The sequence below is a fragment of the Alkalihalophilus pseudofirmus OF4 genome (assembly GCF_000005825.2).
GTDB classification, from domain to species: domain Bacteria; phylum Bacillota; class Bacilli; order Bacillales; family Bacillaceae_D; genus Alkalihalophilus; species Alkalihalophilus pseudofirmus.
In genome coordinates this window covers 2,132,716-2,247,157 of record NC_013791.2, presented here as the reverse complement: position 1 = coordinate 2,247,157, position 114,442 = coordinate 2,132,716, and the positions used below count along the sequence as shown (strand labels likewise).

Sequence of the window (114,442 nt, the reverse complement as noted above, 5' to 3'; positions counted from 1 at the left end):
TTGCTGAAATTCAGCGTAACGGCGGCCAAGCGGCATTTATTGATGCAGAGCATGCGCTTGATCCGGTTTATGCTCAGAAACTTGGAGTCAATATTGATGAATTGCTATTATCACAGCCGGACACAGGTGAGCAAGCTCTTGAAATTGCAGAAGCATTAGTGCGCAGCGGAGCAGTTGATATGATCGTCATAGATAGTGTGGCGGCTCTTGTGCCAAAAGCAGAAATCGAAGGGGATATGGGAGACAGCCACGTTGGTCTGCAGGCTAGACTTATGTCTCAAGCTCTTCGTAAATTATCAGGAGCAATTAATAAGTCGAAGACGATTGCTGTATTCATTAACCAGATCCGTGAAAAAGTAGGGGTTATGTTTGGGAACCCAGAAACAACACCAGGAGGCCGTGCACTGAAGTTCTATTCTTCTGTCCGCCTTGAGGTGCGCCGTGCAGAAACGTTGAAGCAGGGTAACGATATGGTCGGTAATAAAACGAAGATTAAAGTAGTTAAAAATAAAGTAGCGCCGCCATTTAGACAAGCAGAAGTAGATATTATGTACGGAGAAGGGATCTCACGCGAAGGTTCTATCTTAGACATTGCTGCAGATCTTGATATTGTTCTAAAAAGCGGAGCATGGTATTCTTTTAAAGAGGAGCGTCTTGGTCAAGGCCGGGAAAATTCTAAGCAATATTTAAAAGAAAACCCTGATGTTGCTTCTGAAATTGAAACGCTTATTCGTGATCATCACGGGTTAAACGGAGAAATAAAAGTAGACCCAGCTACTGATGAAGAATTTGAAGATGTGCCATTAGACTTAAAATAATCAGATTGAAATAGAGCTTGTGATCATTTAATCTATACGTTAACACGGTTGATGAAACATGCTCTAGCGAAAATCATATTGAAATTAAGAATAAGCACCTAGTTTAGGTGCTTATTCTTTTAACATTCGAGGTGTGCGATGAAATTTTTATATATAACGGATACCCATATTAGAGGGACGACCCCTAAAAATAGAAAAGATTCATTTGTAGAAACGATGACCACTAAAATTAAAGAAGTGATAACGATCGCTAACCGTGAGAAGGTAGATGTCCTCCTGCATGGAGGAGATGTATTTGACCGTCCAGATCTTTCTCCCAATGTAGTTGGTCAGTTTGCTCGTCTATTTAAAGAAGCCGAAATGCCTATCTTTGCAATTGCGGGGAATCATGATACATATGGACATAACCCAGAAACAATCTCACGAACAATGCTTGGGCTCTTAGATTCCTTTGGATTAATGACTGTCATCCAGCCTGATGCGCCTGTATTAATAGAAAAGAACGGTGTGAAGGTGCAAATCTCCGGTCAGCCATATCATTATGATCTTGACCAACGTGATCCTAAGCTTGATTATTATCCTAATAATGAGCACGAGGCAGACGTCATGATTCACTTAGTACACAGTATGTTAGTAGAAAAAGCATTGCCAGATGGAATTCCCCACACATTAATTGATCATATATGGGGAACGAGTGCTGATATCGTATTAACAGGCCATTTTCATGGAGGCTTTGGGCTTAAAGAACGTGATGGTAAATATATATGTAACCCTGGTGCGATGGCAAGGGTAAATAACCACTGGACCGAGATTAGCAGAATCCCCCAATATGTTCTAGGTACCATTGATTCAACTGGCGCAATCAATCTTACGCTGCATCCATTACAAACGGCTGAAAAAGGGGACGACGTCCTTGATCGTACGTACTTAGAAAAAGCTGTGCACCAAGAAGAAAAATTACATGAGTTTGTACAGCAAGTAAAGGAACAATCAGAGTTTAAGTCGCTAAAAATGGGAGATATTATAGCTGAAATTGCTGCTTTATCAAATGTTGAAGAAAAAGTTCGTCAAGAAGCTTTACGAAGGATTACGATCATAGAGGAGACCTGGAAGGGGGGAGACGATGAATAATATCGCTTCGCTTCGATTAGAAAACTTTCAATCTCATTTAGATACAACCATTGAATTTTCTGCAGGATTAAATGTATTAGTTGGACAGTCTGATAGTGGGAAAACAGCTATAATACGAGGGGTAAGGTGGGTATTGTTTAATCAGCCAAGAGGAACGGATTTTATGAGAGTTGGGGCTGATTTTGCAAGGGTGACGCTTACCTTTACTCATGGGGTAACGATTGTGAGAGAGAGGACAAGCTCAAAAAATCGATACATAATTAAAGAACCAAATAAAGAAGATCTTGTACTAGAGGGCTTTGGCATACATGTTCCACAAGAGGTGCTTGATGCACATGGCATGCAGCCGCTAAGAGTAGATAGAGATCATGATTTAATCATCCACCTTTCTCAACAATTAGATGGTCCTTTTTTATTAGAGCAGACATCTTCTCTGCGTGCAAAAACGATTGGAAGAATTAGCGGGGCGCATTTTCTTGATATGGCTATCAGAGATACTTCAAAAGATCTTTCGGGCCTTAATCAGCGGGTGAAAATGGAAGAAACAGAACTAGAGCACCTTACAGTAGAACTAGAACCATATCAAACTCTTGATAAGCAACGGACAAAGCTTGATCAAGCAGGAGAAAAGTTAGATAAGCTGAAACATGCCGAACGAAAGCTTGATAACCTCTATGAACTTAAGTCTGCTCTTCAAAAGCTTTCAAAAGAAAAAGAGGAGACTGTTACACAGTTACAATTAGTGGAACAGGTTCACTTATGGGAGGAAGCCTGGAATCATATAAAACAAACCCATGCCTACGCCAAGTCACTTGATCATAAACGTGCTGAGATTGAACTGGTAGGGCAGTCGATTAATAAGTGCAGAGAATGGATTGATAAAACGAAGCATATTTCGGATGCTCAAGGAGCTTGGGAGCTTATACAAGATAAGGTAAGCCAAAAGCAAGAGCTAATAAAACTAAAGCAACGTTACAGTCAAATGATTGAACAAAAAAATCAGATTAACCGCCAGTTGGCGCAAACTGATTTTATCCAGGAAAAAGATTGGTCAATTCTTGCTGTCATTGAAAAGAAAAGAGCTAAAGTTGAGCAATTAAGACAACTTCATGTACTGTATAAACAAGTTGAAAAAGCAATAGAAACAACGAACGATATGTATAGAAAAGTCCAGCATACGAAAGAAGCAGAGAGCCATAGAGAAAAATTAGAGCATAAGCTGATGAATTATCAAAGGCTTAAGCAATTAAAGGAACAAATGCATGAGGTGAACACTAGAATCATCGAAGGAAATCGTTTTATGAATCAAAAAACAGAAGAGATGCAAAGGTTAGAACGAGAATTTGAAGAACAATTAATGCATATTGGAACATGCCCGACTTGCGGGAGCAGTTTAGAGCAAGGGAGCAAAAATCAATAATCAGGAGGGCTATTATGAAACACGTTGAACAAGATTTAACTACGATGAGAAAAGCGATTGATAAAGCAAGGGATATGAGATACAGAGCGGAAGCTAAATTAGAGGAGCTAGAAAATCAACGAACTCGTCTCTTAAATGAATTAGAAGACTTAGGTGTCTCCCCGGACTCATTAGATGACGAAATTAATCGATTGGAACGTGAGATTGAACAATCGTTAAATGACACATGGGCACTTATTCCTCGGGAGCTAATTAATAATGAATAATCAAGGAGACCTTAGGAAGGAGAGAATGAACCAAATAGAGCTCTCACTGAAAAAGGCCCATGATGAATGGACACGTCAAGATGCAAAGAGGCGTTTACTTATAGAGCAGATGAAGAAGAAAGAACAGTCTGTATTAGAGTATAAAGAAACAATTGAAACGTATGAGAAAGCTAGACTTTTACTTCAGCAATCTGCGGAGTATGCTAGAGAACAAGCCAAACAGCAAATGGAGACGTTAGTGACAAATGCTCTTCAGTATGTATTTGGACCTCTATTTTCTTTTCAAATAGAAATAGAAGAGCAAGGAAATAAAGCAGTAGCTGAATTTTATGTTGTTTCAGATTATGAAGGGATTAAGGTGAAAACGAAACCTCAAGATGCAAGGGGAGGCGGGGTTGTTGATATTGTTACGTTAGCTCTACGCGTAGCACTCATGGAAACAATTCAGCCAAAAGTTGAAGGACCGCTGCTTTTAGATGAGCCAGGGAAACATGTGTCGGGGGAATATGTATATTATTTATATGAATTTTTAAAATCTTTGAGTACGATGTTTGGCAGACAAATCATTATGATCACCCATAATCAGCATTTAGCAGAGTCTGGGGACTTGGCTTATCAAGTATCAATACAGGATGGAATCAGTGAAGTCATCAGGATTGACAACACTTGACATCACAAGTATCGAGGCTTACAATTAGGGAGAATGCGGTGTATTTTTTTTGTCATATTATTTATTCCGCAACCACTGTATACTATCGTATGCATCTTTTAATTAATGAAAGTATGACACAATTGGAACCAACAATTAGATAGCAAGGGGAGGTGAAAGAATATGGAAAGTATGGTAATGTTCATCTCCATTTTGCTTGTTGTCTCTGCAGTAAGTGCAGTTGTTGGATATCTTGTTAGACGATCCATTGCAGAAGCGAAAATTTCCAGCGCGGAACATGCAGCAAAACAAATTGTTGAAGATGCTAGACGTGAAGCTGAAGCGAGTAAGAAAGAGGCCATTCTGGAAGTGAAGGATGAGGCTCACAAAATTCGCATTGAAGCTGAACAGGACATTCGTGAACGGAGAAATGAGATTCAAAAACAAGAGAATCGTTTGGTTCAAAAAGAAGAGATTCTTGACCGTAAAAGTGAAACCTTAGATAAGAAAGAGGAGTCTTTGGACAAGAGGGAGGAGTCTCTCACCAAAAAACAACGACAAGTTGAAGAGATGGATAGCAAAGTGGAGGAAATCTTGAACAAGCATCAAGCAGAGCTTGAGCGCATCTCTGGATTTTCTCGGGAAGAAGCTCGTGAGGCAATTCGTACCGAAGTTGAGCAAGAGCTTGCTCATGAAACAGCACTTATTATCAAGGAGCGAATGGCACAAGCAAAAGAAGAAGCAGATAAGAAAGCAAGAGAAGTATTATCACTTGCAATCCAGCGTTGTTCTGCTGACCATGTTGCAGAAACAACTGTATCAGTTGTCAACTTACCGAACGATGAAATGAAAGGTCGTATTATTGGTCGTGAAGGACGTAATATCCGTGCATTAGAAACATTAACTGGGATAGACCTTATTATTGATGATACTCCTGAGGCAGTTATTTTATCAGGATTTGATCCTATTCGTCGTGAGATTGCTCGTACAGCGCTTGAGAAACTTGTACAAGATGGAAGAATTCATCCTGCTAGAATTGAAGAGATGGTTGATAAATCAAGACGTGAAGTTGATGAAGCAATTCGTGAATACGGAGAGCAGACAACCTTTGAAATGGGTATTCATGGCTTGCATCCAGATCTCATTAAGATCTTAGGTAGATTAAAATTCAGAACTAGTTACGGACAAAATGTGCTTAAGCACTCTATGGAGGTTGCACATTTAACAGGTCTGATGGCTGCTGAATTAGGTGAAGATGTGAAATTAGCTAAGCGTGCCGGCTTACTTCATGATATCGGTAAAGCAATTGACCATGAAGTAGAAGGAAGCCATGTTGAAATTGGTGTTGAGCTGGCTACGAAATACAAAGAACACCCGGTTGTCATTAATTCCATTGCTTCCCATCACGGTGATACTGAAGCAACTTCTATCATAGCGACACTTGTAGCAGCGGCAGATGCCCTATCTGCAGCAAGACCAGGTGCACGTCGTGAAACACTTGAGACGTACATTCGTCGTTTAGAGAAACTAGAAGAGATATCAGAGTCATTTGAAGGGGTAGAAAAGACGTATGCGATCCAAGCTGGTCGTGAAGTGCGTATTATGGTAAGACCGGATGTGGTTGATGATACGAGAGCTCATAAACTTGCTCGAGATATCACTAAGAAAATTGAAGATGAACTTGACTATCCAGGACATATTCGCGTTACCGTTATACGTGAGACCAGGGCAGTTGAGTATGCTAAATAAAGTGGCATTTTGCCACTTTATTTCTTTTTGTCTGAAGATGCAACGACATTGAAAGCATGCTATGATTTACATACAATGATTTGAATTTAATGTTTTGATAACTAAGATTCGATAACTAAGATTTGATTACAATGATTAAAGCATAATGAAGATGCATAAAGGGGTTATTATGAGAATTTTATTTATAGGTGATGTATACGGTGCACCAGGCCGTAAAATGATTGATGAATATGTACCGAAATTAAAACAGCATTACAAGCCGGCTGTTACAATTATTAACGGGGAAAATGCGGCATCCGGCCGAGGAATTACAGAAAAGATTTACAAAGGATTTCTATCAGCAGGTGCCCAAGCCGTTACACTCGGTAATCATGCTTGGGATAATAAAGGAATTTTTGAATTTATCGATCATGCGAAGACACTTGTACGACCTGCGAATTTTCCGGCAGGCACACCTGGTGCAGGTTATACGATGGTTAAGATTAATCAATTAGAAGTCGCAGTTGTCAATCTTATGGGCAGAACATTTATGCAGCCGACGGATTGTCCATTTAAAAAAGCTGATGAGATCATTGAAGAAGTGTCCAAACGAACGCCATTCATTTTTGTGGATTTTCATGCAGAAGCAACGAGTGAAAAGCAGGCAATGGGCTGGTATTTAGATGGTAGAGTAACTGCTGTTGTAGGAACCCATACACATGTCCAAACTGCAGATAATCGAGTGCTGCCAAAAGGAACGGCCTTCATGTGTGATGTAGGGATGACAGGGCCTTATGATGGCGTACTCGGCGTAGATAAGGAAGCTGTTCTTTATAAATTTTTAACGTCTATGCCTGTTAGGTTTGAAGTTGCTGAAGGAAGGGAACAATTAAGTGGAGTGGTGATTGATGCAGATCCTAAAACTGGTCTCGCAACATCTATCGAGCGAATACTCATAAATGAGGATCACCCATTTTATCAATAATAGATGATGGCTCCTTTCTTCGCTTCATTTGTAAAAAAGACAGGAATAAGTGTAGGGTTGTAGAAATACGTATGAAGTAGAGCATCATCTTGTACAAGGCTAGGTGCTGTGATTTAAGTAACTAACTGTTCATCATCGTCTAAGGCTAGATAACCTAATTGAGACACGTATGAGGAGGTACAAGAAATGGAAGTATTAAAAGTTTCAGCAAAATCTACACCAAATTCTGTAGCTGGCGCTCTAGCCGGTGTTATCCGTGAAAAAGGGTCTGCAGAAATTCAAGCAATTGGAGCAGGAGCTCTCAACCAATCGATTAAAGCTATTGCGATTGCTAGAGGGTTTGTTGCACCAAGCGGCATTGATTTAGTATGCATTCCAGCTTTTACGGATATTCAAATTGATGGAGAAGAACGGACAGCCATTAAGCTTATTATTGAACCGAGATAGTCATTTATAAATGACTAACAATGATTATTTTAAAAAAGTGCAGGCCGTTTAGGCTTGCGCTTTTTTCATTTCTCTCCAGCTTTCGGCTATAGATGGAACTCTGGGTCAATTAAAGGTGAAAAAACTTGCTTTTTTCTTTGAGAAGGACTATCATTATGACGTTTGAAAGTAAATCTTTCATTTAATCAATTTTTAGTAAATCTATTAAATTACTCGGAATGATGATACACTTATTCTATTTAATACTTTTCATTATTATTCAGTTTTTAATATTACTCAGTTTTTATTATTACTTAGATAGAACATAGAGAAAAATGGCTACAGCCAAAGGAGTGGGGCAGATGAGAAACCAATTGTCTTGGAAAGTTGGAGGGCAGCAGGGTGAAGGTATTGAAAGTACCGGTGAAATCTTTGCAACAGCACTTAACCGTTTAGGGTACTATTTATATGGATATCGTCACTTTTCATCACGTATAAAAGGTGGTCACACAAATAATAAAATCCGCGTTAGTACGACACCGCTGAATTCAATTTCAGATGACTTAGATATTCTTGTAGCATTTGACCAAGAAACGATAGATGTCAATATTCATGAGCTTCGTGAGGTAGGCGTCGTTATTGCAGATGCTAAATTTAACCCAGTGCTGCCTGAAGGAAGTGTAGCTCGTTTATTCGCTGTTCCTTTTACAGAAATTGCAAATGACCTAGGTACTTCATTAATGAAGAACATGGTTGCTGTTGGGGCTTCTAGTGCAATTTTAGGATTAGAGCCAGATGAATACCGTGAAGTTGTAGAAGAAATCTTTTTGAAAAAAGGCCAATCCATTGTTGATAAAAACATGGAAGCAATTCATGCAGGAGCGGCTCATTTTAAAGAAGAAGCAGATGGAAACCTGCCAAACTTACAACTGGAAAAAGCTGATGGAAAAAAACGCATGTTTATGATTGGTAATGATGCTATTGGTATGGGTGCAGTAGCTGCAGGAAGCCGATTTATGGCTGCTTACCCGATTACACCAGCATCAGAAATTATGGAATATATGATCAAAAAGCTCCCTGAATTTGGCGGAACGGTTATTCAAACTGAAGATGAGATCGCAGCTTGTACAATGGCGATCGGTGCAAACTATGCCGGTGTACGTTCATTTACAGCCTCTGCAGGTCCTGGTCTTTCCTTAATGGCTGAAGCGATCGGCTTATCAGGTATGACTGAAACCCCGCTTGTGATTATGGATACTCAGCGTGGAGGCCCTAGTACAGGGCTTCCAACGAAACAAGAGCAGTCTGATTTAATGGCGATGATCTACAGCACTCATGGAGATATTCCTAAAATTGTTATCGCTCCAAGCTCGGTAGAAGAAGCTTTCTATGATACAGTAGAAGCATTTAATTTAGCCGAAGAATATCAATGCCCAGTTATCCTAGTTACTGATTTAGCTTTGTCCCTTGGGAAACAAACGGTTGAACCTCTTGATTTTAATCGAGTGGAGATCCGCCGCGGCAAACTAGATCTTGCAGCAGAGCTTCCTGAGAGAGAAAATAGTGCGTACTTTAAGCGTTATGAAGTAACAGAAGACGGCATCTCACCACGTGTGATTCCAGGGATGAAAAATGGGGTGCATCATGTAACGGGTGTTGAACATGATGAGACAGGAAAACCATCAGAAAGTCCAGAAAATCGTAAAGCGCAAATGGATAAACGTATGCGCAAAGTGAATAATCTGCCAAAACAGTTTAAAGATCCATTATTTGTAGATGCCAAGCATGACGAGGCAGATTTGTTAGTAATCGGTGTTAACTCAACCCGCGGAACGATTCAAGAAGCAATGCCGCGTCTTGAAGCTGACGGAGTAAAAGTAAACCATGCTCAAGTGCGTCTCTTGCACCCGTTCCCAGCAGATGAACTAAAGCCTTTGATTGATCGCGCTAAAAAAGTCGTTGTAGTAGAGAATAATGCGACAGCTCAGCTTGCTACGATTATTAAGATGAATATCGGAACGGACAAAATTCAAAATCTATTAAAATATGATGGAAATCCATTCTTGCCGAATGAATTACATCAATCATGCAAGGAGTTGGTCTAAGATGGCGACATTTAAAGAGTTTCGTAACAAAATAAAGCCAAACTGGTGCCCAGGTTGTGGAGACTTTTCTGTTCAAGCAGCGATTCAACGGGCGGCAGCAAATGTCGGCTTAGAGCCAGATAACCTTGCTGTAGTATCAGGGATCGGATGTTCAGGACGTATTTCTGGCTATATTAATGCGTATGGTCTTCATGGAGTCCATGGCCGTGCCTTGCCGATTGCTCAAGGGGTAAAGATGGCTAATAAGGACTTAACTGTTATTGCATCTGGCGGTGACGGAGATGGATTCGCAATTGGGATGGGACACACGATTCATGCAATCCGCCGTAATATTGACGTGACCTATATCGTCATGGATAACCAAATTTACGGTCTAACAAAAGGCCAGACGTCTCCTCGTAGTGATGTCGGATTTAAAACAAAGAGTACACCAAACGGTTCTGTTGAATCAGCTCTTAATGTTATGGAAATGGCTCTTACAGCAGGTGCTACGTTTGTGGCGCAAAGCTTCTCAAGTGATCTTAAAGAACTAACGTCATTAATTGAGCAAGGAATCAATCATAAAGGTTTCTCTTTAATTAACGTTTTCAGTCCATGTGTGACATTTAACAAGGTGAATACGTATGATTGGTTTAAACAAAATATCACGAAGTTAAGCGATGTGGAAGAGTATGATGCATCTAACCGTATGACTGCAATGCAGACGCTGATGCAGCATAATGGATTAGTAACAGGATTAATCTATCAAAATAGTCAACAGCCTTCATACCAAGAGCTTCTAGATGGCTATTCAGTCCAGCCATTAGCTGTACAGGACCTCGCTTTAGATGAAGAGAAATTCAATAAAATGATGGCTGAATTTATGTAAGAATAAAGAGTCTGGCATATGCCAGACTCTTTTCTATACAGAGAAGGCATTGATGTCATACAAGTTTCATTGTTTTTCACAAGAAACATCTTTATAATATACAATTGAACTATGTATTAGGATAATATGATTAAACGATTGCAATTGGAACGTTTCTGATCGATTCAGGTGGAAGGAGATAGAACGATGAATGAAGATCAGCGTTTAGGACGCTTAGGAAATACAGAAAGTCAATCCGAACAGGACGTAAAATCCTCAGACGGTGCGAAAAAAGATTACAGTAAGTATTTCGATTTCTCTAATGCAAAAATTATTTCAGAAGAAGAAAATAAGAAAATTATTCGTATTCAAGGTCGTGATATTCAAATCACTGACCAACCTGATTATAAGCAAGGGAAGCGTCGAGGGAAGGAAGATGTACAAGTCCTTAGGCCAGATGATTTAATTCCTGAACCCATGCAAGGAATAGGCAATGGAAAGACATTTCACATCCGCACGTATGGCTGTCAAATGAATACGCATGATTCAGAGAACATGGCCGGCCTTCTAACAGAAATGGGCTTTACTGAAACAGATGATACAAAAGATGCAGATGTCATTTTACTTAATACGTGTGCCATTCGTGAAAATGCGGAAAATAAAGTGTTTGGTGAAATCGGGCACCTAAAGTCTTTAAAGAAAGAAAGACCGGAAGTTATTTTAGGGGTATGCGGCTGTATGTCTCAAGAAGAAAATGTCGTAAACCGCATTATGCAAAAGCATCAGCATATTGATATTATTTTTGGTACACATAATATTCACCGCTTGCCAAGCCTTCTTCAAAACGCTATTTATGGAAAAGAAATGGTGATTGAAGTTTGGTCAAAAGAAGGGGACATTGTAGAGAATATGCCCCGTAAGCGTGAGGGTAAAACTCAAGCATGGGTCAACATTATGTATGGCTGTGACAAGTTTTGTACGTACTGTATCGTACCTTATACCCGCGGTAAAGAGCGCAGTCGTCTGCCTGAGGATATTATTGATGAGGTTCGTGATCTCGCTCGCCAAGGCTACAAAGAAATTACCCTGCTAGGTCAAAATGTTAATGCGTACGGAAAAGATCTTAAAGACCGTGATTACCGCCTGGGACATTTAATGGATGATATTCATAAAATTGATATTCCACGTGTACGCTTTACAACGAGTCATCCAAGGGATTTTGATGACCATTTGATCTCGGTTTTATCTAAAGGGGGCAATCTTGTAGAACATATCCACTTGCCTGTTCAGCACGGAAATTCAGATATCTTAAAGCTTATGGCAAGAAAATATACAAGAGAACAGTATGTAGAGCTTGCTCATAAAATCAAAATGGCTATTCCTAAAGCATCCTTTACAACGGATCTAATCGTCGGTTTCCCAAATGAGACAGAAGAGCAGTTTGAAGACACCTTATCACTTGTACGCGAAATTGAGTTTGATAGTGCTTTCACTTATATTTATTCACCTCGTGAGGGAACGCCTGCTGCTAAGATGAAGGATAATGTTCCTATGGAAGTGAAAAAAGAACGTCTTGCGAGATTGAATGCCTTAGTCAATGAAATTTCAGCTAAGAAAAACCTTGATTATCAAGACCAAGTCGTAGAAGTACTCGTTGAAGGTGAAAGCAAGAAAGATCCTGATGTATTAGCAGGCCGTACACGTACAAATCGTCTTGTTAACTTTAAAGGTCCGAAGTCAATTATAGGCGAGATTGTGTATGTAAAAGTAAATGAAGCAAAAACATGGTCATTAACTGGAGAATTGGTTGAAAATGCGGAGGTGCATGTATAATGAATGCAACATATACAAGAGAAGATATTCGAATGAAAGCAAAAGAACTTGCGAAAATGATGGCTGAAACGGAAGAAGTAGATTTCTTTAAACAAGCAGAGAAAAAAATTAATGAACACCTGAGAGTACAAGAGCTGATTGCTGAGATCAAAAAGCTTCAAAAGGAAGCTGTGAATCTACAGCATTACAATAAAACAGAAGCGTTAAAAGAAGTTGACCAAAAAATTGATGCGCTTCACCAGGAAATCGATGAGATTCCTCTTGTTCAAGAATTTAAGCAAAGCCAAATAGAAGTAAATGAACTGCTTCAAATGGTGTCAAAAACAATCTCTAAAACAGTGACTGATGAAATTATTACATCAATGGGCGGAGACCTTTTAAAAGGAACGACAACAAAAAGTCCTTATTTTGATGGCGGATGCCAATAACAGATCGTAACCTTATGTTCCCTAGAGGAATGTAAGGTTATTTTTTTGTTTACGTAAGTTGATTTCCTGTACTAAAACCTAATCTTGCCTCATAACGTGATAAGGAAAGAGTAACAGGTATGATATTCTTTTCGCACATTCATTAATTAGCCCGCATACAATGGGCATGAAAGAAAATGGGGGAGTAAGTAGGCAGTAGCCGACACGACCACCATGGGACGGATAAGAGAATAGGAGGTTCAATTACATGGCACAAACAAGAAATGACGGAATGTATCGGGAAATTATTACAAAGGCGGTTTGTGGGAAGGGGCGAAAATTCTCTGAGGCTACACATAAAATAAAACCTGCACACAAACCGTCAAGTATTTTAGGTTGCTGGATTATTAACCACAAATACGGTGCGCAGAAAAAAGGAAGCAATGTAGAAGTAGATGGAAGCTATGATGTGAATTTATGGTTTTCCTACAACGACAACACAAAAACGGAAGTGGCGACTCAAACGGTGAATTATACCGATGTGATCCCACTATCGATGCAGGATCAAAACGTGCTATCGGATGATATGGAAGTATTTGCACGGGCCTTGCAGCAGCCAAATACCCTTGAAGCATCGATCTCAGAAAACGGGGAACATGTAAATGTTGAGGTAGAAAGAGAATTTGTTGTAGACTGTATCGGTGAAACAAAGATGGCGGTGGCTGTAAATCCTGATGGGGTGATCGACGAGTTTGATGTGGAAGATGACGAGTTTGATGATATTAGTGATGAAGAATATGAGAAGCTTGACCCGAATTTCCTGCATAAAGAAATGGATAATTAATACCTAGAGTCAGAAGGAGCTTATCTTTCTGACTTTTTTATGTGCTCAAATGGATAGTCTAGAGGGGTGTTGTGATCTAATGCGATGAGCAGGGCCCTGTGTTATAATAAGATGAATGTTTTTAGGAACGGTGGAGGAGAATAATGGCACAACTAACCCCAATGATGCAGCAATATGTAGACATTAAGGCACAATATGAGGATGCCTTTTTATTTTTTCGTTTAGGCGATTTTTATGAAATGTTTTTTGATGATGCTGTAAAAGCAGCACAAGAATTAGAGATCACATTAACAGGCAGAGGGCAAGGAGAGGACCGAATTCCGATGTGCGGTGTCCCTTATCATTCTGCTGATCAATATATGTCTAGGCTGGTTGAAAAAGGCTATAAAATAGCTATTTGTGAACAAGTGGAGGATCCAAAGACCGCAAAAGGTGTAGTGAAAAGAGAAGTCGTCAAGATGCTTACACCAGGAACAGTCATGGACGGAAAAATGATTCGAGAGAAAGAGAATAATTACTTGGCAAGTTTTAGTATATTTGAAGATGAATCAATTGGAATCGCACGTTGTGATCTGACAACTGGTGAAGGTGCGGTGACAATGATTCAAGGAGGACAAACTGAACTGCTGCAAGAGTTAAGTGCAACTGGTGCAAAAGAAATCGTTGTGAGCCCGAATATAGAACGTGAACAGCTAACAGAATTAGAGCGCCTCTTAGGTGTTACGGTTTCTTATGAGGAAGAAGCAGCGCTGGATGAGAGATATAAGCATTTAGTTGAAGACCTCTCGCAATCTAAGCTTGTCACTACGTATGGAAGATTATTAAATTACTTAAGCCGCACTCAGAAACGATCACTTGACCATCTTCAAAAAGTAGAGTGGTATCATGCAGAAGAATATATGAAGCTTGATTTGCATACGAAGCGTAATTTAGAGCTTGTTGAGACGCTGCGCGAGAAAAAGAAGAAAGGTTCGCTTTTGAGCATTGTAGATCATACGGTCACTGCAATGGGCGGACGTTTATTAAAACGCTGGATTGAAAGACCTTTACTTGATGAGGCAAAAATAAGCGGGCGTCAAAAAGCAGTGACTGCCTTTATGAATGATTACTTCTTGCGTGAAGAGATTCGTGATGAGTTAAGACAAGTATATGACCTTGAACGCTTAGCAGGGCGAATTGCTTATGGAAATGTGAATGCAAGAGAGTTAGTTCAGTTGAAAAAGTCGTTACAAAAGATTCCTTTGATAGAAGAGAAAGTGACGAGTTTAGATGATTCTTTTAAAGATCGCTGGTTTACTAACGAAGCGCCGTTTGAACAAGTGATTGACTTGCTCGAGCGAAGCATCGTGGAAGACCCTCCGATTTCAATTAAGGACGGGGGGATGATCTTAGAAGGGTTTAATCAAGAGCTTGATACGTACCGGGATGCAAGTGTGAACGGAAAGAAATGGATTGCTGAACTCGAACAGAAAGAAAGACTTGAGACAGGCATTAAATCATTAAAAGTCGGATTCAATAAAGTGTTCGGATATTATTTAGAAGTGACCAGAGCAAACAGACATCTGCTTGAAGAAGGCAGGTATGAGCGAAAACAAACGCTGACTAATGCTGAACGCTTTGTCACACCAGAACTGAAAGAAAAAGAAGCATTAATTCTTGAAGCAGAAGAAAAGATGGAACAGCTGGAATATGATTTATTTGTCATGATTCGAGAACAGGTAAAAGACTATGTCCCTCACTTGCAGGCACTCGCACAAACAATTAGTGAAATTGATGTGCTTTTAGGTTTTGCAACGGTCAGTGAGAAACAACATTATCAAAAACCGGTATTACGTCCAGTAGGTGATGTGCTGATTGAAGGAGGGCGTCATCCAGTTGTAGAATCAGTTATTCAAAAAGGAGAATATGTTCCAAATGATGTAGCCCTGCACCCAGGGCGTGAAATGCTCTTAATTACCGGACCTAATATGGCTGGTAAGAGTACGTATATGCGCCAGCTCGCCCTCCTGTCCATCATGGCTCAGATCGGATGTTTTGTTCCTGCAGAAAAAGCAGAGCTTCCCATTTTCGATCAAATTTTCACAAGAATTGGAGCCGCTGATGATTTAGCAAGCGGACAAAGTACATTTATGGTTGAAATGCTTGAGACACAATACGCTCTAAGTAAAGCAACGGAATGCAGTTTAATATTATTAGATGAGATTGGGCGAGGCACATCGACGTATGATGGAATGGCCCTTGCACAAGCCATCATAGAATATATTCATAATGAGATTGGAGCAAAGACATTGTTTTCAACTCATTATCATGAATTGACAGCCCTTAGTGATGAGTTAGAGCATGTTCAAAATGTCCATGTATCAGCAGTAGAAGAAGATGGTAAGGTCGTTTTCCTGCATAAAGTAGTAGATGGACAAGCTGATCGAAGTTACGGAATTTATGTGGCACAATTAGCAGAGCTTCCAAAAGAAGTGACGAGCCGAGCTGAACAATTATTAAAAGTACTTGAAGGGCAAAACCAAAAAGCTTCCATTTCAACAGAAGTGGAAATAGGGAATGAAACGGATAATTCAAAAGTGAAGGAGCCCGTCACACAGCTTTCATTATTTGGAGAAGAACTGATAGATAATAAGAATCAAAAAACTGCGGAAAAGAAAAATGACAGAAATAAACTTCATACAAAAGAAATGGATGTTCTTAAAAAGATTCAAGAGGCAGATCTGATGAACTTATCCCCTTTTGAAATAATGAAGTTAATAAATGACTGTCAGCAAGAGCTGAAGTAAGCAGGATAAATAGTGTGTGAGAGGAGGAAGAATCGATGGCTCAAATTGTTAAATTAGATGCGTTTCTGTCTAATAAGATTGCAGCTGGAGAAGTAGTCGAGCGTCCGGCGTCGATTGTAAAAGAACTGCTTGAAAATGCGTTAGATGCACACAGTACGAACATCTTGATCGAAATGGAAGAAGGCGGAATGTCATCGATTCGCATCCTTGATAATGGCGATGGGATTCAAGCTGATGATGTAGAAACGGCTTTTTATAGACATGCGACAAGTAAAATCAAAACCGACCGCGATCTTTTCCAAATTCGCACATTAGGGTTTCGCGGGGAGGCATTGCCAAGTATAGCATCTGTGTCACATTTAACGATGAGAACGTGCACGGGTGAGGGACCAGGTGTAGAGCTGACTTTAGAAGGCGGCCATATTACTTCACGCACCCCTTCAAAAACCCGTAAAGGAACAGAAGTCATCGTTCAGAATTTATTTTATAATACCCCTGCTCGCTTGAAGTATTTAAAAACAGTACACACGGAAGCAGGCCATGTGAGTGATGTCGTCAATCGTCTGGCCTTAGCTCACCCAAATGTGGCTATCTCCCTCTATCATAATGGTAAAGAAATGCTTAAGACGACCGGGAATAAAGATGTGAGGCAGGTTATTGCCTCGATTTACGGACGGAATGTAGCCAAAGAAATGGTTGCTGTCTCGGGTACCTCTCTTGATTATTCGATCGAGGGGTATATTGCAAAGCCTGAAGTAACAAGAGCGTCCAGACAATACATGAGTTTATTTATTAACGGGAGATATATACGTAATTTTCATCTTGCTCGAGCAGTTCAAGAAGGATTTCATACATTATTACCGATCGGAAGGTACCCGGTTGTTGTGCTAAGTATTGAGATGGACCCTACATTAATTGATGTGAACGTACACCCATCTAAACTTGAAGTCCGTTTAAGTAAAGAAGATGAACTAGCTAAGCTTATTACCTCGTCTATTCAATCAGCTTTCAATAAACAAACTCTTATCCCTGAAATAAAACATACTACCGAAAAACCTAAACAAATACATTACCAGGAGACACTTCCATTTGAGAAGGCTACATCAGATACTGATTCGTCACTATTTGATCAATCACTATTAAATCAAGTAAATAATAGTGGTGCGCAAACAAAGGGAAATCATGCGAAGGATCCTCTGCCGTCAATTGTTAAGGAAGCTGGAACGATAGAGAAAGACGGAAATGGGAGCAAATTTTTCGATAAGGCTGAAGGAAGTAAGGTAGAAGAAGATAAGTTTGAAAAAAGTAAGGTTAAAGAAGATAATCTAGAAAAAAATCAAGTAGATTCACTAGAAATGCCAGAGACGCATAAAGCAGAGGGCGACTTTGCGAGCAGTGTACATGAGCAACAAACAAACGAGCTTCATGACAGGGTTCCGGTGATGTATCCAGTTGGGCAAATGCATGGTACGTATATCGTGGCTCAAAATGAAAACGGTATGTATCTGATTGATCAACATGCTGCGCAGGAACGAATAAAATATGAGTATTATAGAGAAAAAGTAGGAGAAGTACCAAGGGAAACACAAGAGTTGTTAGTTCCAATGACGATCGAGTGCACGAACCAAGAGGCGATCATCATTGATCAGCATCTAGATGATTTGAAACAAGTAGGAGTATTTTTAGAAGAATTTGGTTCTAAAACCTATATTGTGCGTTCTCATCCTGTATGGCTGCCTAAAGGCCTTGAAGAAGAAACGATTAGAGAAATTATCGACCACCTGCTTACAACGGCAAAAATTGATATTAAACGCTTAAGAGAAGATGCGGCTATTTTAATGAGCTGCAAAGCATCGATAAAAGCAAATCGTCATTTAAGGCAAGATGAAATGTTTGCTCTGCTTGAATCATTGCGAAAAAGCAGTGATCCTTTTACTTGTCCTCATGGAAGGCCCATTCTTATTCATTTCTCTTCATATGAACTTGAGAAAATGTTTAAGCGCGTGATGTAGAAGCTAATACTCAGAAAGAAGAGGAAAACATGATCGTAACGACTGCAAGGAAACAAGCAAGCAAATTAGAAGGAAAAGCAAAAGAAGTAGCCAGTCACCTTAATGGTCTGTTCATAAAGAGGAATGATGCATCAGTAGATGAGCTGTTGAACACTCACGAAAGCAAAGTGATTGTCGTCGCTAAAAGCAGGTTAACGTTATATACAGAAGATAGAATGGAGCCCTTTTTCTATCATCCGAGTTCTGCTATGTTTCGTGTGAAGCAATGGTTAAGAGGGATGAGGGATCCACTCGTTGATGTGGCGGATTTAAAAGAGGGGATGAGCTTTCTTGATTGTACGCTTGGGCTTGCTTCTGACAGTTTAATGGCAAAGCTTGCGGTAGGTGAAAAAGGATGTGTCACTGGGTTAGAAGCAAATCTTGAGGCGGCTTATATTGTTAAAGAAGGTCTTAAAGAATGGCAGGAAGGGCCAAGAGTGATGATTGAGCGGATGAGGGAGATCAACGTAATTCATACTCACCATCTGCCCTATTTACAACAAGCCTCTTCCTCTTCAATTGATGTCGTTTACTTTGACCCAATGTTTGAGGTGCATGTTGAAACTTCTACAGGAATAAAAGGGTTAAAAGGCATAGCATGTCATGATGATATTGATGAAGAAGTGCTCTTTCACGCAAAACGTGTAGCCAAAAAGAAAGTCGTTCTTAAAGACCATTGGCAAAGTGAACGCTTTAACAAGTTTGGATTTAAGCAAATAAAACGCCAGCATGCAGCTTTCCATTATGGTTTTATTGATGTTACTACAAATAGAGGTGTGTAAGGAATGAAAGAAAGATTAATGGTGATTGTCGGTCCAACAGCAGTTGGTAAAACGGCTCTTAGCATTCATGCAGCAAAGGCAATGAATGGCGAAATTATCAGTGGTGATTCGATGCAGATATATAAGGGTATGGATATTGGAACGGCAAAGGTGACAAAAGAGGAACAAGAGGGCATCCCGCATTATCTCATTGATATTAAAGAGCCGGACGAGCCTTTTTCAGTAGCTGAATTCCAAGAATTATGCCGCCCGCTTATTTCTGATATCACTAAGAGAGGAAAGCTGCCAATCTTGGTTGGCGGTACAGGGCTTTATGTGAATGCTGTCACACACGGATTCGATTTTGCTGAAGTTCCGACAGATGTTACGTATCGAAAAAAGCTTGAAGAAGAAGCCGAGAAGAACGGTAACGAAGCGCTCTATCAAAAGCTGATGGAGATCGACCCTAAAGCATGTGAAAAGATTCATCCTAATAATGTAAGAAGGGTCATCCGGGCTCTAGAAGTAAACTATGTGACAGGGGAATTATTTTCGGAGCAGCAAACCGAAGAAAAACAAGAATCCTTGTATAATTTAGTGATGATTGGGTTAACAATGGATCGTGTAGACTTATATGACCGCATTAATAAACGAGTAGATTTAATGGTAGAAGCTGGCCTTTTTGATGAGGTGAAACACTTTTATGATCAAGGGCTCCGTGATTGTCAATCGATTCAAGCGATTGGTTATAAAGAGATTTATGCTTATTTTGACGGACTTTATACAAGGGATGAAGCGATTGAGGTGTTAAAGCAAAACTCGCGAAGATATGCCAAAAGACAGCTCACCTGGTTCAAAAATAAAACGGATGCTGCATGGTATTTTGTGTCTGCCTTTGAGCCAACAAAGCACTATCAAGACATTGTAAATTTCACAGTAGACAAATTTTTAGAAGGAAATTGAAAAAAGAACTCGAATAAACAAGGATAGAGATATAAAGAGGAGGACTTCTAATGAAACAATCCATCAACATTCAAGATCAATTTCTGAACCAACTACGCAAAGAAAACATCTCGGTAACTGTCTTTTTATTAAACGGCTTTCAATTACGCGGCCATGTTAAGGGCTTTGATAATTTTACGATTATTCTCGAGTCTGAAGGGAAGCAGCAGCTTGTATATAAACATGCGATCTCAACCTTCGCTCCTCAACGCAATGTTCAATTGAAATCTGATGAAGTATAAGAAATCATTTATAAAAGCTTTGGACTTTTGTCCAAAGCTTTTTTATTGTAATTCTCGTTTTTGCTCTTCTGTTAATTGATTGATGGTAAGCGTGTAGCGCTTAAGTGATAGAAGTGATTTAAAGCTAAGCTGCTGCTGCAAAGAGATCGCATCGTCACCATTTAGTAGTTTTCTAAGAATATAGGTGTGTCTTAAATGCTGCGCTGAAATTCCTTTCCGCAGCCCCGCTCTTTCCACTTCCTGTCGAATCATTTTTTGAATAGAGATTATCGTTAATTGCTTCGGTTGATCTTCTTCGTATGACCAGCGGAACGTACCGCGTTGAAAATCAAAGGCTACAAAAAAAGGCTCATCTGAAAAAAGCTTAGGTCTTACCGCTTCTGGAATCGTCTTTAAGTAGTTGTAGGCAAGCTGTTTATGCTCGTGAGTGATCGGTACAATTCTTGATATCCCTTTTTCAGATTGGACACGTATCTCATTTCGTTCAAATCGTATATCACGAGTGGTAAGGGAAGCTGCCTCGTGGAGAGAACATCCATAATGCAATAATAAATGTAAAAGACATTCGTTACGAGCAATTAATAGAGGGCGTGCTCTCATTTGATTTTCACTTAATCCTTCATAAGAACGAACGACAGAAAAGAGCTGGTCGGCTTCAGCAGAGCTTACCCATTCCTTTCGTTGTAATGGAGTTTGAATCAATTCTGGCTGAGTGTAGAAAAGAATAGCGTGTGTCTGAAGTTGTCCTTTTTTTATATAAAATCTTGCTAATTGTTGAATCACGGAATAAATTCTTCTTGTTGTACGTATTTTGTAGGAACGATGTTTAATTAACTCGTCAAAGAAAAGGGCCATTTCATCAATTGAAAGAGAGTCAAAACCCTCTATTGTTAACGGTTTATTGTGATCCTTCATCCACTCAAGGAAATCTAGAAGGTCATAACGATATCGTTTTATCGTAGCCTCCTTCCGTCCCTTTTCATATAAAGAGTCAAGATAATCTGTAATAAATTCAGGTGTGGAAACAGACATGTATGAATCCCTCCCTTTCTATGAATGTATTATAGCAAAAAAATAGGAATATTTTCATTTTCATCCTCATCCTTCTAGGCATTTGTCACACTTTTATTCCACTTAGCGTATGAATAAGAATGAATAGATACTGTCTTGTAATGCACCGAACTCGGTAATAAAGGGGTGTTTTGCATGAATGACCGAGTCAATACGAGAAAGAATGGGCGTATTAATGTTGTTTTAAACCACAAACAGACTCCACATACAAATGAAGCAGATTCCTTATTTAAATCTGAGCAAGACCGCCAAAAACATGAAATCTTAGATCGTTTTGAAAAGGAGCTTGAAGAGTACGTAGGATTAAATGAAGTGAAAAGGCTGATAAAAGAAATCTATGCGTGGCTCTATATTAATCAAAGACGAAAAGAATTAGGACTTAGAGCTTCTAAGCAAGTGCTCCATATGATCTTCAAAGGAAATCCAGGGACGGGAAAGACAACGGTTGCTCGTATGATCGCTTCTTTTTTTCATGAAATGAATGTATTAGCGAAAGGTCAATTAATTGAAGTGGAGAGAGCAGATTTAGTAGGGGAATATATTGGTCACACGGCTCAAAAAACACGTGAGGTCATTAAGAAAGCAAATGGCGGGGTATTATTTATTGATGAAGCTTATTCATTGTCGCGCGGAGGAGAAAAAGATTTCGGAAAGGAAGCCATCGATACTCTAGTTAAAGCGATGGAAGACCAACAGCATGAATTTGTGTTGATTTTAGCTGGGTATCAAAGAGAAATGGAGTATTTTCTTTCGTTAAATCCAGGACTCCCATCGCGGTTTCCGATTGCAATTGACTTCCCAAATTACACATCAGAAGAGCTGCTTGAGATGGCCGCAAGGATGGTAATTGAAAGAGAGTATGAGCTTACGGATGAGGCAAAGAGACACGTAAAAGAACATTTGCGGAAATTAAGGCTTGAACAAGAAAAAACATTTTCAAATGGTAGATATATTCGTAATATTATAGAGGAAGCTATTCGTATGCAGGCTGTTCGGTTATTGAAAGAAGGGCTGTATGATCGTGAATCCCTTGTGACTCTAGAAAAAGAAGATTTTAATTTTGATGCTTCTCATGTTAAGCTTAAGTAATGAGCAGAGGCCGGGCGTGTGTGTGCCTGGCTTTTTTAGATAACATTATGATGTTGAAGTGAGGATGTGCCGAATATGCAAGATATAAAGCAAAGGGATATAGAGCATGTAATACTTGTAGGGTGCCAAGTGAATCGAGAGGACGAAGAGTTTGAACAATCGATCGCAGAGCTTGAGAGCCTTGCTAAAACCGCCAAGGGAAAAGTCGTAGGAACGATCACACAAAAAAGAGAAAAGGTTGAGTCTTCTACGTATGTTGGAAAAGGGAAAGTGCAGGAGCTTGTTCATCTTATAGAAGAGACAGAAGCTGATCTAGTTATTTTCAATGATGAATTACAAGCAAGCCAAATGAGAAACCTTCATGCCGAGTGCGGTATAGCGGTTATCGATAGAACTCAGTTGATTCTTGATATATTTGCCTCGCGGGCAAAATCCAGAGAGGGTAAGCTGCAAGTGGAATTAGCCCAGCTTAAATATCTGCTTCCCAGGTTATCTGGACAAGGTCTAGCTCTATCAAGACAAGGAGGCGGAATCGGAACAAGAGGTCCGGGGGAAACGCAGCTTGAGACGGACCGGCGTCATATTAGAAGGAGAATGAATGAAATTGAGCGGCAGCTTGAAGCGGTCGTTAATCATAGGGTAAGATATCGTGAAAAACGTAAAAAGAATGCTGCTATACAACTTGCTTTAGTCGGGTATACAAATGCAGGGAAATCAACTCTTTTAAACAGGTTAACAAAAGCCGACACGCTTGAAGAAGATCAATTATTTGCCACGCTTGATCCGACGACAAGGCAGCTTCACCTTCCAAGTGGATTTTCAGTGTTAATGTCTGATACCGTTGGATTTATTCAGGATTTGCCAACGACACTTGTTGCATCATTCCGCTCCACGTTAGAGGAGCTAAAAGAAGCTGATTTATTATTACATGTTGTTGATTGCTCTCATCCGGATTATGAACAACATGAAAGAACGGTAATTAAATTAATAGAAGAATTAGAAGCGCACTCCATACCGCAGTTGCTCATCTATAATAAAGCCGATCAAAAAACGGATGTTTTTATTCCGACTCATACAAAAGACTCAATCATAATGAGTGCTTATAATGAGGAAGATCTGCTCGCTTTAAAGGTGAAAATTGAACAAGCATTAAAGGGAATGATGATGCCTTATCGATCAATCATTAAAGCAGATGAAGGTCATATTTTAGCTGCTGCTAGACAAGAAACAATGATTCATACCCAGCAATTTGATGAATCCAGGGAAGCTTATGTCATTGAAGGACATGCTTTAGAAAATACATCTATTTATAGTCAGCTCAAAGAACGTTTACTGAAGGAGTCATAAAATGTACGAAACATTTACACATCAAGAAAAACTTAAGCAACTCATGAAAAAAGCAGAGGAAAACATTGCCGGCCACCACCGTGAGATTGAAGAAACCGCTCTTTTCAATCAAGCAAAGGTAATGGCTTCCTTTAAGACGCATCAAGTATCTGATTTTCATTTTACACCCTCTACTGGCTATGGATATGACGATGCAGGAAGAGATACTTTAGAAAGTGTTTATGCTGATGTGTTCGGCGGTGAAGCCGCACTCGTTCGTCCGCAGATTATTTCAGGGACACATGCGATTGCTACGGCATTATTTGGAGTGCTTAGGCCTGGCGATGAACTTTTATACATCACAGGAAAGCCCTATGATACCCTTGAAGAGATCGTTGGAATCAGAGGTAATGGAAATGGATCGTTAAAGGAATTTGGAATAAGCTATAAAGCAGTTCCGTTAGTAGAAGATGGCTGGATTGATAAAAATGCAATCAGAGAGGCGATTCATACTAATACAAAAATGATAGGGATTCAACGTTCAAAAGGCTACGGGGATCGTCCTTCTTATTTCATTCACGAAATAAAAGAAATGATTGACTTTGTACGCTCAATTAAAGAGGACGTTATTGTTTTTGTTGATAATTGCTACGGCGAATTTGTTGAAACATTAGAACCGACTCAAGTGGGGGCTAATCTAATTGCCGGCTCCTTAATTAAAAATCCTGGCGGCGGCCTTGTTAAAACTGGCGGCTATATTGTCGGGGATAAGGAATTAATTGAACTTGCTTCCTATCGTCTTGCTGCACCTGGTATTGGGGCTGAAGGCGGTGCTAGCTTATACAGCCTGCTAGAAATGTACCAAGGATTTTTCTTAGCTCCCCATGTCGTATCTCAAGCCTTAAAGGGCGCTGTATTTACAGCAGCATGCTTAGAAGAAGCAGGAATGGAGACTTCTCCTCATTGGGATGAAAGACGTACAGATTTAATTCAATCTGTTCGCTTTAAAGATGCTGAAACAATGATTGCGTTCTGCCAAGAGATCCAAGCCGCTTCTCCTATAAATGCGCATGTTAAACCGCAGCCAAGTTATATGCCGGGGTATGAAGATGATGTGATTATGGCGGCAGGTACATTTATTCAAGGAGCAAGCATCGAGTTAACTGCCGATGGCCCAATAAGACCTCCTTACCTTGCGTACGTGCAAGGCGGACTTACTTATGAACACGTAAAACTTGCCGTTTTACAAGCACTTGATCGAATAATATAAAAGAGGGCGTTCAATCTGTTCGGTTGAACGCTTTTTTTACTGAAGATATTTCTGAACTTTCTATTTAAAGGGAAAATATCGAAAAATTTTATGTGAGGGAAGCTGACATGAGTTTGACAAAGAAACTGACATTGTTTATACTAATCTATGAGAAGACAAGGAGGTGGCAAGATGAATGATGAAATTCGTCGCAGCATGCCTTTATTTCCGATAGGGATAGTAATGAAGCTGACAGAACTTACAGCTAGGCAGATTCGTTATTATGAGCAGCATGAATTAATAAAGCCTGCTAGAACCGATGGGAATCAACGATTATTCTCGTTTAATGATGTAGATCGATTATTAGAGATTAAAGCGTTGCTAGATCAAAAGGTTAACATTTCAGGAATTAAACAAATTATTCAAATGAAACAGCAAGTGCAAATGCGTACTGATCAAGAAGAAGCTTCTAAAAAGCCGCTTTCTGACCGAGAATTAAGAAACCATCTTAAAAAAGATTTAATGATGGCAGGAAGAAACGGCAGGGCATCAATTATTCAAGGTCAGTTATCTAGATTTTTCCATTGAAAAGGCTGTATGAATCGGTTTCGTATGAATGGAATCAGGGTATTCTAGTTTAGGGAACCGATTCTGCAAATACATTTTTAAAGAATTTGAAAGGGGAATACATAACAATGTCAAAGTACACACGCGAAGATATTATGCGAATTGCTGAGGAAGATAACGTAAGATTTATTCGTTTACAATTTACTGATCTATTAGGAACAATTAAAAACGTAGAAATCCCAGTTGATCAGCTTGAAAAAGCATTAGATAACAAAATGATGTTTGATGGTTCATCAATTGAAGGGTTTGTTCGTATTGAGGAATCAGATATGTATCTATATCCAGATCTTGATACATGGGTTGTCTTCCCTTGGACGCCGGAAAAAGGTAAAGTAGCACGTTTAATCTGTGATATTTATCAACCAGGTGAGCCAGGTGAAGAACCGACACCATTTGAAGGTGATCCTCGTGGTATTTTAAAGCGCGTTTTAGCTGAAGCGAAGGATATGGGCTTTACTGCATTCAATATTGGTCCTGAGCCAGAGTTCTTCTTATTCAAGAATGATGCAAACGGTGAACCGACTCTAGAACTTAATGACAAAGGTGGGTACTTTGATTTATCACCAACTGATTTAGGTGAGAACTGCCGCCGTGACATCGTTTTAGAACTTGAAGATATGGGCTTTGACATTGAAGCTTCTCACCATGAGGTTGCTCCAGGCCAGCACGAAATTGATTTTAAATATGCTGATGCGGTTACAGCGTGTGACCATATTCAAACATTTAAATTAGTAGTTAAAACAATTGCACGTAAGCATGGTTTGCATGCGACGTTCATGCCTAAGCCGTTATTTGGTGTAAATGGTTCTGGTATGCACTGTAACATGTCATTATTTGACGAAACCGGCAACGTATTTTATGACGAGTCTACAGATTCGCAGCTTAGTGAAACAGCTATGCATTTCTTAGGCGGTACTCTAAAGCATGCTGAAGCTTTCACAGCTATTACGAACCCAATCGTGAACTCATACAAACGTTTAGTTCCAGGATATGAGGCTCCTGTATATGTGGCTTGGTCAATGAAAAACCGCAGCCCGCTAGTACGTATTCCTTCTTCTCGCGGTGTGAGTACTCGTATTGAAGTTCGTAGTCCAGACCCGGCTGCTAACCCTTACCTTGCAATGGCTGTTCTTCTTGCTGCAGGTCTTGATGGAATCAAGAAGAAAATGACGCCGCCACCAGCAACAGATCGTAACATCTATGTAATGAGTAAAGAAGAGCGTGTAGAAGAAGGTATCAATGACCTTCCAGCTACACTTAAAGATGCTCTTGATAAGCTTGTTAAAGACGAAGTTCTTGTAAAAGCTCTTGGTGAGCATGCAGTGGAGCACTTTGTTGAAGCAAAAGAAATCGAGTGGGACATGTTCCGAACACAAGTTCACCCTTGGGAGCGCGAGCAATATATGTCATCTTATTAATACAGCTAACCCCTTTAACTCAGTTAAAGGGGTTTTCTTTACTTCTTAATCTCTCTAAACTTTACCAACTTCTATATATCTACATATAAGTCGTGTAGATCCTCGTAACTGTCAGGCTTTGAATATATTCCTTCATAAAAAAACTCCATTTATAATGCTTTCTTGAGATCTGATTAGTTTTAATCCCAAAAATGTTTCGCATACGCTTTTATGAAATTAATGTAAAAAAATAAACGAAAACTAGAGTCTTGTCTATACGCTATCATACTACATGACATACATATAAGTATTCCAAGAAAAAAGGAGGGAAAGTTATGTGGTGGTGTCATAAGAAATGTGATCACGGCGGCTCTGACGTATGGGCAAATAATAAGAACGAAAATAAGGTAGAAAATGAGAATACTTTAAAAGATAAGAACTACAACTATAACGTTAACTATTCCTATGTAGAAGATAGTGGAAACTCTAATGTTAATGTATTTGTAGATACTGAGGCGTTTGCTAGAGCAAATGCACGCAGCGGCGATAATGGCGGCGGCCCAGTAGCGGGTGAACAAGATCGTAGACGCCGCAGGGATCGCGATAGAGGTCCTGTAGCAGGCGACCGCAGAAGAAAACATTGCTGTAAATGCTGGAATTGGTTTTGGTAGGCAGCTAAGAACGGAAGAAGATCAAAAATGAGGAGGAGAATAAAATGAGTCGTAAGAAAAGAGAAAGACGTCGTGAAGTAGCTGATGTTTGGTTAAATGCAGAAGTTGATAGTCATAATAAGAACCGTAACCGTGTAGATAATGAAAATACGTTAAAGGATAAGAACTACAACTTTAACTTTAATGAGTCTTATGTAGATGACAGCGGTAACTCAGAAGTAGACGTTTTCGTAGATGCAGAAGCTTATGCTCGTGCACGTGCACGTTTGAACGATTAATAGCTTTATTAGTTATGGGTATTAGCAATAAGCTAATGCCCATTTCAACATAAGAGAGGTGAATGACGATGCAGCATCGTAATCAAACAGAAACGAAAGCATTCGTTCATGAAAGTGGAAATTCGGATGTGGATGTAACCGTAAATATTGACACTTCTGCTTTAGCGTATGCCTTTGCATGTTACTTATTTGCAGATGGCCGCTTGGATCAGAATCAATATCGTACGATGGTAAGAGAGATGGACCGGCAGTTTAGACGTAGAGGGTATAAGACGAGCCAAGAAGATCACAATGCTCCGCTCATCAGGCCGTGGGCGTTTTAAACTCTCGTTCATATAGATGAAAAGTTTGAAAGCTTTCAAGCTTTTAAACTTTTCATCTTTTTTTATAAATACATTCATAAAAAAAGCTTGTCCTCATAATATAGAGAACAAGCTTTTATATGAAACTTTAATGAAGAGTACGGAACACTCCGATAACTTTTCCGAGAACCGTTACATCTTTTAGTAAGATTGGTTCCATTGTAGAATTCTCGGGCTGCAATCGGATGTAATCTTTTTCACGGAAGAAGCGTTTCACTGTCGCCTCATTTTCTTCCGTCATTGCGACAATGATATCGCCGTTATTAGCAGTTTGCTGCTGACGGACAATGACCATATCGCCATCGTAAATACCAGCTTCAATCATACTATCTCCTTGGATAACAAGAACGTAAACGGAATCATTTGTTACAAGGTGATCAGGCAGAGGCAAGTATTCTTCTACGTTCTCGATGGCGGTGATAGGCATACCGGCAGTGACTTTACCTACAATCGGAACGTAAGCCGTTTTCTTCTCATGCACAACTGGATCTAGCTCATCCATTTCTAGTACTTCAATCGCTCTAGGCTTGGTAGGGTCTCGTCTGATTAAACCTTTTTTCTCAAGTCTAGACAAATGGCCGTGAACAGTTGAACTTGACGCTAGTCCCACCGCTTCTCCAATCTCACGTACAGAAGGGGGATAACCTTTTTTCTTCACTTCTATCTTAATGTAATCTAGGATTTCTTGTTGACGTTTTGATAGTTTTGACACGAATAACACCTCGCTTTTGTTTCCTTCTTGACTAAATTGTACCATGCGAACATACGTAATGCAAACATAAGTTCTAAAACCGGCTTGACACAAACGAGTGTTCTCATTTATAGTAAATGGGAACAAACATTCTTATGGGGTGATGAAAATGATTAGGAAATTTTCAGGACAAGAATTATTCATTATGATTACTGCGGTTTTCGCATTGATGTTTATGTATAGCTCGATTCTTTTCTCAGGCGGAGAAATAGACCAAGAGGATATGACAAATACGATTGCACAAGAGTATGAATTAGTTAATAATGAGCAAGAGCCGCTCTCAAACGGTGAAGTTATAAAAGCCGGCCAGTTAGATGCTTTAGATAAAGATGAATCAACAAAGGAGATTGAAAATCTGTATGCCTATGCGTACGAACAAAAAGACAAGCAAAATGATAAATAATAACCAAGCTATTATTTATTGTAGGGTAAGCACAGAAAAAGAAACACAGCAAACATCCATCGAAAGACAGAAAAGTGAATTAGAAAAGATAGCTGAAGATTACGGGCTAGAAGTGGTGCACGTAATTGAAGAGAAAGCAAGCGGTTATGAAATCGATCGTGAAGGAATATTGAAATTACTAGACCTTATTAAGGAAGATAAAGCACAATCAGTTTTGGTCCAAGATGATACTCGGCTTGGGCGCGGACATGCGAAGATGGCTATCCTTCATCAGCTCCGAAAAGATAATATTACAATCTATACGATTCAGGATGAGGGAGAGCTGCGCCTATCGGAAGCAGATTCGATGGTTCTTGATATCGTCTCAATTGTTGAAGAGTATCAACGTAAATTACATAATTTGAAAATAAAGCGAGGGATGAGGGCAGCGGTGGAAAGGGGATATAGACCTCAAGATAATCTAAGCGGCGAAAGAATAGGCGGCAGAGATAAAAAGGAAGTACCCATTGAAGATATTGTCCGGCTTCGTGAGCGCAAATTAACTTTTCATGATATAGCTGCGACATTAAGAGGTTTCGGTTATGATGTTTCAAAAGCCACTGTCCATCGCCGGTATCGTGAATATGAAGAAGCGAAATTAAATGAAGATTTGAACAGCTAAATAAGCTTGTAAAGCTCAAAACACCTCACTTGATAGTGTTTATAGATTCATGATAAAGTAGGATTTGTTCATATTTAGATATGTACATTTTTAAATGGGCGTGTTCATTTTAAAGGTGGTGAATCAAATGCTATCAAAAGATAAGATTGCTAGAATTAATGAGCTTTCTAAACGATCAAAATCAACTGGCTTAACGAAATCAGAGGAAAAAGAGCAGCAAGCTCTTAGAAAAGAATATATCCAAACGTTCCGTAAATCCTTCAAAAATCAGCTGCACTCTGTAAAAGTAGTAGATGAAGAGGGAAATGATGTGACACCTCAAGCATTGAAAGATAGTAAACAAAAGAAGAACGGCGGCTTCATCCATTAAAACTCTCTTTTTTATAAAGAGGGTTTTTCTTTTTCTATAAAAACACCTCTTATATATAGGATAAGACTTCTGTAGTTGAGAAATAGTAAGGAGAGTGTCAAAATGCAACAAACCGGTGAGAATTTGTCGAATCCGCTTGTTAAAACGGGCAAGAAAGTATATGATGAAACACGAATACAACGTTTTCAGTAACGGAAAGGATGAACGAAATCATGTCAACAAATGTTGAATTAAAAGCAATTAATACCATTCGTACATTATCAATTGATAGTATTGAAAAAGCGAACTCAGGCCATCCAGGTATGCCAATGGGTGCAGCTCCGATGGCATTTAGTCTTTGGACAAAATATATGCAGCACAATCCCTCAAACCCCGATTGGGCAAACCGTGATCGTTTTGTATTATCTGCTGGTCATGGATCTATGCTGCTTTACAGCCTTCTTCACTTGACTGGATACGATGTTTCTCTAGAAGACTTACAATCATTTCGTCAATGGGGAAGTAAGACACCTGGTCACCCTGAATTTGGACATACTCCTGGAGTAGAAGCTACTACCGGCCCATTAGGACAAGGTGTGGCAATGGCAGTAGGTATGGCAATGGCAGAACGTCATTTAGCTAGTACATATAATCGTGATGGGTACAATATCGTTGATCATTACACATACAGCATTTGTGGAGATGGAGATTTAATGGAGGGTGTTTCTGCAGAAGCAGCATCACTAGCAGGACACTTAAAATTAGGCCGCCTTATTGTGATGTATGATTCAAATGATATTTCACTTGATGGTGAATTAAACCGTTCATTCTCAGAGAGCGTTGAAGATCGTTATAAAGCATACGGATGGCAAGTCATTCGTGTGGAAGACGGAAATAACATTGATGAGATTAACCGTGCGGTTAAAGCGGCTAAAGAAGATGATCGTCCAACGTTAATTGAAGTGAAGACAGTTATCGGCTACGGCTCTCCAAACAAATCTGGTAAATCCGCTTCTCACGGAGCTCCGCTTGGTGCTGATGAAGTGAAGCTTACACGTGAAGCATATAAATGGGAAGGCGATGGAGATTTCCACATTCCTGAAGACGTTAAAGAGTTTTATAATAATGTGAAAGAACAAGGTGCAAAAGCGGAAGAAAGCTGGAATGAGTTATTTGCAACATATAAAGAGGCTTATCCTGAGCTTGCTGCCCAATTTGAATCTGCTGTTAAAGGCGAACTTCCTGAGGGCTGGGATCAAGATGCTCCAGTATATGATGTCGGCTCAAGCGTAGCAACTCGTGCATCATCAGGTGAGGCATTAAATGCATTTGCTAAACATGTTCCTCAACTTATCGGAGGTTCAGCTGACTTAGCATCTTCAAACAAAACAATGATGAAAGATCTTGGTGACTTTACTCGTGAAGATTACAGCGGCCGCAATGTGTGGTTTGGTGTTCGTGAATTTGCGATGGGTGCAGCTGTAAATGGTATGGCTCTGCACGGGGGAGTGAAAGTATTCGGAGCAACATTCTTTGTGTTCTCTGACTACCTGCGTCCGGCTATCCGCCTATCTGCATTAATGAATCTTCCAGTTATTTATGTCTTTACACATGATAGTATTGCTGTAGGTGAAGATGGTCCGACACATGAGCCTGTTGAACAATTAGCAGCTCTTCGTGCAATGCCTGGTTTATCTGTTGTTCGTCCTGGTGACAGCAATGAAACGGTTGCAGCGTGGAAGTTAGCGCTTGAATCAAAAGATACACCAACAGCATTAGTTCTTACTCGTCAAAACCTTCCTACTATTGAAGGAACAAAAGAAACGGCTTATGAAGGTGTGAAAAAAGGTGCTTATATTGTATCTCGTGCAAATGGAGATGCAGACTTACTTTTATTAGCCTCTGGTTCAGAGGTTCCACTAGCAGTAGAAGCACAAGCAGTGCTTGAAAAAGAAGGCATTCATGCATCTGTTATCAGCATGCCAAGCTGGGATCGCTTTGAAGCACAGCCAAAAGAATACAAGGATGAAGTTATTTCTCCAAATGTAAAAGCTCGTTTAGGTATTGAAATGGGAGCATCTCTTGGCTGGCATAAATATGTTGGGGATCACGGCGATGTACTTGCAATTGATCAATTTGGAGCATCAGCACCAGGAGAGCGCATTATGCAGGAGTATGGCTTTACTGTAGATAATGTGGTTGCTAAAGCAAAAGTTTTATTAAATAAATAATGAATGATGAAGACCGCCTTTTGTTTAGGCGGTCTTTTTATTCGACAAAACTAGTGAAATTCCTCGCCAGTTTAAGACAATGATTTTAGGAAGCATCCCCTATACTTATCGTAAAGAGATGAATGAAAGGGGTGCAGCGAATGAGACATTATCAATTGTTTTTACTAGAAGAGGACGTTGCGCAGCACTATTTTGGACAAGAGTCAAAACTATTTCATTTATTTTTAGAAAGAACGATGGCTTCACCTGAACAAAAGCAAATTATTGATTTGCAGATAGAATATATTTCAAAGCCGATGCCTGGTTTGTTGCTGCAGCAAAAAATGATGGCTGCTTTTTCAAATTTATCCTCCTATAAAGTAAATAAACATATCCATGTGCTTGACCTTGCCCAACCTGAAAGCTGCGCTGAATTACTAATTCATAAGAAACACCTATCATTAACATCGACTGGTGAAATTGAAGCAGAAACGATGTTTTTTGAAGTGCTGAGAAAAATAGACCCTTGTTTTTTTGCCATCAATTTTGAAACTCATCGTTTTGGATGGCTTAATCCTATTAAGCAAGTTAAGTTTGTCTAAGCGGATAAATAGGAACAAATTTCATAAGGAGCTTTTAAAAACGGTCTCGTTACGATATAATAATGTAGGTTGATTCAGGCTAAGCTTGAACGGTTTATTTTGTTTGAAGGAGGACGTTGGACGTATGCCATGGATTCATATTTTAGGCTACACGATCGCAGTACTTGCGGGTGTTGCTATCGGTTTCTTTATCGCACGTAAGACGATGATGTCTTATTTAAAGAAGAACCCGCCAATTAATGAGCAAATGCTTCGAGTGATGATGATGCAAATGGGTCAAAATCCATCACAAAAGAAGATAAATCAGATGATGAAAGCAATGCAAAAGCAACAAACGAAATAATGTATCGGACAAGCACCTCATATTGGGGTGTTTTTCTACTGTAAAAAGATGTTATGCTATCATACATAATAAGGAAATAAGATAGTTGCTCCAATACATGAGAAGGGTGGAAGGAATATGTAATATTTATCATGTACGTATCCATTTAATTTACGGAATATTAATTACTTTCGGTTTTTTGCGGGGGAGGAAATTGGTAAGATGTCTGTATTTAAAGACTTGTGGTGGTTTTTCAAACGGGAACGTGTTTCTTATGGGTTGGGTATTTTAGTATTGGCTTTTGTTTCTATTTTCACCTTATTACCCCCGTATATAGTGGGTGTGATTGTGGATCATATCGCAGAGCAGACGTTGACGACAACAACCCTGCTTTCATGGGTTGGAGTTTTACTAGGTGTAGGGCTAATCGTCTATGTGCTTCGTTTTGTATGGAGGATTATGATTTTTGGGGCAGCGATTCGCTTAGCACGTCTTTTAAGAAATCAGTTATATGAACATTTTACAAATATGTCGAGTAAATTTTATCAAAAACAGCGGACTGGCGATTTAATGGCACATGCTACAAATGACATTAGAGCTGTTCAAGCGACAGCAGGGCAAGGCGTGCTTACTTTAGTGGATTCACTGACAATGGGAGGCTTTGTTATTTTAACGATGGCCCTCACCATCAGCTGGGAGTTAACGTTGATCAGTTTGATTCCGATGCCGTTCATGGCGCTTTTAACAAGCTATTATGGAACGTTGCTGCATAAAAGATTTCATGTGGCTCAAGCAGCTTTTTCTGATTTAAATGACAATGTACAGGAAAGTATTACCGGGGTCAGAGTGGCAAAAGCTTTTGGTCAAGAGGAACGCGAAATAGAAGGGTTTCGTGCGCAATCGGAGCAAGTTGTCGAAAAAAATGTTTCGGTTGCCAAAGTAGATGCTTTATTTGATCCAACAATTTCATTGATTGTCGGGCTGTCTTATTTTCTTGCTGTTGTATTTGGCGCACGTTATGTGATCGCTGATGAAATGACAATCGGCCAGTTAACGAGTTTTACCATCTATCTTGGTCTGTTGATTTGGCCGATGCTTGCCTTTGGATGGCTGTTTAACATTGTTGAACGTGGAAGAGCTTCATATGATCGTATCAAGCATTTGTTAAGCGAAAAGCAAGATATTACAGATGAATTGGCGACAGTTGATACGGTCGCAAAAGGAGACATTGATGTTTCCTTGAACTCCTATGCATACCCAGGTACAGATAAAAATGCATTGACTGATCTGCATTTCACTTTAAAAGAAGGTCAAACACTCGGGATTGTAGGAAAAACAGGCAGTGGTAAGTCTACATTGATAAAATTGCTGCAGCGAGAGTATGATGTCTCAGATGGATTGATAAGAATTAATGAACGTTCAATAAATGAATATTCCCTTGATGCATTAAAGAGAGCATTCGGACTCGTACCGCAAGAACATTTCCTTTTCTCAGCGACGATTGCTGATAATGTAGCATTTGCAAAGCCTGATGCTAGTTTCAAAGAGATTGTTCAAGCTTGTAAACTAGCAAACATTCATGAGGATATCACTCGATTTGATCAAGGGTACGATACAGTTGTTGGAGAGCGAGGAGTAACACTCTCTGGAGGTCAAAAGCAGCGAATTTCGATAGCAAGAGCGCTTATCTCTGATCCTAATATTCTTATATTGGATGATTCTTTATCAGCTGTTGATGCAAAGACAGAAGAACAAATACTAAACTCGCTTAGAGAAAACCGCCGCGGAAAAACAACGATTATTACAGCACATCGCTTAAGTGCAATTAAACATGCAGATTTAATACTTGTTTTAGCAGATGGAAAAGTAATAGAGCGTGGTGTGCATGAAGAATTGATGAATGATGGCGGATGGTATCGCACCATGTATGACCAACAGCAGCTAGAGTCTGTAGTAAGAGGAGGTGGCGAGGAGTAATGGAACACAAAGACCGTGTATTAACAGAGAAAGAACAACGGCAGGTCCTCTATCGTCTCTTAGGTTATGCAAAGCCGCATGCTAAAACGTTATCGATTGCTTTTACCTTGCTGCTCCTTGCTACAGCTGCGGAACTAATGGGTCCTATTTTAGTCAAGATTTTTATCGATGATTATCTCACACCACAAGTTTTTCCGACTAATGAACTTGTACTTTTAGCAGTTCTGTATCTAAGTTTGCATATTTCTTCAGTGTTTGTTAATTATTTTCAATCCTTTTTATTTCAAAAAGTATCTCTTAGAATTATTCAACAGCTGCGAGTCGATGTATTTAGTAATGTAGAGCGTTTAGGCCTGGCTTTCTTTGATAAAACGCCTGCAGGGGGGCTGATTTCTCGCATTACCAATGATACAGAATCAATCAAGGAGCTGTATGTAACGGTATTAGCAACTTTTGTCCAAAACATCATGTTTTTAATCGGAGTTTTTGTAGCGATGTTTTATTTAAATACTACACTTGCGCTTTACTGCTTATTTTTAATTCCAATCTTGCTTGGCTTAATGCAGCTCTATCGTAAATGGAGCTCAAAGTTTTATGCGGATATGAGTGAAAAATTAAGCCAATTAAATGCGAAAATGAATGAATCGATTCAAGGTATGGCGATTATTCAAATGTTCAGGCAGGAAAAACGATTGCGAAAAGAGTTTTCGCGAGTCAATGATGAACATCTAGATGCTGGTATGAAGAGCATGAAATTAGATGGGCTGCTCCTGCGGCCGATGGTGGATCTTATTTCTATTCTCGCATTAATCTTAGTGCTAAGTTATTTTGGTGTGACATCCTTTGTCAGCCCTGTTGAGATCGGGGTTATCTATGCATTTGTTAATTACTTAGATCGCTTTTTTGAACCAGTTAACCAAATGATGATGAGATTGTCCTTATTTCAGCAGGCAATTGTTTCAGCAGGACGAGTGTTTAAACTAATGGACCATCAGGATTATGCACCGAGCCAACAGGGGAGAGATCCTCACAGAATCGAGCAAGGGGATATTACATTTCGTGACGTGACTTTTTCTTACGACGGAAAAACGGATGTGTTAAAGAATATCTCATTTACAGTTAAAAAAGGAGAAACGGTTGCACTAGTCGGACATACCGGAAGCGGAAAAAGTTCCATTATAAATCTGCTCATGCGATTTTATCCATTATCTAAAGGTGATATTATTATCGATGGCAAATCATTATACAATTATCCTAATGAGGAACTAAGAAGAGAGGTCGGACTCGTGCTACAAGATCCATTTTTATATACGGGGACGATCGCACATAATATTCGTCTGAACCGGGATAGCATTAGCGATGAACAAGTGCGTGCTTCAGCAGAATTTGTTCAGGCAGATGAATTTATACAACATTTGCCAAATCAATATGACACAGTTTTAGCAGAACGTGGGTCAACGCTATCAAGTGGACAGCGTCAGCTTTTATCATTTGCAAGAACGATGGCCACTAATCCAAAAGTACTCATTTTAGATGAAGCAACGGCAAATGTAGATACAGAAACAGAGGAAGCGATCCAAATGGCACTTAGAAAAATGCAAGAGGGTAGAACGACGATTGCGATTGCTCATAGATTATCAACCATTAAAGATGCAGATCAAATTTTGGTCCTCCATCAAGGAGAGATTGTTGAGCGAGGTAATCACGAAGAGCTGTTAGAAAGAGAAGGTCTCTATCACAAAATGTACCTCCTGCAAAAAGGGTCTAATGAAAAAATTAAACTGAGTTAAAAATAACCGACTTGGCATCTGCTAAGTCGGTTCTATTTTGTTATTTTCTTTTTTAATAAGCGATCGTATTTATTTAACAACTGGTCTAGCTGCTGACTTACTTCAACGGCTTTTTTAGAATGAAGACCGTTGCTTGTACCAACTTTAATTAATTCATTCCGTTTTTTTTCGATCGATTCTTCAATGGATTCTTCGGTTACTCTCTCATTTGGGGCTTGCACTGAGTCTTCTATAAAATTTCTAGTTTGTTTTCTTAATGAATCCTCTAGCTGCCTTTTTGTCATAGGTGCAACCCTCCACGAATCGCTTACATATATCATAATATTCTCCTCATTTAAAAACAATCTGAATTATTTGGAAGAAACGCCCTAACTAAAAGAGAAGCGAATATTTCGTTTATATTTGTCAAATAGCAGATTTTTTTATCAAATGTTTGAATAATGTTTGAAAGAGAGGACGCTTTAAGGTATGTTTAAAGGGATGGGTACGCTCATGAGAAAGGAGTGAGCTAAATTGAGTGATACGTATATATTATTATCAACAATCGGGGCAGCTATAATGGCTACTCTAGCTATTATTATTCGACTTAAGGCAACGAAACGTCCAGCTTCTGCAAAAAAAATTATTTTACCTCCGATTTTTATGTCTACTGGTTTTTTGATGTTTCTCTATGAACCAGCTCGCCCTGCTTGGTGGCAGGTGATTGAGGCATTAGCAGTCGGCATGATTTTTTCCATATTATTAATAAAAACCTCTAATTTTGAAATTAAGCGCAATCAAATTTATTTAAAACGTTCAAAAGCGTTTGCATTTATATTAGTCGGTCTATTAGTTGCTCGAATCACGTTTAAACTGATCATTGGGGACGCTGTTCAATTTGAAGAGCTCGCTGGTATGTTCTTTTTACTTGCTTATGGAATGATTATTCCGTGGCGGATTTCGATGTATCGATCGTATCGAAAACTTGAAGCAGAATTAATGAATAATCCCCCAAAAAAAATAATCGTACCTGCTGAAACATAAACGAATACGAATTTAAACAAAGAACTCGCTCTATTGAGCGAGTTCTTTGTTTAAGATGATTCTAGCAATTGTTTGTATGGTGTCATATCGATTTCTTTTTCTTTTAACTTTTTCTTTAAAAATTTATGATCACGTTTAGGCGTAGCTAGAATGTATCCGCGGATAATATAATCTTGGGTTAAGACACTCGCATTTTCTTCTAATACAAGCTCACCGATCTTCCCCGCAATTTTTCCTTTAGCGACGTCTCGAAACAATTCAGGAACAGGTTCAACTAAATCTTTTAATAATGCTTTTTGTTCTGCGTCCCATAAATGAATCGTCTTCTCGATATAGTAGTCTTGCCAATCTAGAATACTTTTTCCATCTTCTTTAGGCAGACGCTTAAGAAATTTACGGAACATGAAATATCCGCCGATAAACATTACTGTAATCAAAAAGATGGTCCATAGTACGATAAACCACATAAACCAAGTAGGCATTTTATTCTCACCTCTTCTACGTATCGATTCTATCCTACCATAAACAACTTAAAACTGCTATTGGTGTCTAATTTTTCTCTTTAAAAGCTGACAAAATGTAAAAAGGCAGATGAATGAGGGGATAGAATAGGTAGAGGAAGGCGAAAATGGGTAAGGCAGAACAGGTATAATCTTAATTTTTACATTTGTGAAGTGATAATTTGTGATTTGTGGAAAAATACAAAAAGAGACAGAGTTGTTTGATTATTTTCCACAAGGTCAGTTTGACTAAGAATGATTATACTGAAAATAAGAAAATGTTGAAGAGTTCAAAGGAGGATGTCTACATGTTAATTGGTGTACCTATGGAAATAAAAAACAATGAAAATCGTGTGGCGATGACCCCTGCAAGTGTGATGACGCTCGTTCAGGCTGGGCATCATGTATTAATCGAGAAAAATGCGGGTATTGGAAGCGGATTTAGTGATGAGCAATATGTTCAAGCTGGTGCTGAAATTGAAGCTGACCCTGCAGCTATTTGGGAAAAAGCAGATATGATTATGAAAGTGAAAGAGCCGCTCCCATCTGAATATGCTTATTTCAGAAAAGGTCTTATTTTATTCACATACTTGCACTTAGCAGCTGAAGCAGAGCTTGCCAAAGCATTAGTTGAAAAAGAAGTAACGGCCATTGCGTATGAAACCGTTCAAGTGGGACGAACTCTTCCATTACTTACTCCAATGAGTGAGGTAGCTGGCCGTATGGCGTCTCAAATTGGTGCTCAATTCCTTGAAAAGCCTAAAGGCGGTAAAGGGATTTTATTATCAGGCGTCCCTGGTGTAAAACGTGGAAAAGTAACAGTCATTGGCGGGGGTGTTGTTGGAACAAATGCAGCTAAGATTGCGATGGGTCTTGGGGCAGATGTCACGATTATGGATTTAAGTCCTGAGCGCCTTAGACAATTAGATGACTTATACGGAACAGATATTCAAACGATGATGTCGAACCCGTTGAATATTGCAGAAGCGGTAGCGGAATCAGATTTAGTGATTGGCGCGGTGCTGATACCTGGAGCGAAAGCACCTAAGCTTGTTACAGAAGAAATGATTAAGTCGATGAAGGCAGGGTCAGTGGTTGTCGATGTGGCGATTGACCAAGGCGGAATTATTGAGACGGTAGACCGTATCACCACACATGATGAACCGACCTATACAAAACATGACGTTGTTCATTACGCTGTTGCTAATATGCCAGGAGCAGTTCCGCGAACCTCAACGATTGCATTAACGAATGTGACAATCCCTTATGCGCTGCAAATTGCTAATAAAGGTGTACATCGTGCAATCGAAGAAAATCCTGCTTTAGAGCTTGGGCTTAATGCAGCTGGAGGAACTGTCACATACGAAGCGGTAGCTCGTGATTTAGGGTATGAGTACTTAGCTCCTCGTGAAGCATTAAAAACACTTCAGTCATAAAAACACATCTGGCAAATAAAAAAGTCAGGGGAAATGAATCCTCTGACTTTTATTGTTTTCGTTGAATATAGTAAGCGTGATCAGCTTTCTTAAAACCAACTTTTGGGTAATAATCAAGTGCTTCAGGGGAGGAGAGTAAGATCAGCGAGCATTCGGTTCCGATTTCTTGTCTGGTTCGCTCGATTAATTTACGTCCGATCCCTTTATGCTGATAACGCTTATCTACAGCTAAATCAGATAAATAACAGCAATAGGAGAAGTCAGTCAGCGAACGGGCTGCACCAGTTAAATGGCCACCATCCCACGCAGTGACAAGGAGAGGAGAGGCTTCAATCATTTTAGTCAACCGAGCTGCATCTTCATGTGGCCGTTTAATTGTAGAACGCTTAAAAAGATCAGCTAATTGCTCAGCAGAGATCGCTCGATTCACTTCATATGTGATCATAGGTTTACATACACTCCGTTCTTTAGTTTAATAGTATCGTACGATGTTATTATCATTAACTATACCATAACGTTCAGATAAAGGCAGGAGGAGAGTCCGTTGACGAAAGAAGAGGCACAATCGATTCTTGAACAATTACGTAATAAGGAGTTAGAATCTTATACGGTTACAAAAGAAGATTTCTTGGATTTTCGTTCCGTATTAGTGGCGCAGGACGATGTTAAAAGCTTTAGAGGGAATGCTCAGCACGGCGGGGCTGCGATTTATACATATGAACCGGGCTGGACGAAATAGAAAAAGCACATCTGCAATAAGCAGATGTGCTTTTTAAACATATATTAATCTAACACCGTTACTGTTACTGTTTGACGGCCAAAGTTAATCGCTTCTTCTTTCGTTGCCATGTGCAAGTCTACTTTATGGCCTTGAATAGCGCCGCCAGTATCTCCAGCAATTGCTTCGCCGTATCCTTCTACATGTACACGTGATCCAAGAGGGATAACGCTAGGATCAACTGCTACTACTTTTTTATTAGGATTTTCGCGTAAATCAATTCCAGTAGCCGTTACACCAGAACATCCTTCACAATATGCAGTGTACGCTGTTGCTTCCATTTCGAATGTTGCTTGTTCGCTGTCTGCAGGTGCAGAATCAACTGTTTCTTCTGTTTCTTCTACAGCAGGCTCTTCTACTGCTTCAGGCTCCTCAGCTTGTGGTTCTTCAGCAGCAGGTTCTTCTGTTGTTTCCTCAGCTTGTGCAGGAGCTTCCTCTACAGGAGCTTCTTCAACAGGCACTTCTTCAACTGGAGCTTCTGCAGGCTCTTGGGATTCAGGAGCTGTTTCGACTGGAGCTTCCGCTACAGGAGCTTGTGGCTCAGCTGCCTTATTAGCGGCTGGGTTTGAGTAGTAAAGGTTAGAGTAAGTCTCAGGGCCGGCAATGCCGTCTACAGAGATTCCTTGAGCTTTTTGAAATCCTTTAACCGCTGCTTGTGTTAATGGACCATACAAGCCATCTTTATTTCCTTCATAGAAACCTAGATCTACTAATTGATGTTGAAGGTCTTCTACTAATACCCCTTCGTCACCTTTTTCTAGAACTTTCATCGCACCTACTGTTTGCGGACCAGCAATTCCGTCCACTACTAAGTTATGCTTTTCTTGATATGTGGAAACAGCATCAAATGTTTCTTTTGAAAATGTTCCTGTTATAGCGGCTTCATCTAATAAGCCTTTTTCATGCAAGAGTTCTTGAACTACTTGGACACTCTCGCCATCTACGCCTTTGTGTAAGAGATTGCTTCCTAAGTCACTTGCCTCTGAAATGGCTGGTGATGCAAATAGGAGCACGCCAGCTGTAGCAAGCGGTAGTCCGAAGTTCCGTAAAAGCTTTGAATTAGTTTGTTTTTTCAAAGTGAATACCTCCTTACTTCGTTCAACGCTAGTAATCGTAACAGCTATCAAACGAGTTAGGCAAGCATTCTCGTTCTACTTAATCAAACTGCAATATACTTGTAATATATGAAATTGCTACGAGATAATCGGTGGCAAGATCGCCAAAATATGTATGTGTTTGTGGGAAAATGACAAAAAAATAAGGTGTAAAATCATGGAATTTTTAAGGCTGTTATGTGTTAATCCTTAATATGCCAATAGGTTCAAGCTTTGTTTTTATAAATAAGAGTAAATGCAAAAAACGATCAAAAAGCTCCCGTTTCGATAGATTTTTCAACTCTCTACATATTATACTACGAAAACGTAAACTGAGAATCCATACAGTTGAGGATCCTCCTTTATACGTGTATCTTGTAGAAAACCATATTTTACAAGGTTTTACCTTGCTTGAAAGAGGGAACGAATAATCGACTATCTAAATATTGAAAGTGGGGGAAGGGTTTATGGCTGATAAACCTGAAACAAGGGAAGAAAAGAGGAAGCTAAAGAAAAGGAAACATAAAAGAGGAAGCGGGCTATTGTTTAAGATTGCAGCCGTTTTAACTGTTCTCTTTGTGATAGCAGGAGCGGTTGGGAGCTTTACAATTTATGGTTTAGTTCAAAGTGCTCCAGAGATTGATGATGATACGTTTGCATTTGCTAATTCATCTACTCTGTATGACCATAATAACGAGGAGATTATTGCTTTAAGTAATGGAGAAAACAGGCAGTCAATGTCTATTGAAGAAGTGCCTGATCACGTGAAGGATGCGTTTATAGCAATTGAAGATGTTCGTTTTCACGATCATTCAGGACTTGATATCAGACGGATCGGAGGGGCTGTGATCTCTAATATTACGAATGGTTTTGGTGCTGAAGGCGGAAGTACAATTACTCAGCAGGTAGTGAAAAATTCACTTTTAACTGCTGAGAAATCAATGACACGAAAGGTACAAGAAGCCTATCTAGCCCTGGAACTTGAAAGACATTATACAAAAGATGAGATTCTAGAACTCTATTTAAATAAAATATATTTCGGTAATGGTGCTTACGGGATTGTTACAGCAGCTGAGACTTACTTTAATAAAGAAGTAGATGAGCTGACGATTAATGAAGCTGCCTTATTAGCCGGCCTGCCTCAGCGTCCATCTGGATATGACCCTTATCAAAATCCAGACCTTGCTGAAGAAAGACGAAATACTGTACTGTATGTGATGCATGAACATGGTTTTATTACAGAGGAAGAATACGATGAAGAAAGAAGCATGCCGGTCGAAGATATGCTGCAGAGAGGCTCGGAAGATCAATCCGTTTCTGATGCCTTTATGGACCAAGTATATAGGGAACTAGAACAAATTGATGGATTAACTGCCCAGATGATTTATAACGGTGGTTTAGAAATTTATACAACCTATGATGCGGATGCTCAAGCACATGTAGAAGAAGTGCTTAATTCTGATCAATTTGTTCAATATCCGGATGATAATTTCCAAGCAGGAGTAACCGTGGTTGACAACCGTACAGGAGAAATTAAAGCCATTGGCGGAGGTCGTAATCAAGAAGCAGGAGAGAACCGTTCCAACTATGCTACCCATATTAAGCGCTCCCCAGGATCTACAATTAAACCGATTCTAAGTTATGGACCTGCAATCGAACATTTGAAATGGTCAACCTATCAGCAAATAGAAGATGAAGAAATGACTTATACAGGCAGTGATCAAGTAATCCGTAACTATAATGGCCAATATCACGGGCTGATGTCTATAAGAGAAGCTCTGACTCAAAGCTGGAATACTCCAGCCGTGAAGACATTCCAAGAAGTTGGTGCGGATAAAGCACAGGAATTTGCTGGAAACATAGGGATTAATATTGAAGGATCAGTGTATGAGTCATACGCTTTAGGTTCATTTGATGAAGGGATTTCACCGCTTGATTTAGCAGGTGCATACTCAGCTTTCGCTAATGAAGGGACCTATAATGAGCCTCATACCGTTAGAAAAGTTGTTTTCCCAGATGGCAGAGAAATTAACATGCAGCCAGAAGGTGTACAAGCAATGAGTGATTATACTGCCTACATGGTAACCGATATGTTGAAAAGTGTAGTAGAAGAAGGAACAGGACAGCTCGCAGCCATTGGCGGCGTACCAGTTGCAGGTAAGACGGGTACAACGAACTTTAATGAAGAAACAAAGCAAAAATACAATATTGATGAAGGGGTTCCTGACGTTTGGTTTGCAGGCTATACATCGAATTATACAGCCGCTGTATGGACGGGGTATCCTAGAATTGATGAGAATAGTTATATTAAAACGAGAGAAGATCGTCAAATCGCCCAGCATATCTTCCGTGAAGTGATGAGTGGTATGGTAAATGAAGAAACAGGAGAGTTTGCAAAACCTGATTCGGTTGAAGAAATTACAATAGATACTTCAACGGGTGAACGTGCAGACTCAAGTTCTTCTAGAAGTGATCTTGTGACAGAGCTATTTGTCACTGGGACCACTGTTAAAGATGCTTACAGTCTAGTAGAAGATGAATGGGAGAAAAAGCAAAAAGAAGCTCGGGAGGAAGAAAGAGCTAAACAGGAACAACAAAGAAGAGAACGTGAAAGATCAGAAGAAAGAGAACGTAGAAAAGAAGAACAGCAAGAGACCGATAACGATGAGGATGAGAGTGAGAGTGAGGTCGTCGATGAGGACGGGTTAAATATTGAAATTGATCCAAGTGACGATGAATCAAATGAAGAGCCGAATGATTCCTCAAATGACGAGGAGCAAGGGTCTGATGAAGAAGACAATGTAGAAGAAGAAAAGGAAGAAGATAAGAAAGAAGAGAAAGAAGAGAAGGAGGAGAAGAAGCAGGAAAAAGAGGATGAGAAAGAAGAGGAAAGAGATGAGGAAAACAATGAATCAAATTCTTCCAGCTCAGATGATGAGTCTGACAGTGATGAAAGTGACAGTGATAGCGAGGAAGAAGATAATTAAATAAAAGTGAGAAAAGCCCTTCACAATCTTAATGGATGTGAAGGGCTTTTGCCTGCCAGAAATAAAAAAATGGACTTTCTCTATGTGAACTGTGTGGGATCATGATAGAGTAATGAATAATAGGTACGATGCAGGAAAGGATTGTGTATGAAGAAAATGCTTTACATATGGGATATTGAAAAAGCGATCAAAGAGATCGTAGAGGAACATAATTTGCAAATCAACTATGAATTTAACAATGAACTCAGCTCGCCGATGAGCTTTAATATTTCGACTACGACATTAAAGTTTAACTATCTTGAAGTTAACGGGTACTTAAGTAAAATCAGGATAAAAGAGTCAAAAGAAAATCTTCTTAAGGTCATCATTTATCATGAACTCGGCTATTATGTGGATTATAAAAAGACAAAGTATGACCTAAGAACATTTATTTATGGAGACGAAGAAGAAATTGAACAATTGAAAGCGCAAATTGAAACAAATGCTTGGGAATACGGGAGAACATTAGTACCTAAAGAATTGGTAGATGCTTATGACAAAGTTCGCGAGCTCGATAAAATGCTTATTAAGGGACTTTAAAGAAGTGTCTCAAAATAAGGAAAGCCACTGCTTAATGTTAGTCTGCAGTGGCTTTCTTTAATGAAAAATGTTCGTTTTGAAAAATACTTGAACTGGCTAAATTTAATTAAATCTCACATTGATCTCAACCACTTCTGCTCTGCTCCCGATACGAAACGGCGGTCCCCATATACCATAGCCAGATGAAACAATGGTGTGGAGCTCGTCTAATTGTATGTGGCCGTAATGGTTTTCATATATCGCATTAGTAATGAGATTACCAGGGAACAACTGGCCTTTATGGGTGTGACCAGATACCATCACGTCGACTCCAGCAGCACCTACTTTATCAAACTCTCTTGGTTGATGATCAATTAAAAGAATTGGCTTGTTATGATCCACGTCTTCAGTAAGGTCATCAATTGGTAATCGGTTAAAGTCTGAGTAATCCTTGCGTCCAATGACATAGAAAAGGTCCTCAATAAGTGCAGCCTCATCGACTAACACCTCAATATCAATTTCATTCATTTCCTTAATAAAAGTAGGAATGTCATCTCCGTAATATTCATGGTTGCCTAAAACAGCATATACCCCCAGCGGAGCCGTTAATCCTGCCATAATTTCACCTAGGTTATGTGAATAATAGGGCTCTATACTACTATCAATAATATCACCAGCTAGTAAAATAACATCCGGCTCGACCTCGTTTGAGAGGTTGATTAGCTCTGTAATCGTTTTGGGCCCAATTGTTTCGCTGATATGGATATCAGACACTAAGAGCAGCTTAATCTCATCCAGTTCGGATTCTTTAGCAACTTCAATATCATAGGAAACAACAACTGGATTCCACATGTTATAGGAGCCGTATATGAAAACGAACAAATAAAATAAAGTGACACTAAACCCGGCCCATTTTAATCCTTTTCTTGTATTAAGCCTTTTTTTCTTCATAACGAAGAAAAGGATATTTAATAGCGGAAATAGAAGCAGACTATATCCAAATACAACGAGCCAGATGTATCCAACCCATAAAAGACCTGAAATAGAATAAAACTGCGCTAAAAAATAAGAAATGGAAATAAAGAGCACGACGAAGAAATAGGTTCGTTTAAAACGGAAACCAAAGGATTTCTTAAGCCAAATCCAGCCGTTATAGGCTATATAAAAAGTAAGGGAAAAATAAATCAATAGAAAGAAAATAAACAGTATGATTGTCATGAAGCAGGACTCCTATATTAAGTTTTATATATGCCATCTATCATATCATTAGTCTTACATTAACTCATGCTAGAAGTCCCTGCCATTTAGTTTAAGTTTCCATTCAGGCAGGGTATCCTAATAAAAATAGGTAGTAGAAAGGAAGAGATGTTAGATGAAAAGACTTATAGCAGTATGTATATTCCTGCTGATACTAGGGTGTTCTAGTGTAGGGTGTTCTAGTAATGAACAAGAAGACTCTACAGCGGAGCAGCCTGACATAAATGAAGCTTCGAATCAGCCAGAGGAGGAGCATGCAGCTGGGATAGAAGTCATAGCAGAAAACCTCGAGATTCCATGGTCAATTGAAAAAGCAGACGATACTTTTTACTTAACAGAAAGACCGGGCTCTATTATAAAAGTAGAAAATGGAGAAATGAAACGGCAAGGTGTACAGCTAGAAAAAAATATTGCAACGGCAGCAGAGGCGGGACTTTTGGGATTAGTGCTGGCACCAGATTTTTCTGATTCGAATCTAGCATTTGCTTACTACACCTATGAAGACAGTTCCGGACAATTCAATCGAATTGTCACTCTGCGATTGGAGGACGACAGTTGGAGGGAAGAGAGCTTGCTTTTAGATCAGATCCCAAGCGGTACCTATCATCACGGGGGACGGTTGAAAATCGGACCAGATGAAACGCTTTACGCAACAGCAGGTGATGCCTCTGCCCCAGATCTAGCACAGGACCTTAACTCATTAGGAGGAAGCATATTAAGGATGAATCTAGATGGATCGATCCCAGAAGATAATCCACTGCCTGACTCCTACATCTACAGCTACGGACACCGCAATCCTCAAGGGCTGACTTGGTCATCTGCAGGTACGCTTTACTCCAGTGAACATGGCAGCAGTGCCAATGATGAAATAAATGAAATTGAAGGCGGACAAAATTATGGCTGGCCAAGCATACAAGGAACAGAGGAAGAAGAAGGAATGATCACACCTTTATTCACTTCAGGAGCAGCGGACACGTGGGCACCATCAGGTATGGCTTATGCGAATGGCAAGCTGTATGTAGCAGCTTTAAGGGGAGAAGCCGTGATCGAATTTGATCTTGAAACGGGAGAACAACGAAAAGTCATTACCGATTATGGCAGGATACGAGATGTGCTGATTGAGGATGATACATTATATTTCATCAGCAATAACACAGACGGACGCGGCAATCCAAAAGAGAATGATGATAAACTGTATAAAGTCTCTTTAACAGAATTGATTAGAAGTGAATAGAGTCGCTAATAAAATGAATGCCCCTGTGATCAATCGATCCAGGGGCTGATTTATATAAAAAGGATATGTATAATTTGGCGGGACTGTGTAGGAATCGAACCTACCAGAGACGGCACGCGCCTCTCGAGCGGTTTTGAAGACCGTGACGAACACCAGTGTCGCAGCCAGCCCCAAGAAGTATATATAACTATTAAATTTGAACGATCTCTATTATGCATGAATTACATATTTTAATCAAGTGAAATATAGAATGGATGTTTGCTGGCAAAAAATACGCTAATATTCATTTTCTAAATATCTTGAATTTAAGCCGTCCAATCAGATGGCTTTTTTTACGTCCCGATAACATTTTAGTAAATCACTTTTAACTGCTGTGTGGCGTGTAGTATGATAATACAACGTACATACGGAGAGAAGGAAGTGGCTTGTGTGAAAAAACATTTTACGATTGGGATGGCCGGTCATATTGATCACGGGAAAACATCTCTGACCAAAGCATTAACAAATGTGTATACAGACCGTTTAAAAGAAGAGCAGGAACGAAAAATCTCTATTGAGCTAGGTTATGCGCCGCTCACTTTAAATGAAGATATGGAAGTATCGATCATTGATGTCCCTGGACATGAACGCTTTATCAGACAGATGATTGCTGGGGTTGCAGGAATTGATATGGTTATGCTTGTGATCGCAGCAGACGAAGGCGTCATGCCGCAAACGCGCGAACATTTAGATATCCTGACCTTGCTTGGGATCAAGCGGGGGGTGGTTGTGGTGACCAAAATAACTAAAGTAGACTCTGAAATGCTAGAACTAGCAAGAATGGATATAGAAGATTCAATCAGAGGAACGTTTCTTGATAGCCAGCCTGTCTTTCTCGTTGACAGCATTGAAGAAGTCGGTTTAGAAGAATTGAAAGCAGGGTTAATCGAGCAATTGTCTGTCCTAGATGTGCGTAATGCAAGCGGAGCATTTAGACTGCCGATTGATCAAGTATTTACCGTTCATGGACAAGGTACCGTTGTGAGAGGAACAGTTTATGAAGGCATGATACAGGAAGGTGATATGGTCGAAGTGCTGCCACAGGGTAAGTTAGTTCGAGCAAGACAGCTTCAAGTGCATCATCAGCCTAGAGAAGAGGGGCATGCCGGCCAGCGGGTAGCAATTAATATAGGAGGCATTGAAAAAGCTTCGCTAAAAAGAGGGGATGTGATCGCTGCCCCAGGCCGTTATGAGTCGACACAAACGATTGATATTGCTTTAAAGACAGTTAATGAACTGAACCATTTGATCAAACAGCGCCAGGCAATTAAATTACATATTGGCACATCAGAAGTGTATGGAAAAATCGTCTTTTTTGACCGCAATGAGTTAAAAGCAGAGAGAGATGAGGTCCTTTGCCAGCTGCGCTTAGACGAACCGGTGGTGACAAGGCGTGGAGACCGATTTATTTTAAGACGTCCTACTCCAATGGAGACGATCGGCGGCGGAGAAGTCATTGATGGGCATGGCCAGACGTATAAATTTGGTCAGGCGACTGTTCAGATGCTTGCTAAAAAGCGTGAAGGGACGCCTGTTGAGTTAATCACGAATCTCTTATCAGTAGAAAAAGCATTATCAATCGATGAGATAATTTCACATACCGGATTACAAGCAGAAACAGTAGAAGCAGCAATTAAAGAAAAAGAATTTATACCATTGAGCCATTCAATTGTCACCTCAAAAGAAGTGTCAGCCCTTGCTGCGAGAACAGTTATACAAGATCTTACGACATATCATAACGACCATCCAATGAGAAAAGGGATGGCAAAAGCAGAATTGATTCAGGCAAATAAATCAGCATTCCCGAACGTTTTATTTGAATCTGCAATTGAAAATGAAATTGAGAATGGTTCAGTCCGCCGCATTGGTCCAAGCATTGCTCTTGTCTCTCATCACCCGCACCCTCCAAAGAAATGGGAAAAAAGGGTTGAGCATGTGTTAGGGGCTCTTAGGAAAGAAGGGTTTAAAGTTTCGCCTCTTATCGATCATCTAGAGGCGCAGCAGCTGCCTGAGAATTTAAGACCGGAGCTTATTCACTATTTTGAACAAGAAGAGCTTATTTATCGTTTAGATGAAAAATTAGTTGTTCATAATGAGCCATTTAAAATGATGGTAAAAGAATTATGGGAGCGTTCGAGTGAGAGTTTTACATTACAGGAAGCAAAAGATCATACTGAACTTTCACGAAAATATCTTGTTCCTTTTTTAGAAAAACTAGATTCTCTAAAGCTCACAAAACGGGATGACCAAAAAAGAGTGTGGATTACTGAACATATAGAGCAGTGGGTGAGACAATCGTGAGAGTGTTGTTTTTTACTCCTTACTTTAAACAAAACAGAGGAAATGCGACTACTGCGAAACGTATCGTGCACGGACTGCGTCTAATGGATATAGAAGTAGTTGTTTTCGCTTATGAGGAAATGAAGTGGAATGATCGTTGGCAGGAAATTTTTGATGAAGTGGATCTTTACCATATTCTACATTTACGGAGGTTTGCCAACTGGAAGAATAAGCAGGATGTTAGCCTCAACAAGCCATATGTCCTTACATCAGGAGGGACGGATATTAACGAAGACTTAGCTGATCCAAATGCATTGCTTTTGATGGGGAATGTAGCTGATGACTCATGTGCTGTTACCGTATTTACGGATGATGGGAAAGAAAAAGTGGCAGCTTCTTATCCAGACCTGAGCGACCGGACTCATGTGATTCCGCAAAGTATATGGCTGCCAGCAGAGACTGATGAATCTATTCTTTTGCCTAAAGGAAATCCTGTGATTTTATTACCTGCAGGATTGAGAAAGGTTAAGGATATCTTTTATTTATGGGAGGCATTTACTTCCTTAGCAGAACGGTATCCAGAAATGAAAGTGGTATTTATCGGTGCAGCTCTTGAGCATGGTCTTCTTAAACAAGTAGAAATGAAAGAAGATGAAGTGGAATGGTTTACGTATATTGGGGAAGTATCTTTAGAGGCAATGGCTCATATATTTAAGCAAGCAGATATCGTGATCAACACTTCGATTTCAGAAGGTCAGCCAACAGCATTACTTGAAGCGATGTATTCAAAACGAGTCGTAGCGGCAAGGAGGAATCCCGGCAATTGCAGTGTGGTCATAGATGGAGAAAATGGGTTTACTTTCGATTCACCAGAGCATTTTATTATGAAGGTGGAATCCTTAATAAAAAACCCGAAGCAACAACAGGAGATCGCAGAAAAGGCTTTTCAATACGTTAGTCATCATCATCAATTTGATGCTGAAATAAAAGCTTATGTGAATGTATTCAATCATTGTTTAAGCAAGTAATCAATTGAATGAAGGGAGAGTATGTATGGTTCGGACCATCTATTATTATGCAGTGATGTTTGTAACCCTCGTGATGATGATTGGCGGAGGTGTGGCGATGGCCATGAATGTATCTGACTTAGTGGTGCCGTCTCCGTATTATTACTCATTTCAAGATTTTAAGATGAATCAAGAATCGATGCCTGATTCTGATAAAACAGAAGAAGAAATTCGCGAGATCTACCTCGAACAAAAAGAAGAACAAATGGAAATGCAGCGCACTCAAGCAATGAATCAATTATTAAAGAACATCGCCTGGGTGCTGATTCCTCTTCCTTTCTTTATTCTTTCAAGAAGGCAGCTAAAACGAGAATAGAAGAACAAAACAAGTGAATCTACCCTTTCACAAAAGGACATTGCTTTACAAGTGCCTTGTGAAAGTGGTAGATTCATTTCATGTAAAAAAGTAGAAATAGTGATGTTTATGAATGGAGAGATCATATGAAAAAGTGGCTTTTATCAATTGGACTAGCTCTTACCCTATCTGCTTGCGGCTCGGGAGAAGATGCACCATCTACAGATGAGGCGGATACATCTTCTGGAGGCGAAACTTCAGATGAGGTGTTTGAAGTGGCGGTTATTCCGTCTCAGTCTACAGGCGAAATGGAAACAGGACTTTCTAATTTAGAATCACATTTAACGGATGCGCTCGGCCGCGAAGTAGAAGTGAATCAATATCCTAATTATAATGCGGTAGTTGAAGCATTAAATTACAATCACATTGACCTTGCATTTCTTGGGCCTTTAACGTATTTAATTGCCCACGAACAAAGCGGAGCGCAGGCAATCATTACTCAAGAAATTGACGGGGAACCTTATTACTATTCCTATATCATTACACATTCTGATTCAAAATGGGAAACTCTTGAAGATATGCTTGCCGACCGTGAAGAAGTTAATTTCGCCTTTGCGAGCAACTCTTCGACATCCGGTCATCTAATTCCAGGACTTGAATTACGTAATCGCGGTCATTATGAAGATGATTTGAATAATGATTTTGCTCAAGTACAATTTGCAGGTTCGCATGACATTGTAACAACTCTTGTTCAAGATCAGTCGGTACAAGCAGGAGCGGTTGACAGTGCAATTTTAGAAGCATTAATGAAAGATGATGAAGCGAATGGCGGGACATTGCGTGAGGATATTAAAGTAATCTGGCAGTCAGATAAGTTATATCAGTACCCTTGGGTCGTTCCAAGTGAGATGACAGAAGAAGAAATTGAAGACATTCGGGCGGCATTTTATGAAATTACTGATGAAGAGATCTTACGCATCTTTGGCGGTGCATCTTCATTTGTAGAGGCCGGTGATACTCAATATGCCGATGTACTTGAGGCTGCTCGTGAATTTGACATGCTTAAGCTAGAAGAATAGGAGTTTAATGAATGGTCTGGTTCAGACGTAGATACCTCTTTTATTTGCTGCTGATTATAGCAGCAACTTGGTGGAGTATGAATATGACGGGATTTGAGTGGAGAAAATTAGCTCAAATCCCGAATATTTTTGAAATGATAAGCAATCGCTTCTTTCCAGTTGAGTGGTCATTGTTCCCCCGCATGGCAAGGGAAAGCTTAGTTACGCTTGCTATGGCATTTTTAGGGACTTTTTTTGCATTAATCGTAGCCGTGCCTTTAAGTTTTTTAGCAGCAAGAAATACGAGCGGCTCTAGAGTCATATATGGCTCTGTCAGATCGTTTTTAAGCGGCCTGCGGTCCATTCCTGAGATTGTGTTCGGTTTAATTTTTGTCACGGCATTTGGGCTTGGACCTTTTGCAGCTGTGCTTGCGATTATTCTGCATAATATCGGGGTGCTTGGCAAACTGATTTCTGAATTAATTGAAGCAGCAGATGACGGGCCTCAAGAAGCGATGAAATCTGTTGGCGCGACTAGATGGGTAGGCCATCTTTTTTCGATCATTCCGCAGATTTGGCCAAATATCTTATCTCATTATTTTTATCGGTTTGAAGTGGCGATCAGAACGTCGCTAATTTTAGGTTTTATTGGAGGCGGCGGAATCGGGCAGCAATTATTTAATCACTTTCAAAGCTTTTATTATACAGCCGTTGCCCTAGACATCATTTGTATTATGATATTAGTCATATTCGTTGATGTTATTGGCGGGCGAATCAGAGCTAGAGTTATTTAGGAGAGAAACCTTATGCTAGAGATCTCAAATTTATCAGTCAGGTATCCAAAAGCGAAGGAAAACGCATTAGATCAAATAAGCCTTACGATGAATAAGGGAGAATTTATTTGTATTCTAGGACGGAGCGGAGCAGGTAAGTCGACCTTTATTCGTTGTATTAATCGGCTTATTCGACCTACTTCAGGTTCGATACGTTTTGATGGGAGAGAGCTCGTTGGTCTTCGTGAAAAAGAAATGCGTGAAATTCGGGCAGAAATGGTCATGATTTTTCAGCATTTTAATCTTATTCCTCGGATGTCTGTATATCAAAATACATTAACTGGCTCATTTGGGGGGCGTCCTGCTTATAAAAACCTGCTAGGACTTTTCAAGGCTTCTGAAAAAGCACAGGCTGATCAAGCATTAAGAGAAGTTGAGCTGGATCGTTTTAGGGATAAGCGTGTCGAGGCCCTAAGCGGCGGGCAGAAGCAGCGAGTAGGTATTGCAAGGGCCCTGATGCAAAAGCCTAGTATCATTTTAGGAGATGAGCCGGTAGCCAGTCTAGATCCTACGACTTCTGAGCGGATTTTTAACTTGCTAAGGAAAATTCATGATGAGAGAGGTCTTTTGACTATCATTAATGTGCATGATGTTGAGCTTGCCAAAAAGTATGCTACACGGATTATCGGCTTTAAAGAAGGAACATTAATCTTTGATAACAAGCCTGAAGCGCTTACGAATGATGTGTTTGCTAAGATTTATAAATAAAAACGATTCAGCTTTCTTAAAAGCTGAATCGTTTTTTTATGATTGAACGTAAAGAGGATAATCTGATTTTTCACTCACGCGGCCAATAATAGAAGCCGTGAGTCCTCTTTTATGCATGTCTTCTACATACTGCTGTGCTTCTTCTTCGGTTAAACTTACAAGAAGACCGCCAGAAGTAATCGCATCACATAAGATGCTTTTTTCAACTTCTGTGATGGAGGATTGATACTCCACATCAGGAGCGATCCAGCGCTCATTCGCTTTTGAGCCGCCAGGAACAATTCCTTGCCGAGCCAATTCTTTTGTACCCTCTAACATAGGTACACTTGATGCTTGAATTTCAAAGCTCACTTCACTGCCCTTAGCCATTTCCAGGCTGTGGCCTAATAAACCAAAGCCCGTCACATCAGTAACCGCATGAGGGTTTAATCCTTCGAGAGCTTCTGCAGCTTCTTTATTAAGAGCAGCCATTGTGCGAGTCACAGCTTCTTCTTGCTCTTTAGTGACAGCTTCGCGCTTAATGCCGGTCGTTAAAATGCCTACGCCAATCGGCTTTGTTAAAACGAGAACATCACCAGGCTTTGCGCCGACATTTTTGAAAATGCGGTCAGGGTGCGCAAGACCAGTAACAGATAAACCAAATTTCGGCTCTTGGTCATCGATAGAATGTCCGCCAACTATTACTGCGCCGGCTTCTTTCACTTTATCTGCTGCTCCTCTGAGAATATCCGCAAGCATTTCAGGTGGAAGTTTTTTAATTGGAAACCCAACAATATTCAATACTGTTGTAGGTTTGGCACCCATCGCATATACATCGCTTAATGCGTTGGCTGCAGCAATTTGACCGAACATATATGGATCATCAACGACAGGAGTAAAGTAATCCACTGTTTGAATCATTGCAAGATCGTCTGTTAAACGATAGGCTCCTGCATCATCTGAAGTTTCTAGTCCAACTAATAAATTTGGATCATCTGTTTGTTTAGGTAAGTGACGCAAAACTTGCGTCAGGTCTTCAGGACCAATTTTGCATCCTCAACCAGCTTTTGTCGAGAAAGTAGTTAAACGGATGTTCTCTCTTTTGTCCATCAAAGGAACCCTCCTTCTTTCTTTATTAAATAAAAACAACAATCATTGATGCGCATATTGTTTTGCATCAGACCACATCTTATCCTACAATAGATAAGAAAAAACTGTAAAGGAGTTTGATTTGATGAAGTATACAGTATCTGTTGAATTTTGCATGATGTGAAACTTTGCACCTAAAGCCGTGAGTCTCACGGATGACATATTAGACCATTTTAGAGGTCAGGTTGCAGAAGTCAAGCTTATAACAAGTTCGGGCGGTGTATTCGAAGTTGTGGTAAATGGAGAAACCTTGCATTCTAAGAAAGAAACCGGTGTTTTTCCAAAAGCAGAAGATATGATTAAGAAAATGAAAGAGTTGGATCAATAAAGAGAAAAAGCACCTCTCTGGTGCTTTTTCTCCTTCAAAATAGAAGGTGAATATGCACCAAAAGGAGCTTTGAAATGAAACAACGATTGCTAAGACAAATTCCACCAATTCATGAGTTACAAAAAGATGAGGCATACATAACGTTGTTAAAGTCTGGGGATTTATCGGATGATCTTTTAACAGAATGGTTACAAGAGGCGGTTGCTGAAGTGCGTTCCCAAATCCTTAATGAGATTTGGACAGAAGAGGCTTCGATTAAGGAATCGATATTCACAGCTGTATCAGCGCGACTAAGTAAGCATTTTGATTATACGTTAAAAAAGGTGATAAACGGGACTGGAACCGTATTGCATACAAACCTCGGCAGAGCCATCTTGAGTGAGCAGGCAATCAAACAAGTGATTGTTGCAGCAACGTCCTATTCAAACTTGGAATACGGATTAGAGGAAGGTGCGCGGGGTTCTAGGCATGCCTTGATTGAAGATATCGTTAAAGAGGTGACCGGTGCGGAGGCGGCTATGGTTGTAAATAATAATGCTGCTGCTGTCTATTTTGTTCTTACAGCTTTTGCTAAAGGCAGAGAAGTCATCGTCTCACGAGGCGAGCTGGTTGAGATCGGGGGTTCTTTTCGCGTATCTTCCATTATGGAAGAGAGCGGCGCTCATCTGAAAGAAATAGGGACTACTAATAAAACACATTATAAAGATTATGAGGCAGCTATTTCGTGCGAAACAGCTATGTTGATGAAAGTTCACACGAGTAATTTTAAGACGATTGGATTTACGAGTGCGGTAGAATCAAAAGACTTAACAAAGCTAGCGAAAGAAAAAGAAGTCATCTTATATGAGGATCTTGGCAGCGGAGCACTATATGATCTCAGTCAGCACGGGATAGGTGATGAGCCGCATGTGAGTGAAGTTCTCGCACAAGGTGTAGATCTGGTCACATTCAGCGGTGATAAGTTACTTGGCGGTCCGCAAGCAGGAATCATTGCAGGCAGCAAAAAGTTGATTGATCGCCTGAAAAAACATCAGCTTGCTCGAGTATTAAGGGTTGATAAAATGACATTGGCAGCACTAGAGGCTACATTAAAGTCTTATATTGATTCAAACACCGCACTCAAAGAAATCCCTACCCTTAAAATGATTGTTAAGAGTAAAGAAGAGATAAAACAGGAGTCAGAACAGTTTACATCAATGCTTAGTAAGGAATGGAATAGTGAACTAATTGAAGACTTCTCGATGGTAGGCGGAGGCACAATGCCTGATGTACAGCTAGAGACGTGGCTTCTCTTATTGAGCCACCCAAATAAAAAAACACAAGAGATGATTGAAGCGCTCCGTTTAGGGGAGACTGCTGTTGTAACGAGAGTGAAAGATGATAAAATAGCGATCGATTTCAGGACCATTTCCTCAAATGATTACGATGAATTACTAACTCGGTTAGAACTAGTGAAGGAAGTGTAATAATGACAAATTCAAATCAAAAAACAAGTGCAAGTTCAAAAACTACCTTAACTGATATTGTCCTTCCGCCGGATACAAATTATCACGGGACGATATTTGGCGGAAATGTTATGGCTTATATTGATAAAGTAGCCAGCATTGCAGCTATGCGGCATGCAAGAAGTCAAGTAGTGACAGCTTCGAGTGACAGCCTTGACTTTATCTCTCCTATTCGTACAGGGGAGGCGATTTGTTTAGAAGGGTATGTTTCGTATACTAGAAAAACATCGATGGAAGTGTTTGTAAAGGTTGAGGCAGAAGATTTGATTACTGGAGAAAGACGTTTAACCGCTACATCCTACTTAACCTTTGTTGCTCTAGATGAAGCTGGAAAGCCAAAGGAAGTACCTGAAATCATACCGGAAACAGAGGAAGAGAAGTGGCATTACCAAGGGGCGACAGAACGCTACGAAATAAGAAAAAAGCGCAGAAAAGAAGCGCGTGAACGTGAAAAATAGCAGCGCTAAGGCCTTTCACATTATAGGTGAAAGGCCTTTTGTCGAGCGTATTGTTGTTTAACCTTCGCCGTCTGTCTGCCCAACATGATTGGCTTTTTTTACTTTCTTAGAACCACTCATCGGCTCTGGCTGTCCAGGGTTATTTCCTTTTGGCGCATTTTTACGCTGGTCTTTATAAGTGTTGCGTTCAGTCATAGATCATCCCTCCTCACCGTTAGTATGGGAAAATACCTTAGTGCTATACGAATAATTAAAAGGAATTTTCGAAACCTAAGCTTGTACGCAGTCATTTTAAGGAGGGTATGAATCATGCCATATCAAAAAAATAAACAACAAGCATTTCAAGCAGCACAGCAAGCTGTAGTCCAGGCAGAACAAGCTGTAGGGAATATAAACAGCCATGCTGCAGAGGTTGGAGTTCACACTAAACGAGCTGAACAAGAGGTAGAAGAAGCCGTGCAGCAAATTCAGAAAGCACTTGAAGTGGCTTCTGAACACCAGCGCGCACAATTAGAGCAGTACCAGCAGCAAATCGAGCAATTACGGTCTCAAATGTAAAAAAAGCACTAGCTCCTCAAGTTTTAGTGAGGAACTAGTGCTTTTTTATAGTGTTCTATTTCAACTAGGGCAATCGTATCCGTCATCAGTCGCTTACTGGCGTTTCTTCGTCTTTTTGTTATTCTGACGTTCCATTTCAGTTAATGGCTCGTTAGCAGATTCTTGATTAAATTGCGAGTTGTACCCAGTGCCCTTGCCTTGACCTGAAGCATGGTTCATACCCGGAATAATGTGGTTTGACTTCTTCTTTGTCATTGATCTCACCTCCGCTCTTAGTGTGTACATTCAACAGATTTTCATATGCGTTTTGACAGCAATCGAAATATTTTTGCTAAATTGTCTACAAAATTTCAAAAATCCATTTATTCTTAAGACAACTTTTGCTATTCTAAAGAAGGAAGTGCGCGTACATAAATTAAAGCGCTTACTATTTTTATCAACATACCGTTTAAAAACTGCCGATCATTCATTTAGACAATTTTGACAGTTTGCGGTATGATAGTCTGGAGAAGGAGGGTATACATATGTCAAACAAACAGGATGTTTTTAATGCACGTTCGTCATTTTCAATTGACGGAAAGACGTATAACTACTACTCACTAAAGGCATTAGAAGATGCTGGAGTAGGTAATGTGACGAAACTTCCATATTCAGTAAAGGTTTTACTTGAATCGGTGCTTCGTCAACATGATGGCTATGTAATCAAAAAGGAGCATGTTGAGAACCTTGCGAAATGGGGAACAAACGAATTAAAAGAAATCGACGTTCCATTCAAACCATCACGCGTAATCCTACAAGACTTCACAGGTGTACCAGCAGTTGTTGACTTAGCGTCTCTACGTAAAGCAATGGCTGATATGGGTGGAGACCCTGACCAAATCAACCCTGAAATCCCAGTAGACCTTGTTATTGACCACTCTGTACAGGTGGACAAAGCAGGTACAAATGATTCACTTGACTTTAATATGAATCTTGAATTCCAACGTAACGAAGAGCGTTATCAATTCCTTAGCTGGGCTAAAAAAGCATTTAACAACTACAATGCTGTACCGCCAGCAACAGGGATCGTTCACCAAGTTAACTTAGAGTATTTAGCGAATGTTGTTCACGCTGTTGAACAAGACGGCGAAACAGTTGCATTCCCTGACACATTAGTAGGTACTGACTCTCATACAACGATGATCAATGGTATTGGTGTCCTTGGATGGGGTGTTGGTGGTATCGAAGCGGAAGCTGGAATGCTTGGACAACCTTCATACTTCCCAGTTCCAGAAGTTATCGGATGTAAATTTGTCGGATCTCTTCCAAGCGGAACAACAGCTACAGACGTAGCACTTAAAGTAACACAAGTACTTCGTGAGAAAAAAGTTGTTGGTAAATTTGTTGAATTCTTCGGTCCAGGACTAGCTGAAATGCCTTTAGCTGACCGTGCAACTATTTCTAACATGGCTCCAGAATACGGTGCAACATGCGGATTCTTCCCTGTAGATGAGGAAGCTCTTAACTACATGAGACTAACTGGTCGCTCTGAAGAACAAATCAAGCTTGTTGAAGAGTACAGCCGTGCAAACAACTTATTCTATGTAGCTGGTGAAACAGAAGATCCAGTTTATACAGATACAGTAGAAATTGACCTTTCTCAAATCGAAGCGAATCTTTCTGGTCCTAAGCGTCCGCAAGATTTAGTTCCACTTTCACAAATGCAAAAATCTTTCCGTGATGCAGTTGTGGCACCACAAGGAACTCAAGGTCTAGGATTAACAGAAGATGAGTTCAATAAGAAAGTTGCAGTAAGCTTTAAAGATGGCCGTGAAGCAGAAATGACAACGGGCTCAATCGCTATTGCAGCAATCACAAGCTGTACGAACACTTCTAACCCATACGTACTTGTCGGGGCTGGTCTTGTAGCGAAAAAAGCTGTTGAGCTTGGTCTAGATGTTCCTACATTTGTTAAGACATCTTTAGCACCTGGTTCAAAAGTTGTTACAGGTTACTTAAAAGATTCAGGATTACTTCCATACATGGAGCAATTAGGCTTTAACATCGTAGGTTACGGCTGTACGACATGTATCGGTAACTCTGGTCCATTAGAAGATGAGGTTGAAGCAGCAGTTGCGGCAAATGACCTTACAGTGACATCTGTTCTTTCTGGTAACCGTAACTTTGAAGGACGTATTCACCCTCTAGTAAAAGCTAACTACCTTGCATCACCACCGCTTGTTGTGGCTTATGCGCTTGCTGGTACGGTAGATATTGATCTTCAAAATGACCCAATCGGTCAAGATAAAGATGGTAAAGATGTATTCTTCAAAGACATCTGGCCTACAGCTGATGAAGTAAAAGACGTTGTGAACAAAACAGTTACACCTGAATTGTTCCGTCGTGAATACAATAATGTATTCGACAGCAACGATCGTTGGAACGATATCAAAACAACTGATGATGCGCTTTATAAGTGGGATGATGAGTCTACTTACATTGCCAATCCTCCGTTCTTTGAAGGTCTTTCAAAAGATCCTAAAGATATCGCACCATTATCAAGCCTGCGTGTAATTGGTAAGTTTGGTGATACGGTAACAACTGACCATATTTCACCTGCTGGTGCAATTGGTAAAGATACACCTGCTGGTAAATACTTGATCTCTAAAGGCGTTGAGCCTCGTGATTTCAACTCTTATGGTTCGCGTCGTGGTAACCATGACGTCATGATGAGAGGTACATTTGCTAACATCCGTATCCGCAACCAAATTGCTCCTGGTACAGAAGGCGGCTTCACAACGTTCTGGCCAACAGGCGAAGTTATGTCAATTTATGATGCAGCTATGAAATACAAAGAAACAAATACAGGTCTTGCGATCCTAGCTGGTAAAGATTACGGTATGGGAAGCTCACGTGACTGGGCTGCTAAAGGTACAAACCTTCTTGGCATTAAAACAGTTATCGCTGAGAGCTATGAGCGTATTCACCGCAGTAACCTAGTACTTATGGGTGTTCTTCCACTTCAATTCAAAGAAGGCGACAGCGCGGAGTCTCTTGGATTAACTGGAGAAGAAGCATTCGATGTACAAATCACAAACGATGTTAGACCTCGTGATATGGTGAAGGTTGTTGCAACAGATAAAGATGGCAACCAAAAAGAATTTGAAGTACTTGTTCGTTTCGATAGTGAAGTTGAAATGGATTACTACCGTCATGGCGGTATCCTTCAGATGGTACTACGCAGTAAATTTGCTCAAATCGAAGCATAAACGAATTGAAGCAATCATAAGAAAACAGTCTGCCTGTGCGGCAGGCTGTTTTTTGATATGATTATCTTTTTTATTGAAAGCTTGTTAAAATCAACCTAGAAAGTTTCTAGAAATGGATTAGAAAGCTGGAGATGGTGAGAATGGAAGAATATAAAAAAGTATTAATTGAACTAGATGATCTAATGAGAAGTATTGGAAAGCACTTCATCCCTGATTTAGAAATATTAAATGAATTTCATTTAACAAAAAGACAGGTGGCAATTTTATTTCTTATTCTGAAAAAACCGGAAACAACCATTTCAGAAATAGCCCAGTACTTTGAAATCTCTAAGAGCGCTGTTAGTCAGTCGATGACAAAACTTGAAGAGGAAGACATTGTAATCAGAGAAGTAAATCATGAAAATCGAAGAGAAATGAATCTAATATTAGGGAACAATGGTCAGAGAATTCAACATGAATTATTTAAGCTCGATCAAAAAATGATGAATATCTATTTAACGAAATTACCAATTGAAGACTTATATCATGTCAGAGACACACTTCAAAAGCTCGATGAGATCATATTAAAAGAAAAAAAGGACAAATCGTGAACATTTATGACTTGTAAGTGAAAGTAATTGCCAACTATTTTGAAATCATTTAGTATGAAAACAGTTAAGAAATTAAACAGTAAGACATTAAACAGTTAACTCATTCGAAATGAAAAGTACAAGTACATATACGTTTTATTGTATGTCTTCTTGTTAACTTATAGAAAATCGCGCATAAACAAAGGAGAAAACGCACAAATGACAAACTTTTCAATCAGACGCCCTAAATTTACAATTGTGGCAATGCTTTTGTTTTTAATTTTCGGCTTTGTCTCTGTTACGAATTTACCCCTGCAGCTTTTCCCTAATATCAATCCTCCTGTAGCGGCTGTTGTAACGAGTTATTCAGGGGCAAGTCCAGAAGAAGTAGAAGATAAAGTGACTAAGCCTCTTGAAAGTCAGCTTGCCACCACCTCTGGGCTGAATAAAATTAGTTCAACGACCAGTGAGGGTATGACGCTGATTTTGCTTGAATTCAGCTGGACTACATCTATTGATGATGTAGAACTAGACATTATAAATACGATCCGTCAAACACCTCTTCCTGATGATGCAAACGAACCGAGCTTTTTAAAGTTCGATCCATCCATGATGCCGATGATGCAGCTTGCCATTACGGGTGATGACGATATTCTAGCTATTCAAGATTTAGTTGATGACCTAAGACTTGAGTTAGAGAAAGTTCCAGGTGTAGCAAGTATTGATGAAGCTGGAAGCATGATTGAAGAAGTACAGATTAATTTAAATCAAGATGAACTGACAACCAATAATCTAACACAGCAAGACATTATTCAAACGATTCAATCTCACAATACCTCCATGCCAGGTGGGACGGTTTCAAATGGTGACTTAAGCTTAACAACTCGTGTGATCAGTGAGCTTGTTACAGTGGAAGAGATTGAAGAATTAGTAGTGGGTGTTTCTGCTGACGGCAGTGAACTCACGTTAACCGATGTAGCTGAGGTTGAGGTGACTACTGGTGATACAGAAGTGATCACTAGAACTAATCAAGAACCAGCTATTCAATTCACCATTATGAAAGAATCGGAATCAAATACGGTTTTAGTATCTAATGCCGTAAATGACCGGATGGATGAACTGCTGGATGATTCAAAATATGATGAGCTGAATGCTGTCATGTTATACGATGAAGGAAGTTATATTAATTCAGCGATTGCTAGTGTCACAAATGCCCTTATTTTCGGGGGGATTCTAGCTATGCTGGTCTTGTTCTTCTTCCTTCGTAATTTGAAGACGCCTTTAATTGTCGGGATTGCGATACCATTTTCAATTATTGTTACGTTTGCCTTTTTATATTTTGCAGGAATCGGCTTAAATCTAATGAGCTTAGGTGGTTTAGCCTTAGGAATTGGAATGCTCGTTGATAATGCCATTGTGGTAATCGAGAATATATACAGGCATTTATCAATGAATAAAAAACCAAAACAAGCAGCGCTTGATGGAACAAAAGAAGTCTCAAGTGCGATTATTGCCTCTACGCTGACCACCGTTTCGGTCTTTTTACCTATCGTGTTTATCAGCGGACTTGTTGCTAACTTATTTAGAGAATTTGCATTAGCTGTTTCCTTCAGTTTGCTTGCCTCCTTATTGGTGGCTTTAACAGTCGTACCAATGATTGCAAGCAGAATACTGAAGAAGCCGAATGAAGATCGTGAAGCAAAACGGATGCAGTCTTCCTTTATGAAAGGGATGGACCGCTCGATTCGCTGGGTATTAATGCATCGCCTAGCTGTACTCTTCATTACGTTTATTTTACTTGTTGTAGGTGGCTTAGGTTTAATGAACGTCGGCACTGAATTAATTCCTGACAGCGATCAAGGAACATTTACTGTTGATGTCGAGCTAGAGCAAGGAACGACGGTTGACCGCACTCAAGAGACAGTCAATGCAATTGAAGACGTCTTGAGTGATTACAGAGAAATTTCTGACTTTGTTTCAACAGCGGGATCTAGTGAACAAAATGTGATGATGGGGAATTCGGGAAGTCATCAGGCTCAAATTTTTGTCAATATGGCACCGCTTGACCAGCGACAGATCTCAACAAGTGATTTTATTGAGTCTATTGAAACTGAAGTAGCGAGAGTTGATCGTGATGCAGAAATTTCTTTATCAACGGTAGGTTCACTAGGTACGGAAGCTAATACATTAGTCTTTACGATCAGTGACCCAAATTCTGAACGGTTATATGAATCTGCCCAAGAATTAGAAGAAGAGTTATTATCAATACGTGAAGTCCGTGACTTAGAATTAAGTATTGAAGAAACAAGTCCTGAAATTCAAATTGAAGTGGACCGGACGCTTGCTCGGGAAAATGCATTAGCACCAGCGCAAATTGCCCAGCAGGTGCATGATTTAACAAGGGGACAATTAGCTTCTGCATTGCAGACAGAAGATAATAATCTATACGATATTTTTGTGCAATTAGATCCTGAATTCACCGAGGATATTGAAGCTCTTGAAAATCTGCAGCTTCAAAACGGAAATGGTGAATTTGTTGCTTTAAGTGAAGTAGCTGAAATAGTGGAGGGAGAGAGCCCGGCAACGATTCAGCGCATGCAGCAGGAAGAGGCTGTAGAGTTTACTGTGTATTACTCAACTTCTACTACACTTGGTGATATTAGCAGGCTTGTCGAAGAGGCTGTAGATGAAGTGGAATTAGATGAGCAGACGACATTCAGCTACGGCGGGGAACAAGAGCTATTAGAAGATTCGATTGGCAGCATGGCTTTGGCTATTGTTCTTGCGATCATCTTCATTTATCTTGTCATGGCAGCTCAATTTGAATCCTTTAAAATGCCGTTTGTTATTATGTTCACAGTACCGCTTGTTGTGATCGGTGTGGCACTTGCTCTACTTGCAACGCAAACAGCATTAAGTGTAACGGTATTTATTGGGCTTATCGTCTTGATAGGTATAGTCGTTAATAATGCCATCGTGTTAGTTGATTATGTTAATCAGCGTAAAGCAAGCGGAATGAGTACGTTTGAAGCGTTGGTTGTATCTGTAAAAGATCGTACTAGACCAATTTTAATGACCTCTCTTACCACCATTTTAGGGATGGTTCCATTAGCCCTTGGTTTAGGCGAGGGAGCCGAGCTGCAGCAGCCGATGGCTCTTGCTGTTATTGGCGGGTTAATCAGTAGCACGTTCCTTACATTGTTTGTCATACCGGTTGTTTACAGTTTATTTGATAAACAAACGAGAAAAAGGCGTTATGTGACAGTCGAAGGGGAATTTAGTGAAGTGGATGATCGTGCAAGATCTCTTCCACCAATCGTTGAAACAGAACGAGTAAGTGAGTATGGCTATACTGAACAATCAATCGCTGATTCGAGCTCGATTGGTGCAGAAAACGAAGCACTTGAAGATCCGGAACGAAGCAAACAATCAATCTCAAATGTGTCAAAGGATGAAAATCCAAAAGGTCAAACCACTCAGGATGATTCTTTATCAAAAGATGACATTCTGAAATTGTTAGAACAAATTGTTCATACCTCAAAAGAAAATAAAAAAGATAAAGATCAATAATTCAAAAACCCCACTTGCAGGTTAGTTTGCGAGTGGGGTTTTTTGATTGTATTTTACCAACATAAATTTAAATCAAACGTACACAATATGAAATGTACGTTTATTTTACTTTAAAGGAGATGAGAAAATGGGTCGTCAAAAGAAAGGCAATGCCAATGCACAACGTAACAATAATGCGAAACAGCAAGGGAAAGAGAATCATTATGATACAGAGTTTGCGTCTTATGCAGAAGTAGAAGCAAAAAAGATGAACAAAAATCAACGTTCGTAGGTGATTCAATGACTGTCCAAACACAAATGCAGCAAGCGATTGCAGCTGCGCAATCTGTTCAATCGAGCTTAACGCAATTCAGTTTAGAAACCGAAAATCAAAAAGCAAAGCAAATGTTTGAACAATTAGCCGAACAGCAAAAGAATATTCTTACATTGCTTGAAGGAAGATATGCTCAAGTATTAAATGAAGAACCGCAGTTTAGTCAAAGTGAGCCCAATCAAGGTGAGGCTGATCAAAACCAGGCTCAAAACAAAAATCAACAAAGTAATTAACAACACTCATTCATAGGCGTTTTTAAGAGATAAAACCGAAGATGTTGCTCTTCGGTTTTATCTCATGAATGCGGAATAGGGGGATTCAAAGTGGACATTTGGTTAGGATCTGAGACATTACCGATTCATGGATTCTTAATAAGAGCCATTATTGTGTATGTATATATTTTTTTAATCGTAAAGGTAGTAGGGCAGCGTTCCATGGGTTCTATTGATGCGCTTGATTTTATATTTGGAGTCGTTATAGGTGATATTTTAGGAGAACCTTTAACAGATGGGTCTCTTGCACTGCAAGGACCGATTACGGCAGCTGCTACCATTGCCGGTCTCCATTTAACACTTAGTATGATTGCACTGAAAACCCCTCGTTTTAGAAGGGTTATTGAAGATGAACCAATTATATTAGCAAGGAATGGTGTTATTCTTCATCAGCAATTACGAAAAGTAAAGGTTACACTTGAGTCATTTATGATGGATATGCGCTTAAATGGAGCAAGCGATTTAAGTGAGGTGGATTATGCTGTTCTTGAAATGAATGGGCAAATCAGTGTTATCAAAAAGTCTGCTTATGATAGTGCCACACCGAATGATTTAAATAAACAAACCCCAAATAAAGGGTATCCTTCTGTCATTATTGAGGATGGACAGATTATTCATGCGAATTTAAAAAATCTTGGAACCATTGAATGGCTGCGAGAATTAATTCACAAAGAAGGGTACAAAAACCCTAAAGAGATATTCTTAATGACAATAGATGAATCAGGAAAAGTATATATTAGTCCTACAGATACAAAAGATCAAATAAAAAATGGGCGTTAACATGTATAAAAAACCTCCTCCGTTGCCAAACTGGATAAAAAACAAGAGGAGTGTTTCTAATGAGAAAAGTCAGAAAAGTGTCATTTGAGCAATTAGTGAGAGAGAATAAAGAAGAAATCTTAAAAAGTAAGGTATTATTAGAACAGCTTGAAGAAAAGTGGGAGCAGCGTCACGCAATTAATAAATAGAGGTAGGTAAGTGATATAAAGATGTTTCCAGTCATATTTAATGATCTCCGTGCCATCCTAAGGTGAGGAGGGGATTTCATTGAAAAAAACGACAGCTTTTAACCAATACCGACCTAATCATCTCGGAACGCAGCCGCGTGAAGAACCTACGAACAAAGGCAAAAAAATGAATACTAAAGGAAATGAACAGCCTGATTACGTTCCTCCTAAAGGGTAGGAATAAAACAAAGATAAAGCTTAAGGATTAAACAAATCCTTAGGCTTTTTTTATCTCTTTTAGTTTGTTAAAATGACGGTTAATCGTGAAAAAAATGTTGTCGATGAAAAGAGCTTGTCAAAATCGGGTATACGACTAATAATGAAGATAACAGATTAGTTTTGGGGTGTTGGCACCGTGGCAAATAGAAAAAAATTAATGTACATAGTTTTCTTTCTTTATTTAGGGGCTCTGTTTTATGTGACACTGCTTGCCTGGAATTACGGTGCTTCTCTAGGGTCTGCGGCTCCTGGGGGAAGGAATTATAACCTCATTCCATTTAGAAGCATTTACCGAATTGCCGTTTTCAGCCCAGATATTATGGATCCAATTCGAATTTTATTAGGGAATATCGTCATGTTTGTGCCTTTTGGATTCTTTTTATATGCGTTATTCTCAAAATTAAGAAGTATAGGGTTGGTTGCATTATTAGGCTTTTGCACTTCATCCATGATTGAAGTGAGCCAGTTTTTGTTTACCCACCGAGTAGCCAATATTGATGATCTGATTTTAAATACTGCAGGCGCACTTATAGGCGCAGTCATTGCTTGGACGATCATTAAGGCACGAAAAAGAATCATTGTGTATTCAAGCAGCCAAAAAAGCTCCCTATAATTCAGGGAGCTTTTCTTTTGATTCAGCTATTCTTTGCCAAACTCTATAAAGTACATAAACGACTAATAAAAACAGGAGATAAAAGCCAGCTATTATGACTAATTGGCCAGGGTCGTTGACAACAGAGTTCCCGACAACGGCAAATAAAATCATTGAAGGGACTTTTCCTAGCGAAGAAGCAATCGCATAAGATAAAAATTTCACTCTGCTCAGAGCTGAATAAATATTAACAATAATAGATGGGATCACTGGGATCAGGCGTGTGAGAAAAATTGTCATAAATGCATTTCTTTCAAACAAACTTGTTACTTTATTTAGTGCCTTATAGCGCTTAAGTAATTGAAGCCCCCAATCTTGATAACCGTATCTTACGAAAATAAACATAATGATTGATGCTAATGATGATCCTACCCACGTCATAAAACTGCCTAATACAGGACCGTAGGCGGCTCCCAAAACTCCTCCGATAATCGGATATGGAATAATAGGAAATAAAGCAAAAAGTGTAGCAAGTACAGCTGTTAACAAGATATAATTTGCCCCGCCTTCGCGAATCCATAGTAGGAGTGACTCTCCGTAATAATAAATCACTAAAGCGAGCAAAACATACATACTAATAATACCTATTTTTTTGATCATTCCTAAAAGCCTCCGCAAAACGTCATCGTTTCTATTTTATAATAATCTCGGCATACGTAAAGGGAAAAGGTTTCCTCAAATCACTTAAATGGTCCAAAGCTTATCGCCAATGTCACACTAAATGGTTTACCTCCATACAAATAAATAGTATATTAAACATAGTAGAATACTAGGGAATGGAGGGTCTGTGATGAAGAAGTGGTTGTTTATGGTCATATGCAGTCTCATTTTATTGCTTCCTTTAAAAGGCTTTGCCCATTCTTATGTGAGTGAGTCATCGCCCGCGGACGGGGAAACGGTAATGGAAGCTGTGGATGAATTACATCTTTTATTTAATGGTGGTATTGAACCATTTAGCACGGTAACTGTTAAAAAAGATGGAGAAGAAATAGAAACTGGTGAAATAATTATTGACAGTCCTTATATGTATGTAGAAATGAGTGAATCATTAACGGCGGGCACGTATGAAGTAGAGTGGCAGGCTATTGGTTCGGATACTCACCTTACAGAGGGACAATATTCGTTTACTGTTGATGAATCGGTAAATGCTTCACCTGAGGATGAGGAACCAGCCGAGGAAAGACAAATTATCGATGATGTGGAGACTGAAGAAACGGTTTCAGAAAACGAACAAGCCGAAGAAAGTAATGCTGCAGAAAACACTGATGCCAATGAAGAAAATGCCCTCTTGATGATCGGTGCCCTAGCCTTGATTACAATGATCATAATAGGAGTTATTGTACTAAGAGGACGTAAGAAATGATTTCTTTAAGTAATGTCGTCTTAAGCTTTGCATTTCTTATCTTAACGGGATATCACTTATTAGCCTTAATACCTGAGGGGAAAAGGGCGGCCATAGATGTTCCGAGGTGGCTTCTTCTCTTGTTGACGGGACTCATACCCTTTATGCTGCTAGCGCCTGTGTGGAATATATTAACGGTGTTAGTAACACAATTTCAAGTGAGCTGGGTTGAAGCACTGTATACAGTATTCCTCAGTTACTCATCAGGCCAGGCGGCATGGTTAAGTGTTTTGACAGCTGTAGTTTTATTTGTCCTTACGATACGAAATAGCGGCTCGGTCTATATGAAAGTCAGCGCATTACTTTTAGTCCTCATTTTAATTGCATTATCAGGCTGGGCAAGTCACGCTGCATCTTTAACTGGTCTATCTGGATTTATTGCAAACACTGGTCATCTGCTTGGTGTTTCTGCTTGGATCGGCGTCTTGTTTGTATTGGGATGGTGTGGGAAGCATCTTACTGATGTGAAAGCCTTTAGTGCGTGGTTTTCACCTCTGGCGTTGGTTAGTGTAACTCTCATCATTGGATCAGGATTTTTATTGATGGGTGAGATCGTACCTGAATATGTAAATGCTTGGATGTTAACGTACGGTCAACTATTACTAATCAAACATATTCTATTTATTCCTTTATTACTGTTTGGGGCGCACCATATATGGTTGATTCGAAAATCTAATAATCAAATAAATCTTGGAAAGCTGCAAATGACATTTCGAATCGAAGCACTTATTGCGTTTATTATTATCGCGATCTCTGCTTTTATGACGGAGGAGACACCACCGCATGAAGTGATTCAAACGCTGCAAACGGAAAATACATCGTTTTTGTTTGAGTTATTTCAACAGCAGCCGCTACTAGTGAATCAGACGCTGCAATTAGAATGGAATATGCTTTCTGTTAGCTTGATCGCTTTAAGCTTTGTATTTTTTTTAACTGCATCCAGATGGTTAACAGGCAGAGTGAAGGTATGGTCTGCAATGGCTTCTTTGTTCGTTTTCTGCTTTCTCTTTTATACGGGACTAATGCAGAGTGTCTTAGCTGTAGATACAGCTGTTGACGAAACAATTTACGAGACGAAAATTGAAGCAATCGAAGCGAGCTATGCTAGTGATTCGATTGTCAGCCTCTTAGCAGCTGAAGAGCTTGATGAACACAGAGTGATGACTATTTATACGGTTAATGATCAGGACCTTGTCGCCGAAGTACTAGAAGCAACATCTGATGGCTATAAGAGATTACCAGCAGCTATGTTAACGGTTGGCGGAACTGCTGTCACTGATGAAGATCAGAAAATTAGAACGTTCCGTGTTCAACACGGGAATTGGCATGACGAAGCTTATAAATACACGTATGTAACATTCGGAATGATTAAAAAACCTGTTGATGTAGCAAGAGTTCAAATTCATTATGAAGGCGGCTCGTATATTGCTGAACTTGAAAACCATGTATTCATTAATAAAGTTTCAAGTCAAGAACTATGGAATGATCAGCACCCTATTGATTTCTTATCAGATGATGGAAGCGTCATCGAAACCTATGCAAGACAGGTAATGGAGGAAGGCGTTTATTGTCATTAGGCAATAAGCGTTTTTTTTTGAGGAAATTATTATTTCGTTTTGCGAAGAAAAGGAGTACAATGAGAGAAAAAAGGAGGGGCATAAAGTGGAGAGAAAGAAGCTATGGTTGATCTATGGCATGCTGACGCTAGCAACAGCCACATGGGGAAGTGCTTTTATTGCAGGGAAATTTGCGATTGAAAGCTTTGAACCAGCGACAATTGCTTTTTTGCGATTTTTAGGAGCAGCTATTTTATTATTTCCAATTATGTGGTTTTTCGAGAAAAATAGACCAAAACCAACTATTAAGGATTGGGGGATGTTTGCTTTATTAGGCCTGACAGGGATTGCAATCTATAATATTTGTTTCTTCTTGGCCAGCAAGCATGCGCCAGTGATTAAAAGCTCTTTGTTTATAGCGGCAAATCCGATGTTAATTGTTTTGTTATCTGGTCTCTTTCTAAAAGAAGTGATCACTAAAAAGCAGATCATTGGGTTATTCCTTGCATTAACTGGCGTTGTCTTGATTGTGACGGAGGGGAATGCGGGTGTAATCACTCAATTTCAATTTGAAATGATTGATCTTGTTTTATTAGGAGCTGTGATTACTTGGGCTCTATACAGTGTTTTAGGCAGAGTAGTTCTGAAAAAATACAGTCCGATCGTCTCCACGACGTATGCAGTAGCTTTTGGCACCGTCTTTTTATTACCATTCTCGTTAGTTGAACAGCCTTGGAATGCCATAGGCACGGCCACACCGGCAGCGTGGCTTTCGATTGCTCATATGAGTGTTTTGGTTACGGTTGTCAGCTTTATCCTATACTATTACGGTATTCAACAAATTGGGGCAGCAAGGGCTTCGATCTTTATTAATGTGATGCCGTTGTCAGCAGTAATCATGGCGACAATCTTCTTAGGCGAAACGTTCACCGCTTCTTCGATGATTGGAGCATTATTTGTTTTAAGCGGCGTGTATGTTGGAACCTATGTGCATAAAAAAAGGATAAAACGTTTGAGGCATGCAAGTTAGTGTCATTAGTGTTAAAATGTGTGCCATAAGAACGAGGTGAATGTATGTTACGGGAACAATGGACAAAAGAACAAATTGAGCAATGGCTAAAGTCAGTGGACCTGGGTGAGCAAACATTTCAGGAAGCAACGGCTTTGCAGCTTATCAACCAGCTTGAGGCAAATTCTACTATAGGTGAAACAAATAAGATTCGTGGAGAGCTCTATGCAAGGCTTGCTGTAGAAAGAGAAAGCCGAGTACACTCTTTAAATGATCATTTGTTACATGAATGGATCAATAAGGCTCTCAAATCAGATCACTCAAATGAAAAAGCTCACTCTGTAAGGTTGAAACTAATCGTAGAGCAATGCAGACACTTGCCGATCCCATCTAAATTCCCGCCCATTAGGGAAACAGACCATGGCAGCGCTAAGAAAAAGACGGCAGAGCTGTATTACGATATAGCTCTAGAGTTCGGCAGACTAGATGAGCAGATGAAAACGTATTTTACACAAGCAGAAGACTCACTTCAATATGCTGATAACGAGGAGTACGGTGAAGTGATCCGTTCGCTTCAGCGCATTTACGACTTATTTGTAGAACCTTTTGAAATGATTGAAGCAGCAACGAGGGAATATGCAAACTCTTTAACAGGTATTTATTATTCAGCAGCACAGTTCAGTCAAATCCACCAAGCGGTAAAACAAATTGAACAGACTAAAAAAGAGTGGGAAGAGCAATTAGATCAAGCGGCCGCTTCAAAAGGCGATACTGAATTAAGTGCTCTTGAAGAGCTTGATTCAATGATCGGACTTCATGATGTAAAAAAAAGAATTGCTAAACTGTATCAATTTTTGCATTATCAAAAAGCACGTAAAGAGCAAGGGTTTCGCTTTAAAGATGAATTAAGCTTACATATGATATTGACTGGAAACCCAGGTACAGGTAAGACTCGTTTAGCAAGATTGATTGCAAAAATTTATTATGAGCTTGGTCTGCTAGAACGGCCTGAAGTATATGAAGTAGACCGCTCTCAGCTTGTCGGAGGATATGTTGGTCAAACAGAGGAGCAGACCACTCAAGCAATTGAACGAGCTTTAGGCGGTGTTCTTTTTATTGATGAAGCTTATAGTTTAAAGCGCCAAGGACAATCAACTCAAGATTATGGTCAAGCGGCCATTGATACCTTGGTCTCAGCGATGACGAGCGGGAAGTATCAAGGCAAATTCGCTGTCATTTTAGCTGGATATCCAGAAGAAATGAGAAACTTTCTTCGTGCAAACCCGGGGCTTAGAAGCCGCTTTCCCGAGCAAAATCATGTGCAGATTGAAAATTATTCTACAGATGAATTAATCGAGATGGCCAAGAATGTGGCAGTTGAAAATGATTTTGTGATAACAGAAGAAGCCATTATGGCCTTAAAAGAGCGAATCGAAAAACAACAAGTAGACGAATCCTTTGGAAACGGACGCACTGTAAAAAACATTGTATTAGATGCAATCTTTCAAAAAGGAGCATCTGTTCAATTAGATAAGGTGGAGTCGAATGATTTTCTTCTCTTAGAAGCAGGAGATTTCAAATCAGAAGTCTCTTCCAAAACAAATGAAGAAAACGATCCGCTCGAACAATTAAATGAACTCATTGGCCTAACAGAAGCAAAAAAAACGATTGAACGTCTCACTTCATTTGTTAAAGTACAGCAGTTAAGAAGGGAGCATCACTTAGAAGTCAAACCTATTGGGCTGCATGCGGTCTTTACCGGAAACCCTGGAACAGGAAAAACGACGGTCGCAAGAATTTATGCTAAAGCACTTCATCAGCTTGGACTTCTTAAAAGAGGGCATATGGTCGAAGTGAGCCGTGCTGACCTTGTTGCAGGTTATGTGGGGCAGACGGCTATCAAGACGAGAGAAAAGATTGTCGATGCCCTAGGCGGTGTCTTATTTATTGATGAAGCCTACTCATTGCTTGGCAAAGGAGAAAATGACTTCGGTGCAGAAGCTCTTGCGACTCTCGTTCAAGAGATGACTGTGCACGATGAAAATTTGGTTGTAGTCATGGCGGGCTATAAAACGGAGATGCAAAAATTACTAGAAGTGAACCCCGGACTGCGTTCACGTTTTAAAAATGAAGTAGAGTTTAGTGATTATACGGTAAGCGAGCTAAAAGAGATCTTATTAAAACGAGCACATCTTCATGGATATCAATTTAATCAAGAGGCGATGAATTCCCTTTCTGAGCTCATCCCTAAAGAAGGACATCCAGGCAACGGCCGTTTTGTTGCAGGGTTACTCGAATCCTTAATACAAGCACAAGCAACGCGATTAGCAGCAGAGAGACAAGCACATATAGATAAAGACATGCTTACAACGATCACGAAAGAAGATATGTTGTTCCTGCAAAAAATGGAGGGGTAGAAATCATGTTCATTTCTGAAACAAAAGTAGAAGTCCGTTATGCTGAAACAGATCAAATGGGTATTGTTCATCATTCCAATTATGTCGTGTGGTTTGAATTAGGGCGTACCCATCTAATAAAAGAAATAGGCTTTAATTATGCCGAGATGGAAGCAGAAGGAATTCTTTCGCCGGTCACTGATATTCAAGTGTCATATAAACACCCGGCGACATACGGGGAAGAAGTAATTGTTAAAACCTGGGTTGAGCGTTACGATGGAATTAGGGTGGCCTATGGCTATGAAGTAATAAACAGCAAGGGGCAGATATGTGTGACTGGTGAAAGTTCACATTGCTGCGTAAAGAAAGATACATTTAGACCGATTTCTATTAAAAAGCAATTGCCAGAGTGGCATGAGGTTTACGAAAAAATAAAAAAATAATTTCATCGTATGAAATGATGCGGAACTTCCATACTAAAAGAGGTACCACATCTTACTCATACGGAGGGATTACCTATGGCAAAGCCAGATAACCGTGCAGATAATGTTGAAAAGCTACAACAGATGAAAGAAAACACACAGCACAATATTGAAGCTGCTGAGGAGTCTATGGCAAATACGGATATGACTGCAGAACAAAAACAGCAGATCAAACAAAAGAATGCGAATCGTCAAGAAAGCATCGAATCATTCGAATCTGAAATCCAAGACGAATCCCAAGCAAGAGAAAACGGGTACCAACAGTAATAGATAAAAAGCAAGGCACAGCGCCTTGCTTTTTTTTGTGTGTATGAATCCCCCTTATTTTACCGCATGCCAGAACAGTCGTCTCAGCTTTTCGTGTCTAGCTGCGACTCCTTGTCCTGCGGGTAAAAACGGTGAATCGAACGAAGCAAAAAGCGCTTCTAATCGCTTCTCCTAATTTTACCGCATGCCAGGACAGTCGCCTCCGCTTTTCGTTTTTTTTCGGCAGTAAAACTAGACGAATTGTTACAAGATCTCTCAAAGGGAGGAGTGTGGGTTTTGTAGAATTCTTTAGCAAGAAAATAAACTTAGTGAGGATGATGGGTATGAGTTATCAGAATGAAATGAACTGGAAGAAATTTTCCTATGTTGTGAAGCAGATGCAGTCTGATAATCCAAGGGTCCGTGAAATGGCTGTCCAATCTTTAGACCGCATGGTGGACACTGAAGTATCTGGTATTAATCTAGAAGTGAAAAGTTCTCAGACTAAGTCGCCGCAAAAAGATAAACAAGATGTGATGCATAAAATTAGATTGCTTCAAAAAGATAAGGAAAAGAAGCAGCAACGAAGAAAAAAATGGTTTGCTGTGCTATGATAAGGAAAAATGATGAAGAGGTGCGTTGAATTTGGCTTTTGGGATTACAAGGACTGAACTTCGTGAGTGGAAAGATCGTGCAAAACAAAATGAAATATCCTTCCTCACTCACTTTTGGATCGATGATCGTTTTCCGGGATGTACGTCTGTTACCAAAGTCGCTTGTGCTGATATTGAAAAGTTAGTAAGCTGGGGTAGGAATTATGGCTTGAAGCGTGAGTGGCTTCATTGGCATGATGACTACCCTCATTTTGATTTGCTCGGGGAAACTCAATATCGCATTCTAAAACAAGAGGGATTGCTGTCACAGCTATCTCGTTTTCGTGTTTTAGACAAACTTTAAGTTTGAGTTCTTGGTATAATAGGAATACTTATACAAACTGATCATTTAGAGGAGGGCTAATTATGACAACAACACAACAGCAAATTCAAGAGGAACTATATACAAGACCTTCTATTGACCCGAAAAAGGAAGTCAGAACAAGAGTGGACTTCTTAAAGGATTATTTATTGAAAACAGGTACAAAAGGGTACGTGTTAGGGATTTCTGGTGGTCAAGATTCCAGCTTAGCTGGTAAATTGGCACAAATCGCTGTTGATGAATTAAATGATGAAAAAGGTGGTTCGTATCAATTTATTGCTGTTAGACTCCCATATGGCATCCAGCATGATGAAGATGATGCCCAGCTTGCCTTAGAATTCATTAAGCCAAGTGTGATCAAAACGGTAAATATTAAAGCAGCAGTCGATGCAAGCGAGGCTGCATTTAACCAAGCAACAGGAGAAGAAATGTCTGACTTCCATAAAGGGAATACAAAGGCACGTGAGAGAATGAAAGTACAATTTGACTTAGCTGCTCATTATGGCTGCTTAGTAATCGGTACTGATCATGCTGCAGAGGCGATTACTGGGTTCTTTACAAAATACGGAGACGGCGCCTGTGATATTGCTCCTTTATTTGGATTAAATAAACGACAAGGCAAAGACTTGTTAAGAGTTCTTGAAGCTGATGAGCGTTTATACTTAAAAGTGCCTACGGCCGATTTAGAAGATGATAAACCTGGCATTCCTGATGAAGTGGCACTTGGAATGACGTATGAAAATTTAGATGATTACTTAGAGGGCAAGGAAGTAGATTCAGATATAAAAAGAAGAATCGAACAGCGTTACAAATTAACAGAACATAAGCGTCAGCTGCCTGTAACGATCTATGACGAGTGGTGGAAATAAAAAAGGAAGTTAGTCATGAACCTTTTCACTCCATCATATGGTCTAAATAGACAAATAATATGAAATGAATAAACAGATTGAAATGATTAGGATCAAGGAGAGGAAAAGCTTGATGAAAGGAAAAGTTGTTTTATTATCAGCTTTATTAATTTTGCTTGTTTTAGTAGGGGGATACGCTTTTAGCAGCCAGCCCGCTTCTTCTAGTTTAGATGACCAAGAGAGCATGGGTAAAGTGGAAAGAGGCGAGCAGACCCAAGAGATTAACGGGTTAAAAATGACGGTTAACAATGTCCGCACAGAAGAATCAGAACAAGAAGGAATGCACAATGTCATCATTGACATTACTCTTGAAAATGCAAGTTCTACAGTTCAAGAATTTTCATTGTTTAAGATGAGTTTAGCTGACCCAGAAGGTTATGCCTATACGCACTCTTCACGCGTAGAAACAAAAGGAATCTTGGGCGGGCAGCTTCACCCTGAACGTAAAAATCGCGGTGAAATTGCATTTGAAGTACCTGTGCATGAAGAATATGAGATGATTTATACAGACCATCTTAGAACGGGCCAAGTAACATGGCCGATCACATTAGACCAATAGGGTAGATAAGTAAAGGAGAGTTCCGTAAATGAGCACCATCAAAAATAGTGATCTTCACATGCATTCCACTGCTTCAGACGGAAATTACACTCCAAAAGATTTGATGGATAAATGCAAGGAGGCGGGGCTTGAAATAGTAGCACTCACCGACCATGATACTGTTCAGGGGGTAGAGGCCGCTATCGAAGCCGGACAAGCACTTGGACTGGCGGTTATTCCTGGAATTGAACTTTCTACAAAGATTCATGGCAAAAGTGTACATATTCTTGGCTATGGCATTGATTATACCAACAATAACTTGAAAAGTTTTTTAGCTACGCAGCAGCAGTATCGCAGTGAGCGTTTAGATGAGATGATTGCTAAGCTTTCAAGAATTGGTATTGAGCTAAACCGTCAGCAAGTGTTAAAGCATGTAGATGGGGGAAGCATAGGCAGGCCTCATGTGGCCAAAGCGATGATTGATGCAGGATATGTAAACTCAGTAAGTGAGGCTTTTGATGAATTTTTAGCAGAAGGCAAGCCAGGGTTTGTTGAAAAACAAAAAGAAATGACTGTCAAAGAAGCAATTGAGTTCATCCATAAGTATGAGGGCGTGGCGATTGTTGCTCATCCCGATTATTACGGATTAGATGAAGAAATCGAGTCTTGGGTAATAGAATGGGGGCTAGATGGAATAGAAGCTTTCCATCGTGATCACAACCGATCAGCAGTTGAGAGATATTCAAGCTTAGCACGCTCAATTGAAGGGCGCAGTGGAAGACGGCTCTTACTCACTGGCGGCTCAGATTTCCATGACGAGGAATATGGAAGGGTCCCAGAGCCACTCGGTGTGACAAGGCTTGAAAACCGTTATGCAGAAGCATTATTAGAACGTATAGAAGAGAGCGGCTCATGAGAATGAGCCGCTTTTTATGAAGAAGTTTCCTTTTTACCTGAAATTTCGATTCCGGCTAATGCTTGGTTGGCCAGCTGGTCTGCTTCTTTGTTTTCTTTGCGGTCAATTTGTATAAATTCACATGTAAGCTTAAGTTTTTGTTTCAGTTCGTCTATTTTATTTAGCCAAAGGTTATAATGATCTTCATAACTCGGCCATTCTCCCGATGCTTGATTCACTGCAACTTGCGAGTCAGAATAAAATGTAATCGTTTGATGCCTGACTTCTTCCTCTTCTAACATTTGAAGCGCTAAATGCATGGCTGCAAGCTCTGCTTCATTGTTATCAGCTATATATTCAATTTGTTCATTTCTTCTAATACGCCAATTTTTTTTGTGCTGGGTAAAATAAATGACAATCCCCAAGCCTGCTAATTTGCTTTTTTTATCAAAGCCGCCGTCTACATAGATCCTTACATCTTGTGGTTCTGTCTCGTGGATTTTTGATAGCTTGATTAACTCTTTTTTTGTCCAGCTCCGGTCATCTTCATCATAATATTCAATGGATTTTAATCGTCCACTCTTCTCTAAATCATCAGAAAGGAGCAATACCTCTTTAAGCAGCATAAACTCTGATTTCATAAAGTATGTCATTTTACCTTTAGGAAGCTGGTAATACCATTCGATTCTTATTTTCATTTTCAACCCTCCGAACGATTGATTAACGTTGAATTTTATGATAATTTAAAACAATCTACTAAATTCAGTTTAACAGTTTAATGTAGTGACGGATATATTTACATATATTTATTAGTAAAGGAGCCCTAATGTTATGCCTATTAAGATCCCAGATCACTTACCTGCAAAAGAAGTATTAAATAGCGAAAATATTTTCGTCATGGATGAAAGCCGTGCCTACTCACAAGATATTAGACCACTTAAGATCATTATATTAAATTTGATGCCCATTAAAGAAACAACTGAAACACAATTGCTGCGCTTACTTGGTAATACCCCGCTGCAAGTCGATGTTTCCTTTCTATATCCTGATACTCATGTCTCTAAAAATACACCACATGAACATTTACAATCCTTTTATAAAACGTTTGAAGAAATTGAATCCAAAAAGTTCGATGGAATGATCATAACTGGCGCCCCGATTGAAAAGCTTGATTTTGAACAAGTTGACTATTGGGATGAATTAAAGCGTATTATGGATTGGAGTGTCAAAAATGTGACGTCCACTCTTCATATATGCTGGGGAGCTCAAGCTGGCTTGTATCATCATTACGGTGTTAGAAAATATAAACTAGATCAAAAAATATTTGGTGTTTTTACTCACAGCATTGAACAGCCTAATGTTAAATTGCTGCGAGGGTTTGATGATGAATTTTTAGCCCCGCATTCTAGACATACAGATATTAGACTGGAAGACCTAGAAGATGTTTCTGAACTTGATGTATTAAGTGTCTCAGAGGATGCAGGTGTGTATTTAGTTGCTGCTAAAAATGGCAAGCAAATCTTTGTCACAGGTCATTCAGAATATGATACTTGTACGCTTGAAGAAGAGTACCGCCGTGATCTTGAAAGAGGATTAGACATCTCCTTGCCAGAGAATTACTTTCCGGATAACAACTCTGAAGCTAAGCCTAAGCTCAAATGGCGTGCTCATTCTAACTTATTATTTTCAAATTGGCTTAATTACTATGTGTACCAAGAAACGCCATATGATTTAAGTGAAGAATAAACGGGAAAGTGTGGATTTGAAAAACCTACAGCATCGCTGCAGGTTTTTCTTTATGCTCATGATTGGCTTGATTATTCTCATTGCACCACTCTATAAAATACTTCACAAATTGCGGGTCCCATTGCGTTCCTGATCCTTCTTTAAGGATCTGCAAAGCCTTTTTTTGACTCATTCCAAGACGGTAAGGACGGTCTGATGTCATGGCATCAAATGCATCAGCAACGGCAAGAATTTTACCAAATAGAGGGATTTGGTCACCCATTAACCTGTCAGGATAACCACCGCCATCTATCCTTTCATGATAAGAGCGAACTCCAGGTATTAGTTTTTCCATTAAATCTGCTGGCTGAATCGTTCGGAGGATTTCTTCACCTAAAACAGGATGAAGCTGAATTGCTTTAAACTCTTCTTCTGTTAATCTCCCTTCTTTAAGCAGGACATCATCAGGGACCCCAATTTTCCCTATGTCATGAAGCAGTCCTGTTTTTCTCAAGGTCTGAAGCTGTTCTTTTGTTAATCCCGCCTTTTTTCCAATTTCAACCGCATACTCAGCAACACGGACTGAGTGCCCTGCTGTATAGGAATCACGCGCATCAAGTGTAGTTGCTAATGTCTCAAAAAAACTTTCATACAATTGATTATTAATGACCTCACGCGTTTTTAGTCCTTTCACCATATGATTAAATCCATTAATGGTTTGTGAGAATTCATCGGAATAATACTCTGCTGCACGTACATCAAAGTTGCCTTCTTGAACTTTTTTCATCTTATCATGGAGATGATTTAGTGGTTCGGCAACAATCGAAAATAATAACCTCGCACCATACAAGGAAAGTCCGCAGCCGACAAGCAAAACAAGGAGAGACCATACCCAATACACTTCTATTAACAGCGCTTCACCTTGGCTGAGTCTCATTTGTGTCGCTAAACTAAATAATAGAAGAGGGAAAGCTCCGAATAATAAAGCACTTAATTGGAATTTTGTTTTTAAAGAAATGATTTTCTTTCCTTCTAAAGTGAGCTTTTTTTGATAAAGATGTAACGACTTTTTCTGTATATGCTCAAGGATCGGAATGATCGCAGTTGATGTATGGTAGTACTCTATCATCGCATGCATACCGGCAATTAATACCGCGCACACTATTCCATATAATATGTATGCATAAGGTATATGCACAAGCTCTATTCGTATAAAGAAAATGGTAAGGATAACTGCCGGTATACTTAAACCAAATAAATGAGGCCCGAGTATCCGGTATCCAGTTAATTTAGGAAATTGATGAGCTTGATAATAAGCAGTTTTTAACTCTTCATAAGACGGCGCTTCAGCCATGCAGACATTTTTAATTGGTTTGGCATGACGTTTAAAAAAGAACCATTCCACACTCATCATGCACAAAATGGAACTGAAGACAATTATTGTGAGTGGCAGGAGGTCTCTTGGTTCAAGTGCTAACGTGGTAGGGATTAATACAACTCCTACACCTATGACTGCTATGAATGACCCAAAAAGGTAATATAAAGCTAAGTTTTTAACAAATTGTTGGTACGTTAACAAAAACGGATCCCCCTTTAATCATCCTAAAACCTAAGGGTCTTTTTACCTACTATATTACGGTTAAATGGTTGGATAAACAATACAAAGATGACAAAAATGAGAGGTATAGTCATGAAAAAAGAACATTCTTTGAAATCTATTGTGTATTTAATGGGGACGGATGTGTATTATGAACGCTATCAATCCAAAAAAACTAAACGAGGCACGCTGGTTTTCATTCATGGTTTTGTGTCATCGAGCTATAGCTTCAGATATTTAATCCCTTTTTTACAAAAACACTATGACATCATCTGTGTAGACCTTCCAGGATTTGGACGAAGCGGGAAGCAGCGAACGTTTTGTTATTCATTTCAGGGTTACGCTGATTTAGTGATTGCCCTGCTTGAATTGCTAAAAGTGGAGAACATTACAATTATTGGCCATTCAATGGGAGGACAAGTTGCATTATATATAGCCAAAACGAGACCGAATTTAATTTCCTCCATCATTTTATTATCAAGCTCAGGTTATTTAAAGAGAGTGAAAAAACGATTTATTTATGCTTCATATATTCCTTTTGCTAAGCATGCAATGAAATGGTGGATAGGGAAGAGAAATGTACAGAAAATGTTTACTCAGGTGGTGCATAACGAAAAGACAATAACCAAAGAAGCAATTGAGGAATACAGTCTGCCCTTAACAGACCCATCTTTTTGTGATGGGTTAATTGGCTTAATGCGCCAGCGTGAGGGAGACCTTGATAAAAAGGACCTTCAACACATTATGCAGCCTTGTTTAATACTGTGGGGAGATGAAGACACGATTATTCCTTCGAGAATTGGCAAGCGCTTATCGGAAGACCTCCCTTGTGCAGAATTTTATTGTTTTAGAAAGACAGGACACTTATTGTCGGAAGAAAAACCAGAGGAAGTTGCAGATAAAATGCTTTCTTTTTTACGCAAAAATCAGAAGGCTTAATGCGCTGCTAACGCCTTTCTCATTATATGCTATAATAATAGTTGATGAGCGGTATTGGGGGTAGAGGAATGGATCCATTAGATGTCATGATGAATAAAGAGAAGATAAAACCGTATTTCCAAGCCATTGTTAGTGCTGATAAACAGCTCGTTGTAGGATATGAGGTGCTGACGCGTTTTGAAGGTGAAAATGGAGCGGAAAGCCTTGGCTGGTTCTTTCAAGATAAGTCGATCCCTGATGAATACAGGCTTGAGATTGAAGACCATGTACAAAGGCTTGCGCTAACTAAATATATGGAAGAAGCTCAGACAAGCATTTTATTTTTAAATAATGACATAGATATCGTGTTAAAGGACGATGGGGAAAATTTATTAAATCGAATAATGCCTTTTATTAATCAAGGCTTGCCAGCAGATCGAATTGCTATAGAGTTTAAGGAGTCGCAGATCCTTGATAAAGTGGAAGAGGGGAAGCATCTTTTAACGTATCTTCAAAGCCTGGGTATCCGGATTGCCATAGATAACGTGGGGCAATCTAATGGGAATTTGGAGCGCCTTGCGATGGTGAGTCCTAATATTGTGAAAGTTGATACGAGTTTTCTTGAGAATAATTCACTGCCTCATCTTTATCGAGACGTTCACCATTCATTAACAATGCTTTCAAGAAAAATAGGAGCAACTCTGTTATTTGAAGGCATATCAACGTTTAACCAACTAAATTATGCTTGGAGAAATGGCGGCAGATATTATCAGGGCTACTATATGCAAATGCCAAAGGCTGATTTTATTGAAGAGGATTCTTGCAAAGAACGGATACAAAAAGAATTCCACCATTTTATTACCTTTGAAAGAAAGAAAATGCAAGCGCAGCTTAGTTTAACAAATGAACTGAGCGTGAAAATTAAGCAAGCAATTAAACGTATTCAAGCAGAAGATACATATGATGAGATAATAACAAAGATTGCAGAAGATTGCAGAGAGTATGCATTTAGGATCTATATATGTGATCAAGAAGGCTTTCAATTATCTTCAAATATTGAAAAGGATGAAACAGATCAATGGACGCTGAGGAGTGAGGGCAGATATAAAAACTGGAGCTGGCGCCCGTATTTTCTAGAGAATATTGTCAGAATGAATGTTGAAAAACGAGGTATTCTATCTGACTTATACACCGATATTGAACGGGAAGAGCATATTCGAACGTATTCATACCCAATTGCTGAAGAAGCATTTGTTTTTGTTGATATACCGTATACGTATTTATTTGACCAAGATGAATTACTGTAAAAGGTAAAAAGAGGGCATTTGTCCTCTTTTTTGTTTTTCTTGAAAAAGAAGGTTTATTCTATCTGTATACAGGTTATAGTTTTCTAACATTGGAGAATATACTCTCCCATTTTAAAGGAGGACTATGTACATGCCACTAGAAAAAGAACTCCAGAAATTAAGGGATAAACAATGCGCGGAAGGTTGTCTTACAATTTATTTAAATACGGATCAATCCAGTGTCGACCAGAAAAAAGGAGAATGGAAAATCCGCCTTAAAAATGGCCTAAATAAAATAGAGGAGTATATTCAGGCAAGTAATGAAAGTGAGCTTCAATCATTTAAAAAATTGAAGAAAATAGCTTCAAAAGAAATTCCAGACATGCAAACTTCACTGTCGCGCAGTCTTATTTTTTTAGGGTCTGCTGATGGCGAATGGGAAATAAAAAAATTAAATGTGCCGGTTGAAAACGAATTCAGATGGGAGAATAAGCCAGCAATTGAACAGCTAGAGAAGATTCAACGTGACTATCCAAAAGTAGGCGTATTAGTAATTCAAAAATTAGATGTGTTTGTCATTGAGACGAGCTTAGGCGAAGTAGATAGGGAATTTGCTTACAGCTGGGACATTGAAGATGAAGATTGGAAAGAATATGAAGGAATCGCATCAGCTGACAGGACAGCTTCTGGTGCTACACATAAAGATCAATATGACCAACGCTTTGATGCGAATCAACAGAGATGGTTTAAACAGCTGGCCCAAGATATTCAGAAAAAGGCAAAAGACGCAGGATGGCAGGAGATATACGTGTCAGGTTCTAATGAAGCGGCCGGAGAGTTTGAAAAGCACCTCACTTTCCGAGAGGTGACAGTCATTCCTAAAAACTTCACAAAAATAAAAGGGCATGAAATTGTCAGTGAAGTGTTAGCATCTTAATGTCAGGATCAAGTATTTTATTAAACGAAGGTAAATCAACTGGCGAAATCTTTTAAAGGAGTTGTTTCTGATGAAAGAATTTAGTGTTGTACCGAATAAAGATAGTTCTGCATGGATGGTTAAAGTAGAAGACGTATCCCCCGTCCATTCTTATAACAATAAAATGGAAGCCATTGAAAAGGCGAAAGAATTAGCTAAGGAAGACCAGCCTAGTAAAATATCTTTATATGATGGGAATCATGAATTAGAAGAAGTGATAACAGTATAGTGATTACAGTGTAAGTTAAGCAAAATATTGATATATCATAAGCAGCCTCTCATTTAGAGGCTGCTTTTTAGACTGGATAAATACTGAATATAGTGATATTTAATATATGCCTAGTCTTTTAAGTGTAATAGGAGTATTCTTAGTAGTGGATGTTTTATTGGAAAGCAGGTAAGGAGAGGTTTGAATGGAGTATCGTTCCGTGTACCGCTTGATGGCCTATTTGTTTTTTGCTTATTCTACGATGACGATTGTGATGAGCTATATTCCCTTATATTTTCAGGCTGATGGCTTATCTGGCAATGAAGTAGGAATATTAATGGCAATAGGTCCTTTTGCGACGATTATTGCTCAACCTTTTTGGGGGTTTATGAGTGATAAATATAAAACGATTAAAAGAATGATCGTTATAAGTGCCATTGGCGTCGTAATAGCCGCTGCAGGGTTTATGCTGATGGGGCAATTTTATGGCTATCTAATAATGATGTTTGTACTCTTTCTCTTTTTATCACCGTTGACGGCATTGGGAGATAGTTTGTCTCAAAAAACGGCTACTTTAAAAGGAGTCAGTTTTGGACGGATTCGGATGTGGGGGTCGCTAGGGTTTGCTACTACTTCGTTATTAACCGGCTATGTGCTGACAACTATTGGGGTAGAACGTGTGATGATCCCAATGATTATAATGGCGGTATTAGCACTCGTTATGGCGCTTACAATCGAGGATGTTAAAGGGACAAATAAGCCAGTAACGATCATTAGTGCACTGAAAATCGGTTTAAATAAAAAGCTGATGTTCTTTCTTTTATGTGTCGTTTTTATCTCAATTACTCATAGAGCAAATGACAGTTATCTAGGATTGTATATTGTTGGTCTTGGAGGAGCAGAATCTTTGATCGGCTGGGCTTGGTTTGTCGGTGTATCAGCTGAAGCGCTTGTTTTTGCAACGAGTCCTTTATGGTTTAGAAAGTTTAATCCCTTAAGCTTTATTGTGATTGCTGGCTTCATTTACAGCATTAGATGGGTATTGATGGGAATGATTACTTCACCTTGGATGGTTCTGCCGCTGCAGTTAACTCATGGAATTTCATTTGGGATGTTTTATATTGCCGCATTCCAATATGTAAATAAATTAATCCCTGAGCATCTTCAAGCAACAGGGCATGTCTTATTTATTACAACATTCTTTGGTTTATCCGGCATCTTCGGTTCGCTTTTTGGGGGCTGGATGATTGATGGATTTGGCCTTAAGGCGCTATATTTCTGTTTAGGTGTTAGTGCTATAATCGGAGTAGCGGGATTGATGATTTTTAACCAGAAAACGAAAGTGAATTCATCAGCAGCTTAATAACAACTTATTAAACAACTCATTAAACAATTCATTATACAAATCATTATGGGTTGTTTTTTGTATTTTACAAGCTCGTGATAATCAGATAAACTGATAAGAACTTTAATGGCAGCAGGAGGTAGTAAAAAGTGAACATCGTATTAACTGATACATCAAGAGAGTATTTAAAGTCTCTAGAATTAGCAAAAAAAGCAGTTCGAATTGTTGCACGAGATACATATGAATGAAGCACGATGATAGAGTTTTACCTCGCTCTGGATGAGCGAGGCTTAGAGGATACTTTTGTTATTGTAGATAACGTTCCTTTTATTTATGATCATAAAGCTCTAGATGAAATTGGATCATATTTAAAGGTTGACTTTATTGGTTCACAAGGGTTGAAGTTAATCAATTCGAACCAAACATTAGCGTATGGGTTAAGGTTAAAAGGGTTGTAAATTACTTTTTAACAAAAAATGCACTGACTTGTTTAACAAGAGGGGATACTTGTTTGACGATTGGTGAGACTTGCTGGACCGTCTTAACGACTTGATCCACGGTTTGAAACGTCCTTCCGACATCAAAATTACCATCTTCCCCAGTAAAAGCCGACTTAATTAAAGAAGGCTTTTTGCTGTTAAACGATTGTTGTTGTTGTTGTTGTTGTTGTTGTTTTGGGTATTGGTTTAAAGAGCTTTGATAAGGCAGTTGTTGATTAAATCCCCGTTTTTTTGCCATCGGGGGCTGCTGCATGTAGCCCATTTGACGACGTTGCGGGTGATGCGGCGTATGTTGATATGGATGCGGCTGGCTGTAGTGGTTCCAATGAGGATGATTCATCATTTGGATTTCCTCCTTATTGAATATCTATTCGTTCTGACCTTAAGGGAACGGTAATAATGAGCAGCCCATTTTTATATCTAGCATGGATCTCAGATTCTGTTGGATGAAACCCTAGTGGAATAAAACGTTCCCGAATTCGGTGTGTTTCAGAGCGTCTCCGAATCTGATTATGATCGTTTGTTACATCTATGATTTCATTTTCCTGAACTTTTATATGAATGCCTTGGTTATACACATCAATCGTAATTTGCTTACGATCAACTCCCGGAAGCTCAGCTTCAATCTTTAACTCAGATGTTCCCCTGCTAAATCGAATAGGGATCGTGGGTGTAAATAAAGGGTGATCAACTAACCGGTCATGAGTTTGTTGAAAAAAATCGTCAATTGATTTTAATATGTCCTGATAGCCTTGAGGGAGCTTTCTGGACCATGATTCTTTCTCAGACACTGAAAATCCCTCCAATTATGCAATTGTTTTTCTGTATTATATCTATGTCATGCCTTTGTAAAAGGTGAGTAAATGTCTAGGGGGGATGACCTTGAAAATTATCGATACACATTGTGATGCTCTGCTTAAATTATGGGAAAATCATGATCGAACATTTCTTGATGATCCGGAGATTGAGGCAAATGCCAGCCGCTTATTGGCTGGAGGTGTGGAAGCTCAGTTATTTGCTATATTTGTTGAACCCTTTATTAATAGTGATCAAAAATTTCAGGCAGCGCTTGAACAAGCAGATCTTTTTCATCAAAAAGTAATGAAAACAAGCGGTATGAAATGGATTAAACGTTGGTCTGAATTGGATGAACTAAAAAGTGACGAAGTTGGAGCGGTGTTAACTCTTGAGGGGCTTGATCCAATTGGAGATGACTTAACCAAACTTAGAACGTTGTATCAGCTAGGGGTATTATCAGTTGGGCTGACTTGGAATCAAGCAAATTTATGTGCAGATGGAGTAGGTGAACCTCGCGGAGCTGGGCTGACCCTTTTAGGACGTGAGGTTGTAAAGATGAATAATGAGCATAATGTACTTACAGATGTTTCTCACTTAAGTGTAAAAGGATTTTGGGATGTGATGGAGCTAGCTCGATATCCAATTGCCAGCCACTCTAATGCTTACAGCTTATGTGATCATCCTAGAAATTTAAATGATGACCAAATTAAAGCTTTGATTGAAAAAGACGGCTATATCGGCGTTGTCTTTCATCCCTTATTTACAACCGGCAGAGACACTGCTGAGATAGCAGATCTGCTTACTCATATTGACTATTTATGCAGCCTAGGTGCAGCAGGTCATATCGGTTTTGGATCTGACTTTGATGGAATTAATGTATATATCAATCAATTAGAGCACTCGGGTAAGTTTCCTGCATTAATTGAAGAGCTGTTAAAGTATTACCCAGAAGATATGGTTAAAGGATTTGCAAGCGAGAACTTTAAGCGAATTGTACCTAAAGGGTAATTTTCTTTTAATCATTATAAAGAGATGAAAAAATATAGGGGATAGAGTATACTAGGCTACGAAGTGAGGTGAATCTAATGAACATTACTGATAGTGCAAAAGCATTCTTAGAAGAAACGATGCAAGAACACGGATTAAAAACGATTCGCGTGGTTTTTGCAGGCATGGGCTGAGGAGGCCCTAAGCTTGGTCTGGCTCTGGATGAGCCGGCAGAATCTGATAAACGTGAAGTTATTAACGGTATCGATGTTGCTTTTGAAGAAGGCATTTATGATCAAGTAGCTAGTCTTACGCTTGATATGCAGGCAACTGAACAAGGCGAGGGTCTTGTGATGGTTGGCGGCGGGCAAGATTGCTGTTAATGGATTAAGCATTATGAGGTTGATCAACCTCATAATGTTTTTTTGTTTAGGAGGAAATGAATTACATAATTTTTTACCTTCTAATGTTTGTCCATTTCAATTCCCTGAAATATCAAGGTTTAATAAAGCCTTGCTTTCACAAACTTTCCTAAAAATGATCGTTTTTTATAGGTGAATAGCTTGAGAAGAATGCATCTGGTATGTAGTGGTGATTGAATTATGTTACAATCATCACATGCTTTAAGATAAGAAAGGGGTTTATGTATGAAAAAGAAACTAGGACTAGGTATGGCAGCTATTGCACTAGCTGTTACACTAGCAGCGTGTGGAGACAACGAAGAGACAGAAGTCGAAACAGATGAGACAGAAACTGAAGAAACAGCAGAACATCCAGAAACAGAAGCTCCAAGTGAGTTTTCTTTAGATACTGAGGATATTCCTGAAGTTGTTGCTACAGTAAACGGCGAAGACATCGAGAGAGATGATTATGTACGTGCTGTTGAATCTCAAGCAATGATGTATACTCAGTTTGGGATTGACTTTAACGATGAAGAAGGACAAGCAATGCTTGAAGAAGTAAAAGATGGTGTGCTGCAAGGGTTAATTGAGGACCGACTTCTCATTCAAGCTTCAGAAGATGTTGAAGTAACAGATGAAGAGATCGACCAAGAGCTTGAGATGGCAATGGCTCAATCACAAATCGAATCCCAAGAGCAGCTTGAAGAACTTTTAGCTGAACAGGGCTTTACAGTTGAAGATCTTCGTGAAGACTTTGAAAAGCAATTAAGAGTTCAAAAATTCATTGAAGAACAAACAGAAGCTCCAGAGGTTTCTGAAGAAGAAATCCAATCAGCGTATGACCAGCAAGTAGAAATGGCAGAACAAAGCGGTGCGGAAGAAATTCCTTCATTTGAAGAGCAGCGTGATTCAATTGAAGCTGAGTTAATTCAAGAAGCAAGAATGGCTCAACGCGATCAAATTGTTGCTGAATTACAAGAACAAAGTGATATTGAAACAAACGTATAATAAAGTAAGCCTGCGATATAATCGCAGGCTTTTTTAATAAAAAAGTTGCCGGATCATTCTTTTATCCTATACACTAACAGTATAGAAGTCTCATAGAGATGGTATAGGTACATAACAGTTGCCTCGGAAGGTGGAGGGTGTATGAACGATCAGACAGATATTTTATTAGATAGCGGCACCAATGAATTAGAAGTAGTGATGTTTGAAGTTGCAAACGGGACTTTTGGGATTAATGTCTTGAAAGTAAGAGAGATTATTAATCCTCTTCCTATTACGTTAACGCCTAATGCTCATAAGCATGTAGAAGGAGTGATCCGCCTGAGACAAGAGGTCATTCCAGTGGTTGACCTAGCTAAGGTGTTAAACCTTCCTGCTTCAGACGATCCCACGCAAGATAAATTTATTGTCGCTGAATTAAATAAGATGAAGGTAGCTTTTCATGTCCACAGTGTATCAAGAATACATCGTATATCATGGGAACAAATTGAAAAACCAAGTGAGCTATCCTTGAATGCCGAAAGTCATACAATCGGTATTGTTAAACTTGAAGAAGAGATGTCTTTGCTGCTTGATTTTGAAAAGATCGTAGTAGATATTAATCCAAAAACGGGATTAAGTGTTGAGCAAATTAAGAAGCTCGGCCAAAGAGAACGTTCAGAAAAAAGGATTATGATTGCAGAGGACTCTGCTATTTTAAGAAAACTCTTATCTGATACACTCAAAGAAGCAGGGTATGAAAAGCTCTCTTTCTATGAAAACGGCCGCCAAGCGTGGGATGTTCTTGAAGAATATAAACAAAGTGATGGTGATCTTCCTGTCGATTTAGTCATTACCGATATTGAAATGCCGCAAATGGATGGACACCATCTAACTCGGCGCATTAAACAGGACCCAGTCTTAAAGCAGCTTCCTGTTCTTATTTTCTCTTCTTTAATTACGAGTGATCTTCATCATAAAGGTGAGAAAGTAGGAGCAGATAAACAAATAAGTAAGCCTGAGATCGTAGAGCTTGTTCAAACGATTGATACGTTTGTAAAATAACCCTCTCACCGTTTTGCCTCCTTTGCATAAGATACAGCATCTTAGCAAAAAAGAGGCGATAAGATGGCTGCTAAAAAGAAATCATCAAAGGCAAAGCACGCTCCTAAGAAAACCCCTAGTGAAAAATATGCGTTTACACAAAAAATGGTCACTTCAGAAACCTGTATCAAATGCAGCACGCCATGTGCAAGAGGCATGGCCTATGTTGAAAAAATGAAGGAGCCTGGCGCAGTAGGTAAGGGGGTTCCGTGTCATTTAACAAAAGGAAAAGGATTTAAATAACGTGAAGCAAACAGCTTCACGTTATTTTTTTTGTTTAAAATCATTGAGCAGCTGTGATTTTTGAGCTTCCGAAAGAGCTCCCATTTTCGTAAGTAAATAGGCATATTGGACAATCCTTTTTTTATAGCTCATCTTTATCATCTCCTTATGGATTTCATTTTTCTTTACTACAATATATTCAACAAGCAGCAAAAAAGTTTCTCCTGGGAAACTTTTTAGGCGGATTTAGCCGCTTGCTGAAAAGATAGACAAGGCTCCTTGTTTCTTGTTACACTACATGAAATACATATACGCATTTTGAGTAGGAGTGAGGCAGTTGGACATCCAAATTACAAAGCCGGCACTAGCTTGGTTTAAAGAAGAATTTCAATTACAGGGAGAGGGAGAATATATCCGGTTTTTTGCAAGATATGGAGGGTGCGGTAATATTCAAAGCGGGTTCTCACTTGGGATCAGCCAAGATCCCCCGGTTAAAATTGGTACAAAGGCAGAAGTAGACGGTATTATTTTCTATATTGAAGAAAAGGACTTATGGTATTTTAAAAACCTCGATCTTAAAGTGAAATACAGCCGCAAATTTGATGAAATTGAATTTGTGTATGAAGAGCAAACGTAACTAGAAAACCAGCACCTGAGTGCTGGTTTTTAGTTTAGTCTGGTTTCCTTGTCATAATGTCTAGTAAATGTTCTTCAAAATGTGTGTTATCCATATTTGTTGCCACTTTGTGAATTGGAGCAGGGGGCAGTGTTTCATAAGGGCGCATGTCAGCACTTGTTAGTCCGCGCGCAATTCCAGCCTCATTTTGGATATAGATTAAATAGTTTTTAAGTGTAAACCAATCTGGATTCGTCAGGGCAATCATCGGTATTAAATCATGCACGGGACTACCTTCAATATCCGGAATTTGACTCTGATAAAACGAATAATAAAAATCAAGAATCGGATACAAAATGTTTTCGCAGCCTACAACGTCTAATTGTTCAGCAAGCTCTGGAGTAATATAAATATGATCGGTTATATTAAGTGGAAATAAGGTAATGTTTTTTGCGAATTTCATAACAATGAGTGCTGCAGTGGGGTCACCATAAATGTTTGCCTCAGCCACAGGTGTGACATTTCCTGGAACAAAAAAAGCTCCGCCCATTATGTGGTAATTAGTAATTCTTTTCATTAAATTAGGGTATAGAAGAAATAACATTCCTAGTGAAGTCAAACGGCCGAGTGTGACAATCGTTAATTCATCCCCGTATTTTTCTAATAATTGGATGAGATCGCAAAAGTTTTCACGAAGGGTCTCATCCGTATCTGGAGGTGTAAAAGGGCCGAGGCCAAAATCGCCGTGAATGGTCGGGTGTGCGACAGGCTCTTCTCCGCTTAAAGCGCGCTCAGCCCCGCTAAATACAGGCACATCTGTTTTTCCAAGTAAAGATAGCAAGTATTGGACATTACGAACAGCGAACCGTCTGTTAGTATTTCCGTATTCAGCCACGATTCCAACCACTTCAATTTCTGGATTTTGAAAGGCGTAGATTAGGGCGATTGTATCATCAATTCCGGGATCACAAAATACGAGTATCTTTTTCATAGTTATCACCAACATTTGGTATTTATAACATGTTTATGCAAATGCCTAATGCAGGGACACAAAAAATCTTCCCATATGATGGGAAGATCCTTTTAGCAAATATTAGACAGGCATAATCCATACAATTTGCTGAATACGGACAAAGAAAGTAGAATTGCTCGATTCAATGACTACATGATCTGGCAGCACATTTGCGACTGTACCCCTTACATTCCCTCGAGTTGTTTCTATGACAACTTCACTTCCTGTCACAGATTGAAGGGTTTGAACCACATAAGGGTCCACAGAACTGATCATTTGAGGTACTTGATGGTCATTTTGATTATTCATAGTCGTGCGCCTCCTCTAATTTTATATCAATCTCATCCTATGCATTTACCTAATATATGTGTTCGCTTTGTAAGACTTCTTCAAAAAAAGGTAGGCCGCTGAAATGCTGGGAAACATCGGAGGTAAGAGTAAGCTCGCCGTTCCTGAAACATACTTCGCTTTTCGCATGGAGCTGGTGAGCTTCCTCGGGCTAAAGCCCTGTGGGATCTCACCCCTGCTCTAGTCCACACAGGAGTCTACGTATCGTTCATCCGCTGGGTTATTGCTTTATGTAATTAATTAGAGGAGTGATATATTAATGACTTAGTTCAAATTACAACTTCGAGTCTTCGTTTGCTTAAATCACTTAACAACAAACAACTACGATGAGGGAGCAATATACAAAATCCTTCCTCCGTTGATTGGAGCGGAAGGCACCGACTCCTGCGGGATGTGTGTGGCCAGGGGAGATCCCACAGGAGCGTAGCGACGAGGAAGCTCCCGGACCGCCCGCGGAAAGCGTGTGCCTGCAGCGGAAATCAACAACTACTGTAGGAGGTATTTTCGCAGTAGCCTCTAAAAAGGACATGAGAAGGTGATTAGATGAAAATGGGATATGCCTGCCAAAACTTAACATTGCCTACTACTTTTCGGACATGCCGGCTTATAACGATGGAAAAAGAAGGTATGGAGAAAATCAAAGAATTAACTTTATCGAACATTGAAATGTTAAAGAAAGTCATTACATGGAATATTGAACAAAATATTTACTTCTTTAGAGTAAGCAGTGATATGATTCCCTTTGCCACTCATCCCAAAATGACTTGGCGATGGCAAGAAGATACGGACCTGCGGGAGAAATTAGATGAAATTCATCAATTACAGCAAGCACATGATCTTCGTCTTTCTATGCATCCTGGACAATATACGGTCTTAAATTCACCTAAAGAGCATGTCGTACAGAATGCGATAAAAGATTTAGAGTATCACGCAGATTTTCTGCATTTTATCGGAGGAAGTGATATGATTTTGCATACTGGAGGGGCTTATGGAGATAAGGAAAAGGCAAAACAGACGTTTATTAAAGCCTATCATGACTTATCTGAAAACGTTCGTACGTATCTGAGGTTAGAAAATGATGATAAAACTTTTCACACGGCAGATGTATTAGCTATATCGAAAGAGTGCGGAGTACCCATTTGCTTTGATATTCATCATGAGCTGTGCTTTGAGCGCGCTATGCCAGAACTAGAAAGGCTCATTGAAGAAGTCATTCAGACCTGGGAGCATATATTATTAGTTCCAAAAATGCACTTAAGTTCAGGTAAGAGAAGCATGAAGGACCCAGCTCATGCAGACTTTATCAGACCGGAAGATTTTAAGAGGTTAATCGTTCTTACGGAACCGTATGAAGTGGATATTATGCTAGAAGCAAAAGCCAAGGAAAAAGCTCTGCTGCAATTATGGGAAGAGGTAAGTGAGCATGAATGAGGCAGTAATAATCGTCTATGTGCTATACTACTAAAACAAATCATAAAGAGAGGTGCAGCTATGTCTAATATAAGAGAGAAAGCCATGTTTGCTGGGGGATGTTTTTGGTGTATGGTACAGCCTTTTGACGAACAGCCAGGAATTGAAGATGTATTATCAGGGTATAGCGGGGGAGAGATCAATCACCCTACATATGAACAAGTGAAAACAGGTGAATCAGGTCATTATGAAGTGGTTCAGATCACATATGACCCCGAACAATTTTCTTATGAAAAGCTGCTATCTTTATACTGGCCTCAAATAGATCCAACTGATGACGGAGGGCAGTTTCAAGATCGAGGTTCTCAATACCGTACAGCGATTTTTTACTATACCGAAAAGCAGCGCGAATTAGCACTGAAATCAAAAAAAGAAATCGAAGAAAGCGGCAGATTTAATAAACCGATTGTAACTAAGATACTCCCTGCAAAGGAATTTTATTTAGCTGAAGAAAAGCATCAAAAGTTTTATAAAACACATAAAGAAGAATATAAACAGGATCGCAAGCAATCTGGCCGGGATGAATTTATAGAAGCAAACTGGAAGAAATAATGAGACGACCCTCGCTTTTACAGCGGGGGTTTTTTAATAAATGTGTAATTGTGGTTTAAATATGTAAAAATCTATTATAAATATATAAAATTATATAACAAAACGACCTTTTTCTGATATAATAAAACAAAAGAGTTAAAAAAGTCAGACAAAAGGGGGCGTGTCTTTTCGTGTTATCCATCCTTAAAAAATGTAAATATGGAGTGTTGATCTCCATTTTAACGATAAATATGTTAGCCCTTATTGTAGTCCTCTCTGTTCACGCTTGGACTTATACGGAAGCGGGAAAAGTTCCTCCAAAAACCGCTGTTTTGCTGCATGCTGTTCATCATAATTTAGTTCCTGCAGATATGAAACCGCCGAAATTTTTTGTGCAAGGCGGCAGTCCTTCATTTACTAGAGAAAACATTTCTATTCCAGTTACTGACGGAAGTGAAATTCAAGCCAGAATGTATCGTCCGATTAAAGGAGAGGGTCATCCGATTATTCTCTATTATCATGGCGGTGCATTTATGAAAGGCTACGGCGATATTAATACTCATGACAATATTGTCCGCTCACTTGCTGCTAGGACAAAAAGTATTGTTATTGCCGTGGGCTACAGAGTGGCGCCAGAACATCCTTTTCCTGCAGCAATTGAAGACAGCTATGATGCCTTTGTGTGGGCTGTTAGTGAGGCGGAAAACTTAGGAGGAGACCCTTCTAAAGTAGCTGTAGTAGGAGATAGTGCAGGCGGGAATTTAGCTACCGTTGTCTCGCTGATGGCTAGAGACCGTAATGGGCCTGATATTGCTGCGCAGGCACTTCTTTATCCGTTAACGACCTTTCAAGATGTTGAGTTTGACTCAAGGGGAGTATATGACAGCGGGTATTATCTATTATCTAGAAACGTTATGTTAAGAGCTAGAGATACGTATACCCCTGAAAAGGAGATGTGGAAGCTTCCTTACACATCCCCGCTTGAGGCAGATGATTTATATAAAATGCCCCCAGCTCTAGTGATTACGGCTGAGTTTGACCCGCTTCGTGATGAAGGAGAAGCTTATGCGAAGCGGTTAGCTGAACATGGTGTCTCTGTACGTACTCTAAGATATAACGGTGTAATGCATGGGTTTATTTCTTTTTATGAAGTCATGTACCGAGGGAATCATGGACTGAATCAAACGGCTTCTTTTCTTAACCAAGTTTTTGAGGAAGCTCCTCAATATGAACCCTATCACTTGCATGTGTACGAGGGTGTAGAACAAACAAATCAGTTCCGAGAAGAAGCAGAGGCGTATGCCATTGGAAGCTTTCTTTTAGGGAGGCAGGCACTATCAATGATGCCATTCACACAATAAAAGGCGAAGCAGAGGCTTCGCCTTTTTTACGTTTGAGCACGCTTAATGAACATTCTTTCGTCTTCAATCAGACCGCACGCACCACATTGTACTTTTAGTTCCGGTCCGCGGTATGGAGTATGAAAAGGGTCTAACTGATCGTTTGAGTATTGTTCAACGAGTGAGCCATCTTGAGGATTTAATTTTACTGGGGTCGCTACTTGCTCGATCAAATTAAAACGAGAGCGATTTGTTTTACAGTTTGGGCATAGATAGGGTGAACTCATTAAAAAGCCTCCTCTTCAATTTTCTTATCGTTTATTATGTGTCAGAAGGTGGAGTCCTATTACTTTTTTGCTTTTTATGTAGAAGAGTGGTTCTATTGAAAAAAGGAAGTGAATAAGATACAATAAAATGAATGACAGTCAGTCGGTTTTGGAGGCGTTAATGAATAACAAACAGGAAACAAAATATGAACTTATATTAAATGCCGCATTTGAACAAATGAAAGAGAAGGGATTTGAGAAAGCTTCTATATCACAAATTGTAAAACATGCGGGAGTGGCTCAAGGAACATTTTATTTATATTTTGATTCAAAGGGAGCCATTGTACCTGCCATCGCAGAACGAATTCTAAATGAACAATTAGAAGCTATTCAACAAGAAGTAAAGAAAGATGATTCGATCTTTCAAATTGTGCAAGTGTTGATAGATCAAACCTATCAAGTAACTGAGGAGCATAAAGAAGTGATTAAGTTTTGTTACTCAGGGATTGCTTATTATCACTCGTTTCAAAGATGGGAAGATATTTACCGGCCTTACTATGAGTGGCTGGAGTCGAAATTAAACATCGCGATGGAAGCTGGCCACATTCCAATGGGACGTTCGATCACTCATTTGGCGAGTTTTATTATCGGGTTGATTGAACAATCTGCAGAAACGTACTTTTTCACAGATGCAAAAAAGAGTGCAGAAGAATTAACTTTGTACAAAAAAGAATTATATGATTTTATCGAACGAGCAATAAGCTGATGCATTCATTGGCTTTTTGTGGACTAAAAATGACTGACGTTCAGTCATAAATTATTAATGAGGTGCTAACATGAGTGAAAAACGCGTATTAATGATATCGGTTTATGGTGCGCTGCTTTTTGCTGTTATTGGAGTAGTTTGGGGCTTAATCATCAACTCACAGATGATTTTATTTGACGGGGCTTATTCTTTTATAAGTGTTGTCTTATCTCTAATGTCTTTACTCGGTGCAGCATACATTAAAAAGCAGGATGAAAAACGTTTCCCATTTGGAAAAGAAGTGCTTGAGCCGATTATTATTATTGTTAAATATAGTATCATTTTAGTGTTGTGTATAGTGGCACTCGCATCATCAGGATATGACCTATTTACAGGGGGGAGAGCTGTAGATCCCGGGTATGCGCTCGTGTACTCTATTCTTTCAACCGTCGGCTGTGCTGTTGTCTTGTATTTCTTGTCACAAAAAAAGAAAACAAGTCAATCAGGATTTATTGAAGCTGAACAAAAGCAGTGGTTAATGGATACATTGTTAAGTGGGGCTGTCCTTGTAGGTTTCTTAGGGGCAACGATTGTATCTTATACTCAGTATGCAGCATATGTGGCTTATATTGATCCGCTGATGGTACTTTTAGTGTCCCTATATTGCTTGAAGCTTCCATATGTGATGATTAGAGATAACATTCGAGAAGTGTTAGAAATGTCCCCTGCACAACCTTTGCAAACTCACATATTAAAACTAGTGGAAGAAACGGAGATGAAATATCGTTTCGTAGAATCAGTCACCCGCACATCGAAAGTAGGGGAAAAATTATATATTGAGATTGACTTTATTTTAGATCCATCTTCTAAAGCTCAAACGGTACGAGAGCATGATGAGATCAGAGAAGAAATTAATCTAAAAATGAAGGATATTCATTATACAAAGTGGTTGACCGTTTCATTTACTCAAGATCGTAAATGGGCGTAAGAAGAACTCCCTGCCAATGTACTTAGGCAGGGAGTTTTTGGTTTATGAGCAGAAATAGCTGGGTATGTATTTAATAAGCGTATTATTGAACGAATATGCAAGAAGGGAGGATACCGAATGGGGTTACGCAAAGAACAGGAACAACGAAAGCTGCCTCCTAAGCATCGATCCGATGAAAAGCGTCATGATGAAAATGAACGCTTTGAAAAATTATTAGATAAACTCGAAGACATGACAACAAATGGTCGTTTAAAGGATATGGCCTATCACTTCACCGACAAAAAAGAAGTGATTAAAACCAATCTTTTAGCAGGGATTGCTAGAGGTGTTGGATTGACAATAGGAACCGCTATTTTTATTGGGTTATTCATTTTCATTTTAACTCAAATGATCTCACTTCCAATTGTAGGAGAATGGGTAGCTGAATTTTTAGAGATGGTCGATCAGTATCGTGAGCAGCCATAAAGGATAAACTAAATGACGAGGTGATACATATGGATTGGTTAGGAATTGGAGTATTAATTTTAGCTATTGGTTTTGCGGTATTAGTCGCATTACTAATCCCGGTACTTAAAAAACTTACAGAAACATTGGATAATACGGCAAAAACGATTTCACAAGCAGAAAAAAGCTTGGATGATATTACAAGTGAAACAAAATTAGTCTTGTACAATGCGAACGAAACGTTAATGGATGTTAACCATAAAGTAAGCAAGCTTGATCCACTGTTTGATGTGGTAGAAGATGCAGGGCAAGCAACGCATCATCTCACTGAAACATTAGCTGATTATACCGGTGCAAAAATGGATGAAGTAAGGACTGGAGCTGAAGTCGGCAGACAGAAGAACCTAAAAGGATTTGTACGCGGCGTCGCTCTTATGTATTACTTAAGAAAAGCAAACAAGAAAAGAAAAGGACAAGCCGCTGATGCTAAGGTAAAGGTAACAGTAAAAGAAGAAATTTAGAAAAAAGCTGATGAGATCATCTCATCAGCTTTTGTTATTTGAGGTATTAAAAGCTTCATCGTAACGCTAATTGTTGATTTCCACTGTAGAAGTTTTATTTTAAAACGCCCAGTTTCCGTCGCGGAAGACGGGTTCGCGTGTACCGTCTTTTTTAATGCCGTCAATATTCATATCACTCGAACCGATCATAAAATCAACGTGAGTATTGCTCGTGTTTAAGTCGTTTTTCTCAAGCTCTTCCTTAGACATCTCTTTTCCGCCTTCAATACAGAATGCGTAAGCACTGCCGATTGCTAAGTGATTTGATGCGTTTTCATCAAATAACGTATTGTAGAATAAAATATTCGTATCAGAAATAGGTGACTTATGAGGGACAAGAGCCACTTCACCAATATAGCGGGCACCCTCATCAGAGTCTAGCAAACGCTGTAATGTTGCTTCCCCTTGTTCTGCTTTGAAGTCGACCACTTTTCCATCTTTAAATGTAAGTGAAAAGTTATCAATAATCGTTCCGCCGTAGTTAAGCGGCTTTGTACTTGATACCGTACCATTGACGCCTGTTTTCTTAGCTGAAGTAAACACTTCTTCAGTAGGCATATTGGCAACAAAATCTACACCATCTTTATTTGTGCTTCCTCCGCTTACCCATAGGTGCGATTCAGGAAGTTCGATCGTAAGGTCTGTTCCTTCAGCAGTATAGTGAAGCGCTTCATAATGCTTCTCATTTAAAGCGACCATCTTTTCATCTAAATTAGCAAGATGTGATTTCCAATCGGCTACTGGGTCTTCATTGTGAATGCGAGTAGCTGCAAAGATTGCATCCCAAAGCTTCTGAACAGCTTCTTCACCTTTCGTATCTGGAAAAACTTTTTCTGCCCATTCCACAGAAGGTACGGCTACAATTGACCAGCTGATTTTATCAGCCATTACATACGAACGGAATCCGGCCATCGCTTTCCCGCTTGCTTTAGCAGCATTCGATACACGCTCAGGATCCGCATCTTTCAGTAGGTCAGGGTTAGAACCCGTGATGCTTAAGAAAGCTGCACCGCTCTCTGCAAGTTCTTCATATCCTTTTGCAAGCCATTCAGGGAATTCGTTAAATGCCTCATCAGGAGCTAGTTCATATTTAGTCTTTGTAATCTGTTCATCATCCCAAATGACTTGTACATGCTTAGCGCCAGCTTCATATGCTTTTTTTGCGACAAGTCGTACATAATCAACAGCTGTTAGCGGTGTACGAACAATTAACGTTTGATTTGGCTGGATATTAATGCCGACTTTAACAGCAAGTTCAGCATACTTCTCTAAATTGTCTTGAAAAGTTGTCATAGAGTCATCCTCATTTCTTTTATGTATTATTATTTTATTCTTCACTATTTTACCAACATTATGACTCAAAGGAAAGAAACGGTACTTAAGTTAAAAGAATAAGCACTATTTTGGTTTTTATGGTACGATAGTAAACGCAAAAAAGTAAAAAGTAGAATAAAGAAGATTCACGATTACGTGAAAGAGGTTCGCAAACTCCCTCTATAAAAAACTATAAATGAAAACAGCATCAATGAGATGTCGTTTTCTTTCGTTCATCATCTATAGAATGACCCTAAATCGGGTACTTTATGAACATGAGAACGGACCGTATACTCTTTGTGAGACATACGGTTTTTAGCAGTCGCAGTTTAATGCTGCGAGGAGTTTAACGAATGCTCGTTCTTCTTCAACTGTGAAGGGGGAACTAGAGTCATGAAACAAGATAAAGCAGTCGTTGTATTCAGCGGCGGCCAAGACAGTACAACGTGCCTGTTTTGGGCATTGAAAGAATTTAAGGAAGTAGCTACTGTAACGTTTGATTATGGGCAAAGGCACTCCAAAGAGATTGAATGTGCAAGGAAAATCGCTGACGAATTAGGTGTTTCCTTTCATGTGTTAGATATGGGGCTTTTGAACCAGTTGTCACCTAATGCCCTGACTAGAGCTGATATTGAAGTAGAAGCAGGCGATGATGGTGAGCTGCCATCTACTTTTGTCGAAGGGCGTAACCTCTTATTTTTATCATTTGCGGCGATTTACGGTAAGCAAATCGGTGCTAAACATATTATTACAGGAGTATGTGAGACGGATTTCAGCGGCTATCCAGACTGCCGAGATATTTTTGTGAAATCATTAAATGTAACCTTGAACTTATCAATGGATGATCAGTTTGTGATTCACACGCCATTGATGTGGTTAAATAAAGAACAAACATGGAAGCTTGCTGATGATCTAGGGGCTCTTTCATTTGTCAGAGAGAAAACACTTACTTGCTATAATGGCATCATTGGTGATGGCTGCGGGGAATGTCCGGCGTGTGTACTGCGTAAAAAAGGCTTAGATGATTACTTGGCATCGACTGAGGCGGGTGAAGAATCATGATTCAGCAGTTCTATCCTCAAGTCCCGCATTCTTATCGGTTTGAATTAAATAAAGATATGCATCTCGCTGCAGCTCATTTTATTAATGACGAATCAGCAGGGGCATGCCAAAACATACACGGACATACGTATTTTATTAATGTAACAATTGCTGGAGATGAGCTTGATTCAACAGGCTTTCTTATCAACTTTAAAAACATTAAAACGTTAGTTCATAAAAGGTATGATCACTCCTTATTAAATGAGCATAAAGAGTATGAAGATCTTGACCCTACGACCGAAGTAGTTGCTATGCAGATTTGGGAAACGATTCAATCTCACCTAGACACGCTTTCAAATCAACCGAAATGTATTCAAGTACTCGTGCGAGAAACTCCGACAAGCTATGTCGTCTATCGTCCGAAACCAGAGGAACTAGCATGAAAAAGATCCCGGTAATGGAGATTTTCGGACCGACCATTCAAGGTGAGGGGATGGTTATCGGTCAAAAAACAATGTTTGTCAGAACGGGCGGCTGTGATTACCGTTGTTCGTGGTGCGATTCTGCGTTTACATGGGACGGTACCGGTAAAAGTAATCTAATGACCGCAGAGGAGATTATTAAGCAATTAAAAGAAATTGGTGGAGACAGATTTTCTCATGTAACTATTTCTGGGGGAAATCCGGCTATTCATCAAGGAATTGGAAAGCTCGTGTCTTTTTTGAAGAGCTTGGGAATTAAAACTGCGGTTGAAACGCAAGGATCTCTTTGGCAGGAGTGGATGATGGAGGTTAGTGATGTAACGATCTCCCCGAAACCGCCTAGTTCAAAAATGGAAACAGACTTTGATAAGCTCGACTATTATATCGACCGGCTTAAAGACCAGCATGTCAGTTTGAAAGTTGTTGTTTTTACCGAAGAAGATCTGGAATATGCCAAGCATATCCATGAGAGGTACCCGGAGATTCCAATGTATCTTCAAGTTGGGAATGATGAAGTAGAGTCTGTTGAAAATGATTCATTAATCTCTCATTTATTAGATCGTTATGAGTGGTTAATTGATCAAGCTGTAGCATCAGAAACATTAAATGACGTAAAAGTATTACCGCAGCTCCATACGTTGGTATGGGGAAATAAACGAGGCGTCTAAGGAGGATTTGAATATGGGTGGACGTAAAGATGAAGATTTGCAAGGTGTAACACTGCTTGGAAATCAAGGGACAACATATGATTTTGAATACAATCCGAAGATTCTAGAAGTGTTTGATAACCAGCATCCAAATAGAGATTATTTTGTTAAATTTAATTGTCCGGAATTTACTTCTCTTTGTCCGAAAACAGGGCAGCCAGATTTTGCAACGATTTATATCAGCTATATTCCTGGTGAAAAGATGGTAGAGAGTAAATCGTTAAAGCTTTATTTATTCAGCTTTAGAAATCATGGAGATTTTCATGAAGACTGTATGAATATTATTATGAATGATTTAATCGAATTAATGGATCCACGCTATATTGAAGTGTGGGGTAAATTTACTCCGCGCGGCGGTATTTCAATTGACCCTTATACAAACTACGGCAAGCCAGGAACAAAGTATGAGAAAATGGCTGAATACCGTTTAATGAATCATGACTTATACCCGGAGACGATTGATAACCGTTAAAGGAATAGCGCAATCCTTGTTGAATACATCTATTGAATAGAATGGGTAGTCACAATTTGCAGGAGGGATCAATTATGGGCTTACTTGACGGTTTAATGGGCAATGCATCAGAAATTAACCTTGCCGAAGTAGAGAAAGAGTTAGAAGTGATTCTCATTGATGGAGAAAAAATCGAGAGAGGCTACAAACTCATTCGAGACCTGTTTATTTTTACAAATGCCAGATTGATCTTAGTTGATAAACAAGGTGTTACAGGGAAAAAGATTGAGTATCACTCGATTCCTTATAAAAGCATAACGCACTTCAGCGTAGAGACGGCAGGTACGTTTGATCTTGATGCAGAACTGAAAATCTGGGTCTCAAGTACGGCAGAGCCGATCAAGAAACAATTTAAAAAAGATAAAAGCATTTTTGATGTTCAAAAAGCGATTGCCACATACGTAATGAACTAATACATCCGCTATTTTAGCGGATGTACTTTTTTTGGAAGACTCGAATTGAGCGTTTTTACTGCTGAAATCAATTATGAGGTTATATAATAGATTAGTGGCTGTTAATCATGTATATACATTGTGCTAAATCGTACAGCATGTAACAGATAGTTTAAATGGTAGAAAGAAGGAAAAGAATGAATAAACATCTTATCAAAGCCGCCATTCTCTCCATTTCGATACTGACCGTTATGGCTGGTGCTGCCGTCTCGCCTGCACTTGCAGATATTCAAGCGGCTTTTCCAAATTCAAGTGAAACGACGATTAAACTCATCCTTACTTTACCATCATTATTTATTATTCCGTTCACATTTATTTCGAGTTACTTAACAAAAAAGATAGCTAAGAAAACCATTGTATTGATTGGGATTAGCTTTTATGTGGCTGGCGGAGGGCTTGCGGCTTCGATTGAGTGGTTGCTTGTCTGCCGTGCTGTCTTAGGGATTGGAGTCGGCTTTTTAATGCCAATTTCAACGTCGCTCGTTTCTGATTTCTTTGACGGCAGAGAAAGAACAGCTGTGATGGGACAGGTAAGTGCATCTAATAACCTAGGCGGCATTATCTTATTTTTATCTTCAGGGCTGCTTGCAGCCATAAGCTGGCGTGTTACGTTCAGCGTGTATTTGGTCGCTTTGGTCGTTGCACTGATTGTTGTTTGCTTTCTTCCTAAACGCAGTCCTGAAACAATTCCTATCGGCACGACGCTGTCTCCCTTGCCTAAGAAAGTCTATATGTTAGGGGGAGGCTTGTTCTTTTTAATACTAGCTTTTTATTCAATCCCTGCCAACATGGCATTATTTATCCATGAGGAAGGCATCGGGTCTTCACAAATGGCAGGAATCATCATTGCGATTGCTACAGCCACTGGGTTAGTTGCCGGTATAGTGTTAAATAAAGTGAACCAATTATTGAACGCATATGTGATCCCGATCCAGCTCTTTTTAATGGCTGCAGGCTTTCTGTTGGTTGGTTTCTCATCTCATTTGGCATTTTTAGCTGCTGGTGTTGCGTGTATGGGGTTTGGCTTTGGAATCATCATGCCGATAGTGTTTGACCGAGTAACAAGAGAGGTACCTAGAATCCAAGTTGTTCAGGCGATGGCTCTCGTAACGAGTCTCTTATTTCTTGGTCAATTCGCTTCACCTATCATATTAGACGGGATTGGAATGATAGCTAACCAACCTTCGATCCGATTTATTTATCAATTCGTCGGTACAGCGATGCTTATTGTATCACTTGCTTATTTATTTATTGTATATAGAGTCAAAAATCATTCCTATCTAAAAGAGGAAGAATCATAATAATGCATAGAAAAGAGGCTTGCAACTAGCAAGCCTTTTTCGTCATTAGTAGATTTTAGCCGTTATTGCCATTGTAGAACGTCACAGTTCTTGAAGTCGGCAGAGTTGGCTGTAAAGTTGTACAACGGTCAGGGTTAATATCACCTAGAACAGTTACACCAGCTTGAACGAGCTTCTCACGAGAAACGGTGATTTGAGTTCTGATGATGACTTTGAACGTGATAGTAGCTAAAGATACAGCCCCTGCCACTGTGATGCCTGGTGTAATGACTGGTTCTAAAACTGCTTCGATAACTGGAACGGTTTCTTGTAAGTCATCTCCCACACAAGCTCCCGGGCATTCTGTTTCCTCTTGGAAAGGCAAATTAAGAGAAACTTCAATTGGGAGTGCTACTCCGGCAATATTAATATTAGCTGTAACTGGTACATATCCAGAGTTAACAACTTTTCCATCAATTAACGTTCCACGCATGACAATGCCGTTTGGATTAGCTGTTACATTCGAAAAAGAAATTAAAGCTAAATCGATATCATCACCAATCCCTAACTCAACAGTGGGTACACGTAACTCCGCTACCTTCTGAACTGACTTCGTACAAATAACAGAATTCACCTTCAAGCACTCAATGCTTGGCTGTGCAGGCTTGTGGTATTTTTCTTTCCCACAGCAAAAATCCCCTAAATGATTGTGTTGATTACAATGAAAATCCATTTGATCCTCTCCTTAATAGTTTGATAGTTTTTGATTCACTTTAGCTCTACTAAATGAATCTCTACATCCTATTAAAAGGAGGGGAGGCTTGCTCTAGACATTGAAACCAATTAGATAAAATTGGTAATTTAAACCATGGTGAAATGAGCTAAGATGATTCGTTAATAATCAAATTTTTTCTTTTTATGACTGTAAAAACATGAAGTTTCCTCCTTGAATTTTTCCTTTGTGCATTTACTTTCTTCTTTTTTCTTTTTTGGTTCTTTTGGTTTTTTAGGCTTCTCATGTTTAGGTGTCTCTTGATAGCAAATAATTTGTGGCGGGGTGCTCGTAAGGTTACAACGGTTTTCGTCCACATCCCCTATAATAGTCACGGCAACTGTTCCGATTTTTTCTCTAATAACGGTAATTTGTAAACCTAATATTACTTTAAATACAACATAAGAGTAGCTGCCTTCTTCACAAGGAATAATCTGTGGAGGAACAACCCCTTTTAAAGTAGGGATTGTTTGTTTAAGAGTGTCACCAGGGCAGACATCATCACATTTAATTTCTTCTTGAAACGGCAGCGTGATTTTTTTAATACATTGGTTATTCACTATAATACTTCCTTTAATAAATCCTTGTAAGATAATAAGGTCATGAAGCAAAGTTCCTTGGATTTCAGTGGTCATCAAATCAGGTACAAATTGGATTTGGCTGCAGCCATCAACTTTCAGCTCTGTTTTTGTATGTGCAACCAGTTTTACTTCCTTTGCACATATAACTGATTGAATAAGTACAGGTTCACTTGATAATCCTTTTTCTTTCATACATTTTTCTTTATTATGCTCCATCATAGCACTGCTCCTTTGTTTGAGTATAGGCATTGATACATATATATGAAAGAGCAAACTTTTGGTCACTTTCAAAGAATGATATAAAGATTGGAAAGTACATTAAAACATCAGCTTCATCACTCCTAAACAAATAAACAAAAGGCCGGGAAGTGAGGCAATATATTTCAAGATAAATGGATTTTTCGTTTCGTATCCTCTTATAATTCCGAATATAAGCGCAAGAAAAAGAATCGTTCCTGCGAGCGGGGCGAACCAAAATGGTCTCTCTGCAAATCCAGCCTGTATACCATAACCGACACTGTCGACATTAATTAATAATGCGATAATGACGAAATACGATTGACGGTATAGAGGAAGTTCATTAAACAGGTTATACACCCCTACACCAATCATTAAAATCGCTGCAAGTGTTTGAATCATTGAGGATGGGATGACCTCTCCAAGCAGGCGGCCGACACCCATTGAAAGAAAAATGACAATAGCTGAGAAGATAGAGATAAAAATTAGAACGATTAATGGGATTTTAATTCGTTTAAGCCCGAACATAAAGCCGATCACAAATCCATCTATACTGACTAATAAGGCAAGCAACACTAAAAAGAGAAAGCCCATTTATACAACTCCTTGGACATGGTATATGACAGCTTATGACTCATGCCTCTAGAATAAGACTTTAAACTGTGATAAAGTGGCTACGGAATATGTAACCAATACAATGAGGTGAATTAGTTGAAGCATTCATACATCGTCATTTTATTTATCTCTTTATTTGTCCTTGCGGGGTGTAACCAAGGCGCAGGAAATGATTCTGTTGATTCCGACTCTGTCAATACAGATACTTCCGATGCTGTTACTTTTGAAACGGAGGATGCAGTAGCAGTAAGCGAGATTGCTAGAGGAGATGAGCAAGGTGAATCAGCTGAGCAAGATGAGTTTGGTGACCAGCAAGTGATTGAAGAAAGTGATCTAGAACAATGGGAAGAACCTCAACATCATGAGGATGAAACCATTGAAGCAGAGGAATCACCACAAGAAAGTACGTCAACAACTAAAGATTTAGAAGAAACACCGGATGAAAAAAGTGAAGAGGCAGAAAGTATGAGCGTTTTAGCATCAGGTGTAAAGGGATTTGAACTTGATGTGGAATTTGAAGATGGCGGAGAGGTAGAAATCGAATATGAAGTCAAAAAAGATAAACCTAAAGCCAAAGTCAAAATGAAGCAAAAAGGCAAGGGGAAAAGTAAGCACGAAATAAAAGGGAACGATGCTGTACAATATACGGAAGCTTTACTTGCTGAGTTATATGTTGAAAATGACTCACTAACTGATGCCCTAGCAGAGCAGCTGTTAGCCAAACTTGAAGTAGAGACATCAAACGTTAAAAAAATTGAAATAGAAATCGAGTTTGAGAACAAATCCAAATTGAAATATAAGCGCGACTGAATACATATATGACTGGATTAAAATAAGCATGGAGCAAACGCTCCATGCTTATTTTTTGCCATATGCAAATGGCAATGATACTAACTCGTAATGCTGTTTGTAAGAATTGAAGTAACCCATTACTTGATTAACATACTCTTGACTTTGATTATAAGCAAATAATGCCTCTTCATACTCGCCGTCACTTGCACCGTGATCAGCTAAATACCTCGCAGCAGAATAAGCCGCATCATACATATCAAAAGGATCTGCTACCCCGTTACCTGTCGCATCGACGCCATATCCGCGATGTTCTTCAATCAGGGCTACATCTGTAATGTCTATTTCATCCTCAATCTGCCCAAGATCTCCTCCGGGGTAACTCCAGCCGACCCATGTTCTAGGCATGAACTGAAAGTGACCAACTGCCCCCACAGGGCTGATGAGGGGATCCATTGTTGAAAAAATGGTCTCCACCCGATGTACGGATGCTAAAAGTTCCCACGGGACATCATATTCATCTGCTGCATCTTGATAAATAGGGACATATTCTTCTGGTATATGATGTTGTCCGATCAGCGTCTTATAGGTAAGCTGTCTTACTTGATCATTCTTCTCAAAGGACCATACACCAATGATTAAAATGATGAATGTCATAAAAAATAAAAACGTAAAGAATTTCTTCACATGCAGCCATCCTTTTTTAAGAAAATCGTATCATGTATCAGCTGCTAAGGATCTGTAATATGAGCTGATGTAATTAACTTGTAATCTATTTAATAAACCGAAATTTATAGCTTTATTTATTATAAACAAAAACAACCAGTCAGAAAACAATTTTCGACAACTTTTCACAAAGTAGCTCGAAGCTTGCAGGGTTCTTGTTTCAAGTACGATAAGGATGGGAATAAAGGATGATACAAGTGGTGACTGACAGGTGGTGATTGGAATATGTCGAAGAAGACAAAGACAGAAGTGTTTATTGCCGGTGGAGGAGTTGCAGGACTCACTCTTGCCCTAAAGCTTGCTAAACATCAAATTGATGTCACTGTAGTTGAGAAGCAAAAGGGCATGGGGAATGTGTATAAAGGTGAGCTGCTTCAGCCAAAAACCTTATCAATCTTTGAAGAGCTTGAAATTTCGACACAAATCAACAAAGAAATTAATCCTCTTCAAAAAATTGTAACTAAAGAAGTGGATGAGAAGAATCGACAACTACTTGAAGTGGTGATGGATTATTCTAGACTGCCGATCGAGAATAATACGGCAGCCATGATCCCACATAACACATTAAAAGAAATTCTCTTAAATGAGGCGAGTCGTTATCCGCATTTTCATCTGCTTCAACCCGCGGCATTCCTTAGGAAAGAAGGCACGAATGAAGTCGTCATAAAAAGAGAAGGCCTGGAGTCGGTGATTGAGGCAAATATAATTATTGGGGCTGAAGGCAGAGGCTCTAAAGTGAGAAAATCTGTTGATATACCGTTAAAACAATCCACATACACCCACCAATTTCTAACCGTAACCTTTCCCTCACCTCCTTCTTTAGTCGATGGAGAGATGATTGGTAATCATGAGCGTTTTCTTGGACTTTTTCCGCTCCCAGACGGGGAAGTTCGGTCTGTTTTATTAATCAGGGGCGATGAATATAAACAAATGAAAAAACAAGGGTTAGAAGCATTTTATGAAGCTTATATTCAACTGAAACCTGAGCTTGAAGGCTATGTGAATCAAATAAAATCTTGGAAAGATATTCAACTGATGGTACCGATCAGGCACACTGTCACACATTACACTGAAGGTAATGTGGTTATTATTGGTGATGCCGCACACAGCGTTCACCCAATGGCTGGTGAAGGGATGAATTTAGCGATTCAAGATGCCTATGTGTTAGGAGATCTTATTTCTTGGATGTATGAAGTGAGGCGACCATCAGATTATGAGCTATTAAAATGGTTCGAAGACGTTCGTGGTGAGAGAGTGGAGTATTTGTCATGGCTTTCGCATCAATCTGCACTGATCTATAATTTGCGCGGACACATTCCGCAAAAGCTGCGAGTGTTAGCAATCAAACGGCTAGCTCTCAACAAGCGTCTTCATGATAAACAAATGATGAATATTGCTGGAATTGGATTGTGGAAGTTTGGGCTTACAGATGGTTTATCAGCATTTGGCTTTGGGAAAAGAGAGTTATCAGAGAAAGTGCTGAATAAACATATGTTCAATAAAAAAGATGATTTTCCCTGGAGATATAAAAAGAAGAGGTGAAGAGCATGCAGCTGACAGAATACAAAAAGCTATGGAATGCTAGAAAGTGGATGAAACGAAACGAACCATTTTTACCGACTTGGCATGCACACCTTGGCTACAGTCTAGACTTATTTAACCATTTTAAAAAAGGGGCGACTGTTGAAGAAGTAGCAATAAATAATGAACTAAATCAAGACCTGCTGCAGCGCTGGGTTGATGTAGGCATTGTTTTAGGGCATTTAAAGCAAAAGCGCAAAGGGATAATAAAGCCAAAAAGGTCGCTTGTAAAATATGTATCTAAGGATAGTGACTCCTCAGTAGGGATTTTAATTAAAGAGATGATGGAGTTACATATCCCTACGATGTTGTCATATAGGGATTTGATGCAAGGGAAAGAAGTGAATTTTTTTGAAACGGATTATGGAGATACGGTTGCGCAGACTTCAGCACTGCTTGAAACCATCGCTTTCCCTAAAGTTTTAGAGGTAGTAAAGAAAGAAAAAATAAAATCAGTATTTGATGTAGGGTGTGCATACGGAGGATATTTGAAGCGTCTTCATGTGAAAAAGCCTAAGTTAAGATTAAAGGGGCTTGAAGCGGACGAAGGTGTAGCAAAGAAAGCAAAAGAGGAGACTGAAAACAGTAATATCGACATTGTTGCAGGCGATATCAAGCAATATGAATCAGATGAAGAGTTTGATCTTGTGATGATGAATAATCTGCTCTATTACTTTTCAAAAGAGGATCGTGCAGAGCTGTTTAAAAAGTCTAGTGAAATTGCTGGGAGAAAAGGGACGTTGATTGTGATTTCCCCGCTTGTTCAATCAAAGCACGGACAAGCATTTGCATCAGCATTTAACAGCTTTATGTCCGCGCATGAAAACATGTATCCCGTTCCATCTGAGCGTGAGTTAAAACAATATGCAAAAGCAGCAGGATTTAAATTCAAAAAAACAACCCCTGTAGTGAAAGAAGGCGGATGGTACATGATGGTGTTTAAAAAGTAAACTCTTCAATTAATGCAATTCTTGTTTGATTGCGTTGAGGAGTGCTTGATACTCTTTTGGCTCCCTAAATTGAGAAGGACTCCAATTCTTTTTGATCCATGCTACAAGTTCCATCGGTTCATTAAACACTCTGCCGCTCGTGTCAAAGGTTTTCAGTGTATAGATCTGATTATCAGGGTCTACAGTGACTGTACAAGGGTCTGCACACTCTAAACTTTGCAGGCTGTATTCCATAGTCATCATCTCCTTAAGTAAGAAGGTTAAGGTGGTATATAGGTGTAGTGTAACCATATTGTAAATAAAATAAGCCACTCACTTTATAATCCTTAACATAAGTGCAGGAGTATGAATGTAGCGCGGGATGAGTAATCTAATAAATAAGCAATGATGCAGCCGTTACATTGTTAAAGGAGACAGCATATAATACGTTTTGACAGCCTGTATTACACGAGTGAACGGTACAGGTCATTAGACTCAACTGCAAAAAAGGTATGCATATCATTTTACGTTCAACCTTAGTTTCGCTAAAATAAAAGTATTATGGCAAGAAAAGGAGAGTTTTACATGCATGGTACTTCACATCAAGAGGATCTAGGATTATTTCAAACGATAGAAGAGCGACACTCAGTAAGAAAATATGAGGCTGATTACAAGATGCCAGAAGAGGATCTAACGGCTATTTTAGAAGCGGCGGCATTGGCTCCTTCTTCTTGGAATTTACAGCACTGGCGCTTCCTTGTCATTGAGGACGCGAAGAAAAAAGAGGAATTGCTGCCTATCGCCTATAACCAAAAGCAAGTGGTAGAAAGCTGTGTAACGATTGCAGTATTAGGAGATGTAGAAGCTAATAAAGAAGCTGAAAATGTATACGGTGAAGCTGTAGAAAAAGGCTTCATGACTGAACAGATTAAAGATACGTTAGTCAGTCAAATTAATCGAGCATACGAGAAAGACCCAGCCTATCCGCGTGAACTAGCTTTAACAAACGCATCTCTAGCTGCCATGCAATTAATGCTTGCAGCCAAAGCAAAAGGATATGATACATGCCCTATGGGTGGCTTTAATGAAGAAGCGTTCATTAAAGCATTTAATATTCCAGATCGTTTCACTCCGGTTATGCTGATTACGCTTGGTAAAGCAGCAATCCCAGCTCACCGATCTTCAAGAAAACCTCTTGAGGAATTAACAATTAAAAATTCTTTTTAAGGTCGTCTGGGTGCTGCAGCTTTCTGCAGCACCCTATTCTGTGGTGTATAAACTATAAAACTGACATGTTCGTAAAGAAAGAATGTAAGATTGGAGAATAGTAATCATGATTGATTTGACGTTTGAAACGTATACAGAAGCAGCGTTTTCCTCAATGACCCTTGTAGAGACTTATGAGATGCAAAACTGGCTTCATCATGTCATCAAGTTTGAGGGGAGTGGAATTCCGGAAAATCTTATAGAACCTGAAGCTCTTATTATTACAAATCATGAAGGGAACATCCTTCAAATAGTGCTGCGAGAAGAAGGCTGTGACTCTCCGCTCTTTCAATTTACTGAAAATGAAAAAAGTCAGCTGGAAAAGTGGTTTAATGAAAATTGGACGAAATAGAAAAGGGAAGACAGCCAGGCTGTCTTCCCTTTTCTATTATTAAGATATAATGAGCGAGATTAACAACTTGAATCAGTGGGTTTTGGAATAGAAAGGCCAAACAGCGGGCGCAGGTAAAGAGCAACGTATGTGCCGGCTAAAGCCATAACAGCCCAAACCCAGCCATGTAAACTGAATGATGCCACACCGCTGAAGTATGCTCCAATGTTACAGCCAAATGCAAGACGTGCACCGTATCCCATCATAATTCCTCCTATGAGAGAAGCGATCATCACTTTGGGAGGAATTTTCTTTAGTACAAACACGCCGCCAGCTGCTGCGGCAATAAAGGCACCAGCCATAATTCCGAAATTCATGACACTTGTTGAATCAAGAAAGACCGATTGGTTTAACTCTTGTGCACGCTCACCGGACCAATAGCCCCAGCTTGCCACATCAATGCCGATAAATTGAGCAGCTTTTGATCCCCATAAAGCAAAAGCACTTGTGATTCCCCATGGCTGACCTCTGACTAAAAGTGTTACCGCATTTAGTACGGCGAGTACTACACCTGCGATGAGGAGCGGCCATGAGCCTCGGAAAATACGTTTCATACCTTGTGCGGATGGTACTAATGCCA

125 protein-coding genes, 1 tRNA gene, 1 pseudogene and 1 riboswitch (2 of these 128 running past the window's edge) are annotated in these 114,442 nt (G+C 39.5%); of the genes and pseudogenes, 101 read left to right on the top strand and 26 right to left on the bottom strand.

Translation table 11 applies throughout. The features are described from left to right. From recA to hfq, 18 genes are all read left to right on the top strand, one after another. A protein-coding gene (recA, locus tag BPOF4_RS11355; RefSeq protein ID WP_012959317.1) for a recombinase RecA crosses the window boundary here: on the top strand, positions 1-818 show its 3' portion. It extends 232 nt beyond the left edge of the window; only the last 818 of its 1,050 coding nucleotides appear in the window; its start codon lies beyond the left edge, outside the window; the stop codon is at positions 816-818. Between the two features lie 138 nt (positions 819-956). Then, positions 957-1,949, top strand: a complete 993-nt coding sequence (locus BPOF4_RS11350; RefSeq protein ID WP_012959316.1) for a metallophosphoesterase family protein — start codon at positions 957-959, stop codon at positions 1,947-1,949. Beyond that, complete coding sequence (locus tag BPOF4_RS11345; protein WP_012959315.1) at positions 1,942-3,369, top strand: AAA family ATPase; 1,428 nt, start codon at positions 1,942-1,944, stop codon at positions 3,367-3,369. Before BPOF4_RS11350 ends, BPOF4_RS11345 begins: the two co-directional genes overlap by 8 nt. A gap of 14 nt (positions 3,370-3,383) precedes the next feature. Continuing rightward, the gene (locus BPOF4_RS11340; RefSeq protein ID WP_012959314.1) at positions 3,384-3,635 is read left to right on the top strand and encodes a hypothetical protein; all 252 of its coding nucleotides are present in this window, start codon (positions 3,384-3,386) and stop codon (positions 3,633-3,635) included. Beyond that, a complete protein-coding gene (locus BPOF4_RS11335) occupies positions 3,628-4,305 on the top strand; it encodes an ATPase (protein ID WP_012959313.1) in 678 nt (225 codons plus the stop codon). Before BPOF4_RS11340 ends, BPOF4_RS11335 begins: the two co-directional genes overlap by 8 nt. Before the next feature lie 162 nt (positions 4,306-4,467). Continuing rightward, positions 4,468-6,033, top strand: coding sequence for a ribonuclease Y (gene rny / locus BPOF4_RS11330; RefSeq protein WP_012959312.1), 1,566 nt, complete (start codon positions 4,468-4,470; stop codon positions 6,031-6,033). A 169-nt stretch (positions 6,034-6,202) separates the two neighbouring features. Continuing rightward, positions 6,203-6,997, top strand: a complete 795-nt coding sequence (locus BPOF4_RS11325) for a TIGR00282 family metallophosphoesterase (RefSeq protein ID WP_012959311.1) — start codon at positions 6,203-6,205, stop codon at positions 6,995-6,997. 186 nt (positions 6,998-7,183) lie between these two features. After that, positions 7,184-7,444 (top strand): stage V sporulation protein S, encoded by a 261-nt coding sequence (locus tag BPOF4_RS11320; RefSeq protein WP_012959310.1) that lies wholly within the window; start codon positions 7,184-7,186, stop codon positions 7,442-7,444. Between the two features lie 341 nt (positions 7,445-7,785). Beyond that, a complete protein-coding gene (locus tag BPOF4_RS11315; RefSeq protein WP_012959309.1) occupies positions 7,786-9,528 on the top strand; it encodes a 2-oxoacid:acceptor oxidoreductase subunit alpha in 1,743 nt (580 codons plus the stop codon). A 1-nt stretch (position 9,529) separates the two neighbouring features. Beyond that, positions 9,530-10,396: a 2-oxoacid:ferredoxin oxidoreductase subunit beta gene (locus tag BPOF4_RS11310; protein WP_012959308.1), complete on the top strand. Its 867-nt coding sequence runs from the start codon at positions 9,530-9,532 to the stop codon at positions 10,394-10,396. A gap of 186 nt (positions 10,397-10,582) precedes the next feature. Next, the gene (miaB, locus tag BPOF4_RS11305; RefSeq protein ID WP_012959307.1) at positions 10,583-12,208 is read left to right on the top strand and encodes a tRNA (N6-isopentenyl adenosine(37)-C2)-methylthiotransferase MiaB; all 1,626 of its coding nucleotides are present in this window, start codon (positions 10,583-10,585) and stop codon (positions 12,206-12,208) included. Beyond that, positions 12,208-12,636: a YlbF/YmcA family competence regulator gene (locus BPOF4_RS11300; protein ID WP_012959306.1), complete on the top strand. Its 429-nt coding sequence runs from the start codon at positions 12,208-12,210 to the stop codon at positions 12,634-12,636. The genes miaB and BPOF4_RS11300 overlap by 1 nt, the downstream gene beginning before the upstream one ends. Positions 12,637-12,883: 247 nt before the next feature. Next, on the top strand, positions 12,884-13,459 hold the full coding sequence (locus BPOF4_RS11295; protein ID WP_012959305.1) for an outer spore coat protein CotE: 576 nt from the start codon (positions 12,884-12,886) through the stop codon (positions 13,457-13,459). 143 nt (positions 13,460-13,602) lie between these two features. Continuing rightward, positions 13,603-16,245, top strand: coding sequence for a DNA mismatch repair protein MutS (gene mutS / locus BPOF4_RS11290; RefSeq protein ID WP_012959304.1), 2,643 nt, complete (start codon positions 13,603-13,605; stop codon positions 16,243-16,245). A 35-nt stretch (positions 16,246-16,280) separates the two neighbouring features. Further along, positions 16,281-18,257, top strand: a complete 1,977-nt coding sequence (gene mutL / locus BPOF4_RS11285; RefSeq protein ID WP_012959303.1) for a DNA mismatch repair endonuclease MutL — start codon at positions 16,281-16,283, stop codon at positions 18,255-18,257. 29 nt (positions 18,258-18,286) lie between these two features. Beyond that, positions 18,287-19,078: a class I SAM-dependent methyltransferase gene (locus tag BPOF4_RS11280; protein WP_012959302.1), complete on the top strand. Its 792-nt coding sequence runs from the start codon at positions 18,287-18,289 to the stop codon at positions 19,076-19,078. Positions 19,079-19,081: 3 nt separating this feature from the next. Further along, positions 19,082-20,020 (top strand): tRNA (adenosine(37)-N6)-dimethylallyltransferase MiaA, encoded by a 939-nt coding sequence (gene miaA / locus BPOF4_RS11275; RefSeq protein ID WP_012959301.1) that lies wholly within the window; start codon positions 19,082-19,084, stop codon positions 20,018-20,020. Between the two features lie 50 nt (positions 20,021-20,070). Next, positions 20,071-20,301 carry an RNA chaperone Hfq gene (hfq, locus tag BPOF4_RS11270; protein WP_012959300.1) on the top strand — a complete coding sequence of 77 codons (231 nt, stop codon included), beginning with the start codon at positions 20,071-20,073 and terminating at the stop codon, positions 20,299-20,301. 42 nt (positions 20,302-20,343) lie between these two features. Here hfq and BPOF4_RS11265 read toward each other — a convergent pair whose 3' ends face one another. Beyond that, on the bottom strand, positions 20,344-21,333 hold the full coding sequence (locus BPOF4_RS11265) for a tyrosine-type recombinase/integrase (protein WP_012959299.1): 990 nt from the start codon (positions 21,331-21,333) through the stop codon (positions 20,344-20,346). Positions 21,334-21,507: 174 nt separating this feature from the next. On the opposite strand from BPOF4_RS11265, the gene spoVK reads away from it, so the two are divergent. The 8 genes from spoVK (at position 21,508) to BPOF4_RS11225 (ending at position 28,332) form a co-directional block, all read left to right on the top strand. Beyond that, positions 21,508-22,461 carry a stage V sporulation protein K gene (spoVK, locus tag BPOF4_RS11260; RefSeq protein WP_012959298.1) on the top strand — a complete coding sequence of 318 codons (954 nt, stop codon included), beginning with the start codon at positions 21,508-21,510 and terminating at the stop codon, positions 22,459-22,461. Positions 22,462-22,536: 75 nt separating this feature from the next. Beyond that, positions 22,537-23,808 carry a GTPase HflX gene (gene hflX / locus BPOF4_RS11255; RefSeq protein ID WP_012959297.1) on the top strand — a complete coding sequence of 424 codons (1,272 nt, stop codon included), beginning with the start codon at positions 22,537-22,539 and terminating at the stop codon, positions 23,806-23,808. A gap of 1 nt (position 23,809) precedes the next feature. Then, the gene (locus BPOF4_RS11250; RefSeq protein ID WP_012959296.1) at positions 23,810-25,057 is read left to right on the top strand and encodes a methionine gamma-lyase family protein; all 1,248 of its coding nucleotides are present in this window, start codon (positions 23,810-23,812) and stop codon (positions 25,055-25,057) included. Between the two features lie 171 nt (positions 25,058-25,228). Continuing rightward, a complete protein-coding gene (locus BPOF4_RS11245; RefSeq protein ID WP_012959295.1) occupies positions 25,229-25,624 on the top strand; it encodes a MerR family transcriptional regulator in 396 nt (131 codons plus the stop codon). A 107-nt stretch (positions 25,625-25,731) separates the two neighbouring features. Next, complete coding sequence (gene glnA, locus BPOF4_RS11240) at positions 25,732-27,081, top strand: type I glutamate--ammonia ligase (RefSeq protein WP_012959294.1); 1,350 nt, start codon at positions 25,732-25,734, stop codon at positions 27,079-27,081. Positions 27,082-27,395: 314 nt separating this feature from the next. Further along, entirely contained in the window at positions 27,396-27,731 is a 336-nt protein-coding gene (locus BPOF4_RS11235) for a hypothetical protein (RefSeq protein ID WP_012959293.1), read from the top strand. Positions 27,732-27,775: 44 nt separating this feature from the next. Beyond that, the gene (locus BPOF4_RS11230; RefSeq protein WP_012959292.1) at positions 27,776-28,009 is read left to right on the top strand and encodes a hypothetical protein; all 234 of its coding nucleotides are present in this window, start codon (positions 27,776-27,778) and stop codon (positions 28,007-28,009) included. 68 nt (positions 28,010-28,077) lie between these two features. Beyond that, on the top strand, positions 28,078-28,332 hold the full coding sequence (locus BPOF4_RS11225; RefSeq protein WP_012959291.1) for a hypothetical protein: 255 nt from the start codon (positions 28,078-28,080) through the stop codon (positions 28,330-28,332). Between the two features lie 127 nt (positions 28,333-28,459). Here BPOF4_RS11225 and lexA read toward each other — a convergent pair whose 3' ends face one another. Further along, on the bottom strand, positions 28,460-29,083 hold the full coding sequence (gene lexA / locus BPOF4_RS11220; protein ID WP_012959290.1) for a transcriptional repressor LexA: 624 nt from the start codon (positions 29,081-29,083) through the stop codon (positions 28,460-28,462). A 148-nt stretch (positions 29,084-29,231) separates the two neighbouring features. Between lexA and BPOF4_RS11215 the strand changes: the two genes are divergently transcribed. The 8 genes from BPOF4_RS11215 (at position 29,232) to BPOF4_RS11180 (ending at position 37,436) form a co-directional block, all read left to right on the top strand. Continuing rightward, positions 29,232-29,525 carry a hypothetical protein gene (locus BPOF4_RS11215; protein ID WP_012959289.1) on the top strand — a complete coding sequence of 98 codons (294 nt, stop codon included), beginning with the start codon at positions 29,232-29,234 and terminating at the stop codon, positions 29,523-29,525. Further along, positions 29,488-30,186, top strand: a complete 699-nt coding sequence (locus BPOF4_RS11210) for a YneB family resolvase-like protein (RefSeq protein WP_420796444.1) — start codon at positions 29,488-29,490, stop codon at positions 30,184-30,186. Before BPOF4_RS11215 ends, BPOF4_RS11210 begins: the two co-directional genes overlap by 38 nt. Positions 30,187-30,313: 127 nt before the next feature. Beyond that, entirely contained in the window at positions 30,314-30,556 is a 243-nt protein-coding gene (locus tag BPOF4_RS11205; protein WP_012959287.1) for a DUF896 domain-containing protein, read from the top strand. A gap of 212 nt (positions 30,557-30,768) precedes the next feature. Continuing rightward, positions 30,769-32,766, top strand: coding sequence for a transketolase (tkt, locus tag BPOF4_RS11200; protein ID WP_012959286.1), 1,998 nt, complete (start codon positions 30,769-30,771; stop codon positions 32,764-32,766). 140 nt (positions 32,767-32,906) lie between these two features. After that, the gene (sirA, locus tag BPOF4_RS11195) at positions 32,907-33,347 is read left to right on the top strand and encodes a sporulation inhibitor of replication protein SirA (protein ID WP_012959285.1); all 441 of its coding nucleotides are present in this window, start codon (positions 32,907-32,909) and stop codon (positions 33,345-33,347) included. A 124-nt stretch (positions 33,348-33,471) separates the two neighbouring features. Next, the gene (locus BPOF4_RS11190) at positions 33,472-33,690 is read left to right on the top strand and encodes a YneF family protein (protein WP_012959284.1); all 219 of its coding nucleotides are present in this window, start codon (positions 33,472-33,474) and stop codon (positions 33,688-33,690) included. 201 nt (positions 33,691-33,891) lie between these two features. Further along, positions 33,892-35,646, top strand: a complete 1,755-nt coding sequence (locus tag BPOF4_RS11185) for an ABC transporter transmembrane domain-containing protein (protein ID WP_012959283.1) — start codon at positions 33,892-33,894, stop codon at positions 35,644-35,646. Then, the gene (locus BPOF4_RS11180; RefSeq protein WP_012959282.1) at positions 35,646-37,436 is read left to right on the top strand and encodes an ABC transporter ATP-binding protein; all 1,791 of its coding nucleotides are present in this window, start codon (positions 35,646-35,648) and stop codon (positions 37,434-37,436) included. The genes BPOF4_RS11185 and BPOF4_RS11180 overlap by 1 nt, the downstream gene beginning before the upstream one ends. Positions 37,437-37,468: 32 nt before the next feature. Here BPOF4_RS11180 and BPOF4_RS11175 read toward each other — a convergent pair whose 3' ends face one another. Beyond that, positions 37,469-37,720: an aspartyl-phosphate phosphatase Spo0E family protein gene (locus BPOF4_RS11175; protein ID WP_012959281.1), complete on the bottom strand. Its 252-nt coding sequence runs from the start codon at positions 37,718-37,720 to the stop codon at positions 37,469-37,471. 229 nt (positions 37,721-37,949) lie between these two features. On the opposite strand from BPOF4_RS11175, the gene BPOF4_RS11170 reads away from it, so the two are divergent. Further along, positions 37,950-38,459, top strand: a complete 510-nt coding sequence (locus tag BPOF4_RS11170) for a CcdC family protein (protein ID WP_012959280.1) — start codon at positions 37,950-37,952, stop codon at positions 38,457-38,459. 50 nt (positions 38,460-38,509) lie between these two features. Here the strand turns inward: BPOF4_RS11170 and BPOF4_RS11165 are convergent, their stop codons facing one another. Continuing rightward, positions 38,510-38,941 carry a DUF2621 family protein gene (locus BPOF4_RS11165; protein ID WP_012959279.1) on the bottom strand — a complete coding sequence of 144 codons (432 nt, stop codon included), beginning with the start codon at positions 38,939-38,941 and terminating at the stop codon, positions 38,510-38,512. Between the two features lie 326 nt (positions 38,942-39,267). Between BPOF4_RS11165 and ald the strand changes: the two genes are divergently transcribed. Then, entirely contained in the window at positions 39,268-40,395 is a 1,128-nt protein-coding gene (gene ald, locus BPOF4_RS11160) for an alanine dehydrogenase (RefSeq protein ID WP_012959278.1), read from the top strand. Between the two features lie 49 nt (positions 40,396-40,444). Here ald and BPOF4_RS11155 read toward each other — a convergent pair whose 3' ends face one another. Further along, a complete protein-coding gene (locus BPOF4_RS11155) occupies positions 40,445-40,840 on the bottom strand; it encodes a GNAT family N-acetyltransferase (protein WP_012959277.1) in 396 nt (131 codons plus the stop codon). 99 nt (positions 40,841-40,939) lie between these two features. Between BPOF4_RS11155 and BPOF4_RS11150 the strand changes: the two genes are divergently transcribed. Continuing rightward, complete coding sequence (locus BPOF4_RS11150) at positions 40,940-41,134, top strand: hypothetical protein (protein ID WP_012959276.1); 195 nt, start codon at positions 40,940-40,942, stop codon at positions 41,132-41,134. Positions 41,135-41,178: 44 nt separating this feature from the next. On the opposite strand, the gene BPOF4_RS11145 is transcribed toward BPOF4_RS11150, so the two are convergent. After that, positions 41,179-42,249, bottom strand: a complete 1,071-nt coding sequence (locus tag BPOF4_RS11145) for a peptidoglycan-binding protein (protein WP_012959275.1) — start codon at positions 42,247-42,249, stop codon at positions 41,179-41,181. Between the two features lie 485 nt (positions 42,250-42,734). Between BPOF4_RS11145 and BPOF4_RS11140 the strand changes: the two genes are divergently transcribed. Together BPOF4_RS11140 and BPOF4_RS11135 are read left to right on the top strand one after the other, a co-directional pair. Next, the gene (locus BPOF4_RS11140; RefSeq protein WP_012959274.1) at positions 42,735-45,254 is read left to right on the top strand and encodes a transglycosylase domain-containing protein; all 2,520 of its coding nucleotides are present in this window, start codon (positions 42,735-42,737) and stop codon (positions 45,252-45,254) included. A 147-nt stretch (positions 45,255-45,401) separates the two neighbouring features. Then, positions 45,402-45,833: a hypothetical protein gene (locus BPOF4_RS11135; protein ID WP_012959273.1), complete on the top strand. Its 432-nt coding sequence runs from the start codon at positions 45,402-45,404 to the stop codon at positions 45,831-45,833. A gap of 102 nt (positions 45,834-45,935) precedes the next feature. On the opposite strand, the gene BPOF4_RS11130 is transcribed toward BPOF4_RS11135, so the two are convergent. Continuing rightward, on the bottom strand, positions 45,936-47,030 hold the full coding sequence (locus BPOF4_RS11130; protein ID WP_012959272.1) for a metallophosphoesterase: 1,095 nt from the start codon (positions 47,028-47,030) through the stop codon (positions 45,936-45,938). Between the two features lie 154 nt (positions 47,031-47,184). Here BPOF4_RS11130 and BPOF4_RS11125 point away from each other — a divergent pair, with 154 nt between their 5' ends. Continuing rightward, a complete protein-coding gene (locus tag BPOF4_RS11125) occupies positions 47,185-48,303 on the top strand; it encodes a PQQ-dependent sugar dehydrogenase (RefSeq protein ID WP_012959271.1) in 1,119 nt (372 codons plus the stop codon). Between the two features lie 75 nt (positions 48,304-48,378). Here the strand turns inward: BPOF4_RS11125 and BPOF4_RS21995 are convergent. Further along, positions 48,379-48,475 (bottom strand) — tRNA-Sec (locus BPOF4_RS21995). Positions 48,476-48,690: 215 nt separating this feature from the next. Here BPOF4_RS21995 and selB point away from each other — a divergent pair. The 6 genes from selB (at position 48,691) to phnC (ending at position 54,583) form a co-directional block, all read left to right on the top strand. Then, positions 48,691-50,643: a selenocysteine-specific translation elongation factor gene (selB, locus tag BPOF4_RS11120; protein WP_049779890.1), complete on the top strand. Its 1,953-nt coding sequence runs from the start codon at positions 48,691-48,693 to the stop codon at positions 50,641-50,643. Next, positions 50,640-51,650, top strand: a complete 1,011-nt coding sequence (locus BPOF4_RS11115) for a glycosyltransferase (RefSeq protein WP_012959269.1) — start codon at positions 50,640-50,642, stop codon at positions 51,648-51,650. The genes selB and BPOF4_RS11115 overlap by 4 nt, the downstream gene beginning before the upstream one ends. Positions 51,651-51,675: 25 nt before the next feature. Next, positions 51,676-52,005 (top strand): hypothetical protein, encoded by a 330-nt coding sequence (locus BPOF4_RS11110; protein WP_012959268.1) that lies wholly within the window; start codon positions 51,676-51,678, stop codon positions 52,003-52,005. A gap of 125 nt (positions 52,006-52,130) precedes the next feature. Continuing rightward, on the top strand, positions 52,131-53,063 hold the full coding sequence (gene phnD, locus BPOF4_RS11105; RefSeq protein WP_012959267.1) for a phosphate/phosphite/phosphonate ABC transporter substrate-binding protein: 933 nt from the start codon (positions 52,131-52,133) through the stop codon (positions 53,061-53,063). A gap of 11 nt (positions 53,064-53,074) precedes the next feature. Beyond that, positions 53,075-53,836 (top strand): phosphonate ABC transporter, permease protein PhnE, encoded by a 762-nt coding sequence (phnE, locus tag BPOF4_RS11100; RefSeq protein ID WP_012959266.1) that lies wholly within the window; start codon positions 53,075-53,077, stop codon positions 53,834-53,836. 12 nt (positions 53,837-53,848) lie between these two features. Next, a complete protein-coding gene (gene phnC, locus BPOF4_RS11095) occupies positions 53,849-54,583 on the top strand; it encodes a phosphonate ABC transporter ATP-binding protein (RefSeq protein WP_012959265.1) in 735 nt (244 codons plus the stop codon). Positions 54,584-54,619: 36 nt separating this feature from the next. Here phnC and selD read toward each other — a convergent pair whose 3' ends face one another. Continuing rightward, positions 54,620-55,672, bottom strand: a complete 1,053-nt coding sequence (gene selD, locus BPOF4_RS11090; protein ID WP_081457660.1) for a selenide, water dikinase SelD — start codon at positions 55,670-55,672, stop codon at positions 54,620-54,622. Between the two features lie 178 nt (positions 55,673-55,850). Between selD and BPOF4_RS11085 the strand changes: the two are divergent. The 3 genes and pseudogenes from BPOF4_RS11085 to BPOF4_RS11075 form a co-directional block, all read left to right on the top strand. After that, positions 55,851-56,039 (top strand): annotated as a pseudogene (locus BPOF4_RS11085) (Rdx family protein); the annotation flags it as partial. Between the two features lie 74 nt (positions 56,040-56,113). Beyond that, positions 56,114-57,505, top strand: a complete 1,392-nt coding sequence (gene selA, locus BPOF4_RS11080) for an L-seryl-tRNA(Sec) selenium transferase (RefSeq protein WP_012959262.1) — start codon at positions 56,114-56,116, stop codon at positions 57,503-57,505. A gap of 2 nt (positions 57,506-57,507) precedes the next feature. Then, positions 57,508-58,002 (top strand): acyl-CoA thioesterase, encoded by a 495-nt coding sequence (locus BPOF4_RS11075; protein ID WP_012959261.1) that lies wholly within the window; start codon positions 57,508-57,510, stop codon positions 58,000-58,002. Positions 58,003-58,059: 57 nt separating this feature from the next. Here the strand turns inward: BPOF4_RS11075 and BPOF4_RS11070 are convergent, their stop codons facing one another. Next, positions 58,060-58,197, bottom strand: a complete 138-nt coding sequence (locus BPOF4_RS11070; RefSeq protein WP_012959260.1) for a small acid-soluble spore protein P — start codon at positions 58,195-58,197, stop codon at positions 58,060-58,062. A 114-nt stretch (positions 58,198-58,311) separates the two neighbouring features. Here BPOF4_RS11070 and BPOF4_RS11065 point away from each other — a divergent pair, with 114 nt between their 5' ends. Next, positions 58,312-58,560, top strand: a complete 249-nt coding sequence (locus BPOF4_RS11065) for a hypothetical protein (RefSeq protein ID WP_012959259.1) — start codon at positions 58,312-58,314, stop codon at positions 58,558-58,560. 93 nt (positions 58,561-58,653) lie between these two features. On the opposite strand, the gene sspO is transcribed toward BPOF4_RS11065, so the two are convergent. Next, the gene (gene sspO, locus BPOF4_RS11060) at positions 58,654-58,815 is read right to left on the bottom strand and encodes a small acid-soluble spore protein O (RefSeq protein ID WP_012959258.1); all 162 of its coding nucleotides are present in this window, start codon (positions 58,813-58,815) and stop codon (positions 58,654-58,656) included. A gap of 269 nt (positions 58,816-59,084) precedes the next feature. On the opposite strand from sspO, the gene acnA reads away from it, so the two are divergent. The 9 genes from acnA (at position 59,085) to BPOF4_RS11025 (ending at position 68,371) form a co-directional block, all read left to right on the top strand. Next, complete coding sequence (gene acnA / locus BPOF4_RS11055) at positions 59,085-61,808, top strand: aconitate hydratase AcnA (protein WP_012959257.1); 2,724 nt, start codon at positions 59,085-59,087, stop codon at positions 61,806-61,808. A gap of 140 nt (positions 61,809-61,948) precedes the next feature. Beyond that, complete coding sequence (locus BPOF4_RS11050) at positions 61,949-62,398, top strand: MarR family winged helix-turn-helix transcriptional regulator (RefSeq protein ID WP_012959256.1); 450 nt, start codon at positions 61,949-61,951, stop codon at positions 62,396-62,398. 198 nt (positions 62,399-62,596) lie between these two features. After that, positions 62,597-65,947 (top strand): efflux RND transporter permease subunit, encoded by a 3,351-nt coding sequence (locus BPOF4_RS11045; RefSeq protein ID WP_012959255.1) that lies wholly within the window; start codon positions 62,597-62,599, stop codon positions 65,945-65,947. Between the two features lie 127 nt (positions 65,948-66,074). Then, complete coding sequence (locus tag BPOF4_RS22465; RefSeq protein ID WP_012959254.1) at positions 66,075-66,218, top strand: hypothetical protein; 144 nt, start codon at positions 66,075-66,077, stop codon at positions 66,216-66,218. 8 nt (positions 66,219-66,226) lie between these two features. Beyond that, positions 66,227-66,493: a DUF1657 domain-containing protein gene (locus BPOF4_RS11040; protein WP_012959253.1), complete on the top strand. Its 267-nt coding sequence runs from the start codon at positions 66,227-66,229 to the stop codon at positions 66,491-66,493. Between the two features lie 90 nt (positions 66,494-66,583). Beyond that, positions 66,584-67,312 carry a DUF421 domain-containing protein gene (locus tag BPOF4_RS11035; protein WP_012959252.1) on the top strand — a complete coding sequence of 243 codons (729 nt, stop codon included), beginning with the start codon at positions 66,584-66,586 and terminating at the stop codon, positions 67,310-67,312. Positions 67,313-67,371: 59 nt separating this feature from the next. Continuing rightward, complete coding sequence (locus BPOF4_RS21655; protein ID WP_012959251.1) at positions 67,372-67,500, top strand: FbpB family small basic protein; 129 nt, start codon at positions 67,372-67,374, stop codon at positions 67,498-67,500. Between the two features lie 79 nt (positions 67,501-67,579). Further along, a complete protein-coding gene (locus BPOF4_RS11030; RefSeq protein ID WP_012959250.1) occupies positions 67,580-67,717 on the top strand; it encodes an acid-soluble spore protein N in 138 nt (45 codons plus the stop codon). A gap of 177 nt (positions 67,718-67,894) precedes the next feature. Beyond that, positions 67,895-68,371 (top strand): VanZ family protein, encoded by a 477-nt coding sequence (locus BPOF4_RS11025; protein WP_012959249.1) that lies wholly within the window; start codon positions 67,895-67,897, stop codon positions 68,369-68,371. Here BPOF4_RS11025 and BPOF4_RS11020 read toward each other — a convergent pair. Continuing rightward, on the bottom strand, positions 68,366-69,010 hold the full coding sequence (locus BPOF4_RS11020) for a TVP38/TMEM64 family protein (protein WP_012959248.1): 645 nt from the start codon (positions 69,008-69,010) through the stop codon (positions 68,366-68,368). The two genes, BPOF4_RS11025 and BPOF4_RS11020, sit on opposite strands and share 6 nt — an antisense overlap. Positions 69,011-69,200: 190 nt before the next feature. Here BPOF4_RS11020 and BPOF4_RS11015 point away from each other — a divergent pair, with 190 nt between their 5' ends. From BPOF4_RS11015 to BPOF4_RS10965, 11 genes are all read left to right on the top strand, one after another. Next, positions 69,201-69,773, top strand: a complete 573-nt coding sequence (locus tag BPOF4_RS11015) for a copper resistance CopC family protein (protein WP_012959247.1) — start codon at positions 69,201-69,203, stop codon at positions 69,771-69,773. Further along, entirely contained in the window at positions 69,770-71,389 is a 1,620-nt protein-coding gene (locus BPOF4_RS11010) for a copper resistance D family protein (protein ID WP_012959246.1), read from the top strand. Before BPOF4_RS11015 ends, BPOF4_RS11010 begins: the two co-directional genes overlap by 4 nt. 85 nt (positions 71,390-71,474) lie before the next feature. Continuing rightward, the gene (locus BPOF4_RS11005; protein WP_012959245.1) at positions 71,475-72,398 is read left to right on the top strand and encodes a DMT family transporter; all 924 of its coding nucleotides are present in this window, start codon (positions 71,475-71,477) and stop codon (positions 72,396-72,398) included. A 44-nt stretch (positions 72,399-72,442) separates the two neighbouring features. Further along, entirely contained in the window at positions 72,443-74,794 is a 2,352-nt protein-coding gene (locus tag BPOF4_RS11000; RefSeq protein WP_012959244.1) for an AAA family ATPase, read from the top strand. Between the two features lie 5 nt (positions 74,795-74,799). Beyond that, positions 74,800-75,216, top strand: a complete 417-nt coding sequence (locus BPOF4_RS10995) for an acyl-CoA thioesterase (RefSeq protein WP_012959243.1) — start codon at positions 74,800-74,802, stop codon at positions 75,214-75,216. Positions 75,217-75,291: 75 nt separating this feature from the next. Then, positions 75,292-75,522, top strand: a complete 231-nt coding sequence (tlp, locus tag BPOF4_RS10990) for a small acid-soluble spore protein Tlp (RefSeq protein WP_012959242.1) — start codon at positions 75,292-75,294, stop codon at positions 75,520-75,522. Positions 75,523-75,845: 323 nt separating this feature from the next. Beyond that, complete coding sequence (locus BPOF4_RS10985; protein ID WP_148229522.1) at positions 75,846-76,115, top strand: hypothetical protein; 270 nt, start codon at positions 75,846-75,848, stop codon at positions 76,113-76,115. Positions 76,116-76,146: 31 nt separating this feature from the next. Further along, complete coding sequence (locus BPOF4_RS10980) at positions 76,147-76,458, top strand: hypothetical protein (RefSeq protein ID WP_012959240.1); 312 nt, start codon at positions 76,147-76,149, stop codon at positions 76,456-76,458. Between the two features lie 62 nt (positions 76,459-76,520). Then, the gene (gene nadE, locus BPOF4_RS10975; RefSeq protein ID WP_012959239.1) at positions 76,521-77,345 is read left to right on the top strand and encodes an ammonia-dependent NAD(+) synthetase; all 825 of its coding nucleotides are present in this window, start codon (positions 76,521-76,523) and stop codon (positions 77,343-77,345) included. 112 nt (positions 77,346-77,457) lie between these two features. After that, positions 77,458-77,943 carry a DUF4352 domain-containing protein gene (locus BPOF4_RS10970; RefSeq protein ID WP_012959238.1) on the top strand — a complete coding sequence of 162 codons (486 nt, stop codon included), beginning with the start codon at positions 77,458-77,460 and terminating at the stop codon, positions 77,941-77,943. Between the two features lie 28 nt (positions 77,944-77,971). Next, on the top strand, positions 77,972-78,838 hold the full coding sequence (locus tag BPOF4_RS10965; protein WP_012959237.1) for a PHP domain-containing protein: 867 nt from the start codon (positions 77,972-77,974) through the stop codon (positions 78,836-78,838). A gap of 14 nt (positions 78,839-78,852) precedes the next feature. On the opposite strand, the gene BPOF4_RS10960 is transcribed toward BPOF4_RS10965, so the two are convergent. Beyond that, positions 78,853-79,515 carry a ribonuclease H family protein gene (locus BPOF4_RS10960; protein ID WP_012959236.1) on the bottom strand — a complete coding sequence of 221 codons (663 nt, stop codon included), beginning with the start codon at positions 79,513-79,515 and terminating at the stop codon, positions 78,853-78,855. A 133-nt stretch (positions 79,516-79,648) separates the two neighbouring features. On the opposite strand from BPOF4_RS10960, the gene metA reads away from it, so the two are divergent. Continuing rightward, positions 79,649-80,563, top strand: a complete 915-nt coding sequence (metA, locus tag BPOF4_RS10955; protein ID WP_012959235.1) for a homoserine O-acetyltransferase MetA — start codon at positions 79,649-79,651, stop codon at positions 80,561-80,563. Between the two features lie 25 nt (positions 80,564-80,588). Here metA and BPOF4_RS10950 read toward each other — a convergent pair whose 3' ends face one another. Further along, positions 80,589-82,121, bottom strand: a complete 1,533-nt coding sequence (locus tag BPOF4_RS10950) for an HD-GYP domain-containing protein (RefSeq protein WP_012959234.1) — start codon at positions 82,119-82,121, stop codon at positions 80,589-80,591. Positions 82,122-82,232: 111 nt separating this feature from the next. Here BPOF4_RS10950 and BPOF4_RS10945 point away from each other — a divergent pair, with 111 nt between their 5' ends. The 6 genes from BPOF4_RS10945 (at position 82,233) to BPOF4_RS10920 (ending at position 87,330) form a co-directional block, all read left to right on the top strand. Then, a complete protein-coding gene (locus BPOF4_RS10945) occupies positions 82,233-83,078 on the top strand; it encodes an alpha/beta fold hydrolase (protein WP_012959233.1) in 846 nt (281 codons plus the stop codon). Between the two features lie 68 nt (positions 83,079-83,146). Beyond that, positions 83,147-84,364: an EAL domain-containing protein gene (locus BPOF4_RS10940; protein WP_012959232.1), complete on the top strand. Its 1,218-nt coding sequence runs from the start codon at positions 83,147-83,149 to the stop codon at positions 84,362-84,364. A gap of 130 nt (positions 84,365-84,494) precedes the next feature. Next, complete coding sequence (locus BPOF4_RS10935) at positions 84,495-85,280, top strand: VLRF1 family aeRF1-type release factor (RefSeq protein WP_012959230.1); 786 nt, start codon at positions 84,495-84,497, stop codon at positions 85,278-85,280. 70 nt (positions 85,281-85,350) lie between these two features. Then, positions 85,351-85,548: a DUF2188 domain-containing protein gene (locus BPOF4_RS10930; protein WP_012959229.1), complete on the top strand. Its 198-nt coding sequence runs from the start codon at positions 85,351-85,353 to the stop codon at positions 85,546-85,548. 184 nt (positions 85,549-85,732) lie between these two features. Then, positions 85,733-86,890: an MFS transporter gene (locus BPOF4_RS10925; protein ID WP_012959228.1), complete on the top strand. Its 1,158-nt coding sequence runs from the start codon at positions 85,733-85,735 to the stop codon at positions 86,888-86,890. A gap of 236 nt (positions 86,891-87,126) precedes the next feature. Continuing rightward, positions 87,127-87,330, top strand: coding sequence for a hypothetical protein (locus BPOF4_RS10920; protein WP_012959226.1), 204 nt, complete (start codon positions 87,127-87,129; stop codon positions 87,328-87,330). A gap of 1 nt (position 87,331) precedes the next feature. Here BPOF4_RS10920 and BPOF4_RS10915 read toward each other — a convergent pair whose 3' ends face one another. Next, entirely contained in the window at positions 87,332-87,715 is a 384-nt protein-coding gene (locus BPOF4_RS10915) for a YppG family protein (RefSeq protein ID WP_012959225.1), read from the bottom strand. A gap of 13 nt (positions 87,716-87,728) precedes the next feature. Beyond that, entirely contained in the window at positions 87,729-88,163 is a 435-nt protein-coding gene (locus tag BPOF4_RS10910) for an Hsp20/alpha crystallin family protein (RefSeq protein WP_012959224.1), read from the bottom strand. A gap of 91 nt (positions 88,164-88,254) precedes the next feature. On the opposite strand from BPOF4_RS10910, the gene BPOF4_RS10905 reads away from it, so the two are divergent. The 6 genes from BPOF4_RS10905 to BPOF4_RS10885 all read left to right on the top strand — a co-directional run bounded on the left by BPOF4_RS10905 (position 88,255) and on the right by BPOF4_RS10885 (position 92,505). After that, positions 88,255-89,178: a dipeptidase gene (locus BPOF4_RS10905; RefSeq protein WP_012959223.1), complete on the top strand. Its 924-nt coding sequence runs from the start codon at positions 88,255-88,257 to the stop codon at positions 89,176-89,178. A 77-nt stretch (positions 89,179-89,255) separates the two neighbouring features. Continuing rightward, a complete protein-coding gene (locus BPOF4_RS22895; protein WP_336623224.1) occupies positions 89,256-89,540 on the top strand; it encodes an iron-sulfur cluster assembly accessory protein in 285 nt (94 codons plus the stop codon). A gap of 264 nt (positions 89,541-89,804) precedes the next feature. After that, the gene (locus tag BPOF4_RS10900; protein ID WP_012959220.1) at positions 89,805-90,566 is read left to right on the top strand and encodes a SurA N-terminal domain-containing protein; all 762 of its coding nucleotides are present in this window, start codon (positions 89,805-89,807) and stop codon (positions 90,564-90,566) included. 141 nt (positions 90,567-90,707) lie between these two features. Then, positions 90,708-91,607, top strand: coding sequence for a chemotaxis protein (locus tag BPOF4_RS10895; RefSeq protein ID WP_012959219.1), 900 nt, complete (start codon positions 90,708-90,710; stop codon positions 91,605-91,607). 63 nt (positions 91,608-91,670) lie between these two features. Continuing rightward, complete coding sequence (locus BPOF4_RS10890) at positions 91,671-91,889, top strand: hypothetical protein (RefSeq protein WP_012959218.1); 219 nt, start codon at positions 91,671-91,673, stop codon at positions 91,887-91,889. A 316-nt stretch (positions 91,890-92,205) separates the two neighbouring features. Continuing rightward, a complete protein-coding gene (locus tag BPOF4_RS10885) occupies positions 92,206-92,505 on the top strand; it encodes a HesB/YadR/YfhF family protein (protein ID WP_012959216.1) in 300 nt (99 codons plus the stop codon). A gap of 34 nt (positions 92,506-92,539) precedes the next feature. On the opposite strand, the gene BPOF4_RS10880 is transcribed toward BPOF4_RS10885, so the two are convergent. Beyond that, positions 92,540-93,475: a nucleoside hydrolase gene (locus BPOF4_RS10880; RefSeq protein ID WP_012959215.1), complete on the bottom strand. Its 936-nt coding sequence runs from the start codon at positions 93,473-93,475 to the stop codon at positions 92,540-92,542. 102 nt (positions 93,476-93,577) lie between these two features. Beyond that, positions 93,578-93,805: a YuzF family protein gene (locus BPOF4_RS10875; protein WP_012959214.1), complete on the bottom strand. Its 228-nt coding sequence runs from the start codon at positions 93,803-93,805 to the stop codon at positions 93,578-93,580. A gap of 582 nt (positions 93,806-94,387) precedes the next feature. Here BPOF4_RS10875 and uvsE point away from each other — a divergent pair. From uvsE to BPOF4_RS10860, 3 genes are all read left to right on the top strand, one after another. Further along, a complete protein-coding gene (uvsE, locus tag BPOF4_RS10870; protein WP_012959213.1) occupies positions 94,388-95,275 on the top strand; it encodes a UV DNA damage repair endonuclease UvsE in 888 nt (295 codons plus the stop codon). A gap of 60 nt (positions 95,276-95,335) precedes the next feature. Continuing rightward, positions 95,336-95,866, top strand: coding sequence for a peptide-methionine (S)-S-oxide reductase MsrA (gene msrA / locus BPOF4_RS10865; RefSeq protein ID WP_041822455.1), 531 nt, complete (start codon positions 95,336-95,338; stop codon positions 95,864-95,866). Positions 95,867-96,036: 170 nt separating this feature from the next. Further along, positions 96,037-97,206 carry an alpha/beta hydrolase gene (locus BPOF4_RS10860; protein ID WP_012959211.1) on the top strand — a complete coding sequence of 390 codons (1,170 nt, stop codon included), beginning with the start codon at positions 96,037-96,039 and terminating at the stop codon, positions 97,204-97,206. Positions 97,207-97,232: 26 nt separating this feature from the next. On the opposite strand, the gene BPOF4_RS10855 is transcribed toward BPOF4_RS10860, so the two are convergent. Further along, on the bottom strand, positions 97,233-97,472 hold the full coding sequence (locus BPOF4_RS10855; protein ID WP_012959210.1) for a hypothetical protein: 240 nt from the start codon (positions 97,470-97,472) through the stop codon (positions 97,233-97,235). A 160-nt stretch (positions 97,473-97,632) separates the two neighbouring features. Here BPOF4_RS10855 and BPOF4_RS10850 point away from each other — a divergent pair, with 160 nt between their 5' ends. The 4 genes from BPOF4_RS10850 to BPOF4_RS10835 all read left to right on the top strand — a co-directional run bounded on the left by BPOF4_RS10850 (position 97,633) and on the right by BPOF4_RS10835 (position 100,149). Then, positions 97,633-98,217: a TetR/AcrR family transcriptional regulator gene (locus BPOF4_RS10850; RefSeq protein WP_012959209.1), complete on the top strand. Its 585-nt coding sequence runs from the start codon at positions 97,633-97,635 to the stop codon at positions 98,215-98,217. Positions 98,218-98,287: 70 nt separating this feature from the next. Continuing rightward, positions 98,288-99,184, top strand: a complete 897-nt coding sequence (locus BPOF4_RS10845) for a cation diffusion facilitator family transporter (protein ID WP_012959208.1) — start codon at positions 98,288-98,290, stop codon at positions 99,182-99,184. 117 nt (positions 99,185-99,301) lie between these two features. Beyond that, on the top strand, positions 99,302-99,649 hold the full coding sequence (locus BPOF4_RS10840; RefSeq protein ID WP_012959207.1) for a DUF5665 domain-containing protein: 348 nt from the start codon (positions 99,302-99,304) through the stop codon (positions 99,647-99,649). A gap of 29 nt (positions 99,650-99,678) precedes the next feature. Beyond that, positions 99,679-100,149, top strand: coding sequence for a DUF948 domain-containing protein (locus tag BPOF4_RS10835; protein WP_012959206.1), 471 nt, complete (start codon positions 99,679-99,681; stop codon positions 100,147-100,149). 99 nt (positions 100,150-100,248) lie between these two features. Here BPOF4_RS10835 and BPOF4_RS10830 read toward each other — a convergent pair whose 3' ends face one another. Beyond that, a complete protein-coding gene (locus tag BPOF4_RS10830) occupies positions 100,249-101,481 on the bottom strand; it encodes an aminopeptidase (RefSeq protein ID WP_012959205.1) in 1,233 nt (410 codons plus the stop codon). Positions 101,482-101,658: 177 nt separating this feature from the next. Then, a riboswitch (PreQ1 riboswitch) is annotated at positions 101,659-101,702 on the top strand. Positions 101,703-101,895: 193 nt separating this feature from the next. Between BPOF4_RS10830 and queC the strand changes: the two genes are divergently transcribed. The 6 genes from queC (at position 101,896) to BPOF4_RS10800 (ending at position 105,996) form a co-directional block, all read left to right on the top strand. Continuing rightward, positions 101,896-102,564 (top strand): 7-cyano-7-deazaguanine synthase QueC, encoded by a 669-nt coding sequence (gene queC, locus BPOF4_RS10825; protein ID WP_012959204.1) that lies wholly within the window; start codon positions 101,896-101,898, stop codon positions 102,562-102,564. Further along, positions 102,561-102,986, top strand: coding sequence for a 6-carboxytetrahydropterin synthase QueD (gene queD / locus BPOF4_RS10820; protein ID WP_012959203.1), 426 nt, complete (start codon positions 102,561-102,563; stop codon positions 102,984-102,986). Before queC ends, queD begins: the two co-directional genes overlap by 4 nt. Next, positions 102,983-103,693 (top strand): 7-carboxy-7-deazaguanine synthase QueE, encoded by a 711-nt coding sequence (gene queE, locus BPOF4_RS10815; RefSeq protein ID WP_012959202.1) that lies wholly within the window; start codon positions 102,983-102,985, stop codon positions 103,691-103,693. Before queD ends, queE begins: the two co-directional genes overlap by 4 nt. A 13-nt stretch (positions 103,694-103,706) precedes the next feature. Further along, positions 103,707-104,204 carry a preQ(1) synthase gene (queF, locus tag BPOF4_RS10810; protein WP_012959201.1) on the top strand — a complete coding sequence of 166 codons (498 nt, stop codon included), beginning with the start codon at positions 103,707-103,709 and terminating at the stop codon, positions 104,202-104,204. A 74-nt stretch (positions 104,205-104,278) separates the two neighbouring features. After that, positions 104,279-104,656: a PH domain-containing protein gene (locus tag BPOF4_RS10805; RefSeq protein WP_012959200.1), complete on the top strand. Its 378-nt coding sequence runs from the start codon at positions 104,279-104,281 to the stop codon at positions 104,654-104,656. 176 nt (positions 104,657-104,832) lie between these two features. After that, on the top strand, positions 104,833-105,996 hold the full coding sequence (locus BPOF4_RS10800) for an MFS transporter (protein ID WP_012959199.1): 1,164 nt from the start codon (positions 104,833-104,835) through the stop codon (positions 105,994-105,996). 55 nt (positions 105,997-106,051) lie between these two features. Here the strand turns inward: BPOF4_RS10800 and BPOF4_RS10795 are convergent, their stop codons facing one another. From BPOF4_RS10795 to BPOF4_RS10785, 3 genes are all read right to left on the bottom strand, one after another. Beyond that, the gene (locus BPOF4_RS10795) at positions 106,052-106,708 is read right to left on the bottom strand and encodes a hypothetical protein (RefSeq protein WP_012959198.1); all 657 of its coding nucleotides are present in this window, start codon (positions 106,706-106,708) and stop codon (positions 106,052-106,054) included. 161 nt (positions 106,709-106,869) lie between these two features. After that, entirely contained in the window at positions 106,870-107,619 is a 750-nt protein-coding gene (locus BPOF4_RS10790; protein ID WP_158305569.1) for a hypothetical protein, read from the bottom strand. 27 nt (positions 107,620-107,646) lie between these two features. After that, positions 107,647-108,159, bottom strand: a complete 513-nt coding sequence (locus BPOF4_RS10785; protein ID WP_012959196.1) for an MntP/YtaF family protein — start codon at positions 108,157-108,159, stop codon at positions 107,647-107,649. A 117-nt stretch (positions 108,160-108,276) separates the two neighbouring features. Between BPOF4_RS10785 and BPOF4_RS10780 the strand changes: the two genes are divergently transcribed. After that, positions 108,277-108,990, top strand: a complete 714-nt coding sequence (locus tag BPOF4_RS10780) for a YusW family protein (protein WP_012959195.1) — start codon at positions 108,277-108,279, stop codon at positions 108,988-108,990. A gap of 48 nt (positions 108,991-109,038) precedes the next feature. On the opposite strand, the gene BPOF4_RS10775 is transcribed toward BPOF4_RS10780, so the two are convergent. Next, the gene (locus tag BPOF4_RS10775; protein WP_012959194.1) at positions 109,039-109,656 is read right to left on the bottom strand and encodes a lytic transglycosylase domain-containing protein; all 618 of its coding nucleotides are present in this window, start codon (positions 109,654-109,656) and stop codon (positions 109,039-109,041) included. A gap of 264 nt (positions 109,657-109,920) precedes the next feature. Between BPOF4_RS10775 and BPOF4_RS10770 the strand changes: the two genes are divergently transcribed. Further along, positions 109,921-111,237 (top strand): FAD-dependent oxidoreductase, encoded by a 1,317-nt coding sequence (locus BPOF4_RS10770; protein WP_012959193.1) that lies wholly within the window; start codon positions 109,921-109,923, stop codon positions 111,235-111,237. Between the two features lie 5 nt (positions 111,238-111,242). Continuing rightward, the gene (locus tag BPOF4_RS10765) at positions 111,243-112,226 is read left to right on the top strand and encodes a class I SAM-dependent methyltransferase (RefSeq protein ID WP_012959192.1); all 984 of its coding nucleotides are present in this window, start codon (positions 111,243-111,245) and stop codon (positions 112,224-112,226) included. A 9-nt stretch (positions 112,227-112,235) separates the two neighbouring features. On the opposite strand, the gene BPOF4_RS10760 is transcribed toward BPOF4_RS10765, so the two are convergent. Beyond that, on the bottom strand, positions 112,236-112,460 hold the full coding sequence (locus BPOF4_RS10760; RefSeq protein ID WP_012959191.1) for a hypothetical protein: 225 nt from the start codon (positions 112,458-112,460) through the stop codon (positions 112,236-112,238). 330 nt (positions 112,461-112,790) lie between these two features. Here BPOF4_RS10760 and BPOF4_RS10755 point away from each other — a divergent pair, with 330 nt between their 5' ends. Both BPOF4_RS10755 and BPOF4_RS10750 read left to right on the top strand, forming a co-directional pair. Then, a complete protein-coding gene (locus tag BPOF4_RS10755) occupies positions 112,791-113,432 on the top strand; it encodes a nitroreductase family protein (RefSeq protein WP_012959190.1) in 642 nt (213 codons plus the stop codon). Positions 113,433-113,538: 106 nt separating this feature from the next. Further along, the gene (locus tag BPOF4_RS10750; protein WP_012959189.1) at positions 113,539-113,823 is read left to right on the top strand and encodes a hypothetical protein; all 285 of its coding nucleotides are present in this window, start codon (positions 113,539-113,541) and stop codon (positions 113,821-113,823) included. Between the two features lie 59 nt (positions 113,824-113,882). Here the strand turns inward: BPOF4_RS10750 and BPOF4_RS10745 are convergent, their stop codons facing one another. Then, positions 113,883-114,442: the 3' end of a YeeE/YedE family protein gene (locus BPOF4_RS10745; RefSeq protein WP_012959188.1), read on the bottom strand. Its footprint extends 688 nt past the window's final position; the window shows 560 of its 1,248 coding nt (coding positions 689-1,248); the start codon falls outside the window, past its right edge; its stop codon occupies positions 113,883-113,885.

What these genes read in the sequence shown, in the direction of transcription:
- BPOF4_RS10995 (WP_012959243.1), top strand. Translation starts at nt 74,800, where the DNA reads ATGTTCATTTCTGAAACAAAAGTAGAAGTCCGTTATGCTGAAACAGAT.
- BPOF4_RS10770 (WP_012959193.1), top strand. Translation starts at nt 109,921, where the DNA reads ATGTCGAAGAAGACAAAGACAGAAGTGTTTATTGCCGGTGGAGGAGTT.
- spoVK (WP_012959298.1), top strand. Translation starts at nt 21,508, where the DNA reads ATGAATGACCGAGTCAATACGAGAAAGAATGGGCGTATTAATGTTGTT.
- BPOF4_RS10895 (WP_012959219.1), top strand. Translation starts at nt 90,708, where the DNA reads ATGAACGATCAGACAGATATTTTATTAGATAGCGGCACCAATGAATTA.
- queD (WP_012959203.1), top strand. Translation starts at nt 102,561, where the DNA reads ATGATTCAGCAGTTCTATCCTCAAGTCCCGCATTCTTATCGGTTTGAA.
- BPOF4_RS10800 (WP_012959199.1), top strand. Translation starts at nt 104,833, where the DNA reads ATGAATAAACATCTTATCAAAGCCGCCATTCTCTCCATTTCGATACTG.
- BPOF4_RS10960 (WP_012959236.1), bottom strand. Translation starts at nt 79,515, where the DNA reads ATGAAAATAAGAATCGAATGGTATTACCAGCTTCCTAAAGGTAAAATG.
- BPOF4_RS10920 (WP_012959226.1), top strand. Translation starts at nt 87,127, where the DNA reads ATGATAGAGTTTTACCTCGCTCTGGATGAGCGAGGCTTAGAGGATACT.
- BPOF4_RS21655 (WP_012959251.1), top strand. Translation starts at nt 67,372, where the DNA reads ATGAGAAAAGTCAGAAAAGTGTCATTTGAGCAATTAGTGAGAGAGAAT.
- BPOF4_RS11250 (WP_012959296.1), top strand. Translation starts at nt 23,810, where the DNA reads ATGTACGAAACATTTACACATCAAGAAAAACTTAAGCAACTCATGAAA.
- mutS (WP_012959304.1), top strand. Translation starts at nt 13,603, where the DNA reads ATGGCACAACTAACCCCAATGATGCAGCAATATGTAGACATTAAGGCA.
- sspO (WP_012959258.1), bottom strand. Translation starts at nt 58,815, where the DNA reads ATGACAAAGAAGAAGTCAAACCACATTATTCCGGGTATGAACCATGCT.
- BPOF4_RS11070 (WP_012959260.1), bottom strand. Translation starts at nt 58,197, where the DNA reads ATGACTGAACGCAACACTTATAAAGACCAGCGTAAAAATGCGCCAAAA.
- BPOF4_RS10755 (WP_012959190.1), top strand. Translation starts at nt 112,791, where the DNA reads ATGCATGGTACTTCACATCAAGAGGATCTAGGATTATTTCAAACGATA.
- BPOF4_RS10835 (WP_012959206.1), top strand. Translation starts at nt 99,679, where the DNA reads ATGGATTGGTTAGGAATTGGAGTATTAATTTTAGCTATTGGTTTTGCG.
- BPOF4_RS11140 (WP_012959274.1), top strand. Translation starts at nt 42,735, where the DNA reads ATGGCTGATAAACCTGAAACAAGGGAAGAAAAGAGGAAGCTAAAGAAA.
- BPOF4_RS11040 (WP_012959253.1), top strand. Translation starts at nt 66,227, where the DNA reads ATGACTGTCCAAACACAAATGCAGCAAGCGATTGCAGCTGCGCAATCT.
- metA (WP_012959235.1), top strand. Translation starts at nt 79,649, where the DNA reads ATGCCTATTAAGATCCCAGATCACTTACCTGCAAAAGAAGTATTAAAT.
- BPOF4_RS11230 (WP_012959292.1), top strand. Translation starts at nt 27,776, where the DNA reads ATGAGTCGTAAGAAAAGAGAAAGACGTCGTGAAGTAGCTGATGTTTGG.
- BPOF4_RS10880 (WP_012959215.1), bottom strand. Translation starts at nt 93,475, where the DNA reads ATGAAAAAGATACTCGTATTTTGTGATCCCGGAATTGATGATACAATC.
- BPOF4_RS11185 (WP_012959283.1), top strand. Translation starts at nt 33,892, where the DNA reads ATGTCTGTATTTAAAGACTTGTGGTGGTTTTTCAAACGGGAACGTGTT.
- rny (WP_012959312.1), top strand. Translation starts at nt 4,468, where the DNA reads ATGGAAAGTATGGTAATGTTCATCTCCATTTTGCTTGTTGTCTCTGCA.
- BPOF4_RS10965 (WP_012959237.1), top strand. Translation starts at nt 77,972, where the DNA reads ATGAGCACCATCAAAAATAGTGATCTTCACATGCATTCCACTGCTTCA.
- BPOF4_RS11180 (WP_012959282.1), top strand. Translation starts at nt 35,646, where the DNA reads ATGGAACACAAAGACCGTGTATTAACAGAGAAAGAACAACGGCAGGTC.
- BPOF4_RS11310 (WP_012959308.1), top strand. Translation starts at nt 9,530, where the DNA reads ATGGCGACATTTAAAGAGTTTCGTAACAAAATAAAGCCAAACTGGTGC.
- miaB (WP_012959307.1), top strand. Translation starts at nt 10,583, where the DNA reads ATGAATGAAGATCAGCGTTTAGGACGCTTAGGAAATACAGAAAGTCAA.
- BPOF4_RS10900 (WP_012959220.1), top strand. Translation starts at nt 89,805, where the DNA reads ATGAAAAAGAAACTAGGACTAGGTATGGCAGCTATTGCACTAGCTGTT.
- BPOF4_RS10935 (WP_012959230.1), top strand. Translation starts at nt 84,495, where the DNA reads ATGCCACTAGAAAAAGAACTCCAGAAATTAAGGGATAAACAATGCGCG.
- BPOF4_RS11075 (WP_012959261.1), top strand. Translation starts at nt 57,508, where the DNA reads ATGACAAATTCAAATCAAAAAACAAGTGCAAGTTCAAAAACTACCTTA.
- BPOF4_RS10875 (WP_012959214.1), bottom strand. Translation starts at nt 93,805, where the DNA reads ATGAATAATCAAAATGACCATCAAGTACCTCAAATGATCAGTTCTGTG.
- BPOF4_RS10930 (WP_012959229.1), top strand. Translation starts at nt 85,351, where the DNA reads ATGAAAGAATTTAGTGTTGTACCGAATAAAGATAGTTCTGCATGGATG.
- selA (WP_012959262.1), top strand. Translation starts at nt 56,114, where the DNA reads ATGAAACAACGATTGCTAAGACAAATTCCACCAATTCATGAGTTACAA.
- mutL (WP_012959303.1), top strand. Translation starts at nt 16,281, where the DNA reads ATGGCTCAAATTGTTAAATTAGATGCGTTTCTGTCTAATAAGATTGCA.
- BPOF4_RS10765 (WP_012959192.1), top strand. Translation starts at nt 111,243, where the DNA reads ATGCAGCTGACAGAATACAAAAAGCTATGGAATGCTAGAAAGTGGATG.
- BPOF4_RS11265 (WP_012959299.1), bottom strand. Translation starts at nt 21,333, where the DNA reads ATGTCTGTTTCCACACCTGAATTTATTACAGATTATCTTGACTCTTTA.
- msrA (WP_041822455.1), top strand. Translation starts at nt 95,336, where the DNA reads ATGTCTAATATAAGAGAGAAAGCCATGTTTGCTGGGGGATGTTTTTGG.
- tlp (WP_012959242.1), top strand. Translation starts at nt 75,292, where the DNA reads ATGGCAAAGCCAGATAACCGTGCAGATAATGTTGAAAAGCTACAACAG.
- BPOF4_RS10970 (WP_012959238.1), top strand. Translation starts at nt 77,458, where the DNA reads ATGAAAGGAAAAGTTGTTTTATTATCAGCTTTATTAATTTTGCTTGTT.
- BPOF4_RS11050 (WP_012959256.1), top strand. Translation starts at nt 61,949, where the DNA reads ATGGAAGAATATAAAAAAGTATTAATTGAACTAGATGATCTAATGAGA.
- glnA (WP_012959294.1), top strand. Translation starts at nt 25,732, where the DNA reads ATGTCAAAGTACACACGCGAAGATATTATGCGAATTGCTGAGGAAGAT.
- BPOF4_RS10850 (WP_012959209.1), top strand. Translation starts at nt 97,633, where the DNA reads ATGAATAACAAACAGGAAACAAAATATGAACTTATATTAAATGCCGCA.
- BPOF4_RS22465 (WP_012959254.1), top strand. Translation starts at nt 66,075, where the DNA reads ATGGGTCGTCAAAAGAAAGGCAATGCCAATGCACAACGTAACAATAAT.
- hflX (WP_012959297.1), top strand. Translation starts at nt 22,537, where the DNA reads ATGCAAGATATAAAGCAAAGGGATATAGAGCATGTAATACTTGTAGGG.
- phnD (WP_012959267.1), top strand. Translation starts at nt 52,131, where the DNA reads ATGAAAAAGTGGCTTTTATCAATTGGACTAGCTCTTACCCTATCTGCT.
- phnC (WP_012959265.1), top strand. Translation starts at nt 53,849, where the DNA reads ATGCTAGAGATCTCAAATTTATCAGTCAGGTATCCAAAAGCGAAGGAA.
- BPOF4_RS10925 (WP_012959228.1), top strand. Translation starts at nt 85,733, where the DNA reads ATGGAGTATCGTTCCGTGTACCGCTTGATGGCCTATTTGTTTTTTGCT.
- BPOF4_RS10915 (WP_012959225.1), bottom strand. Translation starts at nt 87,715, where the DNA reads ATGATGAATCATCCTCATTGGAACCACTACAGCCAGCCGCATCCATAT.
- BPOF4_RS11000 (WP_012959244.1), top strand. Translation starts at nt 72,443, where the DNA reads ATGTTACGGGAACAATGGACAAAAGAACAAATTGAGCAATGGCTAAAG.
- BPOF4_RS11135 (WP_012959273.1), top strand. Translation starts at nt 45,402, where the DNA reads ATGAAGAAAATGCTTTACATATGGGATATTGAAAAAGCGATCAAAGAG.
- uvsE (WP_012959213.1), top strand. Translation starts at nt 94,388, where the DNA reads ATGAAAATGGGATATGCCTGCCAAAACTTAACATTGCCTACTACTTTT.
- BPOF4_RS11300 (WP_012959306.1), top strand. Translation starts at nt 12,208, where the DNA reads ATGAATGCAACATATACAAGAGAAGATATTCGAATGAAAGCAAAAGAA.
- BPOF4_RS10785 (WP_012959196.1), bottom strand. Translation starts at nt 108,159, where the DNA reads ATGGGCTTTCTCTTTTTAGTGTTGCTTGCCTTATTAGTCAGTATAGAT.
- miaA (WP_012959301.1), top strand. Translation starts at nt 19,082, where the DNA reads ATGAAAGAAAGATTAATGGTGATTGTCGGTCCAACAGCAGTTGGTAAA.
- BPOF4_RS11065 (WP_012959259.1), top strand. Translation starts at nt 58,312, where the DNA reads ATGCCATATCAAAAAAATAAACAACAAGCATTTCAAGCAGCACAGCAA.
- queC (WP_012959204.1), top strand. Translation starts at nt 101,896, where the DNA reads ATGAAACAAGATAAAGCAGTCGTTGTATTCAGCGGCGGCCAAGACAGT.
- BPOF4_RS11130 (WP_012959272.1), bottom strand. Translation starts at nt 47,030, where the DNA reads ATGACAATCATACTGTTTATTTTCTTTCTATTGATTTATTTTTCCCTT.
- BPOF4_RS11280 (WP_012959302.1), top strand. Translation starts at nt 18,287, where the DNA reads ATGATCGTAACGACTGCAAGGAAACAAGCAAGCAAATTAGAAGGAAAA.
- BPOF4_RS10840 (WP_012959207.1), top strand. Translation starts at nt 99,302, where the DNA reads ATGGGGTTACGCAAAGAACAGGAACAACGAAAGCTGCCTCCTAAGCAT.
- BPOF4_RS10855 (WP_012959210.1), bottom strand. Translation starts at nt 97,472, where the DNA reads ATGAGTTCACCCTATCTATGCCCAAACTGTAAAACAAATCGCTCTCGT.
- BPOF4_RS11325 (WP_012959311.1), top strand. Translation starts at nt 6,203, where the DNA reads ATGAGAATTTTATTTATAGGTGATGTATACGGTGCACCAGGCCGTAAA.
- BPOF4_RS11235 (WP_012959293.1), top strand. Translation starts at nt 27,396, where the DNA reads ATGTGGTGGTGTCATAAGAAATGTGATCACGGCGGCTCTGACGTATGG.
- queE (WP_012959202.1), top strand. Translation starts at nt 102,983, where the DNA reads ATGAAAAAGATCCCGGTAATGGAGATTTTCGGACCGACCATTCAAGGT.
- BPOF4_RS10830 (WP_012959205.1), bottom strand. Translation starts at nt 101,481, where the DNA reads ATGACAACTTTTCAAGACAATTTAGAGAAGTATGCTGAACTTGCTGTT.
- queF (WP_012959201.1), top strand. Translation starts at nt 103,707, where the DNA reads ATGGGTGGACGTAAAGATGAAGATTTGCAAGGTGTAACACTGCTTGGA.
- tkt (WP_012959286.1), top strand. Translation starts at nt 30,769, where the DNA reads ATGTCAACAAATGTTGAATTAAAAGCAATTAATACCATTCGTACATTA.
- BPOF4_RS11335 (WP_012959313.1), top strand. Translation starts at nt 3,628, where the DNA reads ATGAATAATCAAGGAGACCTTAGGAAGGAGAGAATGAACCAAATAGAG.
- BPOF4_RS11020 (WP_012959248.1), bottom strand. Translation starts at nt 69,010, where the DNA reads ATGATCAAAAAAATAGGTATTATTAGTATGTATGTTTTGCTCGCTTTA.
- BPOF4_RS11015 (WP_012959247.1), top strand. Translation starts at nt 69,201, where the DNA reads ATGAAGAAGTGGTTGTTTATGGTCATATGCAGTCTCATTTTATTGCTT.
- BPOF4_RS11225 (WP_012959291.1), top strand. Translation starts at nt 28,078, where the DNA reads ATGCAGCATCGTAATCAAACAGAAACGAAAGCATTCGTTCATGAAAGT.
- BPOF4_RS11315 (WP_012959309.1), top strand. Translation starts at nt 7,786, where the DNA reads ATGAGAAACCAATTGTCTTGGAAAGTTGGAGGGCAGCAGGGTGAAGGT.
- BPOF4_RS10940 (WP_012959232.1), top strand. Translation starts at nt 83,147, where the DNA reads ATGGATCCATTAGATGTCATGATGAATAAAGAGAAGATAAAACCGTAT.
- BPOF4_RS11175 (WP_012959281.1), bottom strand. Translation starts at nt 37,720, where the DNA reads ATGACAAAAAGGCAGCTAGAGGATTCATTAAGAAAACAAACTAGAAAT.
- BPOF4_RS11345 (WP_012959315.1), top strand. Translation starts at nt 1,942, where the DNA reads ATGAATAATATCGCTTCGCTTCGATTAGAAAACTTTCAATCTCATTTA.
- BPOF4_RS11245 (WP_012959295.1), top strand. Translation starts at nt 25,229, where the DNA reads ATGAATGATGAAATTCGTCGCAGCATGCCTTTATTTCCGATAGGGATA.
- BPOF4_RS11190 (WP_012959284.1), top strand. Translation starts at nt 33,472, where the DNA reads ATGCCATGGATTCATATTTTAGGCTACACGATCGCAGTACTTGCGGGT.
- BPOF4_RS11045 (WP_012959255.1), top strand. Translation starts at nt 62,597, where the DNA reads ATGACAAACTTTTCAATCAGACGCCCTAAATTTACAATTGTGGCAATG.
- BPOF4_RS11205 (WP_012959287.1), top strand. Translation starts at nt 30,314, where the DNA reads ATGCTATCAAAAGATAAGATTGCTAGAATTAATGAGCTTTCTAAACGA.
- BPOF4_RS10845 (WP_012959208.1), top strand. Translation starts at nt 98,288, where the DNA reads ATGAGTGAAAAACGCGTATTAATGATATCGGTTTATGGTGCGCTGCTT.
- phnE (WP_012959266.1), top strand. Translation starts at nt 53,075, where the DNA reads ATGGTCTGGTTCAGACGTAGATACCTCTTTTATTTGCTGCTGATTATA.
- ald (WP_012959278.1), top strand. Translation starts at nt 39,268, where the DNA reads ATGTTAATTGGTGTACCTATGGAAATAAAAAACAATGAAAATCGTGTG.
- BPOF4_RS10890 (WP_012959218.1), top strand. Translation starts at nt 91,671, where the DNA reads ATGGCTGCTAAAAAGAAATCATCAAAGGCAAAGCACGCTCCTAAGAAA.
- BPOF4_RS11320 (WP_012959310.1), top strand. Translation starts at nt 7,184, where the DNA reads ATGGAAGTATTAAAAGTTTCAGCAAAATCTACACCAAATTCTGTAGCT.
- BPOF4_RS11125 (WP_012959271.1), top strand. Translation starts at nt 47,185, where the DNA reads ATGAAAAGACTTATAGCAGTATGTATATTCCTGCTGATACTAGGGTGT.
- BPOF4_RS11110 (WP_012959268.1), top strand. Translation starts at nt 51,676, where the DNA reads ATGGTTCGGACCATCTATTATTATGCAGTGATGTTTGTAACCCTCGTG.
- BPOF4_RS10760 (WP_012959191.1), bottom strand. Translation starts at nt 112,460, where the DNA reads ATGGAATACAGCCTGCAAAGTTTAGAGTGTGCAGACCCTTGTACAGTC.
- BPOF4_RS11165 (WP_012959279.1), bottom strand. Translation starts at nt 38,941, where the DNA reads ATGCCTACTTGGTTTATGTGGTTTATCGTACTATGGACCATCTTTTTG.
- hfq (WP_012959300.1), top strand. Translation starts at nt 20,071, where the DNA reads ATGAAACAATCCATCAACATTCAAGATCAATTTCTGAACCAACTACGC.
- acnA (WP_012959257.1), top strand. Translation starts at nt 59,085, where the DNA reads ATGTCAAACAAACAGGATGTTTTTAATGCACGTTCGTCATTTTCAATT.
- nadE (WP_012959239.1), top strand. Translation starts at nt 76,521, where the DNA reads ATGACAACAACACAACAGCAAATTCAAGAGGAACTATATACAAGACCT.
- BPOF4_RS11295 (WP_012959305.1), top strand. Translation starts at nt 12,884, where the DNA reads ATGGCACAAACAAGAAATGACGGAATGTATCGGGAAATTATTACAAAG.
- BPOF4_RS10750 (WP_012959189.1), top strand. Translation starts at nt 113,539, where the DNA reads ATGATTGATTTGACGTTTGAAACGTATACAGAAGCAGCGTTTTCCTCA.
- BPOF4_RS10985 (WP_148229522.1), top strand. Translation starts at nt 75,846, where the DNA reads ATGAGTTATCAGAATGAAATGAACTGGAAGAAATTTTCCTATGTTGTG.
- BPOF4_RS11010 (WP_012959246.1), top strand. Translation starts at nt 69,770, where the DNA reads ATGATTTCTTTAAGTAATGTCGTCTTAAGCTTTGCATTTCTTATCTTA.
- selB (WP_049779890.1), top strand. Translation starts at nt 48,691, where the DNA reads ATGATAATACAACGTACATACGGAGAGAAGGAAGTGGCTTGTGTGAAA.
- sirA (WP_012959285.1), top strand. Translation starts at nt 32,907, where the DNA reads ATGAGACATTATCAATTGTTTTTACTAGAAGAGGACGTTGCGCAGCAC.
- BPOF4_RS11350 (WP_012959316.1), top strand. Translation starts at nt 957, where the DNA reads ATGAAATTTTTATATATAACGGATACCCATATTAGAGGGACGACCCCT.
- BPOF4_RS10795 (WP_012959198.1), bottom strand. Translation starts at nt 106,708, where the DNA reads ATGGATTTTCATTGTAATCAACACAATCATTTAGGGGATTTTTGCTGT.
- BPOF4_RS10805 (WP_012959200.1), top strand. Translation starts at nt 104,279, where the DNA reads ATGGGCTTACTTGACGGTTTAATGGGCAATGCATCAGAAATTAACCTT.
- BPOF4_RS11155 (WP_012959277.1), bottom strand. Translation starts at nt 40,840, where the DNA reads ATGATCACATATGAAGTGAATCGAGCGATCTCTGCTGAGCAATTAGCT.
- BPOF4_RS10945 (WP_012959233.1), top strand. Translation starts at nt 82,233, where the DNA reads ATGAAAAAAGAACATTCTTTGAAATCTATTGTGTATTTAATGGGGACG.
- BPOF4_RS11210 (WP_420796444.1), top strand. Translation starts at nt 29,488, where the DNA reads ATGCGTACGAACAAAAAGACAAGCAAAATGATAAATAATAACCAAGCT.
- BPOF4_RS11215 (WP_012959289.1), top strand. Translation starts at nt 29,232, where the DNA reads ATGATTAGGAAATTTTCAGGACAAGAATTATTCATTATGATTACTGCG.
- BPOF4_RS11340 (WP_012959314.1), top strand. Translation starts at nt 3,384, where the DNA reads ATGAAACACGTTGAACAAGATTTAACTACGATGAGAAAAGCGATTGAT.